At 70.9% G+C, this 112129-nt stretch carries 105 protein-coding genes and 3 pseudogenes (2 of these 108 cut by a window edge); 59 read left to right on the top strand and 49 right to left on the bottom strand.

What is annotated here, in order from left to right; all coding sequences use genetic code 11:
* Positions 1-845: the 3' portion of a GH1 family beta-glucosidase gene (locus ACFYSH_RS12080; protein ID WP_359468236.1), read on the top strand. The gene continues 553 nt to the left of window position 1, outside the view; 845 of the gene's 1398 nt are visible here — the last part of the coding sequence; its start codon lies off the left edge, out of view; it ends in the stop codon at positions 843-845.
* Positions 846-887: 42 nt separating this feature from the next.
* Here the strand turns inward: ACFYSH_RS12080 and ACFYSH_RS12085 are convergent, their stop codons facing one another.
* Positions 888-1811 (bottom strand): RNA polymerase sigma-70 factor, encoded by a 924-nt coding sequence (locus ACFYSH_RS12085; protein WP_359468234.1) that lies wholly within the window; start codon positions 1809-1811, stop codon positions 888-890.
* A 199-nt stretch (positions 1812-2010) separates the two neighbouring features.
* Here ACFYSH_RS12085 and ACFYSH_RS12090 point away from each other — a divergent pair, with 199 nt between their 5' ends.
* Entirely contained in the window at positions 2011-2496 is a 486-nt protein-coding gene (locus ACFYSH_RS12090; RefSeq protein ID WP_388752115.1) for a carboxymuconolactone decarboxylase family protein, read from the top strand.
* 359 nt (positions 2497-2855) lie between these two features.
* Here ACFYSH_RS12090 and ACFYSH_RS12095 read toward each other — a convergent pair whose 3' ends face one another.
* Positions 2856-3815, bottom strand: a complete 960-nt coding sequence (locus ACFYSH_RS12095; protein ID WP_359468228.1) for a GNAT family N-acetyltransferase — start codon at positions 3813-3815, stop codon at positions 2856-2858.
* A 163-nt stretch (positions 3816-3978) separates the two neighbouring features.
* On the opposite strand from ACFYSH_RS12095, the gene ACFYSH_RS12100 reads away from it, so the two are divergent.
* Positions 3979-4545, top strand: coding sequence for a DUF1707 and FHA domain-containing protein (locus ACFYSH_RS12100; protein ID WP_359468225.1), 567 nt, complete (start codon positions 3979-3981; stop codon positions 4543-4545).
* Positions 4546-4558: 13 nt separating this feature from the next.
* On the opposite strand, the gene treY is transcribed toward ACFYSH_RS12100, so the two are convergent.
* Positions 4559-6940, bottom strand: coding sequence for a malto-oligosyltrehalose synthase (treY, locus tag ACFYSH_RS12105; protein ID WP_388752118.1), 2382 nt, complete (start codon positions 6938-6940; stop codon positions 4559-4561).
* Between the two features lie 97 nt (positions 6941-7037).
* Positions 7038-9197 carry a glycogen debranching protein GlgX gene (gene glgX / locus ACFYSH_RS12110; RefSeq protein ID WP_359468219.1) on the bottom strand — a complete coding sequence of 720 codons (2160 nt, stop codon included), beginning with the start codon at positions 9195-9197 and terminating at the stop codon, positions 7038-7040.
* A 377-nt stretch (positions 9198-9574) separates the two neighbouring features.
* Here glgX and ACFYSH_RS12115 point away from each other — a divergent pair, with 377 nt between their 5' ends.
* Both ACFYSH_RS12115 and ACFYSH_RS12120 read left to right on the top strand, forming a co-directional pair.
* Positions 9575-10807: an SAV2148 family HEPN domain-containing protein gene (locus ACFYSH_RS12115; protein WP_359468217.1), complete on the top strand. Its 1233-nt coding sequence runs from the start codon at positions 9575-9577 to the stop codon at positions 10805-10807.
* An 85-nt stretch (positions 10808-10892) separates the two neighbouring features.
* The gene (locus ACFYSH_RS12120) at positions 10893-11654 is read left to right on the top strand and encodes a 3'-5' exonuclease (RefSeq protein WP_388752121.1); all 762 of its coding nucleotides are present in this window, start codon (positions 10893-10895) and stop codon (positions 11652-11654) included.
* Here the strand turns inward: ACFYSH_RS12120 and ACFYSH_RS12125 are convergent.
* Positions 11637-11990, bottom strand: coding sequence for a DUF4333 domain-containing protein (locus ACFYSH_RS12125; protein WP_359468213.1), 354 nt, complete (start codon positions 11988-11990; stop codon positions 11637-11639). The two genes, ACFYSH_RS12120 and ACFYSH_RS12125, sit on opposite strands and share 18 nt — an antisense overlap.
* A gap of 113 nt (positions 11991-12103) precedes the next feature.
* Complete coding sequence (locus tag ACFYSH_RS12130) at positions 12104-12970, bottom strand: aminoglycoside phosphotransferase family protein (RefSeq protein ID WP_359468211.1); 867 nt, start codon at positions 12968-12970, stop codon at positions 12104-12106.
* A 126-nt stretch (positions 12971-13096) separates the two neighbouring features.
* Here ACFYSH_RS12130 and ACFYSH_RS12135 point away from each other — a divergent pair, with 126 nt between their 5' ends.
* From ACFYSH_RS12135 to ACFYSH_RS12170, 8 genes are all read left to right on the top strand, one after another.
* Positions 13097-14035: a carbohydrate ABC transporter permease gene (locus ACFYSH_RS12135; protein WP_388752124.1), complete on the top strand. Its 939-nt coding sequence runs from the start codon at positions 13097-13099 to the stop codon at positions 14033-14035.
* Positions 14032-14871, top strand: a complete 840-nt coding sequence (locus ACFYSH_RS12140) for a carbohydrate ABC transporter permease (RefSeq protein ID WP_359468206.1) — start codon at positions 14032-14034, stop codon at positions 14869-14871. Before ACFYSH_RS12135 ends, ACFYSH_RS12140 begins: the two co-directional genes overlap by 4 nt.
* Positions 14871-16166, top strand: a complete 1296-nt coding sequence (locus ACFYSH_RS12145) for an extracellular solute-binding protein (RefSeq protein ID WP_359468204.1) — start codon at positions 14871-14873, stop codon at positions 16164-16166. Before ACFYSH_RS12140 ends, ACFYSH_RS12145 begins: the two co-directional genes overlap by 1 nt.
* A gap of 65 nt (positions 16167-16231) precedes the next feature.
* The gene (gene mgt, locus ACFYSH_RS12150; RefSeq protein ID WP_388752127.1) at positions 16232-17431 is read left to right on the top strand and encodes a macrolide-inactivating glycosyltransferase; all 1200 of its coding nucleotides are present in this window, start codon (positions 16232-16234) and stop codon (positions 17429-17431) included.
* Positions 17432-17784: 353 nt separating this feature from the next.
* Positions 17785-18987 carry a S8 family serine peptidase gene (locus tag ACFYSH_RS12155; RefSeq protein ID WP_388752129.1) on the top strand — a complete coding sequence of 401 codons (1203 nt, stop codon included), beginning with the start codon at positions 17785-17787 and terminating at the stop codon, positions 18985-18987.
* Positions 18988-19079: 92 nt separating this feature from the next.
* A complete protein-coding gene (locus ACFYSH_RS12160) occupies positions 19080-19628 on the top strand; it encodes a DUF1697 domain-containing protein (RefSeq protein ID WP_359468196.1) in 549 nt (182 codons plus the stop codon).
* A complete protein-coding gene (locus ACFYSH_RS12165) occupies positions 19621-20004 on the top strand; it encodes a nuclear transport factor 2 family protein (protein ID WP_359468194.1) in 384 nt (127 codons plus the stop codon). The genes ACFYSH_RS12160 and ACFYSH_RS12165 overlap by 8 nt, the downstream gene beginning before the upstream one ends.
* A gap of 560 nt (positions 20005-20564) precedes the next feature.
* Positions 20565-21482, top strand: a complete 918-nt coding sequence (locus ACFYSH_RS12170; RefSeq protein WP_359468192.1) for a S1 family peptidase — start codon at positions 20565-20567, stop codon at positions 21480-21482.
* Positions 21483-21571: 89 nt separating this feature from the next.
* On the opposite strand, the gene ACFYSH_RS12175 is transcribed toward ACFYSH_RS12170, so the two are convergent.
* The 14 genes from ACFYSH_RS12175 to ACFYSH_RS12240 all read right to left on the bottom strand — a co-directional run bounded on the left by ACFYSH_RS12175 (position 21572) and on the right by ACFYSH_RS12240 (position 34995).
* Positions 21572-22324, bottom strand: coding sequence for a sirohydrochlorin chelatase (locus ACFYSH_RS12175; RefSeq protein ID WP_359468190.1), 753 nt, complete (start codon positions 22322-22324; stop codon positions 21572-21574).
* 6 nt (positions 22325-22330) lie between these two features.
* Positions 22331-23209, bottom strand: coding sequence for an ABC transporter permease (locus tag ACFYSH_RS12180; protein WP_359468187.1), 879 nt, complete (start codon positions 23207-23209; stop codon positions 22331-22333).
* Entirely contained in the window at positions 23196-23987 is a 792-nt protein-coding gene (locus ACFYSH_RS12185; RefSeq protein WP_359468184.1) for an ABC transporter ATP-binding protein, read from the bottom strand. Before ACFYSH_RS12185 ends, ACFYSH_RS12180 begins: the two co-directional genes overlap by 14 nt.
* A gap of 48 nt (positions 23988-24035) precedes the next feature.
* Positions 24036-25154 carry an aliphatic sulfonate ABC transporter substrate-binding protein gene (locus tag ACFYSH_RS12190; RefSeq protein WP_388752132.1) on the bottom strand — a complete coding sequence of 373 codons (1119 nt, stop codon included), beginning with the start codon at positions 25152-25154 and terminating at the stop codon, positions 24036-24038.
* A 234-nt stretch (positions 25155-25388) separates the two neighbouring features.
* Complete coding sequence (locus ACFYSH_RS12195) at positions 25389-26729, bottom strand: sulfate adenylyltransferase subunit 1 (RefSeq protein WP_388752134.1); 1341 nt, start codon at positions 26727-26729, stop codon at positions 25389-25391.
* 2 nt (positions 26730-26731) lie between these two features.
* Positions 26732-27667, bottom strand: coding sequence for a sulfate adenylyltransferase subunit CysD (gene cysD / locus ACFYSH_RS12200; protein ID WP_359468176.1), 936 nt, complete (start codon positions 27665-27667; stop codon positions 26732-26734).
* Positions 27664-28233, bottom strand: coding sequence for an adenylyl-sulfate kinase (gene cysC, locus ACFYSH_RS12205; protein ID WP_359468173.1), 570 nt, complete (start codon positions 28231-28233; stop codon positions 27664-27666). Before cysC ends, cysD begins: the two co-directional genes overlap by 4 nt.
* The gene (locus ACFYSH_RS12210) at positions 28233-28949 is read right to left on the bottom strand and encodes a phosphoadenylyl-sulfate reductase (protein ID WP_359468171.1); all 717 of its coding nucleotides are present in this window, start codon (positions 28947-28949) and stop codon (positions 28233-28235) included. The genes cysC and ACFYSH_RS12210 overlap by 1 nt, the downstream gene beginning before the upstream one ends.
* On the bottom strand, positions 28946-29125 hold the full coding sequence (locus ACFYSH_RS12215) for a hypothetical protein (protein WP_359468168.1): 180 nt from the start codon (positions 29123-29125) through the stop codon (positions 28946-28948). Before ACFYSH_RS12215 ends, ACFYSH_RS12210 begins: the two co-directional genes overlap by 4 nt.
* The gene (locus tag ACFYSH_RS12220) at positions 29122-30819 is read right to left on the bottom strand and encodes a nitrite/sulfite reductase (protein ID WP_359468165.1); all 1698 of its coding nucleotides are present in this window, start codon (positions 30817-30819) and stop codon (positions 29122-29124) included. Before ACFYSH_RS12220 ends, ACFYSH_RS12215 begins: the two co-directional genes overlap by 4 nt.
* 116 nt (positions 30820-30935) lie before the next feature.
* Positions 30936-31019 carry a putative leader peptide gene (locus ACFYSH_RS12225; protein WP_349817346.1) on the bottom strand — a complete coding sequence of 28 codons (84 nt, stop codon included), beginning with the start codon at positions 31017-31019 and terminating at the stop codon, positions 30936-30938.
* Positions 31020-31152: 133 nt separating this feature from the next.
* Positions 31153-31764 (bottom strand): GNAT family N-acetyltransferase, encoded by a 612-nt coding sequence (locus ACFYSH_RS12230; RefSeq protein WP_388752137.1) that lies wholly within the window; start codon positions 31762-31764, stop codon positions 31153-31155.
* A gap of 43 nt (positions 31765-31807) precedes the next feature.
* Positions 31808-33097 carry a GAF domain-containing protein gene (locus ACFYSH_RS12235; RefSeq protein ID WP_388752139.1) on the bottom strand — a complete coding sequence of 430 codons (1290 nt, stop codon included), beginning with the start codon at positions 33095-33097 and terminating at the stop codon, positions 31808-31810.
* Between the two features lie 260 nt (positions 33098-33357).
* A complete protein-coding gene (locus tag ACFYSH_RS12240) occupies positions 33358-34995 on the bottom strand; it encodes an acyl-CoA dehydrogenase family protein (protein ID WP_359468156.1) in 1638 nt (545 codons plus the stop codon).
* Between the two features lie 17 nt (positions 34996-35012).
* Here ACFYSH_RS12240 and ACFYSH_RS12245 point away from each other — a divergent pair, with 17 nt between their 5' ends.
* Together ACFYSH_RS12245 and ACFYSH_RS12250 are read left to right on the top strand one after the other, a co-directional pair.
* A complete protein-coding gene (locus ACFYSH_RS12245; protein ID WP_359468153.1) occupies positions 35013-36140 on the top strand; it encodes a YihY/virulence factor BrkB family protein in 1128 nt (375 codons plus the stop codon).
* A gap of 26 nt (positions 36141-36166) precedes the next feature.
* Positions 36167-36928, top strand: coding sequence for a DUF6597 domain-containing transcriptional factor (locus ACFYSH_RS12250; protein WP_388752142.1), 762 nt, complete (start codon positions 36167-36169; stop codon positions 36926-36928).
* Here the strand turns inward: ACFYSH_RS12250 and ACFYSH_RS12255 are convergent.
* The 4 genes from ACFYSH_RS12255 to ACFYSH_RS12270 all read right to left on the bottom strand — a co-directional run bounded on the left by ACFYSH_RS12255 (position 36865) and on the right by ACFYSH_RS12270 (position 40623).
* On the bottom strand, positions 36865-37260 hold the full coding sequence (locus ACFYSH_RS12255; protein ID WP_359468148.1) for a VOC family protein: 396 nt from the start codon (positions 37258-37260) through the stop codon (positions 36865-36867). The genes ACFYSH_RS12250 and ACFYSH_RS12255 overlap by 64 nt on opposite strands.
* A 72-nt stretch (positions 37261-37332) precedes the next feature.
* Positions 37333-38862, bottom strand: coding sequence for a 3-hydroxyacyl-CoA dehydrogenase (locus ACFYSH_RS12260; RefSeq protein WP_388752143.1), 1530 nt, complete (start codon positions 38860-38862; stop codon positions 37333-37335).
* 40 nt (positions 38863-38902) lie between these two features.
* Positions 38903-39679, bottom strand: coding sequence for a CoA-transferase (locus ACFYSH_RS12265; RefSeq protein ID WP_359468144.1), 777 nt, complete (start codon positions 39677-39679; stop codon positions 38903-38905).
* Positions 39680-39705: 26 nt separating this feature from the next.
* Positions 39706-40623: a CoA-transferase gene (locus tag ACFYSH_RS12270; protein WP_359468282.1), complete on the bottom strand. Its 918-nt coding sequence runs from the start codon at positions 40621-40623 to the stop codon at positions 39706-39708.
* A 155-nt stretch (positions 40624-40778) separates the two neighbouring features.
* Here ACFYSH_RS12270 and ACFYSH_RS12275 point away from each other — a divergent pair, with 155 nt between their 5' ends.
* The 5 genes and pseudogenes from ACFYSH_RS12275 to ACFYSH_RS12295 form a co-directional block, all read left to right on the top strand.
* Entirely contained in the window at positions 40779-41669 is an 891-nt protein-coding gene (locus ACFYSH_RS12275; protein WP_359468141.1) for a LysR family transcriptional regulator, read from the top strand.
* Positions 41670-41784: 115 nt separating this feature from the next.
* A complete protein-coding gene (locus tag ACFYSH_RS12280) occupies positions 41785-43011 on the top strand; it encodes an acetyl-CoA C-acetyltransferase (RefSeq protein WP_388752144.1) in 1227 nt (408 codons plus the stop codon).
* 122 nt (positions 43012-43133) lie between these two features.
* Positions 43134-44477: an MFS transporter gene (locus ACFYSH_RS12285; protein ID WP_388752146.1), complete on the top strand. Its 1344-nt coding sequence runs from the start codon at positions 43134-43136 to the stop codon at positions 44475-44477.
* A 31-nt stretch (positions 44478-44508) separates the two neighbouring features.
* Positions 44509-44967, top strand: a complete 459-nt coding sequence (locus tag ACFYSH_RS12290) for a MaoC family dehydratase (protein ID WP_359468135.1) — start codon at positions 44509-44511, stop codon at positions 44965-44967.
* A 152-nt stretch (positions 44968-45119) separates the two neighbouring features.
* Positions 45120-45266, top strand: a pseudogene (locus ACFYSH_RS12295) (dihydrodipicolinate synthase family protein); the annotation flags it as partial.
* Positions 45267-45329: 63 nt separating this feature from the next.
* Here the strand turns inward: ACFYSH_RS12295 and ACFYSH_RS12300 are convergent.
* The gene (locus ACFYSH_RS12300; RefSeq protein ID WP_359468133.1) at positions 45330-46148 is read right to left on the bottom strand and encodes a chaplin; all 819 of its coding nucleotides are present in this window, start codon (positions 46146-46148) and stop codon (positions 45330-45332) included.
* 471 nt (positions 46149-46619) lie between these two features.
* Here ACFYSH_RS12300 and ACFYSH_RS12305 point away from each other — a divergent pair, with 471 nt between their 5' ends.
* From ACFYSH_RS12305 to rsgA, 6 genes are all read left to right on the top strand, one after another.
* Entirely contained in the window at positions 46620-47351 is a 732-nt protein-coding gene (locus tag ACFYSH_RS12305; protein ID WP_388752149.1) for a hypothetical protein, read from the top strand.
* A 596-nt stretch (positions 47352-47947) separates the two neighbouring features.
* A complete protein-coding gene (locus ACFYSH_RS12310; protein ID WP_359468129.1) occupies positions 47948-48217 on the top strand; it encodes a hypothetical protein in 270 nt (89 codons plus the stop codon).
* 247 nt (positions 48218-48464) lie between these two features.
* Positions 48465-48740 (top strand): hypothetical protein, encoded by a 276-nt coding sequence (locus tag ACFYSH_RS12315; RefSeq protein WP_359468126.1) that lies wholly within the window; start codon positions 48465-48467, stop codon positions 48738-48740.
* Between the two features lie 99 nt (positions 48741-48839).
* Positions 48840-49187, top strand: a complete 348-nt coding sequence (locus tag ACFYSH_RS12320; RefSeq protein WP_359468124.1) for a hypothetical protein — start codon at positions 48840-48842, stop codon at positions 49185-49187.
* Between the two features lie 489 nt (positions 49188-49676).
* Positions 49677-49889, top strand: a complete 213-nt coding sequence (locus ACFYSH_RS12325; protein WP_359468121.1) for a hypothetical protein — start codon at positions 49677-49679, stop codon at positions 49887-49889.
* 220 nt (positions 49890-50109) lie between these two features.
* The gene (gene rsgA, locus ACFYSH_RS12330; protein ID WP_359468118.1) at positions 50110-51264 is read left to right on the top strand and encodes a ribosome small subunit-dependent GTPase A; all 1155 of its coding nucleotides are present in this window, start codon (positions 50110-50112) and stop codon (positions 51262-51264) included.
* 55 nt (positions 51265-51319) lie between these two features.
* Here the strand turns inward: rsgA and ACFYSH_RS12335 are convergent, their stop codons facing one another.
* Positions 51320-51802, bottom strand: coding sequence for a DUF456 domain-containing protein (locus tag ACFYSH_RS12335; protein WP_359468115.1), 483 nt, complete (start codon positions 51800-51802; stop codon positions 51320-51322).
* An 80-nt stretch (positions 51803-51882) separates the two neighbouring features.
* Entirely contained in the window at positions 51883-52869 is a 987-nt protein-coding gene (locus ACFYSH_RS12340) for a helix-turn-helix domain-containing protein (protein ID WP_388752152.1), read from the bottom strand.
* Between the two features lie 309 nt (positions 52870-53178).
* Here ACFYSH_RS12340 and ACFYSH_RS12345 point away from each other — a divergent pair, with 309 nt between their 5' ends.
* From ACFYSH_RS12345 to ACFYSH_RS12375, 7 genes are all read left to right on the top strand, one after another.
* Positions 53179-54570 carry a protein phosphatase 2C domain-containing protein gene (locus ACFYSH_RS12345; protein ID WP_388752154.1) on the top strand — a complete coding sequence of 464 codons (1392 nt, stop codon included), beginning with the start codon at positions 53179-53181 and terminating at the stop codon, positions 54568-54570.
* Between the two features lie 60 nt (positions 54571-54630).
* Complete coding sequence (locus ACFYSH_RS12350; RefSeq protein WP_388752156.1) at positions 54631-56373, top strand: pyruvate dehydrogenase; 1743 nt, start codon at positions 54631-54633, stop codon at positions 56371-56373.
* A 74-nt stretch (positions 56374-56447) separates the two neighbouring features.
* On the top strand, positions 56448-57221 hold the full coding sequence (locus tag ACFYSH_RS12355) for an AraC family transcriptional regulator (RefSeq protein ID WP_359468104.1): 774 nt from the start codon (positions 56448-56450) through the stop codon (positions 57219-57221).
* 234 nt (positions 57222-57455) lie between these two features.
* Complete coding sequence (locus ACFYSH_RS12360; protein WP_359468102.1) at positions 57456-58493, top strand: iron-siderophore ABC transporter substrate-binding protein; 1038 nt, start codon at positions 57456-57458, stop codon at positions 58491-58493.
* The gene (locus ACFYSH_RS12365) at positions 58490-59533 is read left to right on the top strand and encodes an iron ABC transporter permease (protein WP_359468100.1); all 1044 of its coding nucleotides are present in this window, start codon (positions 58490-58492) and stop codon (positions 59531-59533) included. The genes ACFYSH_RS12360 and ACFYSH_RS12365 overlap by 4 nt, the downstream gene beginning before the upstream one ends.
* Positions 59530-60582, top strand: coding sequence for an iron ABC transporter permease (locus ACFYSH_RS12370; protein ID WP_359468097.1), 1053 nt, complete (start codon positions 59530-59532; stop codon positions 60580-60582). The genes ACFYSH_RS12365 and ACFYSH_RS12370 overlap by 4 nt, the downstream gene beginning before the upstream one ends.
* Complete coding sequence (locus ACFYSH_RS12375; RefSeq protein ID WP_359468094.1) at positions 60579-61409, top strand: ABC transporter ATP-binding protein; 831 nt, start codon at positions 60579-60581, stop codon at positions 61407-61409. Before ACFYSH_RS12370 ends, ACFYSH_RS12375 begins: the two co-directional genes overlap by 4 nt.
* 238 nt (positions 61410-61647) lie before the next feature.
* Here ACFYSH_RS12375 and ACFYSH_RS12380 read toward each other — a convergent pair whose 3' ends face one another.
* Positions 61648-62067 (bottom strand): ribonuclease, encoded by a 420-nt coding sequence (locus ACFYSH_RS12380; protein ID WP_359468092.1) that lies wholly within the window; start codon positions 62065-62067, stop codon positions 61648-61650.
* A 252-nt stretch (positions 62068-62319) separates the two neighbouring features.
* Between ACFYSH_RS12380 and ACFYSH_RS12385 the strand changes: the two genes are divergently transcribed.
* Positions 62320-62730: an ATP-binding protein gene (locus ACFYSH_RS12385; RefSeq protein WP_359468090.1), complete on the top strand. Its 411-nt coding sequence runs from the start codon at positions 62320-62322 to the stop codon at positions 62728-62730.
* A gap of 3 nt (positions 62731-62733) precedes the next feature.
* Here the strand turns inward: ACFYSH_RS12385 and ACFYSH_RS12390 are convergent, their stop codons facing one another.
* The gene (locus ACFYSH_RS12390) at positions 62734-63819 is read right to left on the bottom strand and encodes a DUF2637 domain-containing protein (protein WP_359468087.1); all 1086 of its coding nucleotides are present in this window, start codon (positions 63817-63819) and stop codon (positions 62734-62736) included.
* A 204-nt stretch (positions 63820-64023) separates the two neighbouring features.
* On the bottom strand, positions 64024-64872 hold the full coding sequence (locus ACFYSH_RS12395; protein ID WP_359468085.1) for a (2Fe-2S)-binding protein: 849 nt from the start codon (positions 64870-64872) through the stop codon (positions 64024-64026).
* 142 nt (positions 64873-65014) lie between these two features.
* On the opposite strand from ACFYSH_RS12395, the gene ACFYSH_RS12400 reads away from it, so the two are divergent.
* Entirely contained in the window at positions 65015-65761 is a 747-nt protein-coding gene (locus ACFYSH_RS12400) for a GntR family transcriptional regulator (protein ID WP_359468082.1), read from the top strand.
* 48 nt (positions 65762-65809) lie between these two features.
* Here the strand turns inward: ACFYSH_RS12400 and ACFYSH_RS12405 are convergent, their stop codons facing one another.
* A complete protein-coding gene (locus ACFYSH_RS12405) occupies positions 65810-66595 on the bottom strand; it encodes a hypothetical protein (protein ID WP_388752160.1) in 786 nt (261 codons plus the stop codon).
* A 192-nt stretch (positions 66596-66787) separates the two neighbouring features.
* On the bottom strand, positions 66788-68512 hold the full coding sequence (locus tag ACFYSH_RS12410) for a PucR family transcriptional regulator ligand-binding domain-containing protein (RefSeq protein WP_359468078.1): 1725 nt from the start codon (positions 68510-68512) through the stop codon (positions 66788-66790).
* 287 nt (positions 68513-68799) lie between these two features.
* Between ACFYSH_RS12410 and ACFYSH_RS12415 the strand changes: the two genes are divergently transcribed.
* The 5 genes from ACFYSH_RS12415 (at position 68800) to ACFYSH_RS12435 (ending at position 75537) form a co-directional block, all read left to right on the top strand.
* Positions 68800-69690: a xanthine dehydrogenase family protein subunit M gene (locus tag ACFYSH_RS12415; protein ID WP_359468076.1), complete on the top strand. Its 891-nt coding sequence runs from the start codon at positions 68800-68802 to the stop codon at positions 69688-69690.
* Between the two features lie 2 nt (positions 69691-69692).
* The gene (locus ACFYSH_RS12420) at positions 69693-70295 is read left to right on the top strand and encodes a (2Fe-2S)-binding protein (RefSeq protein ID WP_359468074.1); all 603 of its coding nucleotides are present in this window, start codon (positions 69693-69695) and stop codon (positions 70293-70295) included.
* On the top strand, positions 70292-72709 hold the full coding sequence (gene pucD / locus ACFYSH_RS12425; RefSeq protein ID WP_359468072.1) for a xanthine dehydrogenase subunit D: 2418 nt from the start codon (positions 70292-70294) through the stop codon (positions 72707-72709). Before ACFYSH_RS12420 ends, pucD begins: the two co-directional genes overlap by 4 nt.
* A 190-nt stretch (positions 72710-72899) precedes the next feature.
* On the top strand, positions 72900-74357 hold the full coding sequence (locus ACFYSH_RS12430; RefSeq protein ID WP_359468069.1) for an NCS2 family permease: 1458 nt from the start codon (positions 72900-72902) through the stop codon (positions 74355-74357).
* Positions 74358-74397: 40 nt separating this feature from the next.
* The gene (locus ACFYSH_RS12435) at positions 74398-75537 is read left to right on the top strand and encodes an XdhC/CoxI family protein (protein ID WP_359468067.1); all 1140 of its coding nucleotides are present in this window, start codon (positions 74398-74400) and stop codon (positions 75535-75537) included.
* A gap of 660 nt (positions 75538-76197) precedes the next feature.
* On the opposite strand, the gene ACFYSH_RS12440 is transcribed toward ACFYSH_RS12435, so the two are convergent.
* The 3 genes from ACFYSH_RS12440 to ACFYSH_RS12450 all read right to left on the bottom strand — a co-directional run bounded on the left by ACFYSH_RS12440 (position 76198) and on the right by ACFYSH_RS12450 (position 78600).
* Positions 76198-77754, bottom strand: coding sequence for a peptidoglycan-binding protein (locus ACFYSH_RS12440; RefSeq protein ID WP_388752163.1), 1557 nt, complete (start codon positions 77752-77754; stop codon positions 76198-76200).
* A gap of 136 nt (positions 77755-77890) precedes the next feature.
* The gene (locus ACFYSH_RS12445) at positions 77891-78079 is read right to left on the bottom strand and encodes a hypothetical protein (RefSeq protein ID WP_359468063.1); all 189 of its coding nucleotides are present in this window, start codon (positions 78077-78079) and stop codon (positions 77891-77893) included.
* Between the two features lie 77 nt (positions 78080-78156).
* Positions 78157-78600 (bottom strand): nitroreductase family deazaflavin-dependent oxidoreductase, encoded by a 444-nt coding sequence (locus tag ACFYSH_RS12450; RefSeq protein WP_359468061.1) that lies wholly within the window; start codon positions 78598-78600, stop codon positions 78157-78159.
* A gap of 243 nt (positions 78601-78843) precedes the next feature.
* Between ACFYSH_RS12450 and ACFYSH_RS12455 the strand changes: the two genes are divergently transcribed.
* The 3 genes from ACFYSH_RS12455 to ACFYSH_RS12465 are packed head-to-tail and all read left to right on the top strand — an operon-like array spanning position 78844 to position 81332.
* Complete coding sequence (locus ACFYSH_RS12455; RefSeq protein WP_359468059.1) at positions 78844-79077, top strand: acyl carrier protein; 234 nt, start codon at positions 78844-78846, stop codon at positions 79075-79077.
* Positions 79074-80348 carry a beta-ketoacyl-[acyl-carrier-protein] synthase family protein gene (locus tag ACFYSH_RS12460; RefSeq protein WP_359468056.1) on the top strand — a complete coding sequence of 425 codons (1275 nt, stop codon included), beginning with the start codon at positions 79074-79076 and terminating at the stop codon, positions 80346-80348. Before ACFYSH_RS12455 ends, ACFYSH_RS12460 begins: the two co-directional genes overlap by 4 nt.
* An 18-nt stretch (positions 80349-80366) precedes the next feature.
* Positions 80367-81332, top strand: coding sequence for an alpha/beta hydrolase (locus ACFYSH_RS12465; RefSeq protein WP_359468053.1), 966 nt, complete (start codon positions 80367-80369; stop codon positions 81330-81332).
* A 42-nt stretch (positions 81333-81374) separates the two neighbouring features.
* On the opposite strand, the gene ACFYSH_RS12470 is transcribed toward ACFYSH_RS12465, so the two are convergent.
* The 4 genes from ACFYSH_RS12470 to ACFYSH_RS12485 form a co-directional block, all read right to left on the bottom strand.
* On the bottom strand, positions 81375-83789 hold the full coding sequence (locus ACFYSH_RS12470) for an endonuclease/exonuclease/phosphatase family protein (protein WP_359468049.1): 2415 nt from the start codon (positions 83787-83789) through the stop codon (positions 81375-81377).
* A gap of 138 nt (positions 83790-83927) precedes the next feature.
* Entirely contained in the window at positions 83928-85109 is a 1182-nt protein-coding gene (locus tag ACFYSH_RS12475; protein ID WP_388752167.1) for a DUF1266 domain-containing protein, read from the bottom strand.
* The gene (locus ACFYSH_RS12480; protein ID WP_388752169.1) at positions 85106-86302 is read right to left on the bottom strand and encodes a DUF1266 domain-containing protein; all 1197 of its coding nucleotides are present in this window, start codon (positions 86300-86302) and stop codon (positions 85106-85108) included. The genes ACFYSH_RS12475 and ACFYSH_RS12480 overlap by 4 nt, the downstream gene beginning before the upstream one ends.
* A 56-nt stretch (positions 86303-86358) precedes the next feature.
* Positions 86359-86769 carry a VOC family protein gene (locus tag ACFYSH_RS12485; protein WP_359468045.1) on the bottom strand — a complete coding sequence of 137 codons (411 nt, stop codon included), beginning with the start codon at positions 86767-86769 and terminating at the stop codon, positions 86359-86361.
* A 120-nt stretch (positions 86770-86889) separates the two neighbouring features.
* Between ACFYSH_RS12485 and ACFYSH_RS12490 the strand changes: the two genes are divergently transcribed.
* Positions 86890-88395 carry an MFS transporter gene (locus ACFYSH_RS12490; RefSeq protein WP_359468043.1) on the top strand — a complete coding sequence of 502 codons (1506 nt, stop codon included), beginning with the start codon at positions 86890-86892 and terminating at the stop codon, positions 88393-88395.
* A complete protein-coding gene (locus ACFYSH_RS12495; protein WP_388752171.1) occupies positions 88392-89423 on the top strand; it encodes a glutathione S-transferase family protein in 1032 nt (343 codons plus the stop codon). Before ACFYSH_RS12490 ends, ACFYSH_RS12495 begins: the two co-directional genes overlap by 4 nt.
* Positions 89424-89452: 29 nt before the next feature.
* On the opposite strand, the gene ACFYSH_RS12500 is transcribed toward ACFYSH_RS12495, so the two are convergent.
* A complete protein-coding gene (locus ACFYSH_RS12500; protein ID WP_359468037.1) occupies positions 89453-90319 on the bottom strand; it encodes a DMT family transporter in 867 nt (288 codons plus the stop codon).
* 203 nt (positions 90320-90522) lie between these two features.
* Complete coding sequence (locus tag ACFYSH_RS12505) at positions 90523-91404, bottom strand: response regulator transcription factor (RefSeq protein ID WP_388752173.1); 882 nt, start codon at positions 91402-91404, stop codon at positions 90523-90525.
* A 103-nt stretch (positions 91405-91507) separates the two neighbouring features.
* On the opposite strand from ACFYSH_RS12505, the gene ACFYSH_RS12510 reads away from it, so the two are divergent.
* Together ACFYSH_RS12510 and ACFYSH_RS12515 are read left to right on the top strand one after the other, a co-directional pair.
* The gene (locus tag ACFYSH_RS12510) at positions 91508-93184 is read left to right on the top strand and encodes an AMP-binding protein (RefSeq protein ID WP_388752175.1); all 1677 of its coding nucleotides are present in this window, start codon (positions 91508-91510) and stop codon (positions 93182-93184) included.
* On the top strand, positions 93181-94788 hold the full coding sequence (locus tag ACFYSH_RS12515) for an AMP-binding protein (RefSeq protein ID WP_388752177.1): 1608 nt from the start codon (positions 93181-93183) through the stop codon (positions 94786-94788). Before ACFYSH_RS12510 ends, ACFYSH_RS12515 begins: the two co-directional genes overlap by 4 nt.
* 9 nt (positions 94789-94797) lie before the next feature.
* Here ACFYSH_RS12515 and ACFYSH_RS12520 read toward each other — a convergent pair whose 3' ends face one another.
* On the bottom strand, positions 94798-95019 hold the full coding sequence (locus ACFYSH_RS12520; protein ID WP_359468028.1) for a hypothetical protein: 222 nt from the start codon (positions 95017-95019) through the stop codon (positions 94798-94800).
* A 71-nt stretch (positions 95020-95090) separates the two neighbouring features.
* Positions 95091-95837 (bottom strand): hypothetical protein, encoded by a 747-nt coding sequence (locus ACFYSH_RS12525; RefSeq protein WP_359468025.1) that lies wholly within the window; start codon positions 95835-95837, stop codon positions 95091-95093.
* Positions 95838-96094: 257 nt separating this feature from the next.
* Between ACFYSH_RS12525 and gcl the strand changes: the two genes are divergently transcribed.
* From gcl to ACFYSH_RS12540, 3 genes are all read left to right on the top strand, one after another.
* Complete coding sequence (gcl, locus tag ACFYSH_RS12530; RefSeq protein ID WP_359468022.1) at positions 96095-97879, top strand: glyoxylate carboligase; 1785 nt, start codon at positions 96095-96097, stop codon at positions 97877-97879.
* A 616-nt stretch (positions 97880-98495) separates the two neighbouring features.
* Positions 98496-98945, top strand: a complete 450-nt coding sequence (locus ACFYSH_RS12535; protein ID WP_388752180.1) for a DUF6083 domain-containing protein — start codon at positions 98496-98498, stop codon at positions 98943-98945.
* A gap of 55 nt (positions 98946-99000) precedes the next feature.
* A complete protein-coding gene (locus tag ACFYSH_RS12540; RefSeq protein ID WP_359468016.1) occupies positions 99001-99360 on the top strand; it encodes a hypothetical protein in 360 nt (119 codons plus the stop codon).
* Between the two features lie 234 nt (positions 99361-99594).
* Here the strand turns inward: ACFYSH_RS12540 and ACFYSH_RS12545 are convergent, their stop codons facing one another.
* The 4 genes and pseudogenes from ACFYSH_RS12545 to ACFYSH_RS12560 form a co-directional block, all read right to left on the bottom strand.
* A complete protein-coding gene (locus ACFYSH_RS12545) occupies positions 99595-101052 on the bottom strand; it encodes a catalase (RefSeq protein ID WP_359468013.1) in 1458 nt (485 codons plus the stop codon).
* A gap of 183 nt (positions 101053-101235) precedes the next feature.
* On the bottom strand, positions 101236-102129 hold the full coding sequence (locus ACFYSH_RS12550) for a 2-hydroxy-3-oxopropionate reductase (RefSeq protein WP_359468010.1): 894 nt from the start codon (positions 102127-102129) through the stop codon (positions 101236-101238).
* 44 nt (positions 102130-102173) lie between these two features.
* Entirely contained in the window at positions 102174-103013 is an 840-nt protein-coding gene (locus ACFYSH_RS12555) for a TIM barrel protein (protein WP_359468279.1), read from the bottom strand.
* Positions 103014-103171: 158 nt separating this feature from the next.
* A pseudogene (locus ACFYSH_RS12560) lies at positions 103172-103560 on the bottom strand (hydrolase); the annotation flags it as partial.
* On the opposite strand from ACFYSH_RS12560, the pseudogene ACFYSH_RS12565 reads away from it, so the two are divergent.
* From ACFYSH_RS12565 to ACFYSH_RS12605, 9 genes and pseudogenes are all read left to right on the top strand, one after another.
* Positions 103538-104082: pseudogene (locus ACFYSH_RS12565) on the top strand (GntR family transcriptional regulator); the annotation flags it as partial. The pseudogenes ACFYSH_RS12560 and ACFYSH_RS12565 sit on opposite strands and share 23 nt — an antisense overlap.
* Before the next feature lie 113 nt (positions 104083-104195).
* Complete coding sequence (locus tag ACFYSH_RS12570) at positions 104196-104447, top strand: hypothetical protein (RefSeq protein ID WP_359468008.1); 252 nt, start codon at positions 104196-104198, stop codon at positions 104445-104447.
* The gene (locus ACFYSH_RS12575; protein ID WP_359468006.1) at positions 104444-104821 is read left to right on the top strand and encodes a helix-turn-helix domain-containing protein; all 378 of its coding nucleotides are present in this window, start codon (positions 104444-104446) and stop codon (positions 104819-104821) included. The genes ACFYSH_RS12570 and ACFYSH_RS12575 overlap by 4 nt, the downstream gene beginning before the upstream one ends.
* A gap of 155 nt (positions 104822-104976) precedes the next feature.
* Positions 104977-105498, top strand: a complete 522-nt coding sequence (gene uraD / locus ACFYSH_RS12580; protein ID WP_359468004.1) for a 2-oxo-4-hydroxy-4-carboxy-5-ureidoimidazoline decarboxylase — start codon at positions 104977-104979, stop codon at positions 105496-105498.
* A gap of 5 nt (positions 105499-105503) precedes the next feature.
* The gene (gene uraH / locus ACFYSH_RS12585; protein ID WP_359468001.1) at positions 105504-105899 is read left to right on the top strand and encodes a hydroxyisourate hydrolase; all 396 of its coding nucleotides are present in this window, start codon (positions 105504-105506) and stop codon (positions 105897-105899) included.
* An 8-nt stretch (positions 105900-105907) separates the two neighbouring features.
* Entirely contained in the window at positions 105908-106831 is a 924-nt protein-coding gene (gene pucL / locus ACFYSH_RS12590) for a factor-independent urate hydroxylase (RefSeq protein WP_359467998.1), read from the top strand.
* A gap of 65 nt (positions 106832-106896) precedes the next feature.
* The gene (locus ACFYSH_RS12595) at positions 106897-108297 is read left to right on the top strand and encodes a nucleobase:cation symporter-2 family protein (protein ID WP_388752184.1); all 1401 of its coding nucleotides are present in this window, start codon (positions 106897-106899) and stop codon (positions 108295-108297) included.
* 45 nt (positions 108298-108342) lie between these two features.
* Positions 108343-109740, top strand: coding sequence for an 8-oxoguanine deaminase (locus ACFYSH_RS12600; RefSeq protein ID WP_388752186.1), 1398 nt, complete (start codon positions 108343-108345; stop codon positions 109738-109740).
* Between the two features lie 228 nt (positions 109741-109968).
* Entirely contained in the window at positions 109969-111423 is a 1455-nt protein-coding gene (locus tag ACFYSH_RS12605; RefSeq protein ID WP_388752188.1) for a nucleobase:cation symporter-2 family protein, read from the top strand.
* A gap of 59 nt (positions 111424-111482) precedes the next feature.
* Here ACFYSH_RS12605 and ACFYSH_RS12610 read toward each other — a convergent pair whose 3' ends face one another.
* Both ACFYSH_RS12610 and ACFYSH_RS12615 read right to left on the bottom strand, forming a co-directional pair.
* Positions 111483-111659: a hypothetical protein gene (locus tag ACFYSH_RS12610; RefSeq protein ID WP_359467986.1), complete on the bottom strand. Its 177-nt coding sequence runs from the start codon at positions 111657-111659 to the stop codon at positions 111483-111485.
* Between the two features lie 95 nt (positions 111660-111754).
* Positions 111755-112129, bottom strand: partial view of a chitosanase gene (locus ACFYSH_RS12615; protein WP_388752190.1) — the final stretch only. Its footprint extends 429 nt past the window's final position; only the last 375 of its 804 coding nucleotides appear in the window; its start codon lies off the right edge, out of view — the gene reads right to left on this strand; the stop codon is at positions 111755-111757.

The following is a 112129-nucleotide window of genomic DNA, read 5'->3' on the forward strand; positions in this document are numbered from 1 at the left end:
CGCTCCTCTTCGACGCGCTGCCGGCCGCCCACCACCAGCTGCTCGCCCACGGTCTGGCCGTACGGGCGCTGCGCGCCGCCGGTGCCGGCAACATCGGCATCGCGCTCTCGCACACCCCCGTCTGGACGGCGGGTGACTCCGACGAGGACCGCATGGGAGCGGAGATCTACGACACCCTGACCAACTGGCTGTTCGCCGACCCGGTCCTCACCGGCCGCTACCCCGACGAGGGCTTCGCCGCACTGATGCCCGGGCCGGTCGATGACGATCTCAAGGTCATCTCCACGCCACTCGACTGGTACGGCGTCAACTACTACAACCCGACCCTCGTCGGCGCCCCCAGGCCCGAGGCGCTCGACTCCTTCTCCGGCTACTCGATGCCCGCCGGGCTCCCCTTCGGAATCAGGGAGATCGAGGGGTACGACACCACCGACTTCGGCTGGCCCGTCGTCCCCCAGGGGCTCGCCGAGACGCTCGGTCAGCTGAGGGACCGCTTCGGCGACCGGCTGCCGCCCGTCTACATCACGGAGAACGGCTGCGCGGTCGACGAGCCCGTCGCCGACGGCCGCCGCATCGCCTTCCTGGAAGCACACCTGGAGGCGCTGCGTGCGGCGATCGACGCGGGCGTCGACGTGCGCGGCTACTTCACCTGGTCGCTGACCGACAACGTCGAATGGACCGAGGGCGCCAGCAAACGGTTCGGCCTGGTCCACATCGACTACGAGACCCTGCGGCGCACCCCCAAGGACTCCTACACCTGGTACCGCGACGTGATCCGCGCGCAGCGCACGGGCGTCGGTGCGCCCCGCCCGGAACTCACCCGAGGTGAACACGCTCCTGGGTGATGCGGTGCCCGGCCCGGGCGAGCGCGGCGGGCGGGTTCGGACTCAGCGGTCCACTGCCGTCTCCCGGTCGACGCGTGACAGCTTCTCGGGGTTGCGGACGGCATAGAGCGCGGTGATGAGGCCGCCCTCGTGGCGTATCGCCAGGACGGTGTCGATCTCGCCGCCCGTACGCACGATCAGGGCGGGGTGGCCGTTGATCTGTGCCGACTCCAAGGTCGCCGAGGTGAGCCTGCTCAGCACGGCGGCCACCGTTTCGGCACCCACGACGGGCTCCAGCGCGGCCTGCACGATCCCACCCCCGTCGGTCAGCAGCACCACGTCCGGGGCGATCATGTCGAGCAGGCGCCGCAAGTCGCCCGTTGCGACCGCCTGCTGGAACGCCACGAGCACCATGCGCGACCGAGCGGGGGAGATGACCTCGCGCGGTCGGCGCGCCGCGACGTGCGCCCGTGCGCGGTGGGCGATCTGCCGGACCGCGGTGGGGGTCTTGTCGACGGCCTGCGCGATCTCGTCGTACCCGAGATCGAAGACCTCGCGCAACACGAACACGGCCCGCTCGGTCGGTGCGAGCGTCTCCAGCACGAGCAGCATCGCCATGGAGACGCTGTCGGCGAGCTCGATGTCCTCGGCGACATCGGGCGCGGTGAGCAGGGGCTCGGGCAGCCAGGGGCCGACGTAGGTCTCCTTGCGCCGACGGAGCGTACGCAGCCGGGTCAGCGCCTGGCGCGTGGTGATGCGGACCAGGAAGGCACGCGGGTCCCGAACCGTGTCGTGGTCGATGTCCGCCCAGCGCAGCCACGTCTCCTGGAGGACGTCCTCGGCGTCCGCGGCGGACCCGAGTATCTCGTAGGCAACGGTGAACAGCAGGTTGCGATGGGCGAGGAACGCCTCGGTGGCGGGGTCCGTACCCCGGGCGTGCGGACGGTGCCCGGTCACGTCGGCCGCTTGTTCGGTGCGCTCATCCATCGTCGGCTCCTGTCCGTCACTTCTCTTGTCCGTGTCGCGCACAAGTCGCCGCTCGGCGCTGCCCCGTGACACGCGAGCTCGGTGGCCTTCGTCACAGCGCCGTGCTGTCACAGGGCCGGGCCGGACGGCGCCTCATGGGCATCAGGACGCTGCGGGAACGTTTCGCGCGGCACACGATTCCACGAGTGAGGACGTTGTGATGGAACCCCGGATGAACCTGTTCGTGAACGAGACCGGCGCGAAGATCGGCAAGCGGATCTTCGCCGTGAGCCAGTTGATCCGCGAGTCGCCGCTGCCCGAGCCCACCCAGGAGCTGGTGCAGCTGCGTGCCAGCCAGATCAACGGCTGCGGCTTCTGCGTCGACATCCACGGCAAGGACGCCGCAGCAGCCGGCGAGACCGCGGCCCGGCTGAACCTGGTCGCCACCTGGCGTCACTCCACCGTGTTCACCGAGGCCGAACGGGCCGCGCTGGCCCTCACCGAGGAGGGCACCCGCATCATCGACAGCCATGAGGGCGTCTCCGACGAGACCTGGGCCCAGGTCCGCAAGCACTACGACGACGACCAGACCATCGCACTGGTCTCCCTGATCGCCATGATCAACGCGACCAACCGGCTCGGCGTCATCCTCAACAACCAGGGCGGCGCCTACGAGCCCGGCAATCTCGCCACCATCGCAGGCTGATCACCCTGGTTGCCGGCGGGCCGGCCCTCGATCGTTCGATTCGGGCCGGCTCGCCGGCGAGGCCGCCTCACTCGTGTTCCCTCCCGGGCACGTGGTCGCGCGCACCGCCGCCGATGTGGTGATCGACGGGGGCGGCGGCCCGGATCCCGCCGGGCGCTCGACACCACACGTCCTCCGCTCCACGGACGGCACACTCTCGTGTACGGGGCGAGTGAGGCCGACCACCGCAAGGACGTCGAGAACTCCGACGCCGAGGGTCACTGCCCGTCAGGACCGGTCACCGGGGGACGCGGTGGCTTGCCGGGCGCCGATGGACGGGGACTGGGGGCCTGGTGTCCGAGCCGGAACCGCCGGGCCGTTCACGGCTGGTCCCACACCATGTCGAACGCGCGCTCGAAGTTGACGTAACCCAGGCGCGCGAACGCCTCGGCCATCGGCACGTTGCCGAGATCCGTCGCGGCCCGGACGCGGTCCACGCCCTGAGCCGCCAGCACCCGGGTGCCCTCCGCGAGGATGTCGTCGATGTAGCCGTTGCCGCGGTGCTCGGGCAGCACGCCGATGTACGCGATCACCGGGTGGTAGTTGTTGCGGGCCGGAATGACGAACCCCACCGGCTCACCGCCGGGAAGCTGCGCGATGCGCCACCACTCCTGAGGGGTCTTCAGGTGCGCGAACTCCTCGTCGTAGTGCTTCTCCGCCGCCTCACGGGCGCTCAGGCCGCTCGCCAGATGCGCCTGGCCGTGTGCGTCGAGGGTGCCCTCCAGCACCGGGGCCATCAGCGCCACGAGGTCCTCGCGCCCGGTGACCTGGCGGAACACCAGCCGGCCGGTGTCCTCGGGCACGGCTGTGCCCGCACGCCACTCGAGGCGCAGCCGTTCGACCAGCATCCGGGCGCCGCTCGCCTCCATGACCCGTATCCGCGCCTCGACGACATCGCGCGCCGCCGGGTCCTCGCGCCAGTGCGGCGGGATGAACCGCCCGTACTCGGGGCGGGCGGAACCGGCGGGCAGGACAGCGGCCGTCGCGGTCTCGAGCAGGCGCAGCCCGATCTCGCCGCGGTCCGGCTCCGGCAGGGTGTCGTCCAGGTCGAAGAAGTCCAGGAACTGGGGGGCGCCTCCGTCCTGACCGGTCCACCAGGAGAGCCGGCCCACCACCCGGTCGCCGCGCAGGGCCACCCACATCCACTCGGGGCGGCGGCGGCCGGTGGCGAGGTCGTCGGCCAGCTCGTGGTCCAGGACGTAGGAAAGACGGCAGAAGAGACCGAGCTCGTCCGCTCCGCTGAGCGGGCGGATGGTCGGTTCCGATGGTGCAGGGGTCACAGAGTCTCCTCGGGAGGGTGCCGCGGCCGGTGGGCGGCGGCGTGCGACCCTAACAACCTCCGCCCCCGGCCGTACGGTGATTACCCGCTGCGGCCCAGGTCGGAGCACCCGGAATCGGGCATCGTCTGGACACCCCGGGCGTCTCGGACCGACAATCGGTTCTGTGACGTCCTCCTTCGAGTTCCACACGTATCCCGCGCGGCTGTCGGACGCCGAGCGCGACCGTGTCCTCGGTGTGCTCAGAGACGGCGCAGCGCAGGGGAAGCTCTCCCACGACACCTTCCTGCGACGCATGGAACTGGCCCTGACCGCCCGGCGTTCCGAGGAGCTGAAGGCGCTCACCTCGGACCTGGAGGCGGGCGGGCGCTGGTCCCAGGGGCTGTTCCGCGCGGTGGGCGGGGTCTCCGCCTTTCCGGCCAGACTGCGCCGGGCCTGGCAGTCCGAGCGGCTGCCCAGGCTCCTGCTTCCGATGCCGGGCCCGCACCCACTGCTCATCGGCCGTGACCCGGGGAACGGACTCCGGCTCAGCCACGAGACGGTGTCGCGGCGGCACGCCGAACTGACCGCCCACGGCAGCCGATGGATCCTGCGCGATCTGGGATCGACGAACGGCACGTGCGTCAACGGACAACGGGTCGTCGGCTCCGTGGTGGTGCGCGACGGCGACCAGGTGAGCTTCGGCCGGATGACCTTCCGGCTGGCCGCGTCCCTCCCCGTCCCGCCGGCCTGAGCCCGCGGGGCCCTCAGCGTCCCGTTCTGACCAGCAGTGCCACCGGACGGTCCGCGAACAGCTCCGCCACCGGGACGGCAGCCCCCCCGAACTGCCGTCCGGGCGCCAGCAGATCGGTCCACTGACCCTCATCGGGCAGCGTGAGCGCTGTATCGCGCCAGCCGCCCTCCTCGTCGAGCCGCAGCGCCAGCCGGGTCACCGCCGTGACCACCTCGCCGGACCGGCAGAACGCCAGGCAGTGCGCGGCCGCCGGGCCCCGGGCCCCCAACGGGGCGTAGGTGCCCGACTCGCCGAAGAGGTCCGGGCGTTCCCGGCGCAGGCGCAGAGCGGCGACGGTCAGTGCGGTCTTCTCGTCCCCCCCGTCGGGCCGGGTGAACGGACGCCGGTTGTCCGGGTCCACCAGCGCGATGTACTCCCGTTCCGTGCCCTGATACAGATCGGGCACGCCCGGCATCGTCAGATGCACCAGCGCGGCACCCAGCACATTGGCGCGTACGAAGGGGCCGAGGGTCTCCGCGAACCGGGTCAGCGTCTCCCGTGCCTCTCCCGCGTCGCTGCCCGGGCCCGCCGCCACGAAATCGGTCACCGCCCGCTCGTACGCCGGATCGGGCTCGGTCCAGCTGGTGAACAGACCCGCCTCACGCACGGACTTCAGCAGCGCCGGCTCCAGCCTGCCCGCCATCTCACCCGAGGGCACTCCCGCGCAGCCGTAGGCCGACTGCCAGGCCTGCCAGGCCAGCTGGGGATCCGGGGCGGCCACGGATGTCGCCCTGGACAGCTGCGCCACCAGCGAGGACCACCTCTCGGGGCACTCGGACAGGACCGCGATCCGGGCCCGGACGTCCCCGCTGCGCTTGGTGTCGTGCGTGGTCAGTACCGTGCCGGTGGCCGGCCAGTCCCGTGCGATCCGGGCGCAGAACGCATGGAACTCCTCCGGGCTCACCGCCGGCCGGCCCGGGTCGCCACCCACCTCGGTCGCCGAGATCAGCGGGACGTAGCGGTAGAACGCCGTGTCCTCCACCGACTTGGCGTGCAGCGCCGACGCCGTCTGTGCGAACCGGTCGCAGAAGGCGACGTGTTCGGGTCCGTCACCGAGGCGGCCCAGCGCCAGATCCCGTACGACGTCGACGGCCTCCGCCTCCTGGGGAACCGAGAACACCGCCTTGGCGTCCCGCACCGCCTCGGCCGGCAGCGTCGACTCGGCGATCTCCGTGAGCGGTCCGCCCGCCGTCACGTACGGCCGGTAGACGGGCACCCGCACCAGCAGCTCACGCACCGCCGTGCGGAGCGCCCACGGCGCGTGGTCGTGCAGGGCCGCGTCCCCCGCGCACGCCTGGACGGCGAGCCGGGTCAGCCACTCCGTCTCGGCGGCCAGCTCGTGGGTGACCACGCGGTACGCCGCACGCCTCACGGTCGCCGTCCAGTAGCCGCCGCGGTCCCCGGGAGGCCCCGCGAAGTCCCGGTAGCGGCCGAGCAGGTCCGCCGCGCCCACCGGGTCGGTGAACAGACCGTCGATCCGGTGCAGCGCGTCGTAGCCCGTGGTCCCCGCGACCGCCCAGCCCGCCGGCAGGGACTCGGAAGCGGTGAGGATCTTCTCCACCACCGTCCATCGCCCGCCGGTCGCGTCACCGAGCCGTCCGAGGTACGCGGCCGGGTCGGCCAGCCCGTCCGGATGGTCGACGCGCAGCCCGTCGACGACTCCGTCGCGGACCAGTTCGAGAATCTTCCCGTGGGTGGCGGTGAACACCTCGGGGTACTCCACCCGGACACCGATCAGCTCGGAGATGGTGAAGAACCGCCGGTAGTTCAGCTCCGTCCTGGCCAGCCGCCACCAGGCGAGCCGGTAGTGCTGGGCGGCCAGCAGCTCGGGCAGCGGGAGGCCGGCCGTGCCCTCGCGCAGGGGGAACTCCAGATCGCCGTACCGGAGCACGGGTGCGCCGTCGTCCCTGGCGCCCGGCTCGAAGCTGCCGCTCTCCTCGCCGATCCGGCCCGCGAGCACGGGCAGCAGTACCTTGCCGCCGCCCGCAGCCCAGTCGATGTCGAACCAGCGGGCGTACGGGGAGTCCGGTCCCTCGCGCAGCACCTCCCACAGCTGCCGGTTGTGCCGGGGAGCGGCGGCCATGTGGTTCGGCACGATGTCCAGGACGATCCCGAGGCCGTGGGCGCGCGCCGTACCTGCCAGCGCCCGCAGGCCCTCCTCGCCCCCGAACTCGGCCCGCACAGAGTGGTGGTCGACGACGTCGTAACCGTGGCCGGAACCGGGCACCGCCTCCAGGACGGGCGACAGATGCAGATGGGAGACACCGAGCTCGGCGAGATACGGCACGGCGTCCGCGGCCGCGGCGAACGGGAAGTCCGGCTGGAGCTGGAGCCGGTACGTGGCGGTGGGCGTCATGGACTCGTACGTACCCAGCCGGGCGGCTCTCTCCCACCTTCTCCGCCACCGGGCACCGACCGGACGGCGCCCGCCCGGTGCCCGTCACCCCATCGGTCTACGCCGGACGCTTGAGCACCGTCAGGCTCCGCCCGACCAGGGTCACCCGCTCGCCCGCCGACACCCTGGGTCCCGCACCCGGCGGCACCCCGTCCGGGATCGCGGTGTCCACGATGACCTGCCACCGCTTGCCGTGGTTCATCGGGACGGCGAATTCCAGGGTCTCGGCGCCCGCGTTGAACATCAGCAGGAACGAGTCGTCGGAGATCCGCTCCCCGCGCGGCCCCGGCTCGGAGATCGCGTGGCCGTTCAGGAAGACCGTCATGGCCTTGGCGTGCGCCGCCTGCCAGTCCCGCTGGGTCATCTCCGCACCCCGCGGGGTGAACCATGCGATGTCGGACAGCTCGTCATGCGTGCCCTCGACCGGGCGCCCGTGGAAGAAGCGCCGGCGCCGGAACACCGGATGGTCGCGGCGCAGCCAGACCATGGACCGGGTGAACTCCAGCAGGCTCGTGTCCGTACCGCCGTCGCCGTCCTCCTCGCCGTCCTCTGCCCGCGAGGCGGCGGACGGGTCGGGCCAGTGGACCCAGGAGAGCTCGTTGTCCTGGCAGTAGCCGTTGTTGTTGCCCCGCTGGGTCCGTGCGAACTCGTCCCCGTGGCTCAGCATGGGCACGCCCTGGGAGAGCATCAGCGTGGCGATGAAGTTGCGCATCTGACGACTGCGCAGCTCCAGGACCTCCTTGTCCTCGGTGTCCCCCTCCGCCCCGCAGTTCCAGGAACGGTTGTGGCTCTCGCCGTCCCGGTTGCCCTCACCGTTGGCGTCGTTGCGCTTGTCGTTGTACGACACCAGGTCGTGCAGGGTGAAACCGTCGTGGCAGGTGGTGAAGTTGATCGAGGCCAGCGGGCGCCTGCCGTCGTCCTGGTAGAGGTCCGAGGAGCCGGTGAGCCGTCCGGCGAACTCCGCGAGGGTCCGGGGCTCACCCCGCCACAGATCCCGCACCGTGTCCCGGTACTTGCCGTTCCACTCGGTCCACAGCGGCGGGAAGTTCCCCACCTGGTAGCCGCCCTCGCCCACGTCCCAGGGCTCCGCGATCAGCTTCACCTGGCTGACCACCGGGTCCTGCTGCACCAGGTCGAAGAACGACGACAACCGGTCCACCTCGTGGAACTGGCGCGCGAGTGTCGCCGCCAGGTCGAAGCGGAAACCGTCCACGTGCATCTCGGTCACCCAGTACCGCAGCGAGTCCATGATCAGCTGCAGGACGTGCGGGGACCGCATCAGCAGCGAGTTCCCGGTGCCCGTGGTGTCCGTGTAGTACTTCTGGTCCTCGGCCAGGCGGTAGTACGAGGCGTTGTCCAGCCCCCGGAAGGAGAGTGTCGGACCGAGGTGGTTCCCCTCCGCCGTGTGGTTGTAGACCACGTCGAGGATGACCTCGATGCCCGCCTGGTGCAGCGCCTTCACGGCCTGCTTGAACTCCAGAACCTGTTCGCCGCGGTCACCCCACGAGGCGTAGGCGTTGTGCGGGGCGAAGAAACCGATGGTGTTGTAGCCCCAGTAGTTGGCGAGTCCCGCGTCAGCGAGACGGTGGTCCTGGACGAACTGGTGCACCGGCATCAGTTCGATCGCCGTGACACCCAGCTCCGTCAGATGGGCGATGATCTCGGGGTGCGCGAGCCCCGCGTAGGTGCCGCGCAGCTCCTCCGGCAGGCTCGGGTGAAGCATCGTCAGGCCCTTCACGTGGGCCTCGTAGATCACCGTGCGGTGGTAGTCGGTCCGGGGCCGGCGGTCGTCCCCCCAGTCGAAGTACGGATTGACGACGACCGAGGTCATCATGTGCGGTGCGGAGTCGAGGTCGTTGCGCTCGTCCGGTCTGCCGAACGGATAGCCGTACACCGCCTCGCCCCACTGGATCTGCCCTGAGATCGCACGTGCGTACGGATCGAGGAGCAGCTTCGCCGAATTGCAGCGCTGCCCGTGCTGCGGTGCGTACGGCCCGTGCACCCGGAAGCCGTAGCGCTGCCCCGGCATCACCCCGGGCAGATAGGCGTGACGCACGAAGGCGTCGGTCTCGCGGAGCTCCACCGCCGTTTCTGAACCGTCGTCGTGCAGCAGGCACAACTCGATTCGGTCGGCGGCCTCCGAGAAGACCGCGAAGTTGGTTCCGGCGCCGTCGTAGGTGGCGCCCAGGGGATACGCGTGTCCCGGCCAGACCTGCATAGATAGGACTCTTCCACTTCTGATCCGGGTGCTGGGGTATTTCGCCCCGATACTCCCCGAAAGGCGGTCCTGTACCTAGTACGTCGACCGGTGCGGCCGGGTTCCGTCGCGGGATCCCGCCGGGCCGGTCAACCTGGGACACCTCGGTGTCGCCCGGACAGGGGGCCCGGGCCGTCGGGCGGCTCCTCCGTCCCGTTGCGGCGTGCGAGGGGGTGCGCAATCACTATGAACCATCTCACTCCGCCCGATCTCACCGCAAGGAACAGGCGCACGTGACAGGGGAGTTGGGAGAGAGCCTGTGCATCCTGCTGCACCGGCTCCCGCTACCGGAGTACCCTTCCTTGATCGTTGGTGGGGGAGTGGAAGGCGGTACACGGGTGAGCTCGGGAGGGTTCGAGCTGCCCCCAGGTGACACGGGTCACGAGGGGGAATCGACCGATGCCCCGCCAGGCGCTGTCTCCCTCGCACAGCCGATGGAGATCGGTGCCGAGCTGGACTGGGGAGCGGACGCCTGGAACGAGGTGCGCACGCGCGCCCAGAGGGCCGGCCGGGCGTACATCTGGCTGAACCTGGTGGAACAGCGGCTGCGCGCCGTGGTCTCCGCCGTGATCCGGCCGATCTACGAGCCGGTGCACGGCGAGGACTGGGTGGTGGCAGCCGCAGGACCCGCGGGGCAGGAGTGGGTGCAGCGCGCCGTCGCGGTCCGGGAGGTCTCGCGCCGCAAGGGCTATCTGCTCGACCCGGCCGACGACAACGTCCTGAGCTTCCTCACGCTGCCGCAGCTGCGTGAGCTGATGGTCCAGCACTGGCCGTGCTTCGAACCGTACTTCGACGACCGCCGCGAGGTGGAGCTCGCGCTCGACGAGCTGGAGGTGGCGCGCAACGTCGTCTCCCGCAACCGCGCGCTGAACGAGGCGGTCCTGGCGCAGGCCGAACGGGCTTCGGCGCGGCTCCTGGAGATCCTCGGCAGCGGCGCGGCGGTCCCCTCCGCGGACCGCCTGCCCGTGGACGCCGTGGAGGAGCTGGTCGGCGACCGCTACGCCGACGTGGTCTCCGTCCACCCGGACCGGGTGCGGCTGCAGCGTCAGCTGCCCGCCGAGAACCTGTTCGGCAGCGCGCGCCGGCTGGACGCGATCGGCATAGGGCTCAATCTCCTCACGCAGAACTTCTCGGGGCGCCGGCTGGTCCGCCTCGCCGAGTCGGGCTGCCGGGTCCGGCTGCTGTTCATCAACCCGGCGAGCAGTGCGGTCAAGCGCCGGGAGCGCGAACTGGGCCTCAAGAAGGGCGAACTGAGCCGCTCCGTGGAGATGAACATCCTTCATATGCGCCGGGTCCGCTCGAAGCTCCGTGACCCGGGCGCCTTCCAGATCCACGTCTTCGACGAGACGCCGCGCTTCACCGCCTATCTGGTGGACGGTGACGGACCCGACGCGGTCGGGGTCGTCCAGCCCTATCTGCGGCGCGCACGCGGCATGGAGGCCCCTGTGCTGGTGCTGCGCGGTGGGGGGCGTGCGGTCGTCAGGGCGGGGCAGGACAGTGAACACGGCCTCTTCGAGACGTACCGCGAGGAGTTCGAGTCGGTCTGGACGGACTCCAGGCCCGTCTCCTGACGCCCCCACGGCCGGCCGCCGTTGTCAGTGGTGCGTGCGAAGGTGGTCATCACCTGGGGGAAAGCACCACAGAAGGAGGTACGGGATGAGCTGGATCAACGGGCCGTTGCTGGCGTTCGACCTGGAGACCACGGGGACGGACGTCGAGACCGACCGCATCGTGACGGCGGCGGTCGTCCGGCTGGAAGCGGACGGAAGCGTGTCCCGGGAGCGGACCTGGCTGCTGAATCCCGGTGTGCCCATACCCGAGCAGGCGTCGGCGATCCACGGAATCTCCACGGAACGCGCCCGCGAGCACGGGATGCCGGCCGCTGCCGCGGTCGAGGAGATCACCCGTACCGTCGCCGAGGGGCTGCGCTCGGGGACGCCTCTGGTGGTGATGAACGCACGCTACGACCTGTCGCTGCTCGACCGTGAGTGCCGTCGGTACGGGGTCGAGTCGGTCAGTGAGCTCCTGGGAGACGCGCCGTCGCCCGTCATCGACCCGCTGGTGATCGACAAGCACGTGGACAAGTACCGGAAGGGGAAGCGGGCCCTGCACGCGCTGTGCGCCCACTACGGGGTGTCGCTCGAGGACGCGCACGACGCCAGGGCGGACGCCGTGGCCGCCGCCCGCGTGGTGCGGAGCATGGGGGAGCGGCACGAGCTCGTCGGAGTGATGCCGTTGGAGGACCTGCACGGTCTCCAGGTGCAGGCGGCAGCCGAGCAGTCGCTCTCGCTGCAGGCCTATCTCCGGCGCACCGCGGATCCGGCGGCGGTCGTCGAACCGGCGTGGCCGCTCATTCCGCGGAGGCGGGAGCCGCAGGCGGGAGAAGACGACGCGGGGTTGTCAGTTCGGAGCCGGTGAAGCCGTCTCGTCGGCCTTGATGTCGAAGTTGATCCGGTCTCCCTCGATGGAGGTGACGTCGACCGACACGCCCAGAGTGCTGCCGTCGCCTGCCGTGAGCGTGCAACGGGTGGTGGTGCCGACCTTGCCGACGAGGTCCTCGGGGCAGGCGATGTCCGGCTTCGGCTGCCCTGTCGTACGGGCGAGCTTGTCGGAGACGGTGGTGGCCAGTTCGTCCGCAGACAGTTTCGGTTCGGACTTTCCGACGTCGACCGACGCCGAACAGCCGACGAGCAGCACACCGGCGGCCATGGCCGAGAGGCTCCACTTCGCCGCGGTCAGGGGGCCGATGGTCATGGGGTTCCGTTTCTCCGGGTGATCTGGACAGTCGCCGGAAGCATACGCGGCACCGCGAGGTGGCCCCGTCGCCACGAGACGGCCCACCTGCGCGGATCGGTGGGGCGTGGCGTTCAGAACGGGTACCAGCGCACCTCGGGGTCGTCCTCGCGCAGTGACGCCACCCTGCGCCGGAACTCCGTGAGCGCCTTGGGGTTCGCCGGGGCGTGCTGGGAGACCCAGGCGCAGCTCGCGGTCTCGCGGGCGCCGCGCAGGACCGCGCACCCCTCCCAGGTGCGTACGTCCCATCCGTACGCCTGCGTGAACGCGTCGTAGGCCCGGGCGGACAGGCCGTACCGGTCGCGGGAGAGGGCGAGGACCACCAGGTCGTGCTCGCGCAGATCCGCGGAGAAGGTCTCCAGATCGACCAGCACCGGCCCGTCCGGGCCGACGTGGACATTACGGGGGAGCGCGTCGCCGTGGACGGGCCCCGGTGGCAGGTGCGGGGCGAGGGCCGCCGCGGCCTTCGCGAAGCCGTCGCGCCGGCCGCGCAGATAGTCGGCGTCCGCCGGATCGATCGCGTCGCCCGCGAGCCGCAGCCAGCGCTCGACGCCGCCGAGCAGCTCTCGGCGGGGCAGGGTGAAGTCCGCGGGGGCGGGCAGCGCGTGGACCCGGGAGAGGAGCGGGGCCAGATCGCGGGGTTCGGACGGGCGTACGGCCGCGGGCAGCCGGTGCCACAGCGTCACCGGATGGCCCTCCACCAGGCGGGCTCGCGGCTCGGCGGCCCGTACGGCGGGCACGCCGGAGGCGGCGAGCCACCGGGCGACGGCCACTTCGCGCTCGGCCCGTTCCCGCAACTCCGGGTGGTGCGTGGCGTCCCGGCCGACCTTGACCACCAGGTCGCCGAGGGCGAACACCGCGTTCTCGCCCAGCGCGAGGAGCTCCACGTCGCCGGTCAGTCCGGCGGCAGTCAGTACCTCGCGCGCACGCATGTCGTCCATGACCCGATTTTCTCATCCTCGCAGGCCACCTTGACGAACGGGCGGCCCGTCAGCACGATGACGAGGGCCGCCCGGGCGGCCATACGGGGATGAAACCGATCCAGAGGATAAAAAGGGGTCGAATTCATGACATTGGCGACCGCAACGACGCGGTCCAGGAGGAAGCGCCCAGAGGGCGGACGGGGCGGGGGCCGGCGACGGGACGGCGCCACCTGGTTCCTGGTGCTGCCCGCACTGATCCCGATCCTGATCCTGAGCGTCGGCCCCTTGCTCTACGGCATCGTGCTGGCCTTCACCGACGCGCAGTCGGGCCGCACCCGTTCCACCCAGTGGATCGGCGTCCTCAACTTCCAGGACCTGCTGCACGACACCCTCTTCTGGGACTCCTTCCGGATCGGTCTGCTGTGGGCCGTCGGGGTCACGGTCCCGCAGTTCGTGCTCGCCCTCGGCCTCGCCCTGCTGCTCAACGCGAACCTCCGTCTGCGCTGGCTCGCCAGGGCGCTGGCGATCATCCCCTGGGCCATGCCCGAGGTCGTCGTCGGCATCATGTGGCGTCTGGTCTACAACCCCGACGCCGGCATCCTCAACGAGACCATCCGCGATCTCGGGCTCGGCGACGGCAGGGACTGGCTGACCGGGCTCGCCACCGCGCTGCCCGCCGTGATGGTCGTCGGGGTCTGGGCCGGGATGCCCCAGACCACCGTGGCACTGCTGGCAGGGCTGCAGAACACCCCGCACGAACTCCACGAGGCGGCCGCCCTCGACGGGGCCGGGGCCTGGCGCCGCTTCCGTACCGTCACCTGGCCCGCCATCAGGCCCGTGGCGCTGGCCATCAGCGCGCTCAACTTCATCTGGAACTTCAACTCCTTCGCCCTGGTCTACGTCCTGACCAGCGGAGGGCCCGGCGGTCGCACCAGGCTGCCCATGCTCTTCGCCTACGAGGAGGCGTTCCGCTACGGGCAGTTCGGCTACGCCGCCGCGATGGGATGCGTGATGGTCGCCGTCATCTCGGTGCTGCTCGCCTTCCATCTCGTCGGCCGGCTCAGGGGAGGCGAGGACGCATGAGCCTGCGTACGGGCAGAACCGCGCGCGCCGGACAGTACGCCGCGCTCCTGTGCTACCTCGTCTTCCTGGCGTTCCCCTTCCTCTGGCTGATCTCGACCGCCTTCAAACCGGCCCGTGAGCTCGGCTCGCTGCACCCCACGTGGATCCCCGAGGACCCGACGCTGGACAACTTCCGGCAGGCCTTCGACGAACAGCCGCTGCTCAGGGCGGCGGCGAACTCGCTCACCGCAGCGGTCTGCGCCGCGCTGATCGCCGTCGTCATCGCCACGCCCATGGCCTATGTGATGGCCCGCCACCGAGGGCGGCTCTCCACGGCCGCCACCGGGTGGGTCGTGGTCAGCCAGGCGTTCCCCTTCGTCCTGGTGATCATCCCGCTGTTCCTGGTACTCAAGTATCTGCACCTGATCAACTCGCTGTGGGGGCTGGTCCTGGTGTACGTCGTCTGGTCGCTGCCCTTCGCGCTCTGGATGCTGGCCGGCTACGTACGGGCCGTACCACCCGAACTGGAGGAGGCCGCCGCCGTGGACGGGGCAGGAAGGGCGCGGATCCTCCTGTCGGTCACGGCGCCGCTGCTGGCCCCCGGGATCGTCGCCACCACCCTCTTCGCGTTCATCACCGCATGGAACGAGTTCTTCTTCGCGCTCGTCCTGCTCAAGACACCGGAGAAGCAGACCTTGCCGGTCGTACTCACCCACTTCCTCGGCGCGGAGGGTGTGGCCGACCTCGGGCCGCTCGCCGCCGCCGCGTTCCTCGCCACCCTTCCCTCGCTGGTGCTCTTCGCGGTCATCCAGAAGCGCATCACTGGCGGTCTGACGGCCGGGGCGGTGAAGCACTGATGCGCCGCCGTCTGCCCGCGCTCGCCACCGCGCTGACCACCGCACTGGCCCTCCTGCTGACCGGCTGCTCAGGAGAGGGCGACACGGACGCGGACGGAACGATCCGGCTCTCCTTCCAGTCGCTGGCCTGGCAGAAGGAGTCCGTCGACGCCAACAAGCAGCTCGTACGGGAGTGGAACGCCGCCCACCCGGACATCCAGGTGGACTACGTCCAGGGCAGCTGGGACAACGTCCACGACCAGTTGCTCACCTCCTTCGAGGGCGGTGAGGCGCCCGACATCATCCACGACGCCTCCGACGACCTCGCGGACTTCGCGTACGGCGGCTACCTCGCCGATCTGCGGACCCTGCTGCCCGACCGGCTGACCGGGGACATCCCGCAGCAGTCCTGGGCGACCACCACCTTCGGCGACGGTGTCTACGGAGTCCCCTTCCTCCAGGAACCCAAGGTCCTGATCGCCAACAAGAAGATCCTCGACTCCTCGGGTGTCCGGATCCCCACCCCCGAGAAGCCCTGGAGCTGGCCGGAATTCCGGCAGGTCACCGAGCGACTGACGAAGAAGGGGACGTACGGGGTCGCCTGGCCGCTCAAGGAGCCGGTCTCCGTCACCCTCAATCTGGGCCTGTCCGCCGGCGGGCGGCTCTTCCACCGCGACGCGGACGGCAAGGTGACCATCCGGTTCGAAGAAGGCGACCGCATCATGCCCGGAACCGTCCGGGACCAGGTCGGCTCCGACGGCAGCGCCGCACGCTCGGCACTCGGCATGGGGGGTTCGGACACGCTGCCTGGCTTCTTCGGCGGCAAGTACGCCATGGTGCCGCTGGGCTTCTCCTACCGCCAGCAGGTCGTGGAGCAGGCTCCCGAGGGCTTCGAGTGGACGGTGCTCCCCACCCCGGCCGGCAGCGACGGGTCGGCCCAGGGCGTCAGTCCGCAGACACTTTCCGTCGCCGAGCAGAGCCCGTACAAGAAGGAGGCCGCACGGTTCATCGACTTCCTGCTGCGCCCCGCGAACATGGTGCGCCTCGCCAAGGGCGACTGGATGCTGCCGACCGGCACCGAGGCGCTCGCGGACCCCGCGCTGCACACCGAGGAGAACGGCTGGGCGACGGGCACCGCTCTCGCCCGGGCGCTGCGGCCCGCCCCCGCGCAGTCGGTACGCGGCTATCCCGAGTGGAAGGACAAGGTCGCCACGCCCGCGCTCCAGGAGTACTACAGCGGGGCCATCGGCACCGAGGAGCTGAGGAAACGACTGGTCGACGACGGGAACCGGGTGCTGGCCCGCTACCAGCGCTGACCCGGCAGCGACACCGCCCGGTAAAACAACTGGACGAGACGTATCGTCTCGCTTACTGTGGGGGCATGACATCGACCCCGCGTGCCCACATCGCCATGTTCTCCATCGCCGCCCACGGCCACGTGAACCCGAGCCTCGAAGTGATCCGGGAGCTCGTCGCCCGTGGGTACCGCGTCAGTTACGCCATTCCGGCCTCCTTCGCCGAGAGGGTCGCCGTCACCGGAGCCGAGCCGGTGATCTACACCTCGGTCCTGCCCACGGAGGACAATCCGGAGGACTGGGGTACCGAACTCATCGACAACCTCGAACCGTTCCTCGCGGACGCGATCCAGGCCCTCCCGCAACTAGCCGAGGCCTTCGAGGACGACCGACCAGACCTCGTCCTGCACGACATCACCTCCTACCCGGCTCGTCTCCTCGCCCACCGCTGGGGCGTGCCCGCCGTGCAGCTCTGGCCCAATCTGGTCCCCTGGAAGGGGTACGAGGAGGAGGTGGGTGAGCCCGCGACCGCCGAGCTGAAGCAGACTGCGAGGGGCCAGGCGTACTACGCGCGTTTCGCGGCCTGGCTCTCGGAGAACGGTCTCGGCGACCTCTCCTGCGACGACTTCGTGGCCCGGCCGCGCCGTGGCCTGGTGCTGATTCCCGAGGTGCTTCAGCCGAACGCCGACCGGGTGGACCACGACAGGTTCGTCTTCGTCGGTGCCTGTCAGGGTGAGCGCGCCGACCAGGGGGAGTGGAAGCGGCCGGCCGGTGCGGAGAAGGTCCTGCTGGTCTCCCTCGGCTCGTCGTTCACCAACGAGCCCGCGTTCTACCGTGAGTGCGTCAAGGCCTTCGGTGATCTCCCCGGCTGGCACGTGGTGCTGCAGATCGGCGCCCATGTCGATCCGGCGCTGCTCGGCGACGTGCCGGACAGCGTCGAGGTGCACTCCTGGGTCCCGCAGCTGTCCGTACTCAAGCAGGCGGACGCCTTCATCACCCATGCGGGCGCCGGGGGCAGTCAGGAAGGGCTCGCCACCGGCACCCCGATGGTCGCTGTCCCGCAGGCCGTCGACCAGTTCGGCAACGCGGACATGCTCCAGGCTCTCGGTGTCGCCCGGCACCTGCCGAAGGAGGAGGCCGATGCCGCGTCCCTGCGGGCCGCCGTCCTGGCTCTGGTGGACGATCCGGAGGTGGCCGCGCGGCTGGCGGTGATCCGGGAGCGGATGGCGGCGGAGGGCGGCACGAGGCGGGCAGCCGACCTCATCGAGGCCGAACTGCCCGCCTGAGAGGGCGTCGAGGCCCAGCTACCCGGGCGGGGCCCCGCCCGTCCCGGCGTCGGCCTCCGGGCGCACCGTCGGCTTCCTTCGATGACGAGCGGAACCGTTCGCGCGCGATCAGGTCGAGTCCACCCGTCCGGAACCCGGTGCGCCCGCACCGGAGGAAGGGGCCCCGGGGCGGCGTGCCCGACATGGAGCGGAGTGCGCCGTTTTTCTGTGACGAAAGCTTGCCGACTGCGTGACGGCTACATGAAGGTCTTGATCTGGGCGCGTCAATCGAGCAGGGTTTCGAGGCAGCCCCCGGAGATCTTCCGGCCGAGGGTCAATCCCCCCACAAAGAATGACGAGGAGACCCCCTCTTCATGGCAATTCACAAGCGCGCCCGCTCGGTCAAGCTCACCGCCGCGATAACCGCAGTGGCAGCGGCCGCCGGCGTCACCCTGCTCGCCACTCCGTTCGCCGGGGCCGCCCCGGCGCCGGCGATGGGCATCGTCTACGGCACGGACGCGGCGACAGCCGTTTCCGGCAGCTACATCGTGATGCTGGACCAGAAGGCCGACAAGGCCGACCTGGCCGAGGAATACGGCGGCACGCTCCGGCGGAACTACACGTCGGCCGTCAACGGCTTCTCCGTCGGCGGACTCTCGGAGACCGAGGCCAAGCGGCTCGCCGCCGACCCGGCCGTCTCCAAGGTCGTCCAGAACAAGAAGTTCCACATCGACGCCACCCAGGACAGCCCGCCGTCCTGGGGTCTGGACCGGATAGACCAGGCCGAGGCCACCGGTGACGACGCCTACACCTACCCGGACGCCGCGGGCGGGGACGTCACCGCGTACGTCATCGACACCGGCGTCCGCGTCACGCACAACGACTTCGAGGGCCGAGCCGCTTCGGGCTTCGACGCCGTGGACAACGACGACGACGCCGACGACGGCAACGGGCACGGAACCCACGTGGCCGGGACCATCGCGGGCGCCGCCCACGGTGTGGCCAAGAAGGCGAAGATCGTGGCCGTCCGAGTCCTGGACGACGCGGGCTCGGGCACCACCGAGCAGGTCGTCGCGGGAATCGACTGGGTCACCGCGAACCACGAGGGTCCGTCCGTCGCCAACATGAGCCTCGGCGGATCGGCGGACCCGGCCCTCGACGCCGCCGTCCAGAAGGCCATCGCCTCCGGCGTCACCTTCGCGGTCGCGGCGGGCAACGAGTCGAGCGACGCGGGCGAGGGCTCCCCGTCCCGCGTCCCCGAGGCCATCACGGTCGCCTCGTCCACGGTGGACGACGAGCAGTCGTCGTTCTCCAACTTCGGCTCGGTCGTGGACATCTACGCACCGGGCTCGGACATCACGTCGACGTGGAACGACAGCGACGACGGCACGAACACCATCTCCGGTACGTCCATGGCGACCCCGCACGTCGTCGGCGCCGCCGCCGTCTATCTCGGCGGCCACCCGGACGCCACGCCCGAGGAGGTCGCCACGGCGCTCACCGACGGCGCCACCCCGGACGCCGTCACCAACGCGACCGAGGGCACGGCGAACAAGCTCCTCAAGGTAGTGGAGTAGGCCGGCCGGACAGGCCGGGCAGAACAGACAGAAGGCCGCCGCGCCCTCCCCCACGGGGCGCGGCGGCCGTCGTCGGTGGAAAGATGGGGACCATGAGCACGATGTACGCGGCGCTGCTGCGCGGGATCAACGTCAGCGGCCACCGGCGGGTTCCGATGGCGGACCTCCGTACGCTGCTCGGGGAGCTGGGGCACGAGGACGTCGCCACACACCTGCAGAGCGGAAACGCCGTCTTCCGCAGCTCGGAGGGCGACGAGATCGCCCTGGCCGCCGGACTCGAGCGGGCGATCGAGGAACGGTTCGGCTTTCCGGTCGACTGTCTCGTCCGCTCGGGTGGATATCTCGCGGCCGTGGCCGAGGCGTGTCCGTTCCCGGCTGCCACGCTCGAGGGCAGGCAATTGCACGTCACGTATTTCGATCAGGCCGTCGACGCCGCACGGTTCGCCTCGCTCGACGCCGAAGGCTTCCGCCCCGAGGAGTTCCGGCTGGGGGACCGCGCCCTCTATCTGTACGCGCCGGACGGACTCGGACGCTCCAAGCTCGCCGTGGCGCTCGGACGGCCCGGCGTCACCCGGGGCCTCGTCGCCACCAGCCGCAACTGGAACACCGTGGCCAAGCTGGTGGAGATGACGCGTGACTGAGTCCTCCCCCGCCGTGGCGGCGGCCATCGAGGGTGAGCTCCGCCTCCTCGACCCGGTGGTGCGAGCCTCCGCCGATGTGATGGCCACGCTGCTGCACCCCGACTTCCGGGAGATCGGCACCAGCGGCCGGCTCTGGGAGCGGGACACGATCATCGCCATGCTGACGGCCCCGGACGCACCACGCCCGGGGCCGCTCGCCGCGACACGGATGCGGGGCGAGCAGCTGACGCCGGACCTGGTGCATCTCACCTTCGACACGGAGTCCAAAGGGCTGCGCTCCCATCGCAGTTCACTGTGGCGACTGACCGACGGTGGCTGGCTGCTCTACTTCCACCAGGCCACGCCCTTCATCGACGATCCGTTCGCCGAGGTCTGAACCGGCGGTTCCGCCCGTTTCCCGGCCCCGCCCGGCAGCACACACCGGGGCGGCACCGCAAGAGCGCCGCCCCGGTCTGATGTGCGCCCGGAGCCCGGCCGGTTCTCGCCGGAAGGGCTGATTTCGGCCATCGGAAGTGCCCGGGCAAAACGCCGGTAAGCCGACCGAAGGGGCGATGCCTCCAGGCATCCGGTCCGGGCTGTGGACACCTGCCTACGCGCGCCCCCGCGGGCCGGAGCATCGTGTGTGAACGTGTGTGAACGTGATGGGCGCGGACGGCGGCCCATGTCGGCCCCGCGTTCCGGTGTTTGCTGCAATTCGCCCGCGCTCCTCCGTTCGGTGGGCGGACGCCGTCGTTCGGAAGCCACCAGCACGCATATCGGAGTTCACGGTCCGTTCTCCGCAGTGGTCCGGAAGACGACCTTGTCACCGGTTCCGGCGGAGTCAAGGATGCGAACGTGCGGTTGGCAGGTTCACGACCAGACCCCGGTCGCGGACAACCGCACGCCACCGGCCCGCCCACCCAGTGGACCGGACACCCCCCAACGACGGAGGATCCTGTGACCTTCAAGCGCTTCGCCCCCCTCGGCTCGCTCTCCAGACGTGCTCGCCTCATCGCCGCGACCTCAGGTCTGGTCACCGCCGTGGCGCTTGCGGCCCCCACCGCTGTCGCCCAGGCGGCACCGGACACCACCGTGACGAAGGCCGAACTGACCGAGGCCAGCTCCGCCGTGCTCGGCGCCGACATCGCCGGCACCGCCTGGTACACCGAGGCGAGCACCGGCAAGGTCGTCGTGACCGTCGACAGCACGGTCACCGCCGCCGAGATCGCCACGATCAAGAAGTCGGTCACCGACTCGGGCGCGAAGGCCGACATCAAGCACACCCCGGGTACGTTCAACAAGCTCATCGCGGGTGGCCAGGCCATCTACGCCGGCGGCGGACGCTGCTCCCTCGGCTTCAACGTCCGCAGCGGCAGCACCTACTACGCGCTGACCGCCGGGCACTGCACCGAGATAGGCAGCACCTGGTACACCAACTCCGGCCAGAGCTCGACCCTCGGCACGAGGACCGGCTCCAGCTTCCCCGTCAACGACTACGGGATCATCCGGCACGCCAGCTCCGCCGCCGCGGACGGCCGGGTCTCCCTCTACAACGGCAGCTACCAGGACATCACCTCCGCCGCGACCCCCCGGGTCGGCCAGGCGGTCAAGCGCAGCGGCTCCACCACCGGCGTCCACAGCGGCACCGTCACCGGCCTCAACGCGACGGTGAACTACGGCAGCGGTGACGTCGTCTACGGCATGATCCAGACCAACGTCTGCGCCGAGCCCGGCGACAGCGGCGGTTCGCTCTTCTCCGGCAGCACCGCGCTGGGCCTCACCTCGGGCGGCAGCGGTAACTGCAGCTCGGGCGGCACCACGTTCTTCCAGCCCGTCACCGAGGCGCTGAGCGCCTACGGCGTCAGCGTCTTCTAGGCCCGGTCCTCCAGGCCTCACGCACCACCGTCCGCCGACGGGCCGCGCTCACCGAGCGCGGCCCGTTGCCGTGTCCCGGAGCGGAACGGTCAGGCGCTCAGCGCTGCGCTGACCGGCGCGCACGCTCGGTCGTACCGGGTCAGCAGCAGCCGGGCGAGCGTCGGGGACGGTCCCAGGACGCCGGCCAGCACATCGGCCCCGGCCTCCTCCGCGCCCGCCGCGATGCGGTCGGGGAGCCGGCCGGGAGCGATGACGTACGGCGCGACCGCGACCCGCCGTACGCCGTCGGCGCGCAGGGCGCGTACGACGTCGGCGGTGCGGGGAAGGGATGCGGAGGCGAACGCGGGCCGCACGGCGCACCAACCGGTGTGCCGCAGCTCCCGCGCGATTTCAGCGATCACCGCGCTCGCCTCCGGGTCTGTGGAGCCCGCCGAGGCCAGAACCAGCCCGGTCGTGCCCTTGTCGCCGGGGGACACCCCGGCCTCGTACAGCCTCTGTTCCAGTGCCGTGTTCAGCAGCGGGGACGGGCCGAGGACGTCGGCCAGGCTGATCCGCAGCCGAGGAAGCCGCGTGCGGGCCTCGCGCAGCACCGAGGGGATGTCCGACTTGGCGTGGAAGGCCCGGGTCAGCAGCAGGGGAAGGGCGACGATCTCGTCCGCTCCCTCCGCGGCCAGCCGCTCCAGCACCCTCGGCACGGACGGGGCGTTGAACTCCAGGAAGCCCGTCTCCACACGCAGGCCGGGCCGCAGCGACCGTACCCGCGCGGTGAGCGCGTGCACGGTCGCCGCGTGCCGCGGGTCGCGGCTGCCGTGGGCGATGACGAGGAGTACGGGGGAGGCCATGACGACTCAGCTCCTGACGAGGAGACCGCGGCTGCGCAGCACCCGCCGCTCCAGCGGGCTGAAGATCAGCAGGTCGATCGCGATGCCGACGAACAGGATGAGGAGGATCGCCAGGAAGATCCCCGGCATGTCGAAGTTGTTCCGCCCGTTCTCCAGCAACTGGCCGAGCCCCAGGCCCAGATCCGGTGACGAGGCGATGATCTCGGCGGCCATGAGCGAGCGCCAGGAGAACGCCCAGCCCTGCTTGAGCCCCGCCAGATAGCCGGGCAGCGCGGCCGGCAGGACGATGTGGATCGTCCCGCGCAGTCCCGTGGCACCGATCGTGCGGCCCGCCCGCAGGAACAGGGGCGGCACCTGGTCGACGCCGGAGACCAGTCCGTTGGCGACGGACGGGACCGCGCCGAGCAGGATCACCGCGTACATCGTCTTGTCGTCGAGGCCCAGCCAGATGATGGCCGGAGCCACCCACGCCACGGACGGCAGGGACTGCAGCCCGGACAGGATCGGGCCGATCGCCGCCCGGACGACCTTGACCCGCGCCACCAGCAGACCCAGCGGGGTGCCGATCGCGACGGCCATCACGAAGCCGAGCAGACCGCGCGACACACTGGTCCAGATGACTTCCAGCAGGGTGCCCTGGAGCCACATGTCGGTCAGGCTGTCCCAGACCGCCGAAGGCGGCGGCAGCTTGTAGTCGTCGGTGACCTTCGCCCAGACCAGCACCTGCCAGACGAGGACCACCAGGACGACCGCGACGACCGGCGGCAGTACCTTGTTGAGCAGGATCTCGCGGGCCGGCGTCCGGCGCACCTGTACGGCGTCGAGCGCGTCCAGGCCCGCCTCGAGCCCCGCCAGGTCGTCGGCCTTCGTTTCAGTGCTGGCCATGTCGGCGGATCTCCCCACGCAGTTGTTCGGTGATCTCGACGGACAGTTCCGCCACGGCGGTGTCCTCGATGCGGCGAGGCTGCTCGATGTCGACCGTCCACTCCCGGGCGATCCGCCCGGGGCGCGACGACAGCAGGATGACGCGCTGCGCGAGGCGCACCGCCTCGCGCACGTTGTGGGTGACGAAGAGGACGGAGGCGTTCGTCTCGCGCCAGATCCGGGTCAGTTCGTCGTGCAGTACGTCGCGGGTGATGGCGTCGAGCGCGGCGAACGGCTCGTCCATCAGCAGCAGTTGGCTGTCCTGGGCGAGCGCCCGGGCCATCGCCACGCGCTGGCGCATCCCGCCGGAGAGCTCGTGCACCCGCTTCCCGTACGCCCCGCCGAGGCGTACGAGTTCGAGCAGCCGTTCCGCCTCCGGGCGGCGGTCCGACTTCGGTACCCCGCGCAGGCGCAGGGCCAGTTCGATGTTCTTGCCCGCGGTCAGCCACGGGAAGAGGGCGTGCTCCTGGAACATCAGGGCCGGCCGCCCGCCGGGGGTCTCGATGGACCCCGCGGTCGGGCGGTCGAGTCCGGCCACCAGATTGAGCAGGGTCGACTTGCCGCACCCGGACGCTCCCAGGAGGGTGACGAACTCGCCCGGAGCGACATCGAGCGTGATGTCGTCCAGGACCAGCTGCTGCCCCGTGGGTCCGGCGAAGGACTTGGAGACGTTTCGGATGCGAGCGGCGTGCTCGACCGCTGCACGGTCCTCGGCCTTGGTGAGGGTGGTGGTCGCCATGGTCGTCACCTCCTGGGAGTCATCAGGAATCCTGCTGGGTCGGGTGGTCTACTGCTTGACGCCGAGACCGGCGTCGGCGACCTCGGGCTGCCCCGCGGCCTTGAGGATCTTGTTCAGCGGCTTCAGGTCGTAGATGCCGTCGAGGTCGGGCTTCTCCAGCAGGCCGGCCTCGACCGCGTGGTCCGCCTGCGCCTCGAGCGTGGCGGCCAGCGGGTCGTCGGTGATCCGGATGGACTTCCACGCCGGGTCGAGGACCTCGGCGGGCAGGGCCTTGCCGCTCAGCTTCTCGAGCGCCGCGTTGGCCGAGGCTTTCGCCTCGTCCGGGTTGGCGTTGATCCACTTGTTGGTGCTCACCGTGCCGCGCAGCACCGCGTCCACGACGTCCGGGTGCTCGGAGAGGAACTTCTGCGACACGATGATGTTCGTGATGACGAACTTGTCGTCCGGCCACAGCGTCGACTCGTCGAGCAGGACCTTGCCGCCTTCGGAGACCAGCTTCGAAGCGGTCGGCTCCGGGACCCAGGCGCCGTCCAGAGAACCGGACTTGAAGGCGTCCGGAGTCACCTTGTTGTCCGAACGGACCACGGAGACGTCGCCCTTGCCGCTCTGGGCGTCGACCTTCCAGCCCTTCTCGGATATCCAGTTGAGGAACGCGACGTCCTGCGTGTTGCCGAGCTGCGGGGTGGCGATCTTCTTGCCCTTGAGATCGTCCACGGTCTTGATCTTCTTCGGGTTCACGACGAGCTTCACGCCACCGGAGGCCGAGCCGCCGATGATCCGCAGGCTCTGGCCCTTGGACTTGCTGTAGCCGTTGATCGAGGGCGACGGGCCGATGAACCCGATGTCGATCGAACCCGCGTTGAGCGCCTCGATCTCGGAGGGCCCGGCGTTGAACGTCGAGGGCATGACCGTGGTGCCGCCCAGCTCCTTGGCGATGAGGCCTTCCTGGATACCGACCAGGGCGGTGGCGTGCGTGAGGTTCGGGAAGTAACCGATCTTCACGGTGTCCGCCGAGAGCTTCTTCCCTCCGGCGGAGACGTTCGCCTTCTCGGAGTCGTCGTCCTCGGCCTGGGAGCCGTAGCCGCAGGCGGTCAGCGCCACGGCCAGCAGCGGCAGAGCGGCGGCAGCGGCGAGGCTGCGGCGGAGATTCGTACGGGCGGCAGGCACGGGAGGTCTTCCTCTCGTCGGCCCGGTGCTCACGTCCTCCTGGAGTCAGGTGGCGCGGCCGGGCGATCGGCAGGTCTTCGTCTGAACTGGCGGTGCGGTCCTTGCGAGCGGGCGCGCAGGCAGTGCGCGTACGTCATCACGCACATCGCCCGACCCCGCCCTGGCCGCTGCCGAGGGCGCCGCTGCCGACCCGGCCCCCCTCCTTCGCGAAGGTCGAGAAGAAGTCGTCGTCCATCAGAAGTCCCACTCCGCGTCCTCGGCGGAGGTGTCCGCCTCCGCCTCCCCGCCGTCGGCGGCGGTGAACGAGGCGCCCGCCATGCCCGCCGTCAGCGTCGTGCCGTCGGCAGGATCGATCAGCAGGAACGAACCGGTCCGCCGCGAAGCAGCGTAGGTGTCGAGCGCGAGCGGCTCGGCGGTACGGACGACGACCCGGCCGATGTCGTTAGCCACCAGCCGCCCGGGAGCCGGATGCTGGGAGAGGTCGTCCAGGGTGAGGCGGGACGGGATGTCCTTGACGATCGCCTTGACCGTGCGGGTGGTGTGCTTGAGCAGCACCCGCTGGCCCACCGTGAGCGGTTGGTCGGCCACATGGCAGACGGTCGCCTCGACGTCCTGCGTGACCGCGGGAGCGTCGTCCGCCGGGGCGATCAGATCGCCGCGCGACACGTCGATGTCATCGGCCAGCCGGAGCGTCACCGACTGAGGGGCCCAGGCGATGCCGACGCTCTCGCCGAGCGCGTCGATCCCCTCGATCGTCGTGGTGCGTCCGGACGGCAGCACGGAGACCGTCTCGCCGACCCGGAACACCCCGGCGGCGATCTGACCGGCGTACCCCCGGTAGTCCGGGTGTTCGGCGCTCTGCGGACGGATCACGTACTGCACCGGGAAGCGCGCGTGGCACTCGGTGAGATCGTGACTGACGGGGACCGTCTCCAGGTGTTCCAGGACCGTGGGGCCGCCGTACCAGTCCATGTGGGCGGACGGTTCCACGACGTTGTCGCCGGCCAGGGCGGAGATCGGGATCGCGGTGATCTCCGGTACGCCGAGTGAGGCGGCGTAGGCGGTGAACTCCTTGGCGATCGCGGCGAAGACGGGCTCCGCGTAGTCCACGAGGTCCATCTTGTTGACGGCGAGGACGACGTGCGGGACGCGCAGGAGGGCGGCGACGGCGGCGTGGCGGCGGGTCTGTTCGACAACGCCGTTACGGGCGTCGACGAGGACGACGGCCAGTTCGGCCGTGGAGGCGCCGGTGACCATGTTGCGGGTGTACTGCACATGGCCGGGGGTGTCGGCGAGGATGAAGCGGCGCCGGGGGGTGGCGAAGTAGCGGTACGCCACGTCGATGGTGATGCCCTGCTCACGTTCGGCGCGCAGGCCGTCGGTGAGGAGCGCCAGGTCGGGCGCCTCCTGGCCGCGGTTGGTGGAGGCCAGCGCGACGGCCTCCAGCTGGTCGGTGAGGACCGACTTGGAGTCGTGCAGCAGGCGCCCGACGAGGGTCGACTTGCCGTCGTCGACGGAACCGGCGGTGGCGAACCGCAGCAGGGTGGTGGCCGACAGATCGGTGATGGTGGTCATGGTTAGAAGTACCCCTCGCGCTTGCGGTCTTCCATCGCGGCCTCGGACATCTTGTCGTCGGCGCGGGTCGCGCCCCGCTCGGTGAGGCGGGAGGCGGCGATCTCGGTGATCACGGCGTCCAGGGTGGTGGCGTCGGAGTCGACGGCGCCCGTGCAGGACATGTCGCCCACGGTGCGGTAGCGCACCTGGCGGGTCTCGGTCTTCTCGTGGTCCTTCGGACCGCCCCAGTCACCGGCGGTCAGCCACATACCGGAACGGTTGAAGACCTCGCGCTCGTGGGCGAAGTAGATCTCCGGCAGCTCGATGCCCTCACGCTCGATGTACTGCCAGACGTCCAGCTCGGTCCAGTTGGAGATGGGGAAGACGCGGACGTGCTCGCCGGGGGCGTGGCGGCCGTTGTAGAGCTGCCACAGTTCGGGGCGCTGGCGGCGGGGGTCCCACTGGGAGAACTCGTCGCGCAGGGAGAAGACGCGCTCCTTGGCGCGGGCCTTCTCCTCGTCACGGCGGCCGCCGCCGAAGACCGCGTCGAAGCGGTGCTGCTGGATGGCCTCGGTGAGCGGGACCGTCTGGAGGGGGTTGCGGGTGCCGTCGGGGCGCTCGCGGAGCTTGCCGGCGTCGATGTACTCCTGGACGGAGGCGACGTGCAGGCGCAGCCCGTGCTTCTCGACGGTGCGGTCGCGGTATTCGAGGACCTCGGGGAAGTTGTGCCCGGTGTCCACGTGCAGCAGCGTGAAGGGGATCGGCGCGGGAGCGAACGCCTTCAGCGCGAGGTGCAGCATCAGGATCGAGTCCTTGCCGCCGGAGAACAGGATCACCGGCCGCTCGAACTCACCCGCCACCTCACGGAAGATGTGCACCGCCTCCGACTCCAGGGAGTCCAGGTGGCTGAGCGCGTACGGGTTGACGGTGCCTTCCGGCACGGTGGCGACAGTGCTCACGCCAGGCCCCTCTCGGTGAGCAGCGCGCGGAGCGCCGCTGCGGACTCCTGCACGGTCTGCTGGTGCGATTCGATCCGCAGATCCGGTGACTCGGGTGCCTCGTAGGGGTCGTCCACCCCGGTGAGGCCACTGATCTCGCCCGCTGCCTGCTTGGCGTACAGCCCCTTCACGTCGCGCTCGGAGCACACCTCGACCGGAGTCGCGACGTGCACCTCCAGATACGCGGTGCCCTCCTGCTGATGGCGCTTCCGCACGGCGTCACGGCTGTCGGCGTACGGCGCGATGACCGGGACGAGGACTTTCACGCCGTTGGCGGCCAGCAGTTCGGCGACGAAGCCGATCCGCTGGACGTTCGTGTGCCGGTCCTCGCGCGAGAAGCCGAGGCCGGCGGAGAGGAACTCCCGGATCTCGTCACCGTCGAGCACCTCGACGCGGTGCCCGTCGGCGCGCAGCCGGCCCGCCAGTTCGTAGGCGATGGTGGTCTTGCCCGCGCTCGGCAGACCGGTGAGCCAGACGGTGGCTCCCGACTCCGTCACGCTCATCGATATCTCCTGATCAGTCGTCATCAGCCGTGCAGCCCGCATTCGGTCTTGCCACGCCCGGCCCAGCGGCCGGCCCGGGCGTCCTCGCCCTCCAGCACCCGGCGGGTGCAGGGCGCGCAGCCGACGGAGGCGTAACCGTCCGTCAGCAGCGGGTTGGTCAGTACACCGTGCTCGGCGACGTAGGTGTCCACGTCGTCCTGGGTCCAGCGGGCGATCGGCGAGACCTTGACCTTGCGGCGCTTCGCGTCCCAGCCCACGACCGGGGTGTTCGCCCGGGTGGGCGACTCGTCCCGGCGCAGCCCGGTCGCCCAGGCGGCGTACGCGGTCAGCCCTTCCTCCAGGGGCTTGACCTTGCGCAGCGCGCAGCACAGGTCGGGGTCGCGGTCGTGCAGCTTCGGCCCGTACTCGGCGTCCTGCTCGGCCACCGACTGACGCGGGGTCAGGGTGATGAGGTTGACGTCCATCACGGCGTCCACCGCGTCCCGGGTGCCGATGGTCTCCTCGAAGTGGTAGCCGGTGTCCAGGAAGACGACGTCCACGCCGGGGAAGACCCGGGAGGCGAGGTGCGCGACCACCGCGTCCTCCATGGAGGAGGTGACACAGAAGCGCTTGCCGAAGGTGTCGGCCGCCCACGTCAGGATGTCGCTCGCGGAGGCGTCCTCCAGGTCGCGCCCGGCCCGCTCGGCCAGGTCCCTCAGTGCCTCGTCGGTGAGTTCGTCGGTATGCGGCGTGTCCGTCATGTCCCGTCCCCTTCCACGTCGTCGCGCTGGAGTCCGTGGGCCAGCAGGCCCAGGAACTTCAGCTGGAACGCGCGATTGCAGGAAGCACATTCCCAGGCACCGTGCCCCGCCTCGTGCGGGCGCAGGTCCTCGTCGCCGCAGTACGGGCAGTAGAACGGCGCGGCTCGCTCGCTCATGACAGCGACTCCGAACTGGCCCGGGCCGCCCAGGTCGCGAAGCGCTCGTCGTCCTCGCGCTCCTCCTGGAACCTGCCGAGCACCCGCTCGACGTAGTCCGGGAGTTCGGCCGAGGTGACCTTCAGTCCGCGGACCTTCCGGCCGAAGCCGGCCTCCAGGCCGAGCGCGCCACCGAGGTGCACCTGGTAGCCCTCGACCTGGTTGCCGTCGTCGTCCAGCATGAGCTGGCCCTTGAGGCCGATGTCCGCGGTCTGGATGCGGGCACAGGCGTTGGGGCAGCCGTTGATGTTGATGGAGAGCGGCTCGTCGAAGTCCGGCAGACGGCGCTCCAGTTCGTCGATGAGCGCGGCTCCGCGCGCCTTCGTCTCGACGATCGCCAGCTTGCAGAACTCGATGCCGGTGCACGCCATCGTGCCGCGCCGGAACGGGGAGGCGTGCACCTGGAAGTCAAGTGCCTCCAGGCCGGCGGTCAGGGACTCGATCCGGTCCTGCTCCACGTCGAGGATGAGCATCTTCTGCTCGACGGTGGTGCGGACCCGGCCCGAGCCGTGCGCCTCGGCCAGGTCGGCGATCTTGGCGAGGGTGGAGCCGTCGACGCGGCCGACGCGCGGGGCGAAGCCCACGTAGAAGCGGCCGTCCTGCTGCGCGTGCACACCGATGTGGTCGCGCCAGCGCGAGGTGGGCTGTGCGGGAGGAGGACCGTCCAGCATCGGGCGCTTGAGGTATTCGTCCTCGAGCACCTGACGGAACTTCTCCGGGCCCCAGTCGGCCATCAGGAACTTCAGGCGGGCGCGGTTGCGCAGCCGGCGGTAGCCGTAGTCGCGGAAGATCCCCACGACACCGGCCCAGACGTCGGGGACCTCGTCCAGCGGCACCCAGGCGCCCAACCGCTCGGCGAACCGCGGATTGGTGGAGAGTCCGCCGCCCACCCACAGGTCGAAGCCGGGGCCGTGCTCGGGGTGGTCCACCCCCACGAAGGCGATGTCGTTGATCTCGTGCACCACGTCCTGGACCGGTGAGCCCGAGATCGCGGTCTTGAACTTCCTGGGCAGGTTGGAGAATTCCTTGCTGCCGATGTAGCGCTCATGGATCTCGTCGACCGCGGACGTGCCGTCGACGATCTCGTCTGCGGCGATCCCGGCCACCGGAGAACCGATGATCACACGGGGGCAGTCACCGCAGGCCTCGGTCGTCGAGAGCCCGACGGCCTCGAGCTTCTCCCAGATCGCCGGGACGTCCTCGATGCGGATCCAGTGCAGCTGGACGTTCTGCCGGTCGGTGATGTCGGCGGTGCCGCGCGCGTACTCCTGGGAGATCTCGCCGATGACGCGCAGCTGCTCGGTGGTCAGCTTCCCGCCGTCGATGCGCACGCGCAGCATGAAGTAGCGGTCGTCGAGCTCCTCAGGCTCCAGCACGGCGGTCTTTCCGCCGTCGATGCCGGGGCGGCGCTGGGTGTACAGGCCCCACCAGCGCATACGCCCGCGCAGGTCGTTCGGGTCGATGGAGTCGAATCCGCGCTTGGAGTAGATCGTCTCAATGCGCGTCCGCACGTTGAGACTGTCGTCGTCCTTCTTGAACTGCTCGTTCCCGTTCAGCGGGGTGAAGTGACCCATGGCCCACTGACCTTCACCACGGTGACGTCCGGCCTTGCGGCGAGGCGTGGCGGTAGCAGGCTTCTCGGGGCTGGCGGCCATGGCGATACGTCCTTCGGGACTGCAGGAGGGCGGCTCTGAACTGCACACTCGCGCGAGGCGCGGCGGTGCGCAGGGGGGTGGAACGGAACATCAGGAATGCGCGGTGCTGGAGACTCTCAGCGGACCGGACAGATGGCGCTGGACATGCGGCCGAGGTCGACGTGCCGCCGACTCACCAAGGCAATTCCAGTTCCAGACATGACGGAAGCGTGTCACGCGCCTCTTGGGCCAGTCCACCACGATCCATCATGTGGACGAGATGGTCCCGAAAAGTGAGACGCTGTGGTGTCGGTCACCCTCCGCCTGTCGACAAAGCGACAGGAAGGGGGCGTGTCAGGCGTGCGCACCCGGCCACGGGCCGGGCTGGGCGACCTCGGGTTCCCGCTCGACCCTGGTGTCGTACAACCGGAAACCCCGCCGCAGATAGTTGTCCCTCGCATGCGGGCCGTCGTCGGAGCAGGTGTGCAGCCAGACCCTCCTGGTGGGGGTCAGCTCCTGATGGCGCTCGGCGAGGTCCCAGGCACGCGCCGCACCGTAGGACAGCAGGTGACCACCGATCCGGCGGCCCCGGAAGGAAGGGATCAGACCGAAGTAGACGATCTCGACGGCACCGTCCTCGTGCGGGCCGAGCTCGATGAACCCCGCCGGGGTCCCGTTCTCGTACGCCACCCACGTCTCGACGCCCGGCCGCTCCAGGAGCTCCCGCCACCGCGCGTACGTGTAGTCCAGCCGGTCGGTCCACCGGACGTCCCCGCCCACCGCCGTGTACAGGAAGCGGCTGAACTCCGGGAGCGCCGTCTCCGACCGTACGACCGTGACCGGGCCCTCCGGGGCCGCGGTCGGCCTCAGGTCACCGGGCGACGTCTGCTCCAGGTACCAGACGGTCACGTCGGCGAGGGGGGTGTCGGGGAGAGGGGAAGCGGCGGAGTGCGTGGCATTGCTCATGGCGGTCAGAGAACCACGGCCCGGGCCCGGCGCCCAAAAACCCTCAGGCCACCCCCGCCGCCGTACGCGCCCTGAGTACCACCGGAGCGGTCGAGCGGGGCAGCAGATCGGCCGGCACGTCCGGCAGGACCACCTCCACCTCGACGTCCTCGCCGAAGCGGTACGGCCGGTGCGCCAGTACCTCCGCGAGATGACGGCGCATCCGCGAAATCTCGGCCCGCACCGTCACCGTCCTGGTCGCGTCACCGAAGACGTCATCGGCCAGCTCCGCCGCGGTGCGCCCCTCCGGGCGCAGGGCCAACGCGTACAGCAGCTCCGCGTGGCGGGGCGAGAGCCGGCACGTCCAGCTGCCCACCGCACCCGTCACATGCACCGCGAGCCCCCGCTCCCGGCTGAGGTCGAGCACCACCCGGCGCGGGACGCGGTCGTGCACACCCTCCGTGATCTGCACCAGCCAGCCGCCGGGCAGCGGCTCCACCCGGCACATGCCGAGCGAGGCCAGCCACACCGTGCCCGGTTCCAGGTGCTTCGGGAGCGGGAGCCGGTCCACCGGCGGCATCCCGCTGACGGCGGCCAGCCAGCCGTGGCTGTCCACCACCAGCGCACGGCCACCCAGCCGGCACAGGAGCGGGGCGGCCACCGACCGCAACCGCTCGATCGCCACCAGGTGCCGGTCGCGCAGCTCGCTCTCCGCCAGAGCCGCCACCGAACCCACCAGCGCCAGCGTCGCCGGATGGAAGGTGTGGGCGGGCCCGCTGATGTCGACGATGCCCATCAGACGGCCGTCCCGTGGGTCGCGCACCGGGGCCGCCGCGCAGGTCCAGCCGTGCAGGGCGCGGACGAAGTGCTCGGCGGAGTGGACCTGGACGGGTGCGCGCGTGGCGAGCGCGGTACCGATGGCGTTCGTCCCCGTGGCCGACTCCGCCCACGCGGCACCCTCCTCGAGACATATGTCCTTGGCCCGGCGCATCACCGCAGCATGGCCCTGACGCCACAGGACACGGCCCTCGGTGTCGCAGACGACCATGATCTGCTGCGCCGCGTCGGCGATCGTCGCCAGCCCTTCACGCAGCAGGGGCATGACCTCACCGAGCCCGGTGCTGCTGCGCCGGTGCTCGATCTCTTCCGTCTCCAGCAGCCTGCTCTCAGGCGACTGCTCGGGATCCACCCCACTGCGCAGCACACGGTCCCAGGACGCGTCGATCTCCGCGCGCGGGAGCGTCCCGGCACGCCCGCCCGTCAGCCGGGCCTCACGCGCCCGGTGGACCAGGCGCTCGGTCACCGCCGAGTACGAGGCCTCCGGCCGCGCCCGCGCGGCAGGAACTGATTCCATGAGGGTCCCCCCAACAAAGCGTGGGCCCGGTCCGGCACAGAGAAACCCGGCCCAAAGGGCTCATCCTGCCGTGCAAGGGTCCCGTTGGCTCACGCTCCACGCAATGGGTGCAACCCCTTGCAACTCTGTTGACCGCCCCCGGACCGTACGAGAGTGGCCGTGACACCGCACGGGAGGTCCCCGACCCGCCGGGCGGTGGTGAAGAAGCGTGGAGGGTGGTGCCGTGTCGGCGCAGCACCACCCTCCGTCGTTCGCACGCCTCAGCCTTCCTGCACCCGCGCCCGCTCCACGACCGACGCCAGGTCGAGACTGTGCGGCAGCGTCCCGAAGGCCGTACCCCAGTCCCCGCCCAGTCGGGAGGCGCAGAACGCGTCCCCGACCTCCGGCGGCGCCCAGCGCAACAGCAGTGAACCCTGAAGCACCAGGGCCATCCGCTCGACCAGCCGCCTGGCACGCGCCTCGACGGCCTCCAGATCCGCCAGCTCCGTCAGCAGGTCCTTGATCGCGGCGTCGAGCCGGTGGTCGGCGCCGCGCGCCTTCCCGACCTCGGTGAGGAAGGCGTTGAGCGCCTGCGGCTCACGCTGCAACGCCCGCAGCACATCCAGCGCCTGTACGTTGCCCGAGCCTTCCCAGATCGAATTGAGCGGGGCCTCGCGGAGCAGCCGGGGCATCCCGGACTCCTCGACGTAACCGTTGCCGCCCAGGCACTCCAGGGCCTCACCGACCACTGCGGCGCACCGCTTCGTCACCCAGTACTTGGCGGCCGGCACCGCGATCCGCAGGAAGGCCCGCTCCTCCTCCGTGTCCGCGTCGTACGCCGCGGCCAGCCGCAGCCCGAGCGTCGTCGCCGCCTCCGACTCCAGGGCCAGGTCGGCCAGTACGTTGCGCATCAGCGGCTTCTCGATCAGCAGCCCGCCGAACGCGCTGCGGTGGGCGCTGTGGTGGATCGCCTGCGCCACCGCCTGGCGCATCAGCGCCGCCGAACCGATCACGCAGTCCAGCCGGGTCGCCGCCACCATCTCGATGATGGTGCGCACCCCCCGTCCCTCCTCGCCGACCAGGCGGGCCCACGTCCCGTCGAACTCGACCTCGCCGGAGGCGTTGGACCTGTTGCCCAGTTTGTCCTTGAGGCGCTGGATCGCGAACACGTTGCGTGCCCCGTCCGGCAGGATCCGTGGCACGAGGAAGCAGCTCAGCCCTCCGGGCGCCTGCGCCAGTACCAGGAAACCGTCGGACATGGGAGCCGAGCAGAACCACTTGTGGCCCGTGAGGAGGTACTCCCCGTCGCCGGCCAGCGGCTCGGCCCGGGTGGTGTTGGACCGCACGTCGGTGCCGCCCTGCTTCTCCGTCATGCCCATCCCGAAGAGCACACCGGTCTTCTGCGACGCCGGGCGCAGTTCCTCCTCGTACACGTGCGAGGTGAGCAGCGGCTCCCATTCGGCGGCCAGCGCCGGATCGGTCCGCAGCGCGGGGACCGCGGCGTGCGTCATCGACAGGGGGCATCCGTGGCCGGCTTCGGCCTGCGTCCAGACCAGGAAGCCGGCCGCCCGGCGGACGTGCCCGCCCGGCCTGCCCCAGGCGTCGGTCAGACCGGCCGAGACCGCGTGCCCCAGCAACCGGTGCCAGGACGGGTGGAACTCGACTTCGTCGAGACGGTGCCCGTAGCGGTCGTGCGTGCGCAGCTTCGGCGGGTTCTCGTTCGCCTGCGCACCCCATGCCTGGGCCTGGGCGGAACCGGCGGACCGGCCCAGTGTGCCGAGTTCCCCCCGGGCCTCCTCCAGGACCGTGGGCGCGAGATGCCGCTCGACGGCCTCCGTCAGTGCCCGGTCACCGGCGTAGACGTCATAGCCGACCAGCGGCGGAACCTGGTTGGTCACTGTGTGGGTGCTAGGTGCCATGCCGATACGGTAAGGAGGTGCAGGCAGCAAATGAAACACCCGAGCGGCCACCGGGTCGGCTCCACCGGGCTCGCGTCCTCTACCGCAACGTGTCGAAGCGGCAGATGGCATGGCAGTTGCTCAAGGACACGGTCAATTCGTGCATCGAGTACCGCATCCTCGGCCTCGCGGCCGAGGCGGCGTTCTTCACCCTGCTGTCCCTGCCGCCGCTGTTGCTCGGCCTGATCGGGCTGCTCGGCTACGTCGACGACTGGACGTCGACCACCACGGTCGCCTCCATCGAGCGCAACATCCTGGGCGCGGTGGAGACGGTGCTGTCCGAGCGGGGCGTCAACGACATCGCGAAACCGCTCATGGCCGACGTCACCACGGGCGCGCGCCCCGACGTCATCTCCCTCGGTTTCGCGATCGCCCTGTGGTCGGGCTCACGCGCGGTGAACGTCTTCATCGACACCATCACCGTGATGTACGGCCTCGACGGACACCGCGGCATCGTCAAGACCCGGCTCCTGGCCTTCCTGCTGTACGTGGTCGCGCTGCTGCTGGGCGCCGTGGTGCTTCCGCTGCTGGTGGTCGGCCCCGACCGGGTGGTGGAGTTCGTCCCGTGGGGCACCGAGGTCCTGGCCGTCCTCTACTGGCCGCTGGTCATCGTGCTGTCCATCGCCTTCCTGACGACGCTGTACCACGTGTCCGTCCCCGTCCGCTCACCGTGGATCGAGGACGTCCCGGGGGCACTCATGGCTCTCGGGATGTGGGTGCTGGGCAGCTTCCTGCTGCGGATCTACCTCACCAGCACCGTCGAAGGTCCCACCATCTACGGCTCGTTGGCCGCGCCCATCGCCGTCCTGCTCTGGATAGGCATCTCGGCCTTCGCCGTGCTCGTCGGTGCCGCGGTCAACGCGGCGATCGACCGCGTCTGGCCCTCGCTGGCCACGGCGGCGGCCCGGGAGGCCAGCGACCGGCTCAGGGCGGCGCAGGCCGCGGAGCTCGTGGCCCGCGCCCAGGCCGCGCACTGGGAGGCGTACGCCGACGACGAGGACGACGTGTCCATGCCCTCCGAATTCCCGGAGCGCTGGTCGCGCTTCCTGCCACCGGACGACGTCGTGTCCCGGCTGCACGGGAACCGGGACAAGGACGCGCCCTGACGAGACCGCCCCGATAGCCTGTGACCATGGGCGCACGGTACGAGGAGCGGACATCACGCTTCGCCGGCGCGGTCCTGTGGGCGTGGGACGGGCCGCGTGGGCCCGGACGGCCGGTCCTGCCGGACGGTTGCATGGACCTGCTCTGGGTGGGCGGCCGGCTGTTGGTGGCGGGCCCCGACACCCGCGCCTTCACCCCGGCCGCCGCCCTCTCCGGCAGTTGCGTGGGCATCCGTTTCGCACCCGGTACCGCGCCGGCGCTCCTGGGCGTCCCCGCGCACGAGCTGCGCGACCGGCGGGTCGCGCTCGACGCGCTCTGGCCGGGCCGGGAGGTCCGCGGGCTCACCGAGCGGATCGCCGCGGCCGATGAACCCGCTGCCGTGCTGGAGGGCATCGCCCTGCGAAGGGCGGCCCGTACCGGACCGGCGGACCCGCTCACGGTGGCCGTCGCCGCACGACTGCGGCAGGGGTGCTCCGTCGCCGCCACCGCGCACGCCGTCGGGCTGGGGGCCCGACAGCTGCACCGCCGCTCACTGGCCGCGTTCGGCTACGGCCCCAAGACGCTGGCCAGGGTCCTGAGGCTGCAGCGTGCCCTGGACCTCGTACGCACGGGCACGCCGTACGCCGAGGCCGCGTACGCCGCGGGCTGTACCGACCAGGCGCATCTGGCCCGGGAGATGCGGGACCTGGCCGGGACGACGCTCGGCGGCCATCTGGCCGCGACGGGTCATGACGGGTTGGCGGCGAACAGCGAGACCCCGCAGCCGTCCGGGTCCAGGACGACCGCGTAACGCTGCCCCCAGACGGCGTCCCACGGCTCGAGATGGCCCTGATGCCCGGCTCCGGTCAGATCGGCGTACACCGCGTCCACCTCCGCCGGGCTGTCGCAGAGGAAGGCCAGCCCGAGGCGCTCGCCGCCCTTCGGCCTCGTCCAGTCGGGGTCGAACGAGCGGATGACGTCTTCGGTGTCCCACAGCAGGCGCCGCCCGCCGGGCAGGGTGACTTCGACGTGGGGCGCCGATTCGGCGCCGGCGGGGATGTCGAGCCCGAGCCTGCGGTAGAAGGCGAGCGATGCGGCCAGGTCAGCGGTGACGACGGAGATCGCGTCGAGTCGTGGAGTCATGGGACGACCGTATGCCGGAGGCCGTGGCCGGGTCTTGTACGAAACGGTCACGGCCTCCGGCACGGGTCGCTGCTACACGCAGTCGGCGGGCGAGGTCCCCGGGTCCGTCAGCGGCAGTCCCAGCTGGGCGCGCTCGGTGAGCCAGCGCGTCGGCCGGTGGCGGGGGTCGCCCGTCGTGGCGTGCAGGGCCCGCTGCAGTTCCAGCATCCGCGCGGCGCCGATCCGGTCACCCCAGGCCAGCGGACCCGCCGGGTAGCCGAGGCCCGTCGTCACGGCGAGGTCGATGTCCACCGGGGTGGCCAGGGCGCGCTCGGCGATCGACGTGGCGACGGACACCACCGAGGCCAGCAGCCGCTGGGCCACCGAACCCGCGGTGTCCCGCACCACGGACACCGCGTAGGGCTCCTCGCCGTCCGCCGCGCGGGTCAGGACCGCGCGGGCGTCCCGCGCGTCGGCCGGGTCGGCCGCGGGGGTGACCGCGAGGACCCGGCGGCGACCGGCCGGGGGCAGCGGGTCGACGCCGAAGGAGCGTGCGGCGGGCAGCCCCAGCGAGGCGACGGAGGACGCCACCGTCGTACCCCAGACCGGGACGAGCACCAGGGCGTCCCCGGTGGGCGCCGGGCCGCTCCCGACCGTGGCCCCGGCGGCGGTCAGCGCGGTCCGCAGTTCTTCGGCGCCCTCGCCACCCGCGACGAACACCGGCCGGTCCGCGTCACCGGTCACCGGCGGCTCCGGCGCGGGGGCGGACGCGTCGGGGCCGTACGTGAACCAGCCCTCCCCGGTCTTGCGACCGTGCAGGCCCGCGGTCACCCGGTTCGGCGTGAGGTAGGAGGGCCGGAGCCGGTCCTCGTGGCGGAACCCCTCCCAGATCGAGTCGATCACGGCGGCCGTGACGTCGAGCCCGGTGAGGTCCATCAGCTCGAACGGGCCCATCCGCAGCCCCAGGACGTCCCGGGCGATCCGGTCGATACCGGCAGGGTCCGCCACGGTCTCCTCGAGCAGCGCCAGCGCTTCGGTCACCAGCCCCCGCCCGGCGTGGTTGACCAGGAAACCGGGGGTGTCGGCGACGGTGACCGCGCGGTGGCCGCAGCTCTCGACCAGCGCGGTGAGAGCCGGCGGGACATCCCGCCGGGTGGCGGCACCCGGCACGACCTCGACGATCTTCATCAGCGGCACGGGGTTGAAGAAGTGCAGCCCCGCGAGCCGCCCCGGGTCCCGGAGCGAGGCGGCGATCCGGGTCACCGACAAGGACGAGGTGTTGGTCGCGAAGACCGCGGACTCCGGCAGCGCCTGCTCCAGCTTTCCGAAGACCTCGGCCTTGGTGTCCAGGTCCTCCCGTACGGCTTCGATGACCAGCCCGACCTCCGGGCCCTGCGCCCACGGGTCGTCCAGCGGCACCAGCCGCTCCACGGCCGCGGCCATGTCGTCGGCGGACATCCGGCCCTTGTGGACAGCGCGTTCCAGCATGGACCGTACGAAGTCCACGGCCGCCGTCACCGCCTCCGGCCGGACGTCGCACAGCTCGACGGTGTGTCCGCCCGCCGCCGCCCACTGGGCGATACCGCGGCCCATGGCGCCGGCGCCGACGATCCTGATACGCATGGCAGTTACGGTCCTCTCGGATGGGGATGCGGTAGTGCTCTCAGCGAAGATAGACGCGCCCGGGGTCGACGTCCTCCCGGAGGAGCCGCAGCTCCGCCCCGGTGGGCGGGGCCACGGTCCCGACCGTGTCGGACACCTTCAGGTCCCAGCCGGTCGCCTCCCGGACCTGCTCGACCGTGACACCCGGGTGGACCGCGATCAGCGTCAGCTCCTCACCGACCCCGGCCCGCGCCAGTATGCCCAGTTCGGTGATGACCCGGGTGACTCCCGCGCCCAGTGGCCGGATGCCCTCGGCGAGCGCCCGGTCCGGGCCCGGGGTGGTGCAGAAGTCCAGGGTCCCGGTGAAGGAGCGAAGGTCGTGACGGCGCATCACCACGAAGACCTCGTGCGAGTTGGCCATCACCTCGACGGCCCCGCCGGAACCGGGGAGCCGCACGGTGGGGCTCTCCCAGTCGCCGATGACGGAGGTGTTGAGGTTGCCCCATCGGTCGATCTGCGCGGCGCCCAGGAAGCCCACGTCGATGTGGCCGCCCTGGAGCACGCAGCCGAACAGCGCCGGCATCGACAACACGGCCTCCGCACCCGAGATGAGTACGGCGTCGGCGATGGTTTCCGGCAGATGCGACGGATGCGCCCCGCACACCCCGGACTCGTAGACCACCTCGATCTGCGGCGCCACCGTCAGCCGGGCCAGCTCGGTGGCGAGTGTCGGCAACCCGATGCCGGCGAACACCGTGCGCCGTGAGGCCAGTTCGCGGGAGGCGACGACGGAGAGCAGCTCGGACGAGGTGACGGTCCGCGGTGCGGTCGGGGTCATCTCGCGTCCCTTCTCCTGCGGCGCGTTCACATTCGCCGCCCGTAGTTCACCGGTTCGCTGAGCGCTTCGCCCACCGCGAGGCCGGCCCAGAAGTCCTCGCCCAGCTTGTCGACGTACTCGGCGTGGTCGGCCGTTGCGTACACCCACTCGTCCAGCCACGCCCGCAGCCGCTCCGGGTCCTTGCTGATGTGCGACCAGGCGCGGTAGAAGGCGTTGTCGCGGTCGTAGTAGCCCTGCGCGAAGGAGGGGTGCGCGCCGCGCGGGCAGACGACGACGGCGTCCACCGCGTGGGAGGGGACGAGCGTGCGGTTGGGGTCCGAGCGGACCACCTCGCCCCCGACGACCTCCTCGACGACCACGATCGCCTTGTCCGCCGCGTACACCGCCTCGGCCTGGATGCCGGTCAGCCCCCAGATCTGGGTGTTCCCCCGGCGGTCGGCCCGCTGGGCGTGGATGATCGTCACGTCCGGGTTCACGGGCGGCACGACGTAGATCTGCTCCTGCTCCCCGCCGGGTCCCGGGTACGGCGACGTCACCTTGCGCAGATCGCTGTTGACGGACGGCAGATCGCTGCCGCCGTAGCTGCGCAGCGGGTAGAACGGCAGCCGCTGGGAGCCTGCGAGGTAGCGGCAGACCATCCCGTAGTGGCTGTACTCCTCGAAGAACAGCGGGGCAGGGTCGGCGCGCTCGATCCTGCGCCGCAGCTCACCGAGCGAGCCGGCGGACGAGTTGCCCACGAAGGAGGAGACCAGTCGCGACACACAGCCCGCGGCGAGCATCTGGTCCACCACGATGTCGGCCGTCATCCGTACGACGGTGAGGTCCTTGCGGCCCTGGCGGATGATCTCGTGCCCGGCGGCCGTGGGGACGAGATGGGTGAACCCTTCGAGGCTGACGGTGGCCCCGTCGTGCACGAAGGCGGCCACGGCCTCCTTCATCGACATGACTTTTCCGGCCCCGTCGGCCGTATCCGTCCGCTCCACGGTGCTCCTCGGCGAGTGCGTGCTGGTCGCCCTCACCGTGTCAGTGGTCATTGATTGCTGTCCAATACCGAATTAAGGTCGCATCAAGACCGAGAGTTAATGAATGTGGAGACCTGATGGAACTGCGTCATCTGACCGCGTTCACCGCTGTCGCCGAGGAACTGCACTTCGGCCGCGCCGCCAAGCGCCTGCAGATGGCCCAGCCCCCGCTCAGCCAGCAGATCCGGCAGCTGGAGAAGGAGCTCGGTGTCCAACTCTTCGAGCGCAACACCCGTTCGGTGCGGCTCACCAGCGCGGGGGAGTCCTTCCTCGAACCCGTACGGACCGTGCTCGCCGACCTCGATCTCGCGGTACGGGCCGCCAAGGCCGCCGGGCGCGGGGAGTACGGCCGGGTCACCATCGGCTTCGCGGGGGCGTCCAGTCACGAGACGCTGCCCCTGCTGACCCGGGCCGTGCGCGCCGCCCACCCCGGGATCGAGCTGGTCATGAAGGGGCAGACCTATGCGAACGTCGCCCTGTCCCGGGTCGCCGACGGCTCCCTCGACCTGGGGTTCGTCCGGCTCCCGGTCACCCAGCCCGGGGTGGCCCACCGGGTGATCGACGAGGAGGAACTGCTCTGCGCGCTGCCCTCCGATCATCCGCTCGCCCGGCTGGAGAGCATCCCGATCGCGATCCTCACCGACGAACCCTTCGTCTCCTTCCCCGCGAACGCCGGCTCCACGGTGCGCGACGCTATGGTCCAGGTGTGCGAGGCCGCCGGTTTCAACCCGCGCGTGGTGCAGGAGGCCCCCGACTCGTACACGATCCTGGCCCTCGTCGCCGCGGGGGTGGGCGTCACGCTCACGGTCTCCTCCGTCCGCCACATCCAGCAGAACGGGCTGGTCTACCGGCCCCTCGCGGGGCCGCCCGTCCGGCGCCAGGCGGCACTGGCCTGGCGCACGGACAACCCCTCGGCCGCGCTGCGCGCGGTGCTCGCGGTCGCCGAGGAGGCCCTGCCGACCCCGTGAGCCCCGATTGAGACGCGTGGCGTCTTGAAAGGCGGGGAACTCGATATTGGACCGACTCAGTGGTCCAGTGCGAAGGTCGCCCCACACATTCGTACCCGCCGAAAGGTGTTCCGCCGTGCCCGACCGGACCGATGTCGTCATCTGCGAGCCGCTGCGCACCCCCATCGGGCGTTTCGGCGGCGCGTTCGCCCAGCAGACCCCGGCCGCGCTCGCCGCGCGCGTCATCGCCGAGGTCGTCGCCCGCACGGGGATCGACCCGGACCGGGTGGACGAGGTGATCCTCGGCCACGCCTATCCCTCGTCCGAGGCCCCGGCCATCGGCCGTGTCGCGGCCCTGGACGCCGGACTCCCCGAGACCGTCACCGGCGTCCAGACCGACCGCCGCTGCGGCTCCGGGCTGCAGGCCGTCCTCGACGCCGCCATGCAGATCCGGGCCGGCTTCAGCGAGGTCGTCATCGCGGGCGGTGTCGACGTCATGAGCGCCGCCCCCTACTACACGCACGACGGACGCTGGGGCATCAAGGGCCCCGGCCTCCAGCTCCACGACTCACTGGCCCGGGGTCGGGTCACCGCGGGCGGCGTCCACCACCCCGTACCCGGCGGCATGATCGAGACCGCCGAGAACCTGCGCCGCGCCTACGCGATCAGCCGCGCCGACCAGGACGCCCTCGCCCTGCGCTCCCAGGCCCGCGCCGCCCGCGCCGCGCGGGAGGGGCGCTACGACGCCGAGACCGTCCCCGTGACCGTGCGCACGAGGAAGGGCGAGACGGTCGTCACCGCCGACGAGCACCCCCGTCCCGACACGACCGCCGAACAGCTCGCCGCACTCCGGCCGATCATGGCCGAGAGCGACCCCGAGGCCACCGTCACCGCCGGCAACGCCAGCGGACAGAACGACGCGGCCGCGGCCTGCCTGGTCACCAACGCCGTCACCGCTGAACGGCTCGGGCTCACCCCGCTCGTCCGCCTGGTCTCCTTCGCCCGCGCGGGTGTCCCCGCCGCGACGATGGGCATCGGCCCCGTCCCGGCCACCCACGCGGCCCTCGGCCGCGCCGGTCTCACCCTCGCCGACCTCGACCTGATCGAGATCAACGAGGCCTTCGCCGCCCAGGTCCTCGCCTGCACCCGGAAGCTGGGGCTCGGCGAGAAGGACCACGAGCAGCGGATCAACGTCAACGGATCCGGCGTCTCGCTGGGTCACCCGGTGGGCGCCACCGGCGCCCGCATCCTGGCCACGCTGAGCCGGGAGATGCACCGCGGCGAGGCACGCTACGGCCTGGAGACCATGTGCATCGGCGGCGGCCAGGGCCTCGCCGCGGTGTTCGAGCGCATCACCGCCTGACCCCTCCCCACAGCCCCCTCCTCCTTCCGTCCCCCTCCACCACGCGACCCGGTGTGTCTCGGGCGACGCCCCGGCCAGCCGTGCCCCCATCCGCTTGTTCCACCATGTTCCCGGGAGCCACCATGAGTGCGACCACCGCCACCGCACGCGAGCGAACGAAAGCCGCCAACCGCGCGGGATTCGGAGCCTTCATCGGCTCCACCATCGAGTGGTTCGACTTCTACATCTACGGCACCGCGGCAGCGCTCGTCTTCGACAAGGTGTTCTTCCCCGAACTCGAAGGCCCCATAGGCACCCTGGTCGCCTTCGCCACCTTCTGGGTCGGCTTCCTCGCCCGCCCCATCGGCGGCATCGTCTTCGGCCACTACGGCGACCGGCTCGGCCGCAAGAAGACCCTCGTCATCACCCTGCTGATGATGGGCGTCTCGACCACCGCGATCGGTCTGCTGCCCGGCTACGCCTCCATCGGCATCGCCGCCCCGATCCTGCTGGTCTGCATCCGCATGATCCAGGGCATCGGCCTCGGCGGGGAGTGGGGCGGGTCCGTCCTCATCGCCTCCGAGCACGCGCCCAAGGGCAAGTCCGTGCTGTACGCGGCGTTCGCCCAGCAGGGCTCGCCCGTCGGCAACACCCTCTCCACCCTGAGCTTCCTCGCCATCAGCCAGTTGCCGGACGACGCCTTCGTATCCTGGGGCTGGCGGGTGCCCTTCCTCGCTTCCGCCGCACTCGTCATGGTCGGTCTGCTGGTCCGCCTGAAGGTCGCCGAATCCCCGGCCATGGCCAAGCTGATCGAGAAGAAGGAAGTGGTCAAGCTCCCGCTGACCGAGGTCCTGCGCAGCCACCCCATGCTGATCGTCCTCGGCATCGGCGCCTGCACCATCGGCCTGTCCGCGACCTACTTCAAGTCGACGTTCGCCCTGTCCTGGGCCACCACGTCCCTGGACTTCGACCGCAGTTCGTTCCTGACCATCATCCTCGTCGCCAACATCACCCAGATCATCGTCCAGCCCTTCGGCGCTCTCATCGCCACCCGGATGAAGAGCTGGTCCCGGGCGGTGACCGTGATGCTGGTCCCCGAACTGATCCTGATGCCGGTGATGTTCGTCCTCATCAGCACCGAGAACTACGGCCTCGCGATGCTCGGTGTCGCCGTCGCGACGATCCCGCACTGCCTCTACTACGCCGCTCTCGCCGGCATGCTCGCCAGCCGCTTCCCGGCCCATCTCCGCTACACCGGCATCTCGCTCTGCTACCAGCTCTGCGGCACCCTGCTCGGCGGGACGACCCCGATCGTCGGCCAGTTCCTGCTCAACCGGACCGGCTCCATCACCGCCGTCATCGCGTACGCCGTCTTCCAGGTGGCGCTGACCCTGGGCTGCATGCTCCTCCTGCTCAAGCGCCCGAACCACGACGAGCAGGCCGCCGAGCCGGTCATCACCTCCCGCTCCGCACCCGTCACCGCCTGACCGCCCGCACACGCAGAACGGAGTACGGCCCATGCCCCTGACCGTGCACGGCATCCCGGAGATCCTCACCCTCGGCGGGCGCGACCTCGGGCGCTCGGCGTGGAAGGAGGTCACCCAGGAGCTGATCGACACCTACGCGTACGTCTCGGGGGACCACCAGTGGATCCACACCGACCTCGAACGCGCCGCCGCCGGCCCGTACGGACGCACCATCGCCCACGGCTACATGGTGCTGAGCTGGGGCGTCCCGATGTTCGGTGAACTGCTCCAGGTGAGCGGCGTGGGCCGCGCGCTCAACTACGGGGTCGACCGGGTGCGCTACCCGGCGCCCGTCCCCGTCGGCAGCCGCGTCCGCCTGCACGCCTCCGTCATCGGGGTGAGCGAGGTCGCACGGGGCGGCGTACAGATGAAGAGGGGCTTCACCTTCGAGCTCGAAGGTTCCGAGAAGCCGGCCTGCGTCGCCGAGTCGCTGACGCACTTCTATCCCTGAGCCGGCCCTGCCCAGTCTTCGTACCGCCGAGGTCGAGGCCGATCACGGCGGTTCGTTCCGCCGACTGGCCATCGGGGCGCGGGACCTGCCGGGGTTCGCCGTCCGGAACCATCGGCGCCGCTCAGCATCATCGCGTCGACCACCAGCTCGTGGCCGGTCAGGACGCCTTCAAGACGTCGCTGATGCTGCGCGGCGTCATCGCGACCAATGTGATGAGCCCGCCGATGCGCCGCCTGGACGCCGCGGAGACGATCACGATCGCCGCGTACCTGGACCGGGCGGGCCTGTCCCGGGTGTAGTACGTACAGAGGGCCGCCCGGCAGTGCAAGCACTACCGGGCGGCCCTCTGTACGACGGCGGAACTAGTTGCGCGCTGCGCGGGTGCGGCGCATCAGCACCGCACCGCCCAGGAGCAGCGCTGCGGCCCCACCGGCGGCCAGGCCGATCTCGCCTGCACCGGTGTGCGCCAACTGCGCGACCGGGGCGTTCGGGGCGTTCGGCGCGGGAGCGCTGACCGACGGCTCGTCGGCCGGCGGCTCCTCGGCGGCGGCCGGGGGCTCGTCGACCTTCGGCTCGTCGGCAGGCGGCTCCACCGGGCCGCTCTCGTTGACGCACTCGTTGTCGGCAGCCACGTTGAGGAGAGCGATCAGGTTGACGCTGTTGCCGCAGACGTTGACGGGGATGTGCACCGGGGCCTGAACGACGTTGCCGGAAAGCACGCCGGGGGAGCCGGCGGCCACAGCCTCGGCGTTCGCCCCGCCGTAACCCTGGTAGACGTCGTCGCCGTAGGCGTCGGAGCTCGGGCCGGCGTGACCGCGGTCGCTCTCGCCGGACGTTTCCTCGGTCGCGCTGTCGTAGGCGTCCTCGCTGTGGATGCCGCGGTCCTCGCCCTGATGGTCGCTCTGCTCGGAGCCCTCATCGTGGTGGCCCTTGGCGGAGCCGATGTTCGCGCATTCGTTGCCGAAGGAGGGGTTCAGCAGTGCGGCCGCGTTGACGGTGTTGCCGCAGGCGTTGACCGGGATGTGCACCGGTACCTGGGCGACGTTGCCCGAGCCGACGCCCGGCGAATTGACGGCGGCACCCTCGGCCGAGGCGTCGGCGTGGGCATATCCGCCGACGGCGGTCAGGATGCCGGACGCCGCTGCCATGACGAACATGCTTTTGTTCAACACTTGACGCATTGAATGGGCCTTCCTCAACATTTCCGCGCGGGTGGTGCACCCGCAAGTGACGCCTGTGTGTGACGAGTGGTGCCGTTGCGTGTGAGGTCATGACCTCGGCGGACCGTCATCTCAAGTGCGCTGGACGACAGTCATAACGAGCGGGTGCCGCCGGGGAAACTCGGAAGACGTCGCAAATTTTGGATTCCCCCGTACGGGTTACGTGTAGGTGCTCCTGGTTGCCTGACAGGCCGGCGCCGTTCGACAGCCGGCCATGGACCTCCGCACACGAGTGCGGTCGGGGCCTCACAGTCGCCTATCACCCTTTCAGCGGCATTACCTGTCCGATTTCACCTCGTTCATTGATGTGGTACGTAGGGGCAAAGCCAGACTTTTGTACAGTCGCACCGTTCTTGCCCCACCAGTCCATTCGTGAAGGTTTGACGCACGCAAAAGAAAGGCATCTCCGTGTTCGGAAAGCGAACTGCCGTTGTGTCCCTGTCAGCCGTAGCACTGCTGGCGATCGGGGCGGCTTCGGCCCAGGCCGATGACGGCCCCAAGTTCGAGAACAACGGTCAAATCCTGTCCTGCTTCAGCCTGGAAGCCCTGCACATCCCGATCGCATCGACCTCCAGCAGCAAGATGGACTGCTCCACGAACTACGAGTGGAACACCCAGGCGAACACGAACACGACGGTCATCGACGCCGACGTGGCTCCCGCCGGGGCACCGGCCGCAGCTCCCGCCCAGGCTCCGGTCCAGGCTCCGGCTGCGGCTCCGGTCCAGGCTCCGGCTGCGGCTCCGGTCCAGGCGCCGGCCGCAGCTCCCGCCCAGGCTCCGGTCCAGGCTCCGGCTGCGGCTCCCGCCCAGGCTCCCGCCCAGGCTCCCGCCCAGGCTCCCGCCCAGGCTCCCGCCCAGGCTCCCGCCCAGGCTCCGGTCCAGGCGCCGGCTGCGGCTCCGGTCCAGGCCCCGGTCCAGGAGCAGGCCCCGGTCCAGGAGCAGGCTCCGTACCAGGCTCCGGTCGAGGAGCAGGCTCCGTACCAGGCCCCGGTCCAGGAGCAGGGTCCCGCCCAGGCTCCGGCCCCGGTCCAGGAGCAGGGTCCGATGTCGGCGCCCGTCGAGGCGCAGGCCGTTGTGCAGACGCCGCTGGAGGGGCAGGCTCCGGTAGGGGCGCAGGCCGCCCTCGCGGCGCCCGTGGAGCAGCTGGGCCTCGCGCAGTACTAGGAAGTACCCCGGCGGAGCGCTTCCGTAGGGTACTTACTTGTTCGTCGCACGCCGAATTCCAGGCGTCACCGTCGCAGCCGAAGGCCGCTGTCGTGCGAAGCGGTTGACTGTGCGCCACGTTCGGTTCGGAATTCGGGACCGTTCCCTGCAGGTCTTCTCGTACGGGGTGTCATTCGATAGTGATATCGAGTGCCTGGGCGACTCCAGGTACATGCCGCACGACGACTGCAGTGGGGAGCGGGAGAGGTCGCCAGGCCGACCTCGTGTCCAATCCGCCGCCGCCCCCGGGTTCCTCCCCCGGTGGCGGCGGCTTCTTTGTGTCGTACCTGTGAAGGCGGGTGGAGGGCGCCGTCGCCGACACGCCGGGCGACATCGCCCGAACGAGTGCATTCGCCCGGGGTGTCGGGCGCACCTCGAGTATCCGGAATCCTTGTCCCCCTTGGGGGAGTTGGCTTTGCATGGCGAGAGATCGTCAATGAATCGTCATCGCCTCAGTGCGTCGTGGTGATTTCGAGAACATTGCCCTCTAATATCTCGTAACTGTAAGAACGCGGCCAACAGCGGACCGTGTTTTACACGTCAAACGGAGAAAAGAAATGCGCAAGCTTCAGAAGGCTGCTGTCGTGGCGGCGATGCTCGGAAGCATCGGCTTCATCGGCGCCGGCACCGCCTCCGCCGGCGAGGGCCCGAGCTTCGACATCACGCAGAGCACCTCCTGCAAGTCGCACGACCTGAACATCGACATCCTCGGCAACGTCGGCATCCTGAACGGTGTGCTCGGCAACGCCCTGAACGGCGAGGGCAACCCCGGCGCTCAGAGCACCACCCAGGGTTCGTCGCAGGGCTGCAACAACTCCGCGTTCTGAGTTCCGGTCGGTAATCGACCGTAGATCGCAGTCGGCGGCGGGCTGTCCCTCGGGGGGCGGCCCGCCGTCTTGCTGTGCCGGCTGCGACCCGCCGGCGCGCATGGCGATGGGCGCTCGGCCGAATGGTGGTCTTCGCCCTGTTGTGCAGCGCGTCGTTTGGCGACGATGGGGCCCCTGTCGTAACGTCATCACCGTGAGTGCGCGCATCACTACGGTGCGTGCCCCTGAGAAAAGCGGAGAAGAAAAAATGCGCAAGCTTCAGAAGGCCGCCGTCGTCGTTGCGATGATGGGCAGCGTCGGGTTCATCGGTGCCGGCACCGCAGTCGCCGGTGGCGGCGAGGGCCCGGAGTTCGACATCACGCAGACGGCGTCCTGTGTCTCGCACGACCTGAACGTGGACGTTCTCGGCAACGTCGGTGTCCTCAACGGCCTGGCCGGCAACCTCCTCAACGGCGAGGGCAACCCCGGTGCCCAGGCCACCGACCAGGGTTCGACCCAGGGCTGCGACAACTCCGCGTTCTGAGCACCCGGTAGTCGAGTAAGCACCTGAGAGCGGGTCCCGGTTTCCGAGCCAAGCGCCCGGAAGCCGGGCCCGTTTTCTTATCCTGGAGGAACACAGCACATGTTCGGTCGGAAGAAGATCGCGGTCGCCTCGATGCTCATGGGCGGCCTTGCCCTGACGGGGCTGGGTGTCACCCAGGCGTACGCCGGACCGCCTCAGGGCGACTGTTCCACGGACGCGCACGGCAATCTCGTCTGCGTCCAGAAGAGCGAGTCCTCCTACACCAGCGAGGACGGTACTTACCACCTTTCGCAGAAGCAGGACTGCACGACGGTCAGCAGGGAGACGGTCTACCAGCCCGGTGTCAGCGTGGGCCAGGGCGGGACGACGGAGGTCGGCCCGACCGTGGGCTGCTCCAACTCGGCGCCCGCTCCGGAGGGGTTCGTCGCCCCCACCGTCGGGCGCTGAGCCCGGCAACCGGCCCCGGCCCTGGTGGCCATGCTGTGGCCCCCGGGCCTGAGACCCAGCACGTATGAACAGACGGATGGCCGAGACCCGAGCGAACCGGGTCTCGGCCATCCGTCTGTTCATACGTGCTCAACGGGCCCTCACAGGGCGGCCGCCGGCCCCCAGGGTTCGGTGCGGGCACGACGGGCCGTCGCACCGCGGCCCCGGCGATCCGGCATCGTCGCAGTACGGCGGGCCGGTCACCGGCCGGTGCGTGCAGAACCTGATGACCAGGTCGGAGACGTCCTCCGTGCTGATGTCGGAAGGCATGGGGCCGCCAGGGGAGTGGGGGCGATCGAGGTTGCACTCCACGATCCTCCCCTCACCCCCGAATCGTGACGACCCGGCCTCAGCAGGCGTGTCGTCCTTCGGGCCGACCGGCCGAGCGCACGTTGAGCCGGTTGACGCAACGTGGGCTACGTATCACGGCACCGCGGGTAGGGCATCCCCATGGACCAGTACGACAGCCGCAGACCGTCGTGGCGCACCGATTCCGATACGCCTGTCTACGATCGCCTGCTCGCCGAATGGCAAGAGGCCGCAGAGGCCGCGAGGCGCACCGAACGGGCATCCGCCTCGCCCACGGGGTCCGACCCGCTCCTCGCAAACATCCTGGTGCCCGGTGCCCGGGCCTCGGTCGAAGGCATGGGCGACGGGACGTAGTCGCGTCGGCAAAAAGCCGTTGACGCCGCCCGGCCACCTCCCGCTAGGGTGTGCCGAGTCAGGAAACAGGAGGTGAGGACATTGATGACTGTCGTTGCGGTGGGCGCTGCCCACAACCCGAAGAGCATCGTTCCCACTCCTGTGGCCGCCGGCTGACCATGAAGTGTTTTCTCCGCGTCTTAGCGCGCGGTGCCGGGGCCGCCCTTGTGAAGGGTTTCCCTTGTCTTTCTCCATTTCTCAGGCTTTCACCCCGTCGCACCCGCTGGCCCCGTACGGCTGGGACGACGCGTGGGCCGACGCCTACGCCCCGTACGCCGCGCAGGGACTCCTGCCGGGACGCGTGGTGCGGGTGGACCGCGGTCAGTGCGACGTGGTCACCCCGGACGGCACTCTCCGGGCGGACACCGCGTTCGTGGTGCCTCGCGACCCGATGCGGATCGTCTGCACCGGCGACTGGGTGGCCGTCGACCCCGACGGCGACCCGCAGTTCGTCCGTAGCCTTCTGCCCCGCCGTACCGCCTTCGTGCGCTCGACGTCCTCGCAGCGCTCCGAAGGGCAGGTGCTCGCCACCAACATCGATCACATCGTCATCTGTGTCTCGCTCGCCGTCGAGCTCGACCTCGGACGGCTGGAACGGTTCCTGGCGCTTGCCATGTCCAGCACCGACGGTGCCGCTCTGCTCGGGGAGGGGGCCCGCTCGGTGGCGTACGAGGTGAACCCGCTCGTGCTGCTCACCAAGGCCGACCTCGTGCCGGACGCCACCACGCTGTCCCACCTCGTCGCGGACATCGAGGGCATCGCCCCCGGGGTGCAGGTGCTTCCTGTCAGCTCCGCCACGGGGGAGGGCATCGATGTGTTCGGCGCGATCGTCGCCGGCGGTACGAGCGTGCTGCTCGGGACCTCCGGGGCCGGTAAGTCGACGCTCGCCAACGCACTGCTCGGCGAGGACGTGATGGACGTGCAGGCGGCGCGGGAGGTGGACGGCAAGGGCCGTCACACCACCACGACGCGCAATCTCCTGGTGCTGCCGGCCGGTGGTGTCCTGATCGACACCCCCGGGCTGCGGGGTGTCGGTCTCTGGGACGCGGAGGCCGGAGTCGGCCAGGTCTTCTCCGAGATCGAGGACCTGGCACGGCAGTGCCGCTTCCACGACTGCGCCCACGAGGCCGAGCCCGGCTGCGCGGTGCTCGGCGCGATCCAGGACGGGTCCCTGCCTGAGCGGCGTCTCGACAGCTACCGCAAGCTGCTCCGGGAGAACCACCGCATCGCGGCGAAGACGGACGCCCGGCTGCGCACCGAGACCCTGCGCGAATGGAAGCGCAGGAGCGCGGAGGGCCGGGCGGCCATGGCGATGAAGCGGGGCAGGACGCGTTAGCGGAACGGGCCTGAGGTGTCCGGGCGGTTGCCGCCGCCCGGACACCCCGCGGTCATCAGCCCCAGATGACGGCGCCCAGCCACGCCCCGACCGCCAGAAGACAGCAGAAGAGCTCCAGGAGCACCGAGTACCCCGTCGCCCGCATCACGGATCTGAGCGACGTCCAGCCGGCCGCCCTGCTGCCGAGGCGCATGCGCTCGACGCCGTAGACCGCGCCGACATATCCCAGGACGGCGCCCACCACCGGGATCACGAAGAAACCGGCGATGGCCGCGATGCCCCCGGCCATCAGTGTCCTGCGCGGCGCCCCCGACTCGTGTGGGCGCCGGGAGGGCAGCAGCGCCTTCAGCGCCTGGTTCAGCAGCAGCAGACACGTCGCACCGATCAGCACGCCCCAGGCGACCGGGGTCGGGTCCGTCAGCGCCCACCACAACACCGCGGCCCAGACGATCGCCTGCCCGGGCACGCCCGGCACCAGCACGCCGATCAGGCCGAGCAGCATCACCGCTCCGACGGCAACGAGCTGCCACACACTCATTCGACCAGCGTGCCGGAGGACGCCGGGTCCCGCGCGTCAGCGGGCCCCGGCCCCCGGCCGGGAGCAGCGGGCCGGGGCGGTCAACGTGGGGCGCGGGCCACCCAGCCGCGTTCGTAGGCGTGCCAGCCCAGCTGCAGCCGGGTCGAGACCCCGGTGAGTTCCATGAGCCCCTTCACCCGCCGCTGCACCGTCCGCAGACCCAGGTCCAGCTGCTTCGCCACACTGGCGTCCGTCAGACCGGCCAGCAGCAGCGAGAGGATCTCCAGGTCGGTCGGATCCGCACCTGGACCGTTCTCCTCGCTGATTCCGCTCACGCCGAGCCGCAGCGGCATCGCATCGCGCCACACCGCCTCGAAGAGGCCCGTCAGTGACTCCAGCAGCCCACTGGCGTGGATGACCAAGGCGGCCGGTTCGGCCCCCCGGCCGGTCAGCGGCACCATGGCCAGCGCGGCGTCGGCGAGCACCAGTTTCGTCGGTACGCGGTCGACCACCCGGCACTGCTCGTCACGGCCCAGCGCCGCCGACAGCTCAACGATCCCGGACGGCAGCGAGAGCACGTCCCGCTCGACGACCACGCGGTAGGTCACCCCACGCATCGTCGCCCGCTCCTCGGACTCGTTCTCCATCCCGGTCACCGCGATCGGCTTCCCCGTGACCAGAGCACAGACCTCGGACGTGGCGCCCAGCTGCAACTGGTGGAACCGGTGGGCCACCGCGCTCGCGCCCGTGACCACCTCCACCAGGTCGTGCACCACGGGTTCGGCTGCCTCCGCCCGGTACTCCTCGGTGAGGAGGACGGACGCCAGCTCCGCCTGTTCGAGCTCATGGCGTTGCTGGGTGAGCAGCGCGCCCAGCGCGACGCCGGGCGGCGCGGCGACCCAGCGGTCCGCCCGCGACGACGACTGGGCCACGAGCCCTTGCTGTTCCAGGAGCCGCAGCGCGCGTTCCGTGTCCGCCTCCGGCAGCGTCAGCCGGCGCGCGAGATCGGGGAGTTCCGCGGCTCCCGCGGCGACCAGTGCCCGGTAGACCGCTTCCTGTCTCTCGTCGAGACCTATCGCTGACAGCATCCTCGGCCCTCCCCGGATCGGTGCTCGCGCGTTCCCACGCTCATCAGGCGGGGTGCGCCATGGCGAGAAACAGCCACGGCGTAAACCCGCCGGGCCCATCATGCCCCGTAGCACCCGTCTCTCTGACAATCTGGCGCCACCGCAGCGACGATCGCCCCACGGGCGGTGGGCTGAACACATGGACCGGCCCGCCGGACGACCTTCCCGTGGGGGGTGGGGACGTCCGGCGGGTCTTCTTGCCGTGCCACTTCCGGGCCACTTTTCGCGGATGAGCCGTTTCGCGCGCTCTGAGCGGTCGACACTATGGGCATGAGCCAGCACGGGGAGAAGCCCGCCGCCCACGAGGACGAGTGGTGGCGCAGGCTGTACGACGAGACCGCGCCGGACACCGGGCCGAGCGGTGTGGCCGACAGTCTCGACGACCGCTTCGACTCGGCGTCGGACGCCGTGGGCGGCACGGACACGGACCACACGAGGCGCGAGGACCACGCGGTCACGGTGGTGCCGCTGCCCGACCCGCGCTCGCCTGGTACGGACCGTGCGCCGGAGCCGCCGAATCCTCCCACACCAGAACCACCACACGCCGCGCCGGAGCAGGCCCATCCGCGTACCACCCTGGCCGGGCGGGCACCCTGGGAGGCCCCTGCCGGGCCCTCACGGCCGCACACCTTCGCCGCGCGGCCGCCGGCCGTGCCCCCGGCTCCCGAGCCACCCGCCGTACCGCGACCCCCGGCAGTGCCCGAGCCGTCGGCACGCCTTGCCGTGGGCCACGTCGGAGACCGGCCCCCCGCCTACGACGCCGAGCCCGCCGCACTGCCCCTGACCGACCTCGACGACCTCGACGACCTCGTCCCCGACACGGTCCTCGACGGCGCGAGGTACGGGGCGTTCACCCTGCGGGCGGCGTCCGTGCGCGGGGACTCGGCGCGCTCGCGGGGTGAGCGCCGCCGCGACGCCCTGCTCACCGCGCGCTTCGGTACCGGGGACGGCGCCCTCGTCCTGGTCGCGGTGGCGGGCGGCGCCCGGGATGCGGGACGCGCCCGCCCCGCCGCCGACGCCTGTCGCTGGATCGGCGGATCCGTCGCCCGCAGCCACGCCCGGCTCTCCGACGACATAAGGGCGGGGCGCAGGGACGACCTGAAATCAGGCCTGCACCGCCTCACCGACCGCACCTACGGCAAGCTGCGCGCCCGCGCCGCCGAGCTCGGCCTCGAACCCTCCGCGTACACCGCCGACCTGCGCTGTCTGCTGCTGTCCGCCGACCCGGAATGCCGTACCCGGGTCTTCTTCGGCATCGGACCGGGCGGCCTCTTCCGTCTCCGCGACGGAGCGTGGCAGGACCTCGACCCCGTACTCCCCGTTTCCCGCGGGGCGGCGAGCGAGGAGGGGCCCGGCGGGGACCGGCTGACGATGGACCTGCAGATCACCACGCGCCCGTCCCCCTACGCCGAGGGCCCGCCGCCGGCGTCCGCGGAGCCCTTCCGCTTCCGTGCCTCCGTCGCCCGGCCCGGGGACACGCTGCTGCTCTGCGCCAACGGCCTGGCCGAGCCGATGCGCGGAATGCCGGCGCTCGCCGACGAGCTGGCGCGGCGCTGGTCCGCGGACGGTCCACCCGGTCTGCCCGCCTATCTTGCCGACACCCTGCTCAGGACCGCGGGGTACGCCGACGACCGTACGAGCGCGGCGGTCTGGGAGGCGTAACCGTGCACGCCGTGGGTTGATGGAGACACGGACAGCCGGAGGCGGAGAGGGTGCACACCCATGGCCAAGCAGAACGTGTCGGAACAGTTCGTCGACATCCTCGTACGGGCGGGGGTCAAGCGGCTGTACGGCGTCGTCGGCGACAGCCTCAACCCCGTGGTGGACGCCATCCGGCGTAACGCCGCCATCGAGTGGGTCCAGGTCAGGCACGAGGAGAGCGCCGCGTTCGCGGCCGGTGCCGAGGCGCAGATCACCGGAACCCTCGCCGCCTGCGCCGGGTCGTGCGGGCCGGGTAACCTCCACCTCATCAACGGCCTCTACGACGCCCACCGCTCGATGGCGCCGGTGCTCGCCCTCGCCTCCCACATCCCGTCGAGCGAGATCGGCCTCGGCTACTTCCAGGAGACCCATCCGGAGCTGCTCTTCCAGGAGTGCAGCCACTACAACGAGATGATCTCCAATCCGCAGCAGATGCCGCGGCTGCTCCAGACGGCCATCCAGCACGCGATCGGCCGCGGTGGCGTCAGCGTCGTCTCGATGCCCGGCGACATCGCTTCCCAGCAGGCACCCGAGAAGTCGATCGAGCACGCCCTGGTCACCTCGCGGCCCTCGGTGAAGCCCGGTGACGCGGAGATCGACACACTCTGCCGCATGATCGACAAGGCCAAGCGCGTGACGCTGTTCTGCGGAAGCGGGACGGCGGGCGCGCACGCCGAGGTCATGGAGTTCGCCGAGCGCGTGAAGGCCCCGGTCGGCCACGCGCTGCGCGGCAAGGAATGGATCCAGTACGACAACCCGTACGACGTGGGCATGAGCGGACTGCTCGGCTACGGAGCCGCCTACGAGGCCACCAACGAGTGCGACCTGCTGATCCTGCTGGGCACCGACTTCCCCTACAACGCGTTCCTGCCGACCGACGTGAAGATCGTCCAGGTCGATGTGCGCCCCGAGCACCTGGGCCGGCGGTCCAAGCTCGACCTGGCTGTCTGGGGCGATGTGCGGGAGACCCTGCGGGCCCTGACCCCGCGCGTGAAGGTCAAGACCGACCGGAAGTTCCTCGACCGGATGCTGAAGAAGCACGCCGACGCGCTCGAGGGCGTGGTCAAGGCGTACACCCGCAAGGTCGACAAGCACGTCCCGATCCATCCCGAGTACGTCGCCTCGGTCCTCGACGAACTCGCCGACGACGACGCCGTGTTCACGGTCGACACCGGCATGTGCAACGTGTGGGCGGCCCGCTACCTCACGCCCAACGGCAGGCGCAGGGTGATCGGTTCGTTCAGTCACGGCTCGATGGCGAACGCGCTGCCGCAGGCGATCGGCGCGCAGTTCACCGACCGCAGCCGGCAGGTCGTGTCGATGTCCGGCGACGGCGGCTTCACCATGCTGATGGGTGACTTCCTCACGCTCGTCCAGTACGACCTGCCGGTGAAGGTCGTCCTGTTCAACAACTCCTCGCTCGGGATGGTCGAGCTGGAGATGCTGGTCGCGGGACTGCCTTCGTTCGGTACGACCAACAAGAATCCCGACTTCGCGGCCATCGCGCGTGCCGCGGGAGCCTACGGGGTGCGGGTGGAGAAGCCCAAGCAGCTGGAGGGTGCGCTCAAGGACGCCTTCAAGCACAAGGGGCCCGCGCTCGTCGACGTGGTCACCGACCCGAACGCCCTCTCCATCCCGCCGAAGATCAGCGCAGACATGGTCACCGGCTTCGCGCTCTCCGCCAGCAAGATCGTCCTGGACGGCGGGGTCGGGCGGATGCTCCAGATGGCCCGCTCCAATCTCCGTAACGTGCCGCGGCCCTGAGCGGGCCGAGCGGGCCGGCGCCGGGCGGTGGGGGGCGGGAGGGCCCGGCTCGGTGGTCTCGATAATGTGAGGCCATGACCAGGGAGACCCGCACCGTGCCGGAGCAGGACGCGGGCGCGGTGCGGTCCTCTTTCGTCATCCACGGCTACGAAGAGACCGTCGCGCACGACACCAGTTGGAACGCCCACGCCCACCCCTGGGACGAACTCTTGTGGAACGAGCGGGGCGCCTCCATGGCCGTGGTCGGTGCGCGGGCATGGACGATCACCCCGACCCTGGGTCTGTGGATGCCCGCGGGCACCATGCATTCCGCTTCGGCGGTCGCCGGGACGTGGTACCGGGCGACCTTCTTCGGCAGCGCCACCACGCCCTCACTCTCCGACGTGCCCGTGGCCGTCGAGATCACACCGCTGCTCCGCCTGCTCCTGGAACGGCTCGGCGATGCCACCCTCGGGCCCGGTTCCCAGGCGGCCACCGAGGCGATGGTGCTCGACGTGCTCACTCCGTCCTCCAGGGAACTGCTGGTCCACGCTCCGACATCCCCGCTGTTGCGCCCGATCGCCGACGCCGTGCGCGACAACCCCGGCGACCAGCGGACGTTGTCCCAGTGGGCCGCCGAGCTGGGCGTGAGTGCCCGGACGGTCACCCGCGCCTTCAACACCGAGACCGGCACCAGCTTCGCGCGCTGGGTCGCCGGGGTCAGGGCGCAGCACGCGGTCGGACTCCTCACCCGGGGCTGGGAGGTGGAGGTCGTAGCGGAGGAGGTCGGCTACCGCTCGGTGAGTGCCTTCGGCGCGGCCTTCCGGCGTACGACGGGGCTGACCCCCGGAGCGTTCAGGGCCCGCTGAGCCCCACTCGGCAACCGTTGGATCCAGCCGTCATGGCGCTCCCTCGATGTCCCGATCGCTACAACGGGTGTCTGCAATGGGTGATTGCGACATTCCTGCGACTTTCATAAGGTCAAATACAAGCCAAGGCTTACCTAAGTTGCTTGTGTGTCTCCGGTGTCGCTCCTTGCCCGATTTTCGGGCGAAGCATTCGAACAAGCCGGAATCACCCTCCCTGAACTGGAGTACGGATCCATGCGTCCACACCGCCTTCGTACAGTCGCCGTCGCGGCTGCCCTGCTGGTGGGCCTCACGGCCTGCGGCGGGGAGTCAGGGTCCGAGAAGGACGAGAGCGGCAAGGCCGGTTCGGAGGCGTTCCCGGTCACGATCGAGCACGCACTGGGCAAGACCACGATCCCGTCCGAGCCCGAGCGCGTCGCCACGGTGAACTGGGCCAACCACGAGGTGCCGCTGGCTCTCGGTGTCGTGCCCGTCGGCATGGCCGCCGCGAACTTCGGTGACGACGACGGCGACGGCGTCCTGCCCTGGGTCGCGGACAAGCTGAAGGAGCTGGACGCCAAGACCCCGGTCCTCTTCGACGAGACCGACGGCATCGACTTCGAAGCCGTGGCCGACACGAAGCCGGACGTCATCCTCGCCTCGTACTCCGGGCTGACCCAGCAGGACTACGACACACTGAGCGACATCGCTCCCGTGGTGGCGTACCCGGAGGCGGCGTGGGCCACTCCGTGGCGTGAGATCATCCAGCTCAACAGCAAGGCGATCGGCCTCGCCGACGAGGGCGAGAAGCTGATCGACGAGGTCGAGGGCGACATCAGGAAGACCGTCGCCAAGTACCCCCAGCTGACGGGCAAGTCGGCGATGTTCATGACGCACATCGACCCCAACGACGTGAGCGAGGTCGGCTTCTACACGGCTCACGACACCCGCGCCCAGTTCTTCGAGGACCTCGGTCTGACGACTCCGGGCAGCATCGCCGAGGCATCCGCGGGCAACAAGAAGTTCTCGCTCACCAAGAGCGCGGAGCAGATCGACGCCTTCGACGACGTCGACATCATCACCGGATACGGCGACGACAAGGGTGAGCTGCTGCAGACCCTGAAGAAGGACCCGCTGCTCTCGAAGATCCCCGCCGTCGAGCGCGGCTCGGTCTACCTCCTGCCGGGCAGCGCCCCGCTGGCGACCGCCGCGAACCCGACGCCGCTGTCGATCTCCTGGGTGCTGGAGGAGTACGTGGCCGAGCTCGCCAAGGCCGCGGACAAGGTCAAGTGACCACGGTCGACACCCGACGGCCCCCGGACGCCGCCCTGGTGCGGCGTCCGGCGCGTGTCCGGCTCCTGTGGCTCGCGGTCACCCTGCTCGTACTGGCGGCGGTGATGGTGCTGTCGGTCGCCGTCGGGTCGCGCACCGTCGCCTGGTCCGACGTCTGGAGCGCACTCGGCGGAGCGGACGGGACGCTGGAACAGGCCGCCGTCACCAAGCGGATCCCCCGCACCCTGCTGGCCGTGGTGATCGGCGCGGCGCTCGGCCTGGCCGGCGGAGTCATGCAGGGCGTGACCCGCAACCCCCTGGCCGACCCGGGCATCCTCGGCGTCAACATGGGAGCGTCGCTGGCCGTGGTCACGGGGGTCGCGTTCTTCGGGCTCACCTCGCCGACCGGGTACGTGTGGGTCGCCATGGTCGGAGCGGCACTCTCGGCCGTGTTCGTCTACACCGTCGGCTCCCTGGGGCGTGGCGGCGCCACCCCGCTCAAGCTCGCCCTCGCGGGAGCCGCGACCTCCGCCGCCTTCGCGTCCCTGGTGACCGCTGTCGTCCTGCCCCGCAACGACATCTCCGGGGCCTTCCGGCTCTGGCAGATCGGCGGGGTCGGCGGCGCGTCCTACGAGCGCATCGGCCATGTACTGCCCTTCCTGGGGGCCGGCTTCCTGATCTGCCTGCTCTCCGCGCGGGCGCTGAACTCGCTGGCCCTGGGCGACGAACTCGCCGCCGGGCTCGGTGAGCGGGTCTGGGTGGCCCGCGCCACAGCGGCGGTCGGCGCCGTCGTCCTGTGCGGCGCCGCGACCGCGGCCGCCGGACCGATCGGCTTCGTCGGACTCGTCGTCCCGCACGCGTGCCGGATGATGGCCGGCGTCGACCACCGCTGGCTGCTGCCGCTCTCCGCGGTGACCGGAGCCGTGCTGCTGACCGCCGCCGACGTCGTCGGACGGATCGTGGCACGGCCCTCGGAGGTCGACGTGGGCATCGTGACGGCGCTGATCGGCGCCCCGTTCTTCATCTACACCGTCCGCCGTCAGAAAGTGCGTGCCCTGTGAGCGCCCCCGCCGTCGCCCGGCCGTCCGTCCTTCGCGAGGTCACCCGCGGACGGGTCCGGAACGCCTCCCGCCGGCGCCTGATCGCGCTGGTCCTCGCTCTGCTCGTCGTCGCCGCGTTCGCGGTGACGCTGATGGCGGGACAGACCTTCTATCCTCCGCGTGACGTGGCCCGGGTGGTCCTCGGGGAGCAGGTCCCCGGGGCTTCGTTCACCGTGGGGCGGCTCCGGCTGCCGCGCGCGGTGCTCGCCGTGATCGCCGGATTCAGCTTCGGGATGGCCGGCGTCACCTTCCAGACGATGCTGCGCAACCCTCTCGCCAGTCCGGACGTCATCGGCATCAGCGCGGGGGCGAGCGCGGCCGCCGCCGTCGCGATCGTGACGCTCTCGCTCGACGAGACACAGGTGTCGGCCCTCGCGATCGTCGCCGCTCTCGTCGTCGCGCTGTTGGTGTACACCCTGGCGTTCCGCGACGGCGTCGTCGGCACGCGCCTCATCCTGATCGGCATCGGGATCTCCGCGATGCTCGACAGCATCACCTCCTACGTCCTGTCGCGGGCCGCCGAGTGGGACCTCCAGGAGGCCACACGCTGGCTGACCGGCAGCCTCAACGGGGTGAGCTGGGACCAGACGGTGCCCGCCCTGGTGGCGCTCCTCGTGCTGGCTCCCGTCCTGCTGTCGCAGGGCCGCAGCCTGTCCGCCCTGCAGCTCGGTGACGACACCGCCTCGGCCCTCGGGGTACGCGTCGAACGCACCCGGATCACCGTCATCGTCGCAGCCGTGGGCCTGATCGCCTTCGCGACGGCCGCCGCGGGCCCCATCGCCTTCGTGGCCTTCCTGTCCGGTCCGATCGCGGCCCGGCTGGTCGGCGCGGGAGGTTCCCTCCTGGTGCCCGCCGGGCTGGTCGGCGCGCTCCTGGTCCTCGTCGCCGACTTCGCGGGGCAGTTCGCCTTCGACACCCGCTACCCGGTCGGCGTCGTCACCGGGGTGCTCGGCGCGCCGTATCTCGTCTACCTGATTGTCCGCACCCATCGGGCTGGAGGCTCGATATGACCACGTCCCACTCCCTGACCGCCGAGCGCTTGACGCTCGGCTACGGCGACCGCGTCGTCGTCGACTCCCTCGACCTCACGGTGCCACCCGGCAAGGTCACCGTGATCGTCGGGGCCAACGCCTGCGGGAAGTCGACGCTGCTGCGCTCGATGTCCCGGCTGCTGGCGCCCCGCGGGGGACAGGTGCTCCTGGACGGCAGGCAGGTGCACCGCATGCCGGCCAAGGAACTCGCCCGCACGCTGGGCTTGTTGCCGCAGTCGCCCATCGCTCCGGAGGGCATCACGGTGCTGGACCTGGTGGGCCGCGGGCGCCATCCTCACCAGGGTGTCTTCACCCGCTGGAGCGAGAAGGACGACGCCGCCGTGGCCTCCGCGCTGGAGGCCACGCAGACCACGGAACTCGCCGACCGCTCGGTGGACGAACTGTCCGGCGGCCAGCGTCAACGGGTCTGGATCGCCATGGCGCTGGCCCAGCAGACCGATCTGCTGCTGCTCGACGAGCCCACCACGTTCCTCGACGCCAGTCATCAGATCGAGGTGCTGGACCTGCTGACCGACCTCAACAGGGCCCGGGGAACGACCGTCGTGATGGTCCTGCACGACCTCAATCTGGCGGCCCGGTACGCCGATCACCTCATCGCCCTCGCCGAGGGGCGGATCCACGCCGCCGGTTCCCCGGCCGAGGTGCTGACGGAGGAAACGGTCGGGACGGTGTTCGGCCTCGAGAGCCGGATCATCGAGGACCCCGTGTCCGGCAAGCCCCTGATGCTGCCCATCGGGCGGCACCATGTCCGGGCGGAGGCCGGTGCGGGCTCCCAGCAGGCGTAGCGCCCCGGGCCTCGGCCGGTTCCCGCTCGACGCGCGCGCGGTCGTGTGGTGCGGGCGGGGAGCAGCCGGTCCAGCCTGCGGACGGGCTCCTCGTGGCCCAGCGCGCGGGCCACGTGGGCGTGGTCGGGCCACTCGATGACGACGGCCCTGTCGTGCTGTCGCGCTGCCCTTGCCGGTCCGATGGTCCGCGCCGCAGGTGGGGGACTACGGCGCGGACCGGACCGGGGGAGAAGATCGATCAGCAGCCGTGGTCGACCAGGTCGAAGGACGCGTAGTGGTCCGCGGTGTAGTAGTCCTCCTCGACCTCTTCACCCGTCACGATCCGGCGGGCCCCGCGGTCCGATGAGCCGGGCGTGATGACCGTGTACTCGTGGTAGTAGCCGGTGCTCCGGCTGGGCAGCAGCGCTTCCCGGTTCTGGAAGACGGTGCCGTCCTGGTCGTACGGGAACGGGCCGCCCGTCTCGATGAGGTCGAGCGTGTCATGGGCCTGGGACGGTAGCGCGGAGTAGCAGACGCTGCCGACCGCGGCCGCCGAGGGAGCCGTCGCCGCGGCCGTGGGAGGCGCCGCGGCCGATGCGGTGACCGGCCCGCCGACGAAGAGGACGGACAGGAGGGCGGCGGTGCCGCCGAGCATGGTGATCCGTGGGGGGATGCGCATGCCCACCATGATGACGCGCGTAGATCCCCATTCGTCAACGCCGATACGGGTAAATTTTCGAGGAGTTGACGACGGGTGCACAAACGTAACGCGCCGGTTGTGCGCCTGGGATCGCAGGAGGCTTGTTCATAGGTTGATGGCTGGGTGACGCGTGACCGCTCCGCTGTGGGGCATGCATCCCGTGAAGGTGTTCGAGACATGACGTCATGAAACGGAATCCAGGGAGGCCGATTCAGCGTGCGTGCGGGGGACATGACCAAACGGCAGGAGAGCCCGCCGATGCGGCTGCGCCGCAGACTCGGGCACACCGATCTGTCCGGTGTGGGGGAGATACGTGCCGCGCTGCGGGAGTTCCTGCGCTATCGCAGGCGGCCGGAGGAGACGGAGGTGGCCGAGCTCCTGCTCAGCGAGCTGGTGACGAACGCGCTCATCCACACGAGGAACGGCGCCGTGGTCACGGTGACCTCCGCGCCCGCGCGACTCCGGGTGGAGGTGCGTGACTTCGTGGGCGGGCAGGAGCCCGCGCCGTACGTACCGAACGCCGACGACGGTACGCACGGCAGGGGGCTGCTCCTCGTCCAGAGCCTGGCGGACTCCTGGGGAGTCACGACGCAGGCGCTGGGCAAGGTGGTCTGGTTCGAACTGAACGCCGGCGTGGCCTGACGCTCAGCCGAACTGCTGCTCCAGGTCTTTCAGTTTCCGCTCCAGCGAATCGAGCCGGGGCAGGGCCTGGGTGTCGTCCTCGGCGGTGAGGTCGACGGTCGTGGGATCACCGCTGGTGGTCTGGGCCGAAGTACTCCTGGAGTTCGAGCCGTTCACGGCTTGCAGGGATGGCCGGGCGCGCAAGGGCAGTTGTCCCGGCTCTGTTATGGCAGGCTCCGCGACGGCCGGTGGGCCGCCGCCCGGTGCGGGGGCGATGGCCTGGACGTCCACCTGGCGGCCGGTCCGGCCACCGCGCCCCCAGGCCCGGTTCTGCCGGTTCAGTGCCTTGATGCGCGCCCTGTCCAGCTTCGCCTGGTCCCTTCTGCGGTGCCGGTCCTGCTCCTTCTCCCGACGGTCCTCGCGCACCTCGTCCACCGCCTCGTCCAGGGTGCGTACCCCCTCGAGGAGCATCAGCGACCAGGCGCCGAAGGTCTCCCTGGGTGCGCGCAGCCACCGTACGATCCGGATCTGCGGCAACGGGCGGGGCACCAGGCCCTGCTCACGCAGTGCCGCACGGCGGGTCTGCTTCAGCGCGCGGTCGAACAGCACGGCCGCCGAGAGTGACATCCCCGCGAAGAAGTGCGGGGCGCCCGCGTGGTCCATCCCGCGCGGTGCGTGCACCCAGTTGAACCAGGCGGCCGCCCCGGCGAACGTCCACACCAGCAGCCGGGACCCCAGCGCGGCGTCGCCGTGGCTGGCCTCGCGCACCGCGAGCACCGAACAGAACATCGCGGCCCCGTCGAGGCCGAACGGCACGAGGTACTCCCAGCCCCCGGAGAGGCTGAGGTTTTGCCGGCCGAAGCCGACGAGCCCGTGGAAGGAGAGGGCGGCGGCGACCGCGGCGCAGCAGAACAGCAGGACGTACGAGGCGGTGGCGTAGAGCGCCTCCTTGCGCCTGCGGCGCTCTTCGCTGCGCTCCCAGCTGTCGTCGGCCGCGGCCTTTCCAGCGGCGCGCTTGCCGCGCGCGACCACCGTCACCGCCGCCATGACCCCCACGAGCAGCACGGCGCCCGGAAGCAGCCAGTCAAGCGATATGTCGGTCAGTCTCATGCACGGTCCCTTGCGTCACGTACGGCGTTTCGGGCGCCATCGTGACGGAGATACCGCTGCGCTCAGAGGGTTTCAGAGTAACTGAACGCGATTGGGGTGGCCGAGCTCATCGTTGGACGGAATCTTCACGAACAACCGTGCGTACGTGACGGGTTGTGTACGAATTCTGGTCGCCCGTCCGGGTGGTGTGAGCCGCCACAGGGTTCAGGCGGCCGTCGTCAGCTTCCGGACACGGTCGGCGTCGCAGGTGCGCGGGCAGGTGACGCACGTGTCCTCCGGCCGCAGGGTGTAGAAGAGGCAGCAGCTCGCCCGGTCGCGGGTCGGGAGCGACTCGCCGTCGGGCCCGGTCAGTTCACGGAAGCCAGCGGTGCCCACGTACGGCTTGGTGGTGCCCGGCAGCAGCAGCTCCAGCTCCCGCATCGCGCGGCCCTCCTCGCCGAGCAGGTGGGCGACGTACCAGAGGCCTTCGACGATCTCGTCGGTCGCCATCCCCCACAGGGCGCGCTTCCCGCGCCGCATCCGCGGACGGAAGCCGTCCAGTACCGGGCCGATGTGCTGCGCCACGGAGTCGAGGACCTCGGCCCGCAACGCCGACTCGTCGGAGACGACCCGGGCCCCGGGCAGTCCGGCCGCCGGGTCGTCGGGCAGGCAGGCGAACTCGCGTACCCGGAGGGTCAGATGTCCCAGACCCCGGTGGAAGGAGACGTCCGCCACGGGGATCCGGGGGACCCTGCGGTGCGTGAACCAGGGCAGCGTCACCAGGAGGCAGGCCGGCCAGGCGTAGCGGTGCAGTCCGAAGCTCGCCACCACGTCGGGGCGGGCCTGGGTGCCGTAGTCCCGCAGCACCTGTGCCCCGTCCCAGGCGAGGAAGTCGTCCAGTGCGGCACCGCCCGCCGCGAGCTCGGCAGCGCCGACCCATCCGCTGCCCGAGGGCGCCGTGACGTCATCGGTGAGTACCTCGGCACGCAGTCCGGGAAAGACCTCGGCCAAGCGGGTGTACGCCTCCGTCAGCGGGGACGGGGCGGGGGCGGCGAGCAGAGCGGGCACGGTCATTCAGGGACCACCGAATCACGATCCTTACAGGTAAGCCTTACCTTACCCGAAGTGATCGGTGTTTGAACTGCGGCTCGCTCCGCCTATCGTGCACAGGGGGCCCGGCGCACGCGAGCCGGCCCGCCAGTCCGAGGAGGTTCCGGTGGAGCAGGGCAGAGCGCGCGAGGACGTGTGGCCGTACGCGTCCGCGGGCACCCCGCCGGACGTCCGCGTGCCCGAGCAGGCGCGCGGCGAGCACACCCACAGCGAGCCGCCCGCACTGCGGGCGGTCCAGCGGCATTCCGTACGCGGCCAGATCCTGGACGCCCTGCGCGCCGCGCTCCTCGCCGGCGAGCTGGCCCCCGGCGAGGTCTACTCCGCTCCGGCGCTCGGCGCCCGCTTCGGTGTGTCCGCGACGCCGGTGCGCGAGGCGATGCAGCAGCTGGCGGTCGAGGGCGCCGTCGAGGTCGTGCCGAACCGCGGCTTCCGGGTCAGCGAGAGGGGCCCCCGCGAGCTGGCGGAGCTCGCCGAGGTGCGGGCCCTGATCGAGGTCCCGGTCATGCTGCGGCTCGCCCGCACCGTCCCGGCGGGCGGCTGGTGCGCCCTGCGCCCGCTGGCGGAGGCCACGGTCGCGGCGGCCGCCGTCGGTGACCGGGCGGCGTACGCGGAGAGCGACCGCGCCTTCCACCGCGCGGTGCTCGCGCTGTCCGGCAACCAGCAGTTGGTGTCGGTCGCCGACGACCTCCACCGCCGGTCCCAGTGGCCTCTGGTCAGCAACCCCGCCGGCCGCCGGGCCGCACTGCTCGCCGATGCCTCGGAGCACAACGCCCTGCTGGACGCGCTCATCGCCCGGGACCTGACGGGCGTGCAGTCCCTCGTCCGCGAACACTTCCACGGGGCCGACGTCTGAGGTGGCCGGCCCCGCCGTGCCGGTGGTCGCCCGGTGGGCAACGGCCCGTCAGTTCGCCACGGCCGTCTCCGGGGCCGGCGGCTCCAGCCGTGGCGCGAGCCAGGTCGGTACGCCGCCCAGCAGCCGGAACAGCCGTCCCGCCTCGGCGCGCAGCCGGGCGGCCGCCTCGGGTTCCGGCTCGGCGTCCGCGAGCGAGATGAGCGCCGGAGCCGTTCCCACGAGGTAGCCGAGCTCCTCCCTTATCCGCAGCGACTCCGCGAAGCCGTGTCGCGCCTCCGCCAGCTCACCCTCACCCAGGGCCAGCGAGGCGAGGTGCCGCCAGGTGAAGGAGAGCAGCAGCTCGTCACCCCGGGCCGTGGCACCCGCATGCGCCCTGCGGTAGGCGGCGCGGGCGGACTGCGGCGCATCGGCGATGTTCTGGGCGATCAGGCCACGGCGGAAGTCCAGCAGGGGCCGGCCGGGGGCCGCGGGGGAGAGCAGGGCCGCGGCCCTGCTGAGCGCCACACTGGCCTCGTCGGCCCGGTCGCGCGCCCCGAGCAGGGTCGAGGCGTAGGCGAGGTAGCCGCGCTCGCAGGCGGCCGCCCCGCGTTCGGAGTCGTCCTGGGCGAGCGCCTCGGCGGTACGCAGCGCGTCCTCGGCGTCCGTCCAGCCGGTGCCGGTGTAGAGGCATCGTTCGGTCAGCAGCGAGGTCCGCTGGAGAGCGGCCGCGGGGTCGGTGGCCGCCCAGGGCTCGAGCAGCGCGGCCGCGTCCGTCCAGCAGGCTCGTGAGCGCAGCCGCCATACCGCGGTCTGGAGCGGCGGATCGTCATCTGCTGTCGTTCCGGAACCAGACATGGCGGTATGCGCCACATTGCCCTCCCCGAGCGCGCCATCGAGCTGTGGAGGCCGGGCCGGCGATCGCCGGTCGGCCAGGGTCTGCGCGCATCTCAGCACGGAATGGCACGCCGGGCCAAGGGGTGGGATCAATGTCAGGTGAAAGATTTCACAATCATCTGGAGCGTGAGCGGACTGTGATACGCCGGGAAGTCAGCTCATACGCAGGGCGAGGAAGAAGTCGAGCTTGTCCTCGAGGCGCGAAAGGTCACGCCCCGTCAACTGCTCGATACGTCCGACGCGATAGCGCAGTGTGTTGACGTGCAGATGCAACCGGGCCGCGCAGCGGGTCCAGGAACCGTCACTGTCCAGGAAGGCCTCGAGCGTCTCGATCAGCTCCGCGCGGTGCCGCCGGTCGTAGTCCCGCAACGGGTCCAGGAGCCGGGCGGTGAAGGCGCGGCGGACGTCGTCCGGTACGAACGGAAGCAGCAGGACGTGTGAGGCGAGCTCGTGGTGGCCCGCCGCGCAGACAGGGCCGGGCCGGGCAGCGGCGACCCGGCGAGCGTGCCGGGCCTCCTCCAGCGCACCACGCAGCCCTTCGGCGGAATGCACGGCGGCGCTGACACCCAGTGTCAGACGGCCGTCGTCGGAGAGACCTTCCGAGAGCGGCGCCCGGACGGTGTCGAGCAGGGCATCGGCGAGCAGTGCGGCGCCCTGTCGTTCCGCGGTGGCAGAACCCTCCGTCGTCTCCGTCACCTCGGTCCCGTCGGGGCCCGGAGCGGCGAGCGCGGTCAACGGTACGAGGGCGACAGCCTCCTCCCCCGTGTGCGCCACGGCGATCCGGTCCGCCGAGTCGGGGCCCGTCACCGCCGGATCGACCAGGATCTCCTCCAGCAGAGCCTGCGCGGCCCGGCCGCCCGACAGGTCCGTACTCTCCGCGGCCCACTCGACCCGGGCGACCACCACCTGCCAGTGCGGCGCCGCGCCGAGTCCCGGCAGCAGGACGGGGGCGGCGACCCTCAGCCTGGCCGCGATCTCGGCAGGGGCCGCGCCCGTCTGGACCAGCTCCAGGATCTCCTGGGCGAGCCTGCGGCGTACCGCGCGGGCGGCGTCGCGGCGGTCCCGCTCGACGGCGATCAGCTGGGTGACGCCCTGGAGCAGGTCCAGGCGGGCCGCCGGCCAGTCGCCGGCGTCGGCCGCCACGGCCAGCAGCCAGTCCGAGAGCACGGACTCACGCACATCACGGGAGGGAGCGGGCAGGGTGTTCCGGCCGGTGTTACGGATCGGGAACAGCGAATAGGCCGTGCCGTCCACCTCCGCCCGGTGCGGCCCCGGGCGGCCGGTGCGGGTCGCCGCGAGGTGCCGGCCCGCCAGCTCCGCGCCCGTGCGAGGGGGCAGGGGTTCGCCCGCTCCGGCGATCTGGCGGCCTGTGGGGGACAGAACCCAGGCACGCAGGTCCAGGTCGGAGGTGAGCAGGTCGAGGACCACCTCGGGACCCCCGCCCGCCGGGCCCGAGGTCATCAGCCTGCGGTGACGGTCGACGACCGCGGCGAGGTCGCCGGCCCGTTCGCCGGAGACCTGACGGACCACGTGTTCGGTGATCGTCGCGAACGCGACGGTCTCGTCGACCGCGAAGAGCGGGAGCCGGTGCCTGAGGCACGCCTCGACCAGATCGTCGGGGACTGCCCCGAGCTCCGCCTCACCCGCGGCCAGGCCTGCCACCCCGGCGTTCGCCAGGATCCGGACGAACGGCTCCGAGTCCGACGCGTCCCGACGCCACGCCAGACCCGTGAGGACCAGCTCTCCACCGGCGAGGTAACGGCTGGGGTCGCGCAGGTCGGTCGTCATGACGCCCCGGACCGAACGGTCCAGCTCGTCCTCGCCGCCGAGCAGCCGCAGGCCCAGTGCCTCGGTGTCCAGCAGTGCGCGCAGCCGCATCGTCGATAGCCGCCGATCTCTTCGTGGGTGCGGGGGACGGCGGAGGGTGGTCACCTGTGCATTGCGGTGAGGTCACCGCTGCCCGCCATTCGTTCGAATCTACAAGACGGAGGAGGGGACCAGCCAATTCCTTGATGGTTTCGGTGACTGCACCGGTTGGAGCAAGGCTTGTGTACTGGGTCACACACCGCGTCAACAACACAGGAACACCCCCGTCGAAGGCCGACAGGCCGGCCGTCCCCCAGCCCTCCAGCCGAACGACCCGATCGAGAAGAGGAGAGCCGCTCATGGACTTCCTTCGCCCCGCCAGCTGGGAGGAGGCGCTCGCCGCGAAGGCCGAGCACCCGACGGCTGTGCCCATCGCGGGTGGCACCGACGTGATGGTCGAGATCAATTTCGACCACCGGCGGCCCGAGTACCTCATGGACCTCAACCGCATCGGTGAGCTGTCCGAGTGGCAGGTGGGCCCGGACGCCGTACGCCTGGGCGCCTCCGTGCCGTACAGCGCCGTCATGGAGCACCTCCGGACCGAGCTGCCCGGTCTCGCCCTCGCCTCGCACACCGTCGCCTCGCCGCAGATCCGCAACCGCGGCGGCGTCGGCGGCAACCTGGGCACCGCCTCGCCCGCCGGGGACGCCCACCCGGCGCTGCTCGCCGCGGGTGCCGAGGTCGAGGCCGCGTCGGTGCGGGGGACGCGGATGATCCCGATCGACGACTTCTACACCGGAGTGAAGCGCAACGCCCTCGCCCCGGACGAACTGATCCGGGCCGTGCACATCAAGAAGGCCGACGGACCGCAGCAGTACTCCAAGGTCGGCACCCGCAACGCCATGGTCATCGCCGTCTGCGCGTTCGGCATCGCGCTCCACCCGGGGACCCGGACCGTGCGTACCGGCATCGGCTCCGCGGCCCCGACCCCGGTGCGGGCGAAGGCGGCCGAGGACTTCCTGGAAGCCGCGCTCGAGGAGGGCGGATTCTGGGAGAGCGGGAAGATCATCACCCCTTCCGTCGCCAAGCAGTTCGCCCAGCTCGCCGCCGGGGCCTGCAATCCCATCGACGACGTACGGGGCACCGCCGCCTACCGCAGGCACGCCGTCGGCATCATGGCCCGCCGCACGCTGGGCTGGACCTGGGAGCAGTACCGCGGAGCGGACCGCACTCTCGAAGGAGCTGCCTGACCATGCGAGTGAACTTCACGGTCAACGGCCGGAAGCAGGAAGCCGACGACGTCTGGGAGGGCGAGTCCCTCCTGTACGTCCTGCGCGAGCGCATGGGCCTCCCCGGCTCCAAGAACGCCTGCGAACAGGGCGAGTGCGGCTCCTGCACGGTCCGCCTCGACGGCGTGCCCGTCTGTTCCTGTCTCGTCGCCGCAGGCCAGGCGGAGGGCCGCGAGATCGTCACCGTCGAGGGACTGGCGGACTACGCCAGGCACCGCGACGACTCCCACCCCGGCACCGGCTGCGCCGCCGGCACCTGCGGCACCTCCCTCGACGCCGCCCAGCGGTGGCAGGCCAGGCCAACCGACGGACAGAGCGCCGATGCGGCGGAACTCTCCCCAATCCAGCAGGCGTTCATCGACGCGGGCGCCGTGCAGTGCGGTTTCTGCACCCCCGGTCTGCTGGTCGCCGCCGACGAGCTCCTCGAGACGCGGCCCTCCCCGTCCGACCAGGACATCCGCGAGGCGCTCTCGGGCAACCTCTGCCGCTGCACCGGTTACGAGAAGATTCTCGACGCGGTCCGCCTCGCGGCCGCCCGTCAGGAAGAGGCGGTCCCACAGTCATGACGCCGCACCCACGAGCCGCGTCCGTACCGGCCGGCACCCCCACCAAGATCACCCAGGGCTCCGAGACCCGGGGCGGCATCGGTGAGTCCACCCTGCGCCCCGACGGCACCCTCAAGGTCACCGGCGAGTTCGCGTACTCCTCGGACATGTGGCACGAGGACATGCTGTGGGGCCACACGCTCCGCTCCACCGTCGCCCACGCCGAGATCCGCTCCATCGACATCGGCGAGGCCGTCGCCACTCCCGGCGTGTACGCCGTCCTCACCTACGACGACCTGCCCGCGGCGATGAAGAACTACGGGCTGGAGATCCAGGACACCCCCGTGCTCGCCCACGGCAAGGTGCGCCACCACGGCGAGCCCGTGGCGCTCGTCGCCGCCGACCATCCCGAGACCGCGCGCCGCGCCGCCGCCAGGATCCGCGTCGACTACGCCGAGCTGCCGGTCGTCACCGACGAGGAGTCCGCGACCGCGCCCGGCGCGATTCTGGTCCACGAAGGCCGGACGGACCACCACGTCGGACACGTCCCGCACCCCAACATCGTCCACCGCCAGCCCATCGTCCGAGGCGACGCCGACGCGGCCGCCGCGCGGGCCGACGTGATCGTCAGCGGCGAATACGTCTTCGGGATGCAGGACCAGGCCTTCCTCGGCCCCGAGTCCGGCCTCGCCGTACCGTCCGAGGACGGCGGCGTCGAGCTGTACGTCGCCACCCAGTGGCTGCACTCCGACCTCCGCCAGATCGCGCCCGTCCTGGGCCTCCCCGAGGACAAGGTCCGCATGACGCTCTCCGGCGTCGGCGGCGCCTTCGGCGGACGTGAGGACCTGTCGATGCAGATCCACGCCTGCCTGCTCGCGCTGCGCACCGGCAAGCCCGTCAAGATGGTCTACAACCGCTTCGAGTCCTTCTTCGGACACGTCCACCGGCACCCCGCGAAGCTGCACTACGAGCACGGGGCCACCAGGGACGGCAAGCTCACCCACATGAAGTGCCGGATCGTGCTGGACGGCGGCGCCTACGCCTCCGCCTCGCCGGCCGTCGTCGGCAACGCCTCCTCGCTCGCGGTCGGACCGTACGTGGTCGAGGACGTGGACATCGAGGCGATCGCGCTCTACTCCAACAACCCGCCCTGTGGCGCCATGCGCGGCTTCGGCGCCGTCCAGGCGTGCTTCGCCTACGAGGCGCAGATGGACAAGCTCGCCGCCGCCCTGGACATGGACCCGGTCGAGCTGCGGCAGCTGAACGCCATGGAGCAGGGCACCCTCCTCCCCACCGGGCAGCCCGTCGACTCGCCGGCCCCCGTCGCCGAACTGCTGCGCCGCGTCAAGGCCCGCCCCATGCCGCCCGAGCGGCAGTGGCTCTCCGCCGACGCGGAGGGCAGCTCCGTCGACGTACGGGCCCTGCCCGGCGGGCTGTCCAACACCACGCACGGCGAAGGCGTCGTACGCGGCGTCGGTTACGCCGTCGGGCTGAAGAACGTCGGCTTCTCCGAGGGCTTCGACGACTACTCCACCGCCCGGGTGCGGATGGAGGCCATCAACGGCGAACCGGTCGTCACCGTGCACACCGCGATGGCCGAGGTCGGGCAGGGGGGTGTCACCGTCCACGCCCAGATCGCCCGTACCGAGCTCGGCGTCAGCCAGGTGACCATCCACCCCGCGGACACGCAGGTCGGCTCCGCGGGCTCCACCTCCGCCTCCCGCCAGACGTACGTCACCGGCGGCGCCGTGAAGAACGCCTGCGAGGCCGTCCGGGAACAGGTCCTGGAGATCGGCCGCCGCAAGTTCGGCACGTACCACCCCGCCTGGGCCACCGCCGAGCTTCTCCTGGAGGGCGGCAAGGTCGTCACCGACGCGGGCGAGGTGCTCGCACCGCTGGCCGAGGTGCTGGAGGGCGAGGCCGTCGACGTCGAGCTGGAGTGGCGCCACCGGCCCACCGAGGCCTTCGACCTGCGTACCGGACAGGGCAACGGCCATGTCCAGTACTCCTTCGCCGCGCACCGGGCGGTCGTGGAGGTCGACACCGAACTCGGCCTGGTCAAGGTCATCGAGCTGGCGTGCGCCCAGGACGTCGGCAAGGCACTCAATCCGCTGTCGGTCGAGGGCCAGATCCAGGGCGGGACCACCCAGGGGCTGGGTGTCGCCGTCATGGAGGAGATCATCGTCGACCCGAAGACGGCGAAGGTGCGCAACCCGTCCTTCACCGACTACCTGATCCCCACGATCCTCGACACGCCAGCCATCCCGGTCGATGTGCTCGAACTCGCCGACGACCACGCCCCGTACGGGCTGCGCGGCATCGGTGAGGCCCCGACCCTGTCGTCCACCCCGGCCGTCCTCGCGGCGATCCGGGACGCGACGGGTCTGGAGCTCAACAGGACGCCGGTGCGCCCCGAGCACATCACCGGTACCTGACGCGCCGTCGGAACGCTCCGAGGCGGTGCGGGTCCACCGTCCGTCGCTTCGGGGCCGACCGGCCACACCATCCGTACGAAGAGTTCGTCCCGGGCCGTCCCCCGGGTCGTGCGCCTCGCACTCATCCCAGATCCCGCAGTCACGAGAGCTTCACGCGGGCGTCCCTGTGAACCTTGGGAGTCAGGCAAACATGACCCAGCAGTCCGTGGACCCCAGGACCGGCGCGCAGGACGCGGGCTCCGGCTCGCGCGTCCCCGCCGGACGGTCCTGGCTCGACCGGTACTTCCACATATCCGCACGAGGTTCGACCGTCGCACGCGAAGTGCGCGGCGGTGTCACGACCTTCATGGCCATGGCGTACATCCTCCTGCTCAACCCGCTCATCCTCGGTGGGAAGGACGTCGACGGCCAGGTGCTCGGCCAGTCCGGGCTGATCACCGCCACCGCCCTGGCGGCGGCGGCCACCACCTTGCTGATGGGCTTCGTCGGCAGGGTGCCCCTCGCCCTCGCGGCGGGACTGAGCGTCTCCGGCGTACTCGCCTCGCAGGTCGCGCCGGCCATGACCTGGGCGCAGGCCATGGGGATGTGCGTGATCTACGGGCTGGTGATCTGCCTGCTGGTCGTCACCGGACTCCGCGAAATGATCATGAACGCCATCCCGCTCGCGCTGAAGCACGGCATCACCATCGGCATCGGCCTCTTCATCGCTCTCATCGGCCTCTTCAAGGCGGGTTTCGTCCACAAGGGGGAGGCGACACCGCTCTCCCTCGGCCCGGCCGGTGAGCTCGCCGGATGGCCCGTCCTGGTCTTCGCGGTGACCCTGTTGCTGATCTTCATGCTGCAGGCGCGCAACGTGCCCGGTGCGATCCTGATCGGCATCGTCGCCGGCACCCTGGCCGCGGTCCTCGTCAACGCCGTCGCCGACATCGACCCCAAGGCGTGGAGCAGCGGCCCGCCCGAGCTGAGCGGCAGCGCGGTCTCCGCGCCGGACTTCTCGCTCTTCGGGAACGTCGAGTTCGGCGGCTGGGGAGATGTCGGCGTGATGACGGTCGGCATGATCGTGTTCACGCTCGTCCTGGCCGGCTTCTTCGACGCGATGGCCACCATCATCGGCGTCGGCACGGAGGCGGAGCTGGCCGACGACAAGGGCCGGATGCCAGGCCTTTCGAAGGCGCTGTTCATCGACGGCGCGGGCGGCGCGATCGGCGGCGTGGCCGGGGGCTCCGGCCAGACGGTGTTCGTCGAGTCGGCGACCGGCGTCGGCGAGGGCGCCCGTACAGGGCTCGCCTCCGTCGTCACCGGGATCTTCTTCGCCGCCTGCCTCTTCCTCACCCCGCTCACGGCGATCGTGCCCGCCGAGGTGGCCTCCGCCGCCCTGGTCGTCATCGGCGCCATGATGATGCAGAACGCCCGGCACGTGGACTGGGCGGACCGTTCCGTCGCCGTACCGGTCTTCCTCACCGTGGTCCTGATGCCGTTCACGTACACCATCACCACCGGTGTCGCCGCGGGTGTCATCTCGTACGCGGCCATCAAGCTCGCCCAGGGCAGGGCACGCGAGGTCGGCGTCTTCATGTGGGTCCTGACGCTGGTCTTCCTCGTGTACTTCGCCCTCCATCCCATCGAGAGCCGGCTGGGCGTCAGCTGACGTCACGCCCCTCCGCACCTCTGTCAGAAGGAGAGAAGCCATGCTGGACATCGCCGAAGAGCTCCACCGGTGGGTCGGGCAGGGACGCGCGTTCGCCGTGGCCACCGTGGTGGCCGTCGGCGGCAGCGTGCCCCGGCAGCCGGGCGCCGCCCTCGCCGTCGACAGCGAGGGCACGGCCGTCGGGTCGGTCTCCGGCGGATGTGTGGAGGGGGCGGTGTACGAGCTGTGCCGGCAGGCGATCGAGGACGGCACCACCGTGCGCGAGCGCTTCGGCTACAGCGACGACGACGCCTTCGCGGTCGGTCTGACCTGCGGCGGTGTCATCGACGTCCTGGTGACCCCGGTGCGCGCGGACGACCCCGCACGCGCGGTGTTCGCCGCCGCGTTCGTCGCCGCCGCGGAAGGCAGGGCCGCGGCCGTCGCACGGGTCACCGAGGGCCCGCAGAGCCATCTCGGCAGGCCCCTGCTCGTCCACCCGGACGGTACGTACGCCGGCGGGCTCGGCGGACCTCCCGAACTGGACCGTACGGCCGCCGCCGAGGCCCGCGCGATGCTCGACGCGGGCCGCACCGGAGAAGTCGTCATCGGCGCCGAGGGCTCCCGCTGCGGCAGCCCCCTCACCCTGCTCGTCGAGTCCAGTGTCCCGCCGCCCCGGATGATCGTGTTCGGGGCCATCGACTTCGCCGCCGCCCTGGTGCGGGCCGGCCGCTTCCTCGGCTACCGCGTCACCGTCTGCGACGCCCGCCCCGTCTTCGCCACGGCGGCCCGTTTCCCGGACGCCGACGAGATCGTCGTCGACTGGCCGCACCGCTACCTCGCCACCACCGATGTGGACGCGCGCACGGTGCTCTGCGTGCTCACCCATGACGCGAAGTTCGACGTCCCGCTGCTGGAGCTGGCCCTGCGGCTGCCGGTCGCCTACGTCGGCGCGATGGGCTCGCGCCGTACTCATCTGGAGCGCAACGAGCGGCTGCGCGAGGCCGGGGTCACCGACCGTCAGCTGGCCGCGCTGCACTCGCCGATCGGGCTGGATCTGGGAGCCCGCACGCCGGAGGAGACCGCTCTCTCGATCGCGGCGGAGATCGTCGCGGACCGGCGCGGCGGCACCGGACTGCCGCTGAAGGGCGCCCACACCCCGATCCACCACGAGGACGGCGCATCCCTGGTCCCGGTGGCCTGAACCCGGCCACCGGCCGCTGACCACGTCGGGCGGGTTGCCGCCACGGATTCACGCGAGCGATGAAGCGTCCGTAGCCCGGGATTTACCGGTAGATCGGCTGCATGACATTTCCTCCTCCTCCGTTTCCGGCCGGGCGAGACCCGCTCGTGCGGGACGCACCTGCTCATAGCGACCTCGGTCGCCCTGGTGAGCGGCGCCATGCTTCCCGCGGCGGGCTCCGCCGTCGCCGCTCCGAAGCCGCAGGCCGCGGCGGACCGCCCCGGTGCAGCAGGAGTCCGAGACCCGGCAGCTGCGCGACGACATGGCCCGCACCGAGCCCGGCGGAGAGGGCGGCCTCACCGGCGGCGGGCCGCCCTCTCCCGTGCCTTGCGCCGCGCCACGGTGTACTTCGACCAGTCCCCGCGGTGCCGGTCGCACCGGGAGGCCCCCTTCATCGCCAGCCGTTGGCAGCGCGTGCCCTTCTGGGTGCCTGCCCCACATGTCGACTGCGTACGAGCCATGTCCGACCGCCCTCCGAGTCCCGTCGGCCGTGTACCGACAGAGCCCAGATTCGCCTGCGGACCCTCTGCGGGGAAGGCGCACCCGTGCCCACCGGGTGCGCACCGGAGTGCACGGGTGGGCGGGCAGGCGCGGAGTACCGCGACGCGGCGCGGCCGGAGATCAGAGTCCGGACTGGAGCGCCTTCCAGGTGTCGGGGCCGACGCTGCCGTCGACCGACAGTTTCCGGGTGCTCTGGTAGTCGCGGACGGCCCTGTCCGTGTCGGTGCCGAAGGCTCCGTCGACAGCCACGGTTCTGCCCAGCGCCGCGGTCAGTGACCGCTGCAGCCGCTTGACCGCGTCACCCGAGGCGCCCGTGACGAGAACCGGTGTGGTGCCGGCGGAGAGCAGTGCGGTCCAGGTCTTCGGTCCGACCGTTCCGTCGGCGTCGAGACCGCGCGCCTTCTGGAACGCGCGTACGGCGCTGTCGGTGAGGGTCCCGAAGAAGCCGTCGGCGGTGCCGGCGTCGTAGCCCTGCTGGTTGAGCAGTGTCTGGACGGCGGTCACCTGCGGCCCCTGTGAGCCCGTCCTCTGGGTCGTGTACGACGGGAAGGTCAGCACGTCGCCCCCACCGGCGGAGCCGCCGACGAGCTGCATGTAGTAAGTCCAGTTCCAGTTGTCACCCGGGTCGGTGTGGTCGTTCCCGGGGACCTCGACGTGTCCGAGGATGTGCGCCCGGTCCTTGGGGATGCCGTACCGGTCGCACAGGTACGTCGTCAGTGCCGCCGAGGAGCGGTACATCGTGTCGGTGAACCACGACGGGTCGTCGACGAAACCCTCGTGTTCGATGCCGAGCGACGAGGCGTTGGCGCTCTTGGCGTGGTACGCGGTGTCCTTGTCCCGCACCATCTGGGTGATCTGGCCGTCCGAGGAACGGACCACGTAGTGCGAACTGACCTTCGACGTCGCGTTCTGGAACCAGCTGATGGTTCCGGCGTACGAGCCCTGCGTGACGTGGATGACCACCTTGTCCACCGTCGCCGTACGGCCTGTCGCGAAGTTGGCGGAATGGGCCGCCACCCAGAGGGCGGGAGGGTAGTCCTGGCTCTTGGCGGTGACGTCGGCCTTCGCGAGGGGGCCCTTGTCGGGGGAGACCGGGCGGGAGGTGACCGAGATCCGTTCACCGCCGGCGACGGTGGCCCGTAGCCCCTGGGCGAGGAAGGTGTAGACGGTGTCGGCGTAGAGAGCGGCGATGGCGCTCTCGGCCCCGCTGTAACGGGCCACGGCCGGATACCAGGCGTCGATGTCCGTCCGCTCGGCCTCGTCCATGCCCAGCGCGTCGGCGTGGCTCCGCAGCACGGCGGCGCCGCCCAGGATGTTGGCCCCGGTGTCCTTGCGCAGGTCGGCCGTGGATTTGCCCGTCAGCGCGGCGGCCTTCTCCAGGGAGTGGTTGACGGGGTTGCTCACCAGGTGCATCACGCCGTAGCCGTTGTCCTGGCTGGGCCGCCCGGCGTGCCCGTCCAGATGGGTCTCTCCGTAGCCGACGGCCGCGAGCAGGTCACGCGGTACGCCGAACCTCTCGGCGGCCTGCTCGAAGGCCTGGTTCATGGAGGCGGTGGAGGCGGTGGAGGCGGTGGGGGCGGCGCCGGCCGGGTGGCCGGTGGCGACGAGGGCGGTGACGGTGAGAGAGGCCAGAACGGCTGCGCGACCTCGGGTGTGGCCTGCGGGGCGTCGGGGCATACCTGCTCCAGGTCTGGGAGGGAGAGGAAGGCCACCGGACCGGTGAAGGTGGGCCGAGGGCCGCTGAGCCCGCACAGGCTATCCGCGTGTCCAGGGCATGACAACGACGCCACGCGGCTGCCAACTGCCTTTCACCTCAATGGAGTTGTGGATCGGTCGGCGTGGTCCGGTGGGCCGTCGCCCCGGCAGCGGGTGCCGGTGCGGCGTCGTCACCGGCGGTTGCGGTGGAACCCTCGGCCGGAGCCTGGAAACGCGTCCGTGTGCTCCCCGTGTGCTCGGGTCCCGCCGGGTCGAGCGACTCGGCGTGCACCGTCTCGAAGGCCATGACCGCGGCGTGCACGGCTCGACGTCCGGCCCGGGGGGCCTGCGGGTGTCCGGCCGCGTCCCCCGGGCCGGTGCGGGTCAGCGCCGCCGGAGCCGGACCACCGGGATGTCCCGGGCGGTCTTCGCGCGGTACTCGGCGTACCGGGGGAAGACCTCCACCAGATGCGGCCACACCCGCTCCTTCTCCTCGGGGGAGAGGGGCTCGGCGAGGGCGGGGAAGCGTTCCGTGCCGACCCTGACGTCCACCTCCGGACCGGCCAGCAGGTTCAGATACCAGAGCGGGTGAGCGTCCGAGCCACCGTTCGATCCGACGATCAGATAGTCGTCGCCGTCCCGTCCGTACATCAGTACGGTCCGCCGGACGGCACCGCTGCGCCGGCCGACGTAGTCCAGCAGCAGGCAGGGCACGCCGAGCTGGGTGGTGCCCTTCGTCCCGCCCGACGACTCGTACAACTCGGCCTGCGCCGCGACCCACTTGGCCGGACTCGTCCGTACCGCCCCGTCGCGCTCCTCTGCTGTCACGGTTCTTTCCCGTCCTCCGGTAGGCCCTCGTGGCCGTACGTCTGTGCCCATCGTGCCATCCCCCATTCCGGCGCTACGGAATCGCACACCTGGCCGTCCCCACTCCTCACGGGGGAACGAGGTCGGGAACGACCGCCGGGAAGGCGTATAAAGGGTGCCTCCCGAGCAGCCGGCGTCCCCGATGGCCGTCTCACCCCCCACGCGGCCGGCGTCACCGCGTACCGAGAGCGGAGGAGCATCCCCATGAGCACCTCGGAAGAGATCAGCGCCTTGCTCGTCACCAGGTTCGGAACCGATCCGGAGGCCATCCGGCCCGACGTTCCGCTCCGGCAGCTGAAGCTGGACTCGCTCGCGCTGGAGGAGCTCCGGCTCCATATCGAGGACCGGATGGACATCGACCTGGAGGACGTGATCCTGTCGTCGCGCGACACCTTCGGCCATCTGCTCGCGGCCGTGTGCAGCAAGGCCGGCGCGTGACGGGCCCGGGGCCGCACGCACGACGGTCCGCCCGGCCGGGCATCGAACCCTTCAGCGCCGCGGTGACGGGCATCGGCCTGGTCACCGCCGCGGGCGTGGGGGTCGAGGAGACCTGGCGCGGCGTGTGCGACACGGGGGCAGCCCCGTCGGTAGGGCACCTGCCGGAACTCGACGGGCTGCCCTGCGACTTCATGTACACCGTCGACGGCCTGGACACGAAGGCCGCTCTGGGCGTGGCAGTGCAGCGGCTGATGGACCGCTTCTCGCAGCTCGCCGTCATCGCCGCCCGTGAAGCGGTCGCGGACGCCGGGCTCGACCCATCGGTCTGGGACGCTGGGCGGGTCGCCGTCGTCATCGGATCCGCCCACGGCGGCCTGCCGTTCTACGACGAACAGCACACCACCCTCATCGAGCGTGGCGCCCGGCGCGTCTCCCCGAAGCTCGCCCCGCTGACCGTCGTCAACGGCGCCGCCAGCAGCGTCGCCATGGACCTGGGTGTGCACGGCCCGAGCCAGGCCGTCTCCACGGCCTGCTCGTCGGGCACCGTGGCCATCGGGACGGCCCACCAGATGCTCCGCGCCGGGGCGTGCGACATCGTCGTCGCGGGCGGCGCCGAATCGGTCCGCTCCCGGCTCCTGATCGCCAGCGCCTGTCAGATGCGGGCCGTCTCCACCCGCCGGCACGACCCCCAGGCGGCGTGCCGTCCCTTCGACACGCACCGCGACGGCTTCGTCGTCGGCGAGGGCGCCGGCCTCCTCGTCATGGAACGCCCCGAGCACGCCCGGGCCCGCGGGGCCACCGTCCGTGCCCGGGTCGCCGGCTACGGGGCCTCCAGCGACGCCCACTCCGCCGTCGCCCCCGACCCCGACGGCCTCGGCATCGAGCGGGCGCTGCGCACCGCCCTGGCCGACGCGGGCATCGGTGCCCCCGAGATCGGCCACGTCAACGCCCATGGGACGTCGACCGTCGCCAACGACCTCATCGAGGCGACCATGCTGCGCCGCGTCCTCGGCGAACACCCCCTCGTCACCTCGACGAAGGCCAGCACCGGGCACACCCTGGGTGCCGCGGGCGGCATCGAGGCGGCCCTGACCGTCCTCGCGCTCCAGCACCAGCTCGTCCCGCCGACCGGCAACCTCGACGCCCCCGACCCCGACATCCCCGTCGAGGTGGTGGGCAAGGAGGCCCGGCACGCCCCGTTCGACTGCGCCGTCAAGACGTCGCTCGGCTTCGGCGGCCACAACGCGGCGCTCGTGCTCACCCGGGCCTGACGGAAAGCGAGGAGCATCATGCCCGAGGAGATCATCCGGTCGCTGACGGTGGACGGACTGCGTTACGGCTACCGGGTCCTGCCCCGTGACCCGGCCGCCGGCGGAACACCGGTCACCGAACCGGTCGTCATCATCGGCGGCGCCCTGCAGGGCATGTTCGGCTGGCCGCAGATGGACGACCACCTGAGCCCGGTGGCCGACGTGGTGACCGCCGATCTGCCCGGCATGGGCTCGGCGGACCCTCTGCCGCCCGGCCCCGGCGCGCCCGTGCTGCGCGCGGCGGTGACCGGGATCATCGACGATCTGGGAGCCTCCAGGATCAACCTCTTCGGCTTCTCCTACGGCGCGGCCGTCGCCTTCGGCTGTGCGCAGCACGATCCAGGACGCGTCGCCCGGCTCGTCCTCGGCGGTGTCCCCACCCATATCGACGACAACAGGCGGGCCTACTGGCAGCGGGCGACCCGCGTGCTGGACGAGGGGGACCCGGAGGGCTTCGCGGCGCTGGCCGCTGACGGGTTGATGTGCCTGGACCCCGACCGGCCCGTGCACCGCAGGGAGCTCGCCCGGCGCTATGTGCGGCGCTCCTTCCAGCACGCGCTCGCCCACTCGGAGCACGCCGTCGACTCGCTGCGCCGGGCGCTCGCCGACCGGCCGGACTTCTCCGGCGGACTGTCGGGCGTACCGGCCCTGGTCTTCGCGGGGGAGCACGACACGGTGACGTCGCCGGAGCTGCAGCGGGAGTTCGCCGGGACGATCGAGGGAAGCCGCTTCCTCACCCTCCCGGAATCCGACCACTGGGTCGTCCTGGAGCGGTCCGACGAGGTCGCCGCCCTCGTGACCCGCTTCTTCACGGACCAGCCGCTCGAACCGGCCACGGCCCTCCTCCCGTGCCAGGCACGGGCCGGTGAGGTCGTCCCGGCGGAACCCACACCCGCAGCGCACCCGCGTCGCGGTGCGCCCACACCGGGTACGGCACCGCGATGAGCTCCCGGGTGGCGGCCCGGCCGGGGCCGCCACCCGGAGGCGTCAGTGCCGAGGGCCCTTGCCCTTCACGTCGATCCGCACGATCTGCGGGTCGTGGTCGCTCGCCTGGTCGGCGAACTCCGCGTTGATGTGTACGACGTCGTAGTCGAAGCGGCGGACACCAGGGCTGGTCAGGATGTGGTCCAGCGTCTGCGAGTTGCCGTCGTAGACGTAGCTGTACTGCTCGTTCGCGGGCAGCGTGGTGATGAGCGGTGTGAGCACCTTGCCGCTGGTCAGCGTCCGCATCGTGGGGGAGAAGGCGAAGTCGTTCAGGTCGCCGAGCGTGACGACCTGGGCCGACTTGTCCACCTTCAGCAGCGAGGTGACGAAGGTGTTGACCTCCGTCGCCTGCCGCACGCGCTGCGTCTCCGAGCTGCGCACCGGCTCCTGGTAGCGGCCGTGCAGGGACTGGTCGCCGCCCTTGGACGCGAAGTGGTTGGCGATGACGAAGACGCTCTCGCCACGGAAGCGGAACTCGCCCACGAGCGGCTTGCGGCTGTTGTCCCAGGCAGTGCTCGCGGGGTTGATCCGGCCGGGCGAGACGGAGAGCGTGGCGCCCTTCTTCGTCTTCACCGCCGTCACGGCGGTGGTCGCGTCGCCGCCAGGGCGGTCCACGAAGTCGACCCGGTCGGGGTCGAAGAGGAAGACGTTGCGGATGTTGCCGCCCGGCTCACCGCCGTCCCGGCCGTCCTCCGGCGCCACGTAGCGCCACGCGTACCGGGGGCCGCCGGCGGCGACGATCGCGTCCGTGAAGCGCTGCAGTGTCGCCTCGGATCCCACCGTGCCGTCGTTCACCGCACCGTTGTCGTCCTGGATCTCCTCCAGGGACAGGATGTCCGGGGACGCGAGGCTGACCGCCACACCGCGGGCGAGCGTGTCGAACTTCGTCTGCGCGTCGGCCGCGTCGAGGTTCTCCACGTTGTACGTGGCGACGGCGAGTTCCTTGCGCTTCTGCTTGCGTGTCACCTCGCGCTCCAGGCCGTTGTCCTTCAACGTGCCCAGCTCGGTGGCCTGCACGTTGTAGCCGCCGTACGACGCGTAGTCGACCACACCCGTGGTGGAGCCGGACAGCACGTCGCCCACGTCCGCGACCGGGACCGGCTGCGCGGCGTTCAGCGACATCACCTTGAGGCGGCCGGTGTTCTGGTCCTCGTAGGAGGCGTACAGCGTGCCCCCGCGCCGGGTCGGGTTCTCGCCCGGCTTCACCGTCACCCACACCTCGTCGTACGCGGTCGTCGCGCCCGTCACCCGGGTGTCGGCCATCGTGACGCGGGTGCCCTCGAGGGACTCGTACAGATCCAGGGCGTACGCCGCCGGGTCGAGCGCGAGGGCCTCGATCGAACCGCCGCCGGCGGTCGGCACATAGGCGTCCGGCACCGAGGAGGCATCGAGGACGACCGCCTCCGGCAGGGTGACGCCGGAGGACAGGACCGTGGTCCGCGGGGCGGTGATCTGGGTGAGCGACTGGGTGCCGGTGGCCGGGTAGTACTCGGCGACCTTTCCGCTGACCAGGACCGAGTCGCCGACGGTGACGGCGGGGGCGGCGGAGCCGGTGTGGACGAACAGGCCCTCGCTCGTACGGGCGTCGTCGTCAGGCGCGGTGTCCTGGATCCAGAACCCGCGTGACCCCGTGGCCCGTACGCCGGTGACGACGCCCGGGACTCCCGTGACCGGCTGTCCCACGAGCGGGGAGAGACGGGTCGTGCCCTGGATGTCGTGCACCCGCACCGTGCCCGGCTCGGTCGGTCCGCCGGGTTCGCCGGGGCCGGAACCGCCGGCGGTCTCGCCCGCCGCGTTGACGGGTGTCGGCGTGCCCGGGGCCAGGTCGGCGGCGTTGTCGTCGGTGTCCGCCAGGGAGGCGGCGCGTGCCACGGAGGAGGAGGCGGAGGCGCCCGCCACCGGTCCGGTGCCCTCACGCACGACTGCGGAGCCGTAGCCGACGAGGTCGACGATCCGCGTGTCGGCTGCGCAGTCGGCAGCGGTCCTGCAGGTCAGCGGGGTGGTGCCGGAGACGAGTGCGACGGTGCCGCTCGCCGCGGACATCGCGGTCGTGCCGGTCGCGTCGGCGGCCGGCAGGGCCACCGTGCCACCGGTGCCCGCGGCCTGCGCGACGAGGTAGCGGCCGCCCGGTGCGACGGAGCCGGACAGGGCGGAGGCCTGCCACAGCGACCCGGCGGAAGGGCTGCCCGGCAGGTACTGGACGCTGAAGCCGGACAGGCCGAAGGCGCTCTGGCCGGCGTTGGCCAGCTCGATGTAGTCACGGGTGAGCGTCGCGCCTGAGTTGCCCCCGCCGCCGTACACCTCGGAGATGACGGCCGACGACGACGGTGCCGCGAAGGCGGCGGGCAGGGCGGTCACCGACAGGGTCACGGCGAGGGCGGTGGCCAGCAGGGCGGAGCCGGGTCTGACTATGTGCACGGGACTGCTCCCAAATGTGTAGTGAGGGCCAAAAGCTATGCGCGTAGACCCGTCGTGGCAAGAGACCGGAGGTTAATTCCGGGGGTCATCACCGCGCTGACGCCGAGCAGTTCGGCACCGGGCGGAGTCCGGCGGCTCTCAGCGCCAGGGAAGGTTCCGCCACGGGCTGCCTTCGCTCTCCGTCAGCAGACGGTGCGCCGTGACGTTGTCCTGGTAGTAGGCGCCGTAGTCCTCACCGTCGAACCGCAGCACACGGCCCAGCGCGTACCCCGCGGAGAAGTCCTCCCAGGAGCGGTAGGCCGACTTGCTCAGCGCGCCGGCGTACACGATGGCCTGCTCCGCCTCGTGCGGGACACAGAAGCGGGCGGAGAGACCCCATCGGGCCAGGTTCACGGCGCGCCCGTAGTCGTAGGCGACCGTCGTGGTGACCCGGCCGTCCGGCGCCAGCAGCCCGTCGGCGCGGAACCGGGCCTCGTACCTGACGATGCGCCGTACCAGCTCCTCGATGTCCTTGACCGTGCCGTGGCCCGCTCCGATGTCCTGGGCGTGCCCGGCGGCCGTCTCCCGCCACAGATCGGCGGAGGGCTGCTCGCCGAGCCCGGCCGCGAGCTGTTCACGTACCCGGAGCACGAAATCGGGCTCGGGCGGACTGTTGTGCGCGTCGAGGAGGGCGTCCAACTGTGTGCGCCAGCCGCTTGGTCCGGTGATACCCCAGGAGTCGCGCAGCAGCTCCCGCTCACACGCGTACTCGTGGTAGGCGGTGCCCACCTCGTTCCACGGGACCCCGTTGCCGACCGCCAGATGCGCTCCGCACGCCAGCCCGTAGGCCAGCGGCCCGTGCAATGCCCCGTGCCGCAGGGCGATCAGCCGGTCGCCCCTGGGGCGGTCGTTCTCCGCGTGGTAGCGAAGCCACAGCGCGCGGTGCGGGGGCGTGGCCGCGAAGAGTATCTGGGCCGGTGTACCCGTGTTGACGGACAGCAGCTGATACGGGTCCGGCCAGTCGAGCTCCGCCACCCACTTGAGGGAGACCGCGTGGAACACCCACTCCGGGTGCCACGGCGGCAGCATCCCCCGGGTGAGGGCCCCCCGGCAGCTCCGGCCGGCCTCGTCCCGGTGCGAGCGCCACATGACCCTGTCGGGAGCGGCGTCCACCTCGGCCTTCGGCGCGAGGATGTAGAGCTCCTCGCCGGCGAGGACGCGTAGTTGGGCCTCCGCGTCGCCGCGTGCTCCCGCCTCGTACAGCAGGTGTTCCGTCACGGACGGCGACACCCACGGGGCTCCGTGGGAGGGGTGACCGGGATGTGAGGGCAGTGGATTCATGACCAGGCGATGTTCCGGTAGGGGCTGTCGGGGTCCTGCGTCAGGATGCGGTGCTGGGCGAGCGACTGCGCGTACTTCGCCCCGGACGGGTCGTCCGCGTCGAAGTGCACCACGCGGGCCAGCGAGTAACCGAGGGAGAACTCCGCCCAGGAGCCGTATGCCTGCCCGGCCAGGGCGCCGATCCGCAGCACGGCCTGTTCCGCCTCGCGCGGATCGCAGAGGCGGGCGCCGAGCGCGAGCCGTACGACGTTGACCGCCCGCCCGTGGTCGAAGGCGGCCAGGGTGTCGACCCGTTCGCCCGCGCTGAGGACGCCGTCCGCCCGGAACCGGTCCTCGTACGTCACGACCAGCCGCATCGCCTCATGGGCTTCGGCCGCGTCCGAGGGGGTGGACCGGCGGCGCGTCAGCGCCTCGGTGAGCGAGGCGGACCACTCCGGGGCCGTGGGGGTGCGGCCCAGCCGTCCGGCGAGGGCGTGACGGATCCGGAGCACCGACTCGTGACGACGGCCGACGAGCCGGGTCGCCAGCAGCGCTTCGAGCGTCTCCTGGTAGGCGGCGCGGTTCATCACGCCCCAGGGGTCGCGGAGCCGGGCGCGATCCGTTCCGTACCCCTCGTAGGCGGCGCCCAGGTCGTTCCAGAGGAGACCGTTGTGCACGGCGAGATGGGCACCGACGGCCAGACCGTGTGCGACCGGCCCGTGCAGCGGACCGGCCCGGTGAGTCAGCAGCCGGCCGCCCTGCGGCCCGCCGGACCGTGCGTGGGCCTTCAGCCACGCCCGGCGTCGCCCCGGCCCGGCCGCGAGGGTGACGGCGTACGGCGTGCCCGGATTGACCGCCAGCCACCGCACCCCGTCCGGCCAGCGGCGCGCGAGGTCCTCGAGCCCGGTCGCCTCGAACACCCAGTCGGGGTGCCAGGGCGGGAGCATGCCGGAGGTCAGGACCGCGACACACATCCGGCCCGGCGTCGCGGGATCAGCCTGCGTGGGGAGCGGGGGAGTGAAGCCGGGGGTGTCCGCGTGCAGCCGGGCGACGAGCGCGAAGAGCCTGCTCCCGGCCAGGGCGTCCAACAGCGTGTCCCGGTCGCCGGCCGCCGCCGTGTCGTGCAACAGCCGTTCCGTCCCGGTCGGTGCCGCATCCGGCAGCGCCGCCGTCCCCCGCGTTCCCGCCCCCGTGGTTCCCGTCCCCGTCGTCACGGTCGGATCCTACGTAATGCCTCCGGCAGCCAGGACGGTGGCCCGGCAGAGCCGGTCTACGCGTCAGGTCCGGCGGACGGCAGCCGGGCGGGGTGCACCGCCAGGGAGAAGGAGTGGCCGGCCGGGTCGGCGTAGACGCGGACGTCGCGGGGGCCGCTGTTGTCCCTGGCCTCCACCGGCCGGGCGCCGAGCGCGACCGCCTCGCGCTCGGCCTCGTCCATGGCGCCCCGGTCCACCAGGATGCGCAGATGGGCCTGTTGGGAATCCTCGGGGCGGGGCCAGCTGGGTGGCGCGTAGCCGTGATCGCGGCGGATCGCCAGACACACACCACTCTGGCCGACGATCTCGACGAAATCCGGATCGTCCCCCATACGTGTCTCGGCGTTCAGCAGCGCCGCATAGAACTCGGCGAGCTCCACGTGCTCGGCGCAGTCCAGGACCAGAACACTCGTTTTGGCGACAGTCATACTCTCCCGGATACCCGCGAAGCGGCCGGACAGGCCGGATGACGCCGACAGGGCCCCGCCCGCCGGACGCACGGCGTGCCCGGGGTGACGATCGGGGAGCGGCGTCCTAGGCTGCGGATCATGGCAGCGAGCGCGGGGAACCGGGACACGGCCTCTTCCGGCAGCGGTCCCGACGACCCCCGTCGCTGGCGTGCCCTCGCCGTCTGTCTCGTGGCGGGCTTCATGACACTGCTGGACGTCTCCATCGTCAATGTCGCGCTGCCGTCCATCAAAGAGGGCCTCGACACCCCGGAGTCCGACCTGCAATGGGTGCTGTCCGGCTACGCGCTCGCCTTCGGCCTCGTCCTCATCCCCGGCGGACGCCTCGGCGACGCACGGGGGCGGCGCGCGGTGTTCATGGCGGGGCTGACCCTCTTCACGCTGGCCTCCGCCGCCTGCGGAGCAGCCCAGTCCAGCCTCTGGCTCGTCATCGCCCGGCTCCTCCAGGGCGCGGCCGGCGGGCTGCTCTCGCCTCAGATCTCCGCACTGATCCAGCAGATGTTCTCCGGACGCGAGCGGGGCCGCGCCTTCGGCATGTTCGGCACCGTCGTCGGCATCTCCACCGCCGTCGGCCCGCTCCTGGGAGGCCTCCTGATCCAGGTCGCCGGAGCACAGGAAGGCTGGCGCTGGGTGTTCTACGTCAACCTGCCGATCGGGGTCGTCTGCCTCCTGCTGGCCCGCCGGCTGCTCCCCGACACCCCGTCGGCCACCCGGGTACGCCCGCGCGACCTGGACCCCGTCGGTGTCCTGCTGCTCGGGGCGGGGGTCCTCGCCCTGCTGCTGCCCTTCGTCCAGGCCCAGCAGTGGCCGGGCCTGCGGAAGTGGCTGCTCGTGGCGGTGGCCGCAGTCCTGCTCACTGCGTTCGTCGCCTGGGAGTCCCGCTGCGCGCGACGGAACGTCCAACCGGTGCTGAACCTGTCGCTCTTCCGGCTCCGGACCTTCTGGCTGGGCTGTCTGATGATCCTGCTGTACTTCGCCGGCTTCACCTCGATCTTCTTCATCAGCACGCTCTACCTGCAGTCGGGGCTGCACTACAGCGCGTTGGAGGCCGGCCTCGCGATCACCCCGTTCGCCCTGGGCGCCGGAGCGTCGGCGAGCATCGGCGGCCGGCTGGTCGGCCGCTTCGGGCGGCCCCTGATCGTCGTGGGACTCACCATGGTGGCCGTCGGGCTCGGGCTCACCGCCCTGGCCGCACACCTGGTGCCGGGCCGCGGTGCCGGCTTCGCGATGGCCGCCCCGCTGCTGCTGGCCGGCCTGGGCAGCGGCCTGGTCATCGCACCCAACCAGACCCTCACCCTCTCCGAGGTGCCCGTGCACAACGCGGGCAGCGCCGGCGGCACCCTCCAGACCAGCCAGCGCGTCGGCTCGGCCGTCGGGATCGCCGCGGTGGGCTCGCTCTTCTTCGCCCAGCTCGGTGACGGCGACTGGGCGGCCGCCTACGACCACGGGCTCCTCGTCTCCGTCGCCTTCGTCCTCGCGGGCCTGATCGTGGCTCTCGCCGATGTCGCTGCGGGCAGGCGGGGAAGGAGACGGTCCGAAACGTCCGACACCACCGATGCCACCGACGTCCCGAGGGGAACACCATGAGCGACACCGAGGACCAGGAGCAACGCGGGAACACCTCGTACGGCCACAAGCCCTTCAAGCGCTCCCGCAGCCACTTCGCCGACCGCATCACCGCCGACGGCCGGGACGGCTGGCCGGTCGAGGCCGGGCGCTACCGCCTCGTCGTCAGCCGGGCCTGTCCCTGGGCGAGCCGGGCCCTGGTCTCACGTCGGCTGCTCGGGCTGGAGAGCGCGCTCTCCCTGGCCGTGGCCGACCCCGTCCAGGACGACCGCAGCTGGCGCTTCACCCTCGACGAGGGCGGCAAGGACCCGGTGCTCGGCATCGGCTACCTGAGCGAGGCATACGACGCGCGGGAGCGCGGCTACCCGGGCGGGGTCAGCGTGCCCGCGGTCGTCGACGTACCCACCCGAACCCTGGTCACCAACGACTACCAGCAGATCACGCTGGACCTGGCCACCGAATGGACCGGCCTGCACCGCTCCGGTGCCCCCGACCTGTACCCGGAGCGGCGGCGCGACGAGATCGACTCAGTGATGGACGGCATCTACCGGGACGTCAACAACGGCGTGTACCGCGCGGGATTCGCCGCCGGGCAGGGCGAGTACGAGGCGGCGTACGTCGATGTGTTCCGCCGCCTGGACCTGGTCTCCGAACGTCTCGCCGGGCAGCGCTACCTGGTCGGGGACACGATCACCGAGGCGGACATCCGGCTGTTCACGACCCTGGTGCGCTTCGACGCCGTCTACCACGGACACTTCAAGTGCAACCGCTCGAAGCTCACCGAGGACCCCGTCCTGTGGGCGTACGTCCGCGATCTGTACCGGACGCCGGGTTTCGGCGACACCGTCGACTTCGACCACATCAAGCGGCACTACTACCAGGTCCACACCGGTATCAACCCGACCGGCATCGTGCCGTTGGGCCCCGACCTGGCAGGATGGCTGACCCCGCACCACCGGGAACAGCTGGGCGGCCGCCCGTTCGGCGACGGCACCCCGCCCGGACCGGTGCCGCCCGGCGAGGAGATCCCCGCGCGGGGACGCCCCTGACCGGCCGTTCCGCGCGGCCGCCGTCCGGCTCACTCCACGCGTGGCGGCGCCGTGTTCGCCGCCGCCAGCGGGGAGCGGGCGAGGACCACGCAGCCGACGGCGACCAGAGCAGCCCCGGCCAGCTGGGGCAGCAGCCACCAGCCGGTCCGCAGCTCCTCGCCGAACAGGGTCACCCCGTAGGTGATACTGATCAACGCGTCCCCGAGCGTCAGCATCGGCTGTACCGCCACCAGCGAGCCGGCCTGCAGCGCGTTCTGGAGGAGGAACAACGCGCCCACGCCGGCCACCGCGGTGGCGTACAGCTGCCACGCCGTCAGCAGGCCGGTCACTCCGTCGCCGTCCAGCCGCGACATGGCGTCCTTCATCAGCGCGGCGGTCAGCGCGTACCCGCACGCCGCGGCCAGTCCCAGCAGCGCGGCCCGGGCGTCACCGGAGGTACCGAGCGCCGCGGCGATCAGCGCGGCCTCGAAGACCCCGGTCACCACCAGAGCCGGGATCCAGGCCGCGCCCTGCACGTCCTCACTGCCGCCGACCGGCGCGGCGGCGGCCATACCGAGGGCCAGACCCAGCGTCACGGCGGCCACCCCGGACCAGACCTGGCGTGGCACCCCGACCCGCATGACGTAGCCGGCGACGAGCAGGGTCGCGGGCAGTTCGATCACGAAGATCGGCTGGACGACGGCGATGGGCCCCGTGGCCAGCGCCACCGCCTGGAAGACGGCGGCGACGATCACGAGAGCGATCCCGGCGAGCCACACCTTCTGCCGCAGCAGATGCCCGAACAACGACAGCCGCATCGCCTCGCTGTCGGGCACCTTGACGGCGGCGCGGCGCTGCAGCACCGAGGCGGTGCCGTTGCTGAGAGCGGTCAGGACGGCGAACAGGACACTGATCACCGCCTCATCATGCGGGCCGAAGCCGCCCTGTCGACGGTGCCGCGTATCCGCGCGAGTGTCGCCCGACCCGGGCCGGGGCGGCAGGCGCATGCCGGCGGTCATGCCTTCCGCGTCCCCCGCCACGGCCGGCCCGGCACTTCATCGACTTCGCCGACCGGGACGCCGTCGCCGACCGCGACGCAGTCCTCGAACGCGACGCGTCCTCACGGCAGCAGTCCCGCACGGCGTGCCGAGACCACCGCCTCCAGCCGGGTGTGCGCGCCCAGCTTCCGCATCGCGGACCGCAGATAACTCTTCACGGTCTCCGGCCGCAGTCCCAGCCTTTCGGCCGCGGCGGCGTTCGTCGCGCCCGACGCCACGCAGGCGATCACATCCACCTCGCGCGGCGCCAGCCGTGCCCGCCCCGCACCGGGGATGCGGCCCGCACCGGGGATGCGGCCCGCACCGGGGATGCGGCCCGCCCCGGCGGCCATCGCCAGCCGTCCGCACACCGCGAGCAGGTCCTCGCGCAGTGACGCGTCCACGATCTTGGGGACCAAGGCACGCAGCTCGCGATGCGCCTCGCGGACGTCCTCCCAGGTGCCGGGGCCCGTGGTGGGCTCCGCGACCTGTTCCCGGGCCGCCGCCAGGAGCTGCTGCACCTCGTCCCGGACGACCAGGGCCTGCTCCACGTCCCGGGCGGCCGAGGTCGCCGCGTCGAACGTACGGTCTCCGAGCGTCAGCGGCTCACGCAAGGCCCCGTACAGCACACCGCGCACCGTCCGGCGTACGACGACGGGCACCGCGACCACCGAGCGCAGGCCCTCCGTCGCGACGGCCGTGTCGTACTCATGGCTGATGTGGCGCGAGGAGGGGTAGTCCGTGACCGCGCACGGCCGCGACAGAGCGATCGCCTTACCGCCGAGCCCGCTCCCCGCCGAGACGACGAGCCCGCGCAGTGCCGGTGTCTGCGCACCGCTCAGCTCGGCGATCATGGCGCGACGGGCATCGGACAGCAGCCCGCCGAAGACCACCGGCAGCCCGCTCGACCGGCGCAGCCTCAGCAGGGCCGCCCGCAGCTCGGTCGCCTCGCCCGGTTCCGGCACGCCGACGCCTCCCCGCCCTGTCACCTACCCCCGTTCGGGGGTGGTGAGATCTGGGTCACTGTTCACATGATGTTAAAGGACGGGTTCGCGACGAGGAGGGCACATGCCGGCAACGAGTGCGACGGAGACGTTCCGGGCGGCCCGGGACTTCCTGATCGAGCACCGCGAGGACTACACCACGGCGTACGAGGGCTTCAGCTGGCCCCGGCCCGACCACTTCAACTGGGCGCTCGACTGGTTCGACGTCATCGCCGAGAACAACGAGCGCACCGCCCTGCACATCGTGGAGGAGGACGGCGGCCGCACCGAGGTGTCCTTCGCCCGGATGGCGGACCGCTCCGACCGGGCGGCGAACTGGCTACGGGAACAGGGCGTGGCCGCCGGTGACCGGATCCTCGTCATGCTCGGCAATCAGGTCGAGCTGTGGGAGACGGCACTGGCCGCGATGAAGCTGCGCGCCGTCGTCATCCCCGCGACCCCCCTGCTGGGACCGGCCGACCTCCGCGACCGGGTCGAGCGCGGCAGGGTCCGCCACGTCATCGTGCGGTCGGCCGACACGTCGAAGTTCGACGAGGTGCCCGGCGGCTACACCCGGATCGCCGTCGGCGGCGACGTCGAGGGCTGGCTCTCCTACAGCGGGGCCGACGGAGCGCCCGGGACGTTCACCCCGGACCGGGAGACGGACGCCGACGAGCCCCTGATGCTCTACTTCACCTCGGGCACCACGGCGAGCCCCAAGCTGGTCGAGCACACCCATGTCTCGTATCCCGTGGGCCACTTGTCGACGATGTACTGGATCGGCCTCAAGCCCGGCGACGTCCACCTGAACATCTCCTCACCCGGCTGGGCGAAGCACGCCTGGTCGAACCTCTTCGCACCGTGGAGCGCCGAGGCCACCGTCTTCATCTTCAACTACACCCGCTTCGACGCAGCCCGGCTGATGGCGGAGATGGACCGCTCGGCGATCACCAGTTTCTGCGCCCCGCCGACGGTCTGGAGGATGCTCATCCAGGCCGACCTCGGCCAGCTGAAGGCACCGCCGCGCGAGGTCGTCGCGGCCGGTGAGCCGCTCAACCCCGAGGTCATCGAGAGCGTCCGCCGCGCCTGGGGCGTCACCATCCGCGACGGTTTCGGCCAGACGGAGACCGCGGTGCAGGTGGCCAACACGCCGGGGCAGACGCTCAAGCCGGGCTCCATGGGACGGCCGAGTCCCGGCTTCAAGGTGGAACTGCTGGACCCTGTCTCCGGTGCTCCAGGCGTGGCGGAGGGCGAGATCTGCCTCGACCTGGCCGCGGCGCCGGTCGGCCTGATGGCGGGCTACCACGGAGATCCCGGCCGAACGGCGGCAGCCATGGCCGGCGGTTACTACCGCACGGGCGACATCGGCGCACGGGACGAGGACGGCTACCTCACCTACGTGGGCCGGAGCGATGACGTCTTCAAGTCCAGCGATTACAAGATCTCGCCGTTCGAGCTGGAGAGCGCACTGCTGGAACACGAGGCGGTCGTCGAGGCCGCCGTCGTGCCCGCCCCCGACGCGGTGAGGCTCTCCGTCCCGAAGGCGTACGTCGTGCTCGCCGAGGGCTGGGAGCCCGGGCCCGCCACCGCCGAGGTGCTGTTCGAACACTCCCGGGCGGTTCTCGCCCCGTACAAGCGCGTGCGACGGCTGGAGTTCGCCGAGCTGCCCAAGACCGTTTCCGGGAAGATCCGGAGAATCGAACTGCGCGAGCGTACGGCGGAAGGCACCGGTACCGAGTTCGTCGAGGGGGACGTGCGATGAGTGGCCTTTCCTACGCACACGGCACCAGCGCCACGGCTCTGCTCGGCGACACCATCGGACGCGACCTGGACCGGGCGGTCGAGGCGTTCGGGGAGCGGGAGGCACTGGTCGACGTGGTGTCCGGGCGCCGCTGGACCTACGCCGCATTCGGCGCCGACGTCGAGGAGCTGGCCCGAGGACTGATGGCGTCCGGGGTGGCCAAGGGCGACCGGGTCGGCATCTGGGCGGTCAACTGCCCGGAATGGGTCCTCGTCCAGTACGCCACGGCCCGGATCGGTGCCGTCATGGTCAACATCAACCCGTCCTACCGCGCGCACGAGCTGGCGTACGTGCTGAGGCAGGCCGGGATCTCCGTCCTGGTCGCCTCGCTCGCCCACCGCACCAGCGACTACCGCGCGCTCGTCGGCCAGGTCCGCGCGGACTGCCCGGCGCTGAGGGCCGTCCACTACATCGGTGATGCGTCCTGGGACGAGCTGACGGCCGCCTCGGTCAACGTGACGGCACAACAACTCGCGGCGCGCGAGGCGGAGTTGTCGTGTGACGACCCGATCAACATCCAGTACACCTCCGGAACCACCGGCTTTCCCAAGGGGGCCGTCCTCTCCCACCACAACATCCTCAACAACGGCTTCTTCGTGGGGGAGATGGTCGCCTACACCGAGCAGGACCGGGTCTGTCTGCCGGTGCCCTTCTATCATTGCTTCGGCATGGTCATGGGGAACCTCGCCATCACCTCGCACGGCGCCTGCATCGTCATTCCCGCGCCGGCCTTCGAGCCCGCCGCCGTGCTGGCCGCCGTCCAGCAGGAGCGCTGCACCTCGCTCTACGGGGTGCCCACGATGTTCATCGCGGAGCTCGACCTCCCCGGCTTCCCCTCGTACGACCTCTCCTCGCTGCGCACCGGGATCATGGCGGGATCGCCCTGTCCGGTCGAGGTGATGAAGAGGGTCGTCGCCGAGATGCACATGGACGAGGTGTCCATCTGCTACGGGATGACGGAGACCTCGCCCGTCTCCACCCAGACCCGCCGGGAGGACGACCTGGAGCGCCGCACCGGCACCGTCGGCCGGGCGATGCCGCACATCGAGGTGAAGGTCGTCGACCCGGTGACGGGCGTGACCCTGCCGCGCGGTGAGGCCGGCGAACTGCGCACCCGTGGCTACAGCGTGATGCTCGGCTACTGGGACCAGCCGGAGCGGACGGCCGAAGTCATCGACGCGGGACGCTGGATGCACACGGGGGACCTCGCGGTGATGCGGGAGGACGGGTACGTCCAGATCGTCGGCCGCATCAAGGACATGATCATCCGCGGCGGGGAGAACGTCTATCCGCGTGAGATCGAGGAGTTCCTCTACGGGCACCCCAAGATCGCGGACGTCCAGGTGGTCGGGGTGCCGGACGACAGGTACGGCGAGGAGATCCTGGCCTGCGTCATTCCCCGTGACCCGGCCGACCCGCCGACGCTCGACGAGGTGACGGCCTACTGCCGTGAGCAGCTGGCGCACTACAAGATTCCGCGGGGGCTGCGGATTCTGGAGGCGTTCCCCATGACCGTCAGCGGTAAGGTCCGGAAGGTCGAACTGCGGGAGGGGTACGGCGCGTAGCCCGCGGGGTCAGGCGGCCTCGATGACGCCGGAGCCTATACCCTGGGTCGCCATCGCCCATTCTATGAGCAGCACCTCGTACTCCGCGGCTTCCACCGGCGTCCAGTCCTGGCCGGCCCGTGAGTCGACGAGTGCGCGGATCGCGTCGTTGGCCTCGACGACGGACGGGTGGACGGGCTGGGTCAGGAATACGGGGGCGGAGTGAGTGGAGAGCCGAGGAGTTAAGACCATGCCTTCACTCTACGTCCTCATGCTGACAACAGCTCGAACATATGCGGCTGGCACGGCACAGGTGACCGAAATCATTCGACGGGGGCGGGCGGTCCGGGGCCGACGCTGACCAGTTCGTCCGCGGCGCCGTTCACCGGCTGCGGTGGTCCGGTGAGATCCAGGACGAACAGCGGGATCGCGAGGCCGTCGGCGCGTGAGCGGGCCTCGTCCGTGTAGCCGGCCAGGGAGAACAGCACGCTGGACACCGAGGCGTGCAGGGCGTTCAGCCACAGGCATTCGACATCACGCAGGGCGGTCGGCCGCGTCGTCGCGTCGACCTGGGCGATGATGCCGGCGGCCCGCAGGTCGATCCGGAAGCCGGGCCGCACCTCGGGCTGGACGACGTCGCTGAAGCCCAGCCACCTCAGGTACAGCGCCGCGGTGTTCACGGCGTCGCGGGCCGTGCGTATCACCAGCGGGCGGAACGACGGCCGTGGATGCGCGGCCGTGCGTGGCAACGGTATGTGGGACGGGCCGGGCGGATCTGCCGCCGCCGGCGGCGGGGCGGTGCCGCGCGTGGCCACCGGACGTACGGGTATCCGTAACACCGCACCGCAGGGGCAGCAGAGTTCGGGGTGCGGCCATTGGTCGCGGCGCCCGCAGGAATGACACCGCACGCGCACCCAGTCGTCGTTCCAGGTGCGGTGCGTGATGAGCACGGCCGGTGCGCCGCGCATCAGCGGTGGGGCGGTCGGAGAGCCGCACGGGCAGGGGTACACCGGCGTGATGTACGCGTGGTCCCGGCGGCAGACCGGGCAGCGCACCGGTACGGACTCCACGTGCTGCCCCTTCCTTCCGCCCTGCGGCGACGACCGCGTTCCGTACCTCCATCGTCCACCAGGAGCGACGTTCGGGGGAGGGAATCGCACACTTCGACCCGATGGGCTCCGCCGGCTTTCGCCGTCTTCTCTTGACTGCTGTCCGGGGTCGCCCTAAGTTGCTTCCATATAGCAGAAGTAAATTTCCGTAATACGGAATTGGTGCTCTCAGGTGGCGCGACAGAGCCCGACTCCACCAAGTCCGAGCAGGAGCACTCATGCCTCGTATGACCGCTGCCCGAGCGGCAGTTGAGATCCTCAAGCGCGAAGGCGTCAGCAACGCGTTCGGTGTGCCGGGGGCGGCGATCAACCCGTTCTACGCGGCCCTCAAGGCCGCCGGCGGGGTCCAGCACACCCTGGCCCGCCATGTCGAGGGCGCTTCCCACATGGCGGAGGGCTACACCCGTGCCGCGGCAGGCAACATCGGCGTCTGCGTCGGTACGTCGGGGCCCGCGGGCACCGACATGATCACCGGCCTCTACTCGGCCATCGCCGACTCGATCCCGATCCTCTGCATCACCGGCCAGGCGCCGACCGCCGTCCTCCACAAGGAGGACTTCCAGGCCGTCGACATCGCGTCGATCGCCGCGCCGGTGACCAAGGCCGCCACCACCGTCCTGGAGGCCGCGCAGGTCCCGGGCGTCTTCCAGCAGGCTTTCCACCTGATGCGCACCGGACGGCCCGGGCCGGTCCTCATCGACCTGCCGATCGATGTGCAGCTCACCGAGATCGAGTTCGACCCCGAGCTGTACCAGCCGCTGCCGGTCCACAAGCCCGCCGCGAGCCGCAAGCAGATCGAGCGGGCCTTGGAGATGCTCAACGCCTCCGAGCGGCCGCTGCTCGTGGCGGGCGGCGGCATCATCAACGCCGACGCGTCGCAACTCCTGGTGGAGTTCGCCGAGCTTACCGGCGTCCCGGTCGTCCCCACCCTGATGGGCTGGGGCATCCTCCCCGACGACCACGAGTTGAACGCGGGCATGGTCGGCCTGCAGACCTCGCACCGCTACGGCAACGCGACCTTCCTGGAGTCCGACTTCGTCCTCGGTATCGGCAACCGCTGGGCCAACCGTCACACCGGCAGGCTGGACGTCTACACCGAGGGCCGCACCTTCGTCCACGTCGACATCGAACCCACCCAGCTGGGCAGGATCTTCGCCCCGGACCTCGGTATCGCCTCCGACGCGAAGGCGGCGCTCGAGCTCTTCGTCGAGGTCGCGCGGGAGCTCGAGGCGGCCGGCACGCTGAAGGACCGCTCGGCCTGGGCCGCGTCCACGCAGGAACGCCGGGCCACGCTGCAGCGCCGCACCCACTTCGACGACGTGCCGCTGAAGCCGCAGCGCGTCTACGAGGAGATGAACCGGGCGTTCGGCCCGGAGACCCGGTACGTCACCACCATCGGCCTCTCCCAGATCGCGGGCGCGCAGATGCTGCACGTGTACCGGCCGCGCCACTGGATCAACTGCGGCCAGGCCGGCCCGCTGGGCTGGACCATCCCCGCCGCGCTGGGTGTGGCTACGGCGGACCCGCAGGGCTCCGTGGTCGCGCTCTCCGGCGACTACGACTTCCAGTTCATGCTGGAGGAGCTCGCTGTCGGTGCGCAGCACCGCATCCCGTACGTCCATGTGCTGGTGAACAACTCCTACCTGGGGCTCATCCGGCAGGCGCAGCGCACCTTCGACATCGACTTCCAGGTCAGCCTGGAGTTCGAGAACATCAACTCCCCGGAGCTGGGCGTCTACGGCGTGGACCACGTCAAGGTCGTCGAGGGTCTGGGCTGCAAGGCGATCCGCGTCGCCGAGCCGGACCAGCTGCTGCCGGCCTTCGAGGAGGCCAAGAAGCTCGCGGCCGAGCACCGGGTCCCGGTCGTCGTCGAGGCGATCCTGGAGCGGGTCACCAACATCTCGATGAGCGGGTCCGACATCGCGTCGGTCAACGAGTTCGAGGACGTGGCCTCCGAGCCGGGCCACGCACCGACGGCGATACGCCCGCTGACCGTGTCCTGACCCGTCCGCGCGGCGTGTCGGAGGACCTCGGCGGCCCAGGGGGCCCGCCGGGGTCCTCGCGGCACGCCGTCCTCCCGCCCCCTGTTCGGTCCGTACGGTCGCGCCCTGCTCGGAGACCCGGTAAGCACTCGGTCTGTGACAGCCGCAGCTCGAAGACCATCCCGTACCGCTCGCGGAGGTCCGTCACCGTCGTCGACGGCGGTTCGTGCAGGCGCCGTGTGACGGGCGGATCGCTCTCCGCCTGCGGGTCCGAGCCCTCGACCAGCGTCGGCGGGCTGCTGCGCACGGTGTCCCAGGACAAGGTCTGCGGGGGGTCCGAGACCTGGGGGTTCCGGTGTGCCCGGACCGGTCGGGTGGGCACCGCGGGCCCGGTGGTGGTCGACGAGAGCACGGCGGTAGTGGTCGTGACCGAACGGAACGGCATCGGCGACGACACCGGCGGACCGCGTCGGCCATCCGTACACGTACTCATCCGCGTCCGGCCAAGGCGCGAGGGGCGCAGGTGACCGGGCGCGTCTCCTGTGGCTTCCCGTCCCACGGTAAAGGCATCACGCACCACCCGGTACGGCCGGATCGCGCCCTACCCCCACCCACGGCGGGCCCGGATCATCGACCTATGGGGGAGATTGACAACGTTTCGTCCCGTCCGGACCGGCCCGCCGGCGACTCCGACCACGTCAACGCCGCTTTTCACGCACTCCTGGAAGGCGCCACCGCGCCACGGCCGCCCGCGCCGCCCGACTGTCCCTTCTGCGACCTCCCGCAGGACAGGTACGCCACTTCCTACCGCGGGCACTGGATTCTGCTGGAACCCCGCATCCTCGTCCCTGCCCACACCGTCCCCCCACGGCGGCGGTGGGTGATCTCATCGTCCGGGACCGCCCTGAACCTGTGGGACGCGGAGCCGCTCCCCGGCACCGTCTGCCGGATCCCGCACCGCATCGCCTGTCCCCGCCTCGAGGCGGAGGACCACTGGCCGTGGGTGACGGCCCTGCGCGGGCACAACAGCCGGCGGTCACAGCGCCTGTTCGACCTGCCCGACGAGGGGCTCCCGGACGCCGGGTGACTGCCGGGCGAGGGCGCGGAGCCCCGGCCGCGGCGGTCTGCGGACAATGGCCGGTATGACGAAGAGGCATGGAGCGGCGCACAAGGGCCGCCGGTTCACCAAGTCCGTGACCTGGGAGACGGCCGCGGACGGAGACCGGCGTGTTTGTGCGGCGTGCGGGACGGCCGTCCGCTCCTACCAGTACCGCTTCCATCCTCCGGCCGGCCTCCTGTTCGAGCGGTGCGTCGGGCTGGCCTGGTGCAGGGGCTGCCGGGTCTACTCCGGCTCGATGGTGCGTGTGCCCCGGGAGCAGGTGCTCGTCGACGCCCTGGCCTCGCTGCCCCGGGACCAGCGGGAGCGCGTCGAGCGCAGCGAGGCCGAGCTCGTCGGACATCTCGACGAGTGGATGGACAACGGCTGTGGCATCCCGTCATGAGAGGAGGGGTGCGGTGCACGCCGCACGCGTGCACCGCACCCCTGTCCGCTGGTCACAGAGACCGCGGCGGCGGCGAGCAGAGTGCCGGGGCCGGCTCCTTCGGGTCTGGAGCCGGGCCACCGGGCCCTTCACCACCGCACTGGCGTCGTCCGCCGCCGCGGTCCCGTCCTGCCGGTGCCACGCGCCACCCCTCATCCGGGTGCGGCGGCACGGGCAGGGCCATGGGAAGGAGGCTCAGTCCTCGCGCAGGGCGCGGACGGCCTCCTCCACGCGCTTGCCGTAGTCGGCGTCGGCGGCGTGGAAGTGGGCGAGGTTCTTCTCGATCACGTCGTCACGGGTGACCTGCGAGAGGCCTCCGGCGATGTTCGCGATCAGGCGGTTCTTCTCGTCCGACGACATCAGCCGGTAGAGCTCGCCCGCCTGGAAGAAGTCGTCGTCCTTCGTGTGCGGGGGCGCCTCGTGCGTACCCGTCCAGCCGTGCACCGCGAGCGGCGAGGCGAGGGCCACCCCGGTCTGTGCGGGGCCCGCGTAGGAGTTGGGCTCGTAGTTCTTGTCCTGGCGCGAGCCGTAGCGGGTGGCGTGCAGACCGTCGCGCCCGTAGTTGTCGACGGTGGCGGCCTTCGGCGCGTTGACCGGGAGCTGGGTGTGGTTGACGCCCAGCCGGTAGCGCTGCGCGTCGGCGTACGCGAACAGCCGTCCCTGGAGCATCTTGTCCGGGGAGGGGCCGATGCCGGGCACGAAGTTGTTCGGTGAGAACGCCGCCTGCTCCACCTCGGCGAAGACGTTGTCCGGGTTGCGGTCCAGCACCAGCCGGCCGACGCGCTGCAGCGGGTAGTCGGCGTGCGGCCACACCTTCGTCACGTCGAACGGGTTGAAGCGGTACCCGCCGGCCTCGGCGGCCGGCATGAGCTGCACGTACAGGGTCCAGGACGGGTTGACCCCGCGCTCGATGGCCTGGAGCAGGTCGGTCTGGTGGGAGTCGGCGTCCTTGCCGACCTGTTCGGCGGCCTGCTCGGCGGAGAGTGAGCGCACGCCCTGGTTCGTCTTGAAGTGGTACTTGACGAAGTAGGCCTCGCCCTCGGCGTTCGTCCACTGGTACGTGTGTGAGCCGAAGCCGTTCATGTGGCGGTACGAGGCGGGAATCCCGCGGTCGCCCATCAGCCAGGTGACCTGGTGCGTCGCCTCGGGGGAGTTCGCCCAGAAGTCCCAGACGTTGTCCGGCTCCTGGCGGCCCGTGAAGGGGTCACGCTTCTGGGAGTGGATGAAGTCGGGGAACTTGATCGGGTCCTTGATGAAGAACACGGGCGTGTTGTTGCCGACCAGGTCGTAGTTGCCCTCGTCCGTATAGAACTTGAGAGCGAAGCCACGGGGGTCCCGCACGGCGTCCGCGCCGCCCAGTGAGTCGGCGACCGTGGAGAAGCGGATGAACGTCTCGGTGCGGCGCCCCACTTCGGAGAGGAAGTCGGCGCGGGTGAAGCCGGTGACGTCGTCCGTCACCTCGAAGTAGCCGTACGCGCCGGAGCCACGGGCGTGGACGACGCGCTCCGGGATGCGCTCACGGTTGAAGCGGGCGAGCTTCTCCAGCAGGTGCTGGTCCTGGAGGAGGATCGGCCCGCCGGCGCCGGCCGTGGCGGAGTTCTGGTTGTCGGCGACCGGGGCGCCTGACTCGGTCGTGAGCACACGCTGGGACATGGAGGCCTTCCGTACGGGGCTGCTGACGGCCTGAGGAGCGTAGATTCGCCGATGTCCGGGCGTCAACAGTTTGTTGAAATTGGAGGGTAGCGTTCCGGATCGCGGCGGCGCCTGGGCGCGACAGGACAGGTGTCAGCGCCGCCGCGACCCGGAGTTCAGGGGGCCCCGGTAAGGGGCGAGGTGTCAGACCTGGGTACCGGAGAGCCGCTCGACCGAGCGCAGCAGCGCCGAGTGGTCGAGGCCGCCGTCGCCCTGCGCCCGCAGGGAGGCGACCAGTTGGGCCACGACCCCGCCGACGGGCAGCGCGGCGCCGACGTTGCGGGCGGCGTCCGTGACGATGCCCATGTCCTTGTGGTGCAGGTCGATCCGGAAGCCCGGAGCGAAGTCGCGCTTCAGGAAGTTGTCCTTCTTGCGGGTCAGGACCGTCGAGCCGGCGAGTCCGCCGTTCAGGACGTCGAGTGCGGCGGCGAGGTCGACCCCGGACTTCTCCAGGAAGACGACGGCTTCGGCGCAGGCCTGGATGTTGACCGCGACGATGAGCTGGTTGGCCGCCTTCACCGTCTGCCCCGACCCGTGGGGGCCGCACAGCACGATCGTCCTTCCGAGGGCGTCGAGCAGCGGCTTCGCGGCGTCGAAGTCGCTCCGCTCGCCGCCGACCATGATGGACAGGACGGCCTCGATCGCTCCGGCCTCACCGCCGGAGACGGGGGCGTCCAGCACACGGATGCCCTTGTCCTTCGCGTCCTTCGCCAGGTCCACGGAGGTCTGCGGCGTGATCGAGGACATGTCGATCAGCAGGGCGCCCCGCCGGGCGTTCTCCAGGATGCCGTCGGGACCGTATGCGATGGCCTCGACCTGCGGGGACGCGGGGACCATGGTGATGACGACATCGGCGTCGCGCACCGCGTCGGCGATCGAGGCGGCACCCTTGCCGCCCGCTGCGACGAGCCGGTCGATCTTGTCCTGCTCCAGGGTGTATCCGGTGACGTCGTAACCGGCCTTGACCAGGTTCTCGGACATGGGTGAGCCCATGATGCCGAGTCCGATCCAGGCGACCTTGGGGAGATTGCTGCTCATGAGGGTGCCTTCCGGTAAGCGTGTGTGCGGGAGGGGGCGGGGTCTCAGCGGGCCGGCCGGTGCTCGGCGGGAAGCCATGCGAACGACTCGGCGCTCGGCCGGTCGCCAGGCTTGTACTCCAGGCCGACCCAGCCGTCGTAACCGGCTTCGGCCAGCTCGTCGAGGAGTCGCTCCAGCGGGAGCGAGCCGGTGCCGGGCGCGCCACGCCCCGGGTTGTCGGCGATCTGGACGTGGCCGGTCTTCGCGGCGTACGTCTTGATCACCTGGCTGAGGTCCTCGCCGTTCATCGACAGGTGGTAGAGGTCCAGCAGGAACGTGGCGTTGCCCAGCCCTGTCGCCTCGTTGACCCTGTCGACGACCTCGATGCCCGCCGGTGCGCCGGCCAGGGGGTACAGCGGCGACTCCGTGGCGTTGAGGGTCTCGATCAGGAGGGTCGCCCCGATCCGGTGGGCCGCGCGGGCGGCGAGGACCAGGTTGCGCAGAGCGAGTTCGTCCTGTACGGCCGGGTCCGCACCCTCGACGCGGTTGCCGTAGAGCGCGTTGAGTGCCGTGCAGCCGACCGAGGCCGCGAAGTCCGCCGCCACGTCGATGTTGGCGCGGAAGCGGTCCGACTCCTCGCCGGGCAGTGAGAGCGCCCCGCGGTCGGGGCCCGGGAGTTCGCCCGCGTAGAAGTTCAGCCCCACCAGTTGCGTGCCCGCGTCGTCGAGCGCCTTCTTCAGGGCGTCGAGCTCGGTCTGCGCGGGGGTGGGGGTCTCGATCCAGGGCCACCAGAGCTCGACCGCAGTGAAGCCCGCGGCGGCTGCCGCCGCCGGGCGCTCCAGGAGCGGGAGTTCGGTGAAGAGGATCGAGAGGTTCACATCGAAGCGCTGGTCCGAGTAGCCCATCATGCGCTCCTTCCGTATCGCGGAAGTTTGTTTCTGCTCAACGGAAGATTGCCTGGCGCGTGGTGAGGCTGTCAAGAGGGGACCCGCATCCCGGACATGCGGGAGCGGGGTGGAGGCCCCGCTCGCCCTCCACCCCGCTCCCGCTCACATCTGCCTGGTCAGGCGGCCGGCACCGTGTCCCGGGACGTGGTGCCCGCCGCGCGGTACCCACTCACCAGCGCAGCGAGGACCTGGTCCTTCACGTGCAGGACGTGGTCCACCTGCTGGTCGTACGAGCGCGGAGTGGTGCTGCTCCGGGAGGTACGCCGCCCCGTGCGTGCCGAAGAGCTGCCCGTCGACGTAGTACCTGATGGCGCTGTCGTCGATCGTCACCACCAGATCGTGCCAGCCGGCATAGCTCTGCCGTACCTCGCTGTGCTGGTTGACGGCCTCCCACGGGTCGGGGCGGTAGGTCGACGAGGTGGTCGCCGTCGGGCCCGGACCCAGGGGCGTCGCTGAACTTCACGCGGGCCGCGTAGGTGCCGTCGTGGTCCAGCAGGCTGCTGGAGTTCACCACCCTCCAGGCCGGCGCCCGTGTGGGCCGCACGCTGCGGATGTCGCCCGCCGACGAGATCGTCTACGTCGCCCGGCTGCGCCTGGTCGACGGCGCCCCGATGGCGATCGAGCACCTGCACATCAGGGCGGCGCTCGTACCCGGGCTGTCGGCCCGGGAACTGGAGGACGGTGATCTGTACGAGCATCTGCGGCACACCCACGGGGTGCACGTCCGCGAGGCGGTGCAGGCCATCGAGCCCACCGTCGTCACACGCTCCTGGAGGTGCCCGAACTCTCCCCGGCCCTGCTGTTCGAGCGCCTGACCTCTGACACCGCCGGGCCGCCCGTGGAGTACGTCCACTCGCTGTACCGGGGCGACCGCTACCGGATCGTGTCCCGGCTGGCGCTCGGTCCGGCGGCCGCGACCGCCGGGCTCGTCCGGGACGGGCACCACCCGGGGACCCCGCCCGGGGACTTCACGCACGGTGACCCGATCGCGTCGTCCACCCGTGGGGACATCCAGGCCGGGCCGTAGGCGGCGCGGTCCGCCGTGCCCCGGGCCTGGGTCCGCCGTGCCCTGGATCCGTGCTCTAGGGTCGGGGCGAGCCGTGCGAGCCGACCGACACGGCGGGACATGAGGGAGGCACCGTGCGCTTGAGGGTGGAATGCACCACCGAGCCCTTCGACCTCGAGGAGGCGCCCACCCACGCGGTGGTGGCCCGCGAGGTCATCCAGGCCGCCGATCTGGAAGCCGTGGATGTGGGCCCCTTCGGGAACACGGCCGAAGGAGGCGCCGACCAGGTCCTCACCGCGGTGGACTCCCTGCTGCGCAAGGCGCTGGCCTCGGGAGCCACCCGGGTCTCCCTCCAGCTCAACGTGATCGGGGAGGGCACCCCGTGACCGAACCCGCCGATCACCCCCTGGTCGTCGCGGTGAAGCCGCTCGTCGACGCCATGGGCGCCGAAATCCTCGCTCCTGAGCTGGCCACCACGGAGGACGTGGTGCTCGCGTGGGAGGGGGCGGACGTCATGGCGGTGCGGCTCCCGCAGCTCTCCGAATCGCTCGACCACATCCTGGCCGCTATGGAGCGGCGGCACGGGATGCCCCTGTCCGACCTGGACCGTAAGGCCAAGCAGGGCGTGGTACGCACGCTCGAGGCACGTGGTGCCTTCTCCGTGCGGCACGGAGTGGAGACCGTGGCCGGTGCGCTCGGAGTCAGCCGCTTCACCGTCTACAACTACCTGAACCGGGACGACACCGCCAAGAGCGAGTAGCTGAGCGCAGTGCGGTCCGATGCCGCCGCCCGGGGACCCGGGCGGCGGCATCATCTGTTCGTGGAATTTCAACAAACTGTTGACGTGCTGTTGTGAAGGGCGTTAGCTATCCGCAGCCCGACAACGCACAGCGAAATACAGCCACGGAGGCTCCCGTGACTTCGAGCTCCACGCCGGGCCTCGCCCGGTTCAACACCCTGGCGGCCGGCGACGCCACCGCCGCGCTGCACGAGGTGTGTGCCAGTGCTGAGTGGGGGAAGACCGTCCTCGCCCACCGGCCGTACGCCACCACGGAAAGCCTGTTCGCAGCGAGCGACGCCGCCATGGCCGAGCTCTCGGCGGAGGACCTGGCCGAGGCGATGGCCGGCCATCCGCCGATCGGCCGCCCGAAGCCCGGTGACCCGGCCTCCGCCCGCGAACAGCGGGGGATGGCCGGTGCGTCCGAGGAGCTCAGGACCGAGATGCTCGCACTCAACCTGGCCTACCAGGAGCGGTTCGGACACGTCTTCCTGATCTGTGCCACCGGAGCCACCGGTGAGCAGATGCGCGACGCGGTGAAGTCCCGGATCGGCAACTCGCCCGAGCAGGAGCGCGAGATCGTGCGCACCGAACTGGGCAAGATCAACCGTATCCGGCTGACCCGACTCGTGCAGGACCTTCCAGAACAAGGAGCGTGACGGTCTTGAGCACCGACACCACCGCCTCGGTGTCCACCCACATCCTGGACACCAGCGTCGGCCGCCCAGCCGGGGCCGTCACCGTCTCGCTCGCCGCACGCAGCGGCACGGGCGCGGACTACGTGACGCTCGGCGGATCCGTGACCGACGCGGACGGGCGCTGCAAAGACCTGCCGGCCCTGCCGGAAGGAACCACCCACGTACGGCTCGTCTTCGACACCGAGTCGTACTTCACCGCGACGAAGAAGCAAGCCGAGGCGCAGCAGGACGCCCCCCGCGTAAGGGACAGCGGCGCGTTCTTCCCGGAGGTGGCGATCACGTTCTCCGTCACCCCGGGCGAGCACTATCACGTACCGCTGCTGCTCAACCCGTTCGGCTACTCCGTTTACCGAGGGAGCTAGCAGACAACATGCCCACGATTCTCGGCCAGAACCAGTACGGCAAAGCAGAGAACCGCGTCGTCAGGATCACGCGGGACGGCGACACCCACCACATCAAGGACCTCAACGTCTCGGTCGCCCTCTCCGGCGACATGGACGACGTCCACTACTCCGGTTCCAACGCCAACGTCCTGCCGACCGACACCACCAAGAACACGGTGTTCGCCTTCGCCAAGGAGCACGGCATCGAGTCCGCCGAACAGTTCGGCATCCACCTGGCCCGGCACTTCGTCTCCTCGCAGGAGCCGATCAAGGTGGCCAGGATCAGGATCGAGGAGTACGCCTGGGAGCGCATAGCGACCTCCGACGGCAACTCGAAGTTCATCGGCGCCGACGAGGTCAAGCACTCCTTCGTCCGCAAGGGCCAGGAGACGCGCACCTCCCAGATCACCTACGACGGTGAGAAGTGGGAGGTCATCTCCGGCCTCAAGGACCTCAGCGTCATGAACTCCACCAACTCGGAGTTCTGGGGCTACGTCAAGGACAAGTACACGACGCTGAAGGAGGCGTACGACCGCATCCTGGCGACCGACGTCTCCGCCAGGTGGCGGTACAACTGGACCGACGACGCGCAGCGCATGCCGAACTGGGAGAAGTCCTACGAGCAGACGCGCACGCACATGCTCCAGGCTTTCGCCGAGACGTACTCCCTCTCGCTCCAGCAGACCCTGTACCAGATGGGTTCGCGCATCATCAACAACCGCAGCGAGATCGACGAGATCCGTTTCTCGCTGCCGAACAACCACCATTTCCTTGTGGACTTGGAGCCCTTCGGCCTCAAGAACGACAACGAGGTCTACTTCGCCGCCGACCGCCCGTACGGCCTCATCGAGGCGACGGTGCTGCGGGACGGCGTCGAGCCGAAGATCCCGGTCGACATGACCAACCTCTGACGCGGTGCTGAACCGGCCCCCGTCCCGCCGCGGGCGGGGGCCGGTCATCCCGGAGGGAACATCCCATGGCACAGCCTGCAAGGGGGCCGGCGAAAGGCCCATGTACCACACCACCGACCGCTGCCGGCACGGCAGTTCACCCGGTGGACGAAAAGCTCCCGCCCTCGCGGCTCGTCCCCGCCGCGCTCCAGCACATCGCCGCCATGTACGCGGGCGTCGTCACCCCTCCGCTCATCATCGGGCAGGCCGTCGGGCTCGACGCGGCCGGTATGACCCGTCTGATCGCGGCGAGTCTCCTGATCGCGGGACTCGCCACCCTCCTGCAGACCATCGGCGCCGGACGCTTCGCCGGCAACCGGCTGCCCTTCGTCAACGCCGCGTCGTCGGCCGGCATCGCGCCGATGCTCGCCATCGCCGAGACCAGCGCCCCGGGCCGTCAACTCCCCGCGATCTACGGCGCGGTACTCGTCGCAGGCGTCTTCTGTCTGGCGGTCGGCCCGTTCTTCGGGAGGCTGCTGCGCTTCTTCCCGCCGCTCGTCACCGGGGTCGTGATCACCCTCATCGGGGTCACGCTGATGCCCGTACCGGTCGGCTGGGCCCAGGGCGGCGACGCCGAAGCCGCCGACTTCGGCGCCATGAAGTATCTCGCGCTGGCCGCCTTCACCCTGGTCGTCATCCTGCTGATCCAGCGCTTCGGACGCGGCTTCGTCAAGCAAGTGGCGCTGCTGGCAGGAATGTTCGTCGGCACACTGGCCGCCATTCCGTTCGGGCTCGCCGACTTCTCCGCACTCGGCTCCGCACCCGTCGCCGCGCTTCCCACGCCCTTCGCCTTCGGGCCGCCCGAATTCCAGCCCGCCGCGATCCTCTCCCTGTGCATCGTGATGCTGGTCCTGATGACGGAGTCGTCCGCCGGAATGCTGGCACTCGGCGAGATCTGCGACCGGCGTACCGACGGCGCCACCATCACCCGCGGTCTGCGCACCGACGGCATCGCCACACTCCTGGGCCCCGTCTTCGGCGGTTTCCCGACCAGTGCCTTCGCCCAGAACGTCGGTGTGGTGTCGCTGACAAGGGTGCGCAGCCGCTACGTCGTCGCCGCGGCCGGCGGCGCCCTGTTGGTCCTGGGTGCCTTCCCCGTGCTGGGAGCGGTCGTCTCGCTCGTCCCGATGCCCGTGCTCGGCGGCGCCGGCATCGTCCTGTTCGGCTCGATCGCGGTGAGCGGCATCCGGACCCTGTCCGAGGCGGGGCTCGACGACAGCTCCAACATCATCCTCGTGGCGGTGGCACTCGGCGCGGGCATCATCCCCCTCGCCGCACCCGCCTTCTACGCCGGATTCCCGTCCTGGGCACAGACCGTACTCGGCTCCGGGATCAGTGCGGGAGCGCTCGTCGCGGTCCTGCTCAACCTGTTCTTCCACCATCTCGGCACCCACAGCCGTAACGCTGTGGCACTCAAATCCTCCTAGGGTCCTGCCGTGCCCACATCGCCAGAGACAGAAGAGGGAAGCACCATGGCAGCTTCGGCGGATCCAAGGACCACACGACGCATCGTCATCGAGAACTGTTCGATCGCGACCGTCGACGCCCACGACACCGAGTACGCCTCCGGGTACGTCGTCGTGGCGGACAACCGCATCGAGTCCGTCGGTGCGGGCAGGGCACCGGCGAACCTCGAAGACGTCGTACGCCGCGTCGACGGCACCGGGCACCTCGTCACCCCCGGCCTCGTCAACACCCACCACCACTTCTACCAGTGGATCACCCGGGGCCTGGCGACCGACCACAACCTCTTCGACTGGCTGGTCGCGCTGTACCCGACATGGGCGCGCATCGACGAACCGATGGTCCGCGCCGCCGCCCAGGGCTCGCTCGCGATGATGGCCCGCGGCGGTGTCACCACCGCCATGGACCACCACTACGTCCACCCCCGCGGTTCCGGCGACCTCTCCGGCGCCATCATCGGCGCCGCCCGTGACATGGGCGTACGCTTCACCCTCGCCCGCGGCTCCATGGACCGCAGCGAGAAGGACGGCGGGCTGCCGCCGGACTTCGCGGTGGAGACCCTCGACGGAGCGCTCGCCGCCACCGAGGCGAGCGTCGACGAGCACCACGACACCTCCTTCGACGCGATGACACAGATCGCGGTCGCACCGTGCTCACCCTTCTCCGTCTCCACCGAACTCCTGCGACAAGGCGCCGAGCTGGCTCGCCGGCGTGGTGTGCGGCTGCACACCCACGGCTCGGAGACCGTCGAGGAGGAGCAGTTCTGCAAGGAGCTGTTCGGGATGGGCCCGACCGACTACTTCGAGTCGACCGGCTGGCTCGGTGACGACGTGTGGATGGCGCACTGCGTGCACATGAACGACTCCGACATCGCCGCTTTCGCCCGCACCGGCACCGGCGTCGCGCACTGTCCTTCCTCCAACGCCCGCCTCGCCGCAGGCATCGCCCGGGTCCCCGACATGCTGGCCGCCGGTGTCCCGGTCGGGCTCGGCGTCGACGGCACCGCGTCCAACGAGTCCGGTGAACTCCACACCGAACTGCGCAACGCACTCCTCATCAACCGCCTCGGCGCCCACCGCGAGAAGGCCCTCGACGCGCGCCAGGCGCTGCGCCTGGGCACCTACGGCGGTGCGCAAGTCCTCGGCCGGGCCGCGGAGATCGGCTCCCTGGAACCGGGGAAGCTCGCCGACCTCGTGCTGTGGAAGCTGGACACCCTGGCCCACGCCTCCATCGCGGACCCCGTGACCGCCCTGGTCTTCGGTGCCGCGGCACCCGTCACCCTCTCCCTGGTCAACGGCAGAACCGTCGTCGAGGACAACCGCCTCACCACCGTGGACGAGGACGCCATCGCCCGCGCGACCCGCGACGAAGCCAGGCGCCTGGCACAGATCGCCGCCGGAGCCTGACGCTCCGTACCCCCTGACAGGCCGGCCGAGGGGGACGGCCCTCGGCCGGCCGCCGTGGACCCATCAGGTTCACGGCAGCCCGTGCGGGTGCGCGTACGTCCCGTACGCGCACCCGCACAGGTGAGCACGAAGCTGCCCGCACCAGCTGCACGACCTGTACCAACGCACCACTCAGCACCACCTCCCTGACACCCACGTCGCCCGACGTGTACCCGACCGGAGGAAGCCGTGGCAGCTACGCCCAGGTTTCGTAAGAACGCAGTCGACGCAGACGCAGTCGCAGCAAGCACGGGAGAAGGAGAACCGGACCGGAAGCACCCGGTCGACGAGACGCTCCCGCCCCTCAGGATGTTCACCAGCGGTCTGCAGCACGTGGCCGCGATGTACGCGGGCGTGGTGGCCCCGCCCATGATCGTGGGGCCCGCCGTGGGCCTCAGCGCCAAGGAGACCGCCTTCCTCATGGGAGCGAGCCTCTTCACCGCGGGGATAGCGACCCTGCTCCAGACCCTCGGCTTCTGGCGCATCGGTGCCCGGCTGCCGTTCGTCAACGGTGTCTCGTTCGCCGGGGTGACCCCGATGATCGCGATAGGCAAGGACCGCGGGCACGACGGCATCGCCGTCATCTTCGGCGCGATCATCGTCGCCGGTCTCCTCGGCTTCCTCCTCGCCCCGTACTTCTGCAAACTGGTGCGGTTCTTCCCGCCCGTCGTCACCGGCACCGTCATCACGCTGATCGGCGTCTCGCTGCTGCCGGTCGCCTTCAACTGGTCGCAGGGCGGCAACGCGACCGCCGACGACTACGGCTCGATGACGAACATCACGATGGCCGCCGTCACCCTCGTGATCGTGCTGGCCCTGCGCAAACTGCTGCGGGGCTTCCTCCAGCAGATCGCCATCCTGCTCGGCCTGGTCATCGGCACACTCATCGCGATCCCCGCCGGCATCACCGACTTCGGGGCCCTGGGCGACGCCGACGTGGTCGGCTTCCCGACGCCGTTCCACTTCGGCGCGCCGCAGTTCGAGATCGCCGCCATCGTCTCGATGTGCATCGTGATGCTGGTCTGCATGACCGAGTCCACCGCCGACATGCTGGCCCTCGGGAAGATCGTCGGCCGCCCGGCGGACGAGCGGACCATCGAGGGCGGACTGCGCGCCGACGCCCTGGGAAGCGCCGTCAGTCCGCTCTTCAACGGTTTCATGTGCAGTGCGTTCGCCCAGAACATCGGGCTGGTCGCCATGACCAAGGTCCGCAGCCGGTTCGTCGTCGCCGCCGGCGGGGGCATCCTGGTGCTGCTGGGGCTGGTGCCGGTGGCCGCGTCCGTCATCGCCCTCGTACCGCTTCCGGTCCTCGGCGGCGCCGGCATCGTGCTGTTCGGATCGGTCGCCGCGAGCGGCGTCCAGACGCTGGCCACCGCCGCCCTGGAGAAGGGCGAGAACGCCTTGATCGTCGCGGCGGCCGTCGGTGTCGGCCTCATCCCGATCGCCGCGCCGGGCTTCTACCACGCCTTCCCCGAGGACCTCCTCGTCGTCCTGGACTCGGGCATCTCCACCGGCTGCGTGGTGGCGATCGTGCTGAACCTGGCCTTCAACCACTGGGGCCGGACGCCGGACGCGGAAGCGGACACGGAAGCCGTGGACAGCGAAGTGCCGAAGGACCCGATGGCCGTGCCCGTCGCCCACTGACGGGCCCCGTGCGCGTACGGGGCCGTAGCGGGGCCCGTACGCGCACGAGCGCGGTGGTGTCAGCCGATGTGGTAGCTGTCGCCGTAGACCTGCCAGTCCAGCGGCGGGTCGGGGGGCCCGGCGTGGGCGATGGCCGGTACCGCCGTGAACGTCAGCCCGAGGGCCAGCGCGGCGAGTCCGACGGTACGGGCGAATCGGGTGGTGCGACGTGAGGTGCTGTCGTGGGGGTGATGCACCGGACCTCCATCAGGAGTTCGTCGTTCCGACGTTCTGTTAGGAAACTTTCCTACCAGGGGTCGGTGCGTGCGGTAACCCTCGTGCACGGAGTTCTTCAGCCCGCGTCGATGCGGAAGCTCTCCCCGTAGACCTTCCACACCAGCGGGGTCTCCAGCCACAGTTTCCCCTGGCGTACGAAGACGCGCTGCGCGGTCTCCACCCGGCTGGTGTCACGGTGCGAGGGCTCCTCGCGGAGCGCGGCCACCCGGGCGTCCAGGAAGGCGTTCAGGTACGCCTCCTCGTCACCGCCCTCGGACGGCGGCTCGGTCTCGGCCACCGCCCGCGCGCGCATCGTCCGGAAGCCGACCGTACCCTCGGCGTCGGCGTACCCGTGCATCACGTAGGCGTCGTAGTAGATGAACTGCCCCAGCGCACCGAGCCCGTCGGCCTCGGCGCGCCCGACCGCCGGATCGAAGTACGCGCGGTCCCG

The sequence above is a fragment of the Streptomyces sp. NPDC005791 genome (assembly GCF_042871485.1).
Classification (GTDB): Bacteria; Actinomycetota; Actinomycetes; order Streptomycetales; family Streptomycetaceae; genus Streptomyces.

Coding starts and splice junctions, on each gene's coding strand:
- ACFYSH_RS12085 (WP_359468234.1), bottom strand. CDS start 1,811: ATGGATGAGCGCACCGAACAAGCGGCCGACGTGACCGGGCACCGTCCG.
- ACFYSH_RS12090 (WP_388752115.1), top strand. CDS start 2,011: ATGGAACCCCGGATGAACCTGTTCGTGAACGAGACCGGCGCGAAGATC.
- treY (WP_388752118.1), bottom strand. CDS start 6,940: ATGACGCCCACCGCCACGTACCGGCTCCAGCTCCAGCCGGACTTCCCG.
- glgX (WP_359468219.1), bottom strand. CDS start 9,197: ATGCAGGTCTGGCCGGGACACGCGTATCCCCTGGGCGCCACCTACGAC.
- ACFYSH_RS12120 (WP_388752121.1), top strand. CDS start 10,893: ATGAGCTGGATCAACGGGCCGTTGCTGGCGTTCGACCTGGAGACCACG.
- ACFYSH_RS12125 (WP_359468213.1), bottom strand. CDS start 11,990: ATGACCATCGGCCCCCTGACCGCGGCGAAGTGGAGCCTCTCGGCCATG.
- ACFYSH_RS12130 (WP_359468211.1), bottom strand. CDS start 12,970: ATGGACGACATGCGTGCGCGCGAGGTACTGACTGCCGCCGGACTGACC.
- ACFYSH_RS12135 (WP_388752124.1), top strand. CDS start 13,097: ATGACATTGGCGACCGCAACGACGCGGTCCAGGAGGAAGCGCCCAGAG.
- ACFYSH_RS12140 (WP_359468206.1), top strand. CDS start 14,032: ATGAGCCTGCGTACGGGCAGAACCGCGCGCGCCGGACAGTACGCCGCG.
- ACFYSH_RS12145 (WP_359468204.1), top strand. CDS start 14,871: ATGCGCCGCCGTCTGCCCGCGCTCGCCACCGCGCTGACCACCGCACTG.
- mgt (WP_388752127.1), top strand. CDS start 16,232: ATGACATCGACCCCGCGTGCCCACATCGCCATGTTCTCCATCGCCGCC.
- ACFYSH_RS12155 (WP_388752129.1), top strand. CDS start 17,785: ATGGCAATTCACAAGCGCGCCCGCTCGGTCAAGCTCACCGCCGCGATA.
- ACFYSH_RS12160 (WP_359468196.1), top strand. CDS start 19,080: ATGAGCACGATGTACGCGGCGCTGCTGCGCGGGATCAACGTCAGCGGC.
- ACFYSH_RS12175 (WP_359468190.1), bottom strand. CDS start 22,324: ATGGCCTCCCCCGTACTCCTCGTCATCGCCCACGGCAGCCGCGACCCG.
- ACFYSH_RS12180 (WP_359468187.1), bottom strand. CDS start 23,209: ATGGCCAGCACTGAAACGAAGGCCGACGACCTGGCGGGGCTCGAGGCG.
- ACFYSH_RS12185 (WP_359468184.1), bottom strand. CDS start 23,987: ATGGCGACCACCACCCTCACCAAGGCCGAGGACCGTGCAGCGGTCGAG.
- ACFYSH_RS12195 (WP_388752134.1), bottom strand. CDS start 26,729: ATGACCACCATCACCGATCTGTCGGCCACCACCCTGCTGCGGTTCGCC.
- cysC (WP_359468173.1), bottom strand. CDS start 28,233: ATGACGACTGATCAGGAGATATCGATGAGCGTGACGGAGTCGGGAGCC.
- ACFYSH_RS12210 (WP_359468171.1), bottom strand. CDS start 28,949: ATGACGGACACGCCGCATACCGACGAACTCACCGACGAGGCACTGAGG.
- ACFYSH_RS12215 (WP_359468168.1), bottom strand. CDS start 29,125: ATGAGCGAGCGAGCCGCGCCGTTCTACTGCCCGTACTGCGGCGACGAG.
- ACFYSH_RS12220 (WP_359468165.1), bottom strand. CDS start 30,819: ATGGCCGCCAGCCCCGAGAAGCCTGCTACCGCCACGCCTCGCCGCAAG.
- ACFYSH_RS12225 (WP_349817346.1), bottom strand. CDS start 31,019: ATGTCTGGAACTGGAATTGCCTTGGTGAGTCGGCGGCACGTCGACCTC.
- ACFYSH_RS12230 (WP_388752137.1), bottom strand. CDS start 31,764: ATGAGCAATGCCACGCACTCCGCCGCTTCCCCTCTCCCCGACACCCCC.
- ACFYSH_RS12235 (WP_388752139.1), bottom strand. CDS start 33,097: ATGGAATCAGTTCCTGCCGCGCGGGCGCGGCCGGAGGCCTCGTACTCG.
- ACFYSH_RS12240 (WP_359468156.1), bottom strand. CDS start 34,995: ATGGCACCTAGCACCCACACAGTGACCAACCAGGTTCCGCCGCTGGTC.
- ACFYSH_RS12250 (WP_388752142.1), top strand. CDS start 36,167: ATGGGCGCACGGTACGAGGAGCGGACATCACGCTTCGCCGGCGCGGTC.
- ACFYSH_RS12255 (WP_359468148.1), bottom strand. CDS start 37,260: ATGACTCCACGACTCGACGCGATCTCCGTCGTCACCGCTGACCTGGCC.
- ACFYSH_RS12260 (WP_388752143.1), bottom strand. CDS start 38,862: ATGCGTATCAGGATCGTCGGCGCCGGCGCCATGGGCCGCGGTATCGCC.
- ACFYSH_RS12265 (WP_359468144.1), bottom strand. CDS start 39,679: ATGACCCCGACCGCACCGCGGACCGTCACCTCGTCCGAGCTGCTCTCC.
- ACFYSH_RS12270 (WP_359468282.1), bottom strand. CDS start 40,623: ATGTCGATGAAGGAGGCCGTGGCCGCCTTCGTGCACGACGGGGCCACC.
- ACFYSH_RS12275 (WP_359468141.1), top strand. CDS start 40,779: ATGGAACTGCGTCATCTGACCGCGTTCACCGCTGTCGCCGAGGAACTG.
- ACFYSH_RS12285 (WP_388752146.1), top strand. CDS start 43,134: ATGAGTGCGACCACCGCCACCGCACGCGAGCGAACGAAAGCCGCCAAC.
- ACFYSH_RS12290 (WP_359468135.1), top strand. CDS start 44,509: ATGCCCCTGACCGTGCACGGCATCCCGGAGATCCTCACCCTCGGCGGG.
- ACFYSH_RS12300 (WP_359468133.1), bottom strand. CDS start 46,148: ATGCGTCAAGTGTTGAACAAAAGCATGTTCGTCATGGCAGCGGCGTCC.
- ACFYSH_RS12310 (WP_359468129.1), top strand. CDS start 47,948: ATGCGCAAGCTTCAGAAGGCTGCTGTCGTGGCGGCGATGCTCGGAAGC.
- ACFYSH_RS12315 (WP_359468126.1), top strand. CDS start 48,465: ATGCGCAAGCTTCAGAAGGCCGCCGTCGTCGTTGCGATGATGGGCAGC.
- ACFYSH_RS12320 (WP_359468124.1), top strand. CDS start 48,840: ATGTTCGGTCGGAAGAAGATCGCGGTCGCCTCGATGCTCATGGGCGGC.
- ACFYSH_RS12325 (WP_359468121.1), top strand. CDS start 49,677: ATGGACCAGTACGACAGCCGCAGACCGTCGTGGCGCACCGATTCCGAT.
- ACFYSH_RS12335 (WP_359468115.1), bottom strand. CDS start 51,802: ATGAGTGTGTGGCAGCTCGTTGCCGTCGGAGCGGTGATGCTGCTCGGC.
- ACFYSH_RS12340 (WP_388752152.1), bottom strand. CDS start 52,869: ATGCTGTCAGCGATAGGTCTCGACGAGAGACAGGAAGCGGTCTACCGG.
- ACFYSH_RS12345 (WP_388752154.1), top strand. CDS start 53,179: ATGAGCCAGCACGGGGAGAAGCCCGCCGCCCACGAGGACGAGTGGTGG.
- ACFYSH_RS12350 (WP_388752156.1), top strand. CDS start 54,631: ATGGCCAAGCAGAACGTGTCGGAACAGTTCGTCGACATCCTCGTACGG.
- ACFYSH_RS12355 (WP_359468104.1), top strand. CDS start 56,448: ATGACCAGGGAGACCCGCACCGTGCCGGAGCAGGACGCGGGCGCGGTG.
- ACFYSH_RS12360 (WP_359468102.1), top strand. CDS start 57,456: ATGCGTCCACACCGCCTTCGTACAGTCGCCGTCGCGGCTGCCCTGCTG.
- ACFYSH_RS12375 (WP_359468094.1), top strand. CDS start 60,579: ATGACCACGTCCCACTCCCTGACCGCCGAGCGCTTGACGCTCGGCTAC.
- ACFYSH_RS12380 (WP_359468092.1), bottom strand. CDS start 62,067: ATGCGCATCCCCCCACGGATCACCATGCTCGGCGGCACCGCCGCCCTC.
- ACFYSH_RS12385 (WP_359468090.1), top strand. CDS start 62,320: ATGACCAAACGGCAGGAGAGCCCGCCGATGCGGCTGCGCCGCAGACTC.
- ACFYSH_RS12390 (WP_359468087.1), bottom strand. CDS start 63,819: ATGAGACTGACCGACATATCGCTTGACTGGCTGCTTCCGGGCGCCGTG.
- ACFYSH_RS12395 (WP_359468085.1), bottom strand. CDS start 64,872: ATGACCGTGCCCGCTCTGCTCGCCGCCCCCGCCCCGTCCCCGCTGACG.
- ACFYSH_RS12405 (WP_388752160.1), bottom strand. CDS start 66,595: ATGTCTGGTTCCGGAACGACAGCAGATGACGATCCGCCGCTCCAGACC.
- ACFYSH_RS12410 (WP_359468078.1), bottom strand. CDS start 68,512: ATGCGGCTGCGCGCACTGCTGGACACCGAGGCACTGGGCCTGCGGCTG.
- ACFYSH_RS12415 (WP_359468076.1), top strand. CDS start 68,800: ATGGACTTCCTTCGCCCCGCCAGCTGGGAGGAGGCGCTCGCCGCGAAG.
- ACFYSH_RS12420 (WP_359468074.1), top strand. CDS start 69,693: ATGCGAGTGAACTTCACGGTCAACGGCCGGAAGCAGGAAGCCGACGAC.
- pucD (WP_359468072.1), top strand. CDS start 70,292: ATGACGCCGCACCCACGAGCCGCGTCCGTACCGGCCGGCACCCCCACC.
- ACFYSH_RS12430 (WP_359468069.1), top strand. CDS start 72,900: ATGACCCAGCAGTCCGTGGACCCCAGGACCGGCGCGCAGGACGCGGGC.
- ACFYSH_RS12435 (WP_359468067.1), top strand. CDS start 74,398: ATGCTGGACATCGCCGAAGAGCTCCACCGGTGGGTCGGGCAGGGACGC.
- ACFYSH_RS12440 (WP_388752163.1), bottom strand. CDS start 77,754: ATGCCCCGACGCCCCGCAGGCCACACCCGAGGTCGCGCAGCCGTTCTG.
- ACFYSH_RS12445 (WP_359468063.1), bottom strand. CDS start 78,079: ATGGCCTTCGAGACGGTGCACGCCGAGTCGCTCGACCCGGCGGGACCC.
- ACFYSH_RS12455 (WP_359468059.1), top strand. CDS start 78,844: ATGAGCACCTCGGAAGAGATCAGCGCCTTGCTCGTCACCAGGTTCGGA.
- ACFYSH_RS12465 (WP_359468053.1), top strand. CDS start 80,367: ATGCCCGAGGAGATCATCCGGTCGCTGACGGTGGACGGACTGCGTTAC.
- ACFYSH_RS12475 (WP_388752167.1), bottom strand. CDS start 85,109: ATGAATCCACTGCCCTCACATCCCGGTCACCCCTCCCACGGAGCCCCG.
- ACFYSH_RS12485 (WP_359468045.1), bottom strand. CDS start 86,769: ATGACTGTCGCCAAAACGAGTGTTCTGGTCCTGGACTGCGCCGAGCAC.
- ACFYSH_RS12490 (WP_359468043.1), top strand. CDS start 86,890: ATGGCAGCGAGCGCGGGGAACCGGGACACGGCCTCTTCCGGCAGCGGT.
- ACFYSH_RS12495 (WP_388752171.1), top strand. CDS start 88,392: ATGAGCGACACCGAGGACCAGGAGCAACGCGGGAACACCTCGTACGGC.
- ACFYSH_RS12510 (WP_388752175.1), top strand. CDS start 91,508: ATGCCGGCAACGAGTGCGACGGAGACGTTCCGGGCGGCCCGGGACTTC.
- ACFYSH_RS12515 (WP_388752177.1), top strand. CDS start 93,181: ATGAGTGGCCTTTCCTACGCACACGGCACCAGCGCCACGGCTCTGCTC.
- ACFYSH_RS12520 (WP_359468028.1), bottom strand. CDS start 95,019: ATGGTCTTAACTCCTCGGCTCTCCACTCACTCCGCCCCCGTATTCCTG.
- gcl (WP_359468022.1), top strand. CDS start 96,095: ATGCCTCGTATGACCGCTGCCCGAGCGGCAGTTGAGATCCTCAAGCGC.
- ACFYSH_RS12535 (WP_388752180.1), top strand. CDS start 98,496: ATGGGGGAGATTGACAACGTTTCGTCCCGTCCGGACCGGCCCGCCGGC.
- ACFYSH_RS12540 (WP_359468016.1), top strand. CDS start 99,001: ATGACGAAGAGGCATGGAGCGGCGCACAAGGGCCGCCGGTTCACCAAG.
- ACFYSH_RS12545 (WP_359468013.1), bottom strand. CDS start 101,052: ATGTCCCAGCGTGTGCTCACGACCGAGTCAGGCGCCCCGGTCGCCGAC.
- ACFYSH_RS12550 (WP_359468010.1), bottom strand. CDS start 102,129: ATGAGCAGCAATCTCCCCAAGGTCGCCTGGATCGGACTCGGCATCATG.
- ACFYSH_RS12555 (WP_359468279.1), bottom strand. CDS start 103,013: ATGGGCTACTCGGACCAGCGCTTCGATGTGAACCTCTCGATCCTCTTC.
- pucL (WP_359467998.1), top strand. CDS start 105,908: ATGCCCACGATTCTCGGCCAGAACCAGTACGGCAAAGCAGAGAACCGC.
- ACFYSH_RS12595 (WP_388752184.1), top strand. CDS start 106,897: ATGGCACAGCCTGCAAGGGGGCCGGCGAAAGGCCCATGTACCACACCA.
- ACFYSH_RS12600 (WP_388752186.1), top strand. CDS start 108,343: ATGGCAGCTTCGGCGGATCCAAGGACCACACGACGCATCGTCATCGAG.